The 110424-nt window shown below is 65.0% G+C and carries 114 protein-coding genes, 1 tRNA gene and 1 other RNA gene (2 of these 116 running past the window's edge); 75 read left to right on the top strand and 41 right to left on the bottom strand.

Features of this window, described 5'->3' with window-relative positions; all coding sequences use genetic code 11:
- Nucleotides 1-327, top strand: partial view of a hypothetical protein gene (locus ACXYN8_RS04865; protein ID WP_458888188.1) — the 3' portion only. 210 nt of this gene lie to the left of the window's left edge; 327 of the gene's 537 nt are visible here — the last part of the coding sequence; its start codon lies off the left edge, out of view; the stop codon is at nt 325-327.
- Between the two features lie 293 nt (nt 328-620).
- Complete coding sequence (locus tag ACXYN8_RS04860) at nt 621-2096, top strand: DEAD/DEAH box helicase (protein ID WP_458888187.1); 1476 nt, start codon at nt 621-623, stop codon at nt 2094-2096.
- Here ACXYN8_RS04860 and parC read toward each other — a convergent pair.
- Nucleotides 2093-4405, bottom strand: a complete 2313-nt coding sequence (gene parC / locus ACXYN8_RS04855; protein ID WP_458888186.1) for a DNA topoisomerase IV subunit A — start codon at nt 4403-4405, stop codon at nt 2093-2095. The two genes, ACXYN8_RS04860 and parC, sit on opposite strands and share 4 nt — an antisense overlap.
- A gap of 110 nt (nt 4406-4515) precedes the next feature.
- Here parC and ACXYN8_RS04850 point away from each other — a divergent pair, with 110 nt between their 5' ends.
- Nucleotides 4516-5061 carry a type 1 glutamine amidotransferase domain-containing protein gene (locus ACXYN8_RS04850; protein WP_458888185.1) on the top strand — a complete coding sequence of 182 codons (546 nt, stop codon included), beginning with the start codon at nt 4516-4518 and terminating at the stop codon, nt 5059-5061.
- A 143-nt stretch (nt 5062-5204) separates the two neighbouring features.
- Nucleotides 5205-6065 (top strand): DUF4349 domain-containing protein, encoded by an 861-nt coding sequence (locus tag ACXYN8_RS04845; RefSeq protein WP_458888184.1) that lies wholly within the window; start codon nt 5205-5207, stop codon nt 6063-6065.
- 4 nt (nt 6066-6069) lie between these two features.
- Here the strand turns inward: ACXYN8_RS04845 and ACXYN8_RS04840 are convergent, their stop codons facing one another.
- Genes ACXYN8_RS04840 through ACXYN8_RS04830 form a run of 3 tightly spaced genes read right to left on the bottom strand, consistent with a single transcriptional unit; the run spans nt 6070 to nt 8473 of the window.
- Entirely contained in the window at nt 6070-6402 is a 333-nt protein-coding gene (locus ACXYN8_RS04840; protein ID WP_458888183.1) for a 2Fe-2S iron-sulfur cluster-binding protein, read from the bottom strand.
- Nucleotides 6402-7478: a cysteine desulfurase family protein gene (locus tag ACXYN8_RS04835; protein ID WP_458888182.1), complete on the bottom strand. Its 1077-nt coding sequence runs from the start codon at nt 7476-7478 to the stop codon at nt 6402-6404. The genes ACXYN8_RS04840 and ACXYN8_RS04835 overlap by 1 nt, the downstream gene beginning before the upstream one ends.
- Nucleotides 7475-8473, bottom strand: a complete 999-nt coding sequence (locus ACXYN8_RS04830) for a cysteine desulfurase family protein (protein WP_458888181.1) — start codon at nt 8471-8473, stop codon at nt 7475-7477. The genes ACXYN8_RS04835 and ACXYN8_RS04830 overlap by 4 nt, the downstream gene beginning before the upstream one ends.
- A gap of 198 nt (nt 8474-8671) precedes the next feature.
- On the opposite strand from ACXYN8_RS04830, the gene ACXYN8_RS04825 reads away from it, so the two are divergent.
- A complete protein-coding gene (locus ACXYN8_RS04825) occupies nt 8672-9328 on the top strand; it encodes an alpha/beta hydrolase (protein WP_458888180.1) in 657 nt (218 codons plus the stop codon).
- Between the two features lie 181 nt (nt 9329-9509).
- A complete protein-coding gene (locus tag ACXYN8_RS04820; protein WP_458888179.1) occupies nt 9510-10205 on the top strand; it encodes an energy transducer TonB in 696 nt (231 codons plus the stop codon).
- Nucleotides 10206-10277: 72 nt separating this feature from the next.
- Here the strand turns inward: ACXYN8_RS04820 and ACXYN8_RS04815 are convergent, their stop codons facing one another.
- Nucleotides 10278-10493, bottom strand: coding sequence for a hypothetical protein (locus tag ACXYN8_RS04815; protein WP_458888178.1), 216 nt, complete (start codon nt 10491-10493; stop codon nt 10278-10280).
- A 104-nt stretch (nt 10494-10597) separates the two neighbouring features.
- Between ACXYN8_RS04815 and ACXYN8_RS04810 the strand changes: the two genes are divergently transcribed.
- Together ACXYN8_RS04810 and ACXYN8_RS04805 are read left to right on the top strand one after the other, a co-directional pair.
- Entirely contained in the window at nt 10598-10993 is a 396-nt protein-coding gene (locus ACXYN8_RS04810) for a DUF3597 domain-containing protein (protein WP_458888177.1), read from the top strand.
- Nucleotides 10994-11115: 122 nt separating this feature from the next.
- Nucleotides 11116-12960, top strand: a complete 1845-nt coding sequence (locus tag ACXYN8_RS04805; RefSeq protein WP_458888176.1) for a DUF885 domain-containing protein — start codon at nt 11116-11118, stop codon at nt 12958-12960.
- 113 nt (nt 12961-13073) lie between these two features.
- Here the strand turns inward: ACXYN8_RS04805 and ACXYN8_RS04800 are convergent, their stop codons facing one another.
- The 3 genes from ACXYN8_RS04800 to ACXYN8_RS04790 form a co-directional block, all read right to left on the bottom strand.
- Complete coding sequence (locus tag ACXYN8_RS04800) at nt 13074-13577, bottom strand: DUF937 domain-containing protein (protein ID WP_458888175.1); 504 nt, start codon at nt 13575-13577, stop codon at nt 13074-13076.
- Entirely contained in the window at nt 13574-13894 is a 321-nt protein-coding gene (locus ACXYN8_RS04795) for a hypothetical protein (protein ID WP_458888174.1), read from the bottom strand. Before ACXYN8_RS04795 ends, ACXYN8_RS04800 begins: the two co-directional genes overlap by 4 nt.
- Before the next feature lie 118 nt (nt 13895-14012).
- The gene (locus ACXYN8_RS04790) at nt 14013-15617 is read right to left on the bottom strand and encodes a phosphoenolpyruvate carboxykinase (RefSeq protein WP_458888173.1); all 1605 of its coding nucleotides are present in this window, start codon (nt 15615-15617) and stop codon (nt 14013-14015) included.
- Between the two features lie 177 nt (nt 15618-15794).
- Between ACXYN8_RS04790 and ACXYN8_RS04785 the strand changes: the two genes are divergently transcribed.
- From ACXYN8_RS04785 to ACXYN8_RS04755, 7 genes are all read left to right on the top strand, one after another.
- A complete protein-coding gene (locus ACXYN8_RS04785; RefSeq protein WP_458888172.1) occupies nt 15795-16541 on the top strand; it encodes a response regulator in 747 nt (248 codons plus the stop codon).
- Nucleotides 16534-18108: a sensor histidine kinase gene (locus ACXYN8_RS04780; protein WP_458888171.1), complete on the top strand. Its 1575-nt coding sequence runs from the start codon at nt 16534-16536 to the stop codon at nt 18106-18108. The genes ACXYN8_RS04785 and ACXYN8_RS04780 overlap by 8 nt, the downstream gene beginning before the upstream one ends.
- Nucleotides 18109-18131: 23 nt before the next feature.
- Nucleotides 18132-18524, top strand: coding sequence for an HPr kinase/phosphorylase (locus ACXYN8_RS04775; RefSeq protein ID WP_458888170.1), 393 nt, complete (start codon nt 18132-18134; stop codon nt 18522-18524).
- Between the two features lie 45 nt (nt 18525-18569).
- Entirely contained in the window at nt 18570-19502 is a 933-nt protein-coding gene (gene rapZ, locus ACXYN8_RS04770) for an RNase adapter RapZ (RefSeq protein ID WP_458888169.1), read from the top strand.
- A 93-nt stretch (nt 19503-19595) separates the two neighbouring features.
- Nucleotides 19596-20000, top strand: coding sequence for a PTS sugar transporter subunit IIA (locus ACXYN8_RS04765; RefSeq protein WP_458888168.1), 405 nt, complete (start codon nt 19596-19598; stop codon nt 19998-20000).
- Between the two features lie 4 nt (nt 20001-20004).
- Entirely contained in the window at nt 20005-20283 is a 279-nt protein-coding gene (locus ACXYN8_RS04760) for an HPr family phosphocarrier protein (protein ID WP_458888166.1), read from the top strand.
- Nucleotides 20284-20306: 23 nt separating this feature from the next.
- The gene (locus ACXYN8_RS04755; RefSeq protein WP_458888165.1) at nt 20307-21107 is read left to right on the top strand and encodes a TrmH family RNA methyltransferase; all 801 of its coding nucleotides are present in this window, start codon (nt 20307-20309) and stop codon (nt 21105-21107) included.
- 3 nt (nt 21108-21110) lie between these two features.
- On the opposite strand, the gene ACXYN8_RS04750 is transcribed toward ACXYN8_RS04755, so the two are convergent.
- Together ACXYN8_RS04750 and ACXYN8_RS04745 are read right to left on the bottom strand one after the other, a co-directional pair.
- Nucleotides 21111-21827, bottom strand: coding sequence for a hypothetical protein (locus tag ACXYN8_RS04750; protein WP_458888164.1), 717 nt, complete (start codon nt 21825-21827; stop codon nt 21111-21113).
- Between the two features lie 108 nt (nt 21828-21935).
- Nucleotides 21936-23399 carry a DNA recombination protein RmuC gene (locus ACXYN8_RS04745; RefSeq protein ID WP_458888163.1) on the bottom strand — a complete coding sequence of 488 codons (1464 nt, stop codon included), beginning with the start codon at nt 23397-23399 and terminating at the stop codon, nt 21936-21938.
- A 92-nt stretch (nt 23400-23491) separates the two neighbouring features.
- Here ACXYN8_RS04745 and ACXYN8_RS04740 point away from each other — a divergent pair, with 92 nt between their 5' ends.
- Together ACXYN8_RS04740 and ACXYN8_RS04735 are read left to right on the top strand one after the other, a co-directional pair.
- Nucleotides 23492-23890, top strand: a complete 399-nt coding sequence (locus tag ACXYN8_RS04740; RefSeq protein WP_458888162.1) for a four-helix bundle copper-binding protein — start codon at nt 23492-23494, stop codon at nt 23888-23890.
- Nucleotides 23891-23939: 49 nt separating this feature from the next.
- A complete protein-coding gene (locus ACXYN8_RS04735; protein ID WP_458888161.1) occupies nt 23940-24260 on the top strand; it encodes a YkvA family protein in 321 nt (106 codons plus the stop codon).
- Here the strand turns inward: ACXYN8_RS04735 and ACXYN8_RS04730 are convergent.
- Together ACXYN8_RS04730 and recR are read right to left on the bottom strand one after the other, a co-directional pair.
- The gene (locus tag ACXYN8_RS04730) at nt 24257-24835 is read right to left on the bottom strand and encodes a peptide deformylase (RefSeq protein ID WP_458888160.1); all 579 of its coding nucleotides are present in this window, start codon (nt 24833-24835) and stop codon (nt 24257-24259) included. The genes ACXYN8_RS04735 and ACXYN8_RS04730 overlap by 4 nt on opposite strands.
- A 31-nt stretch (nt 24836-24866) precedes the next feature.
- Nucleotides 24867-25463, bottom strand: coding sequence for a recombination mediator RecR (gene recR, locus ACXYN8_RS04725; protein WP_458888158.1), 597 nt, complete (start codon nt 25461-25463; stop codon nt 24867-24869).
- 54 nt (nt 25464-25517) lie between these two features.
- Here recR and fmt point away from each other — a divergent pair, with 54 nt between their 5' ends.
- From fmt to ACXYN8_RS04710, 3 genes are read left to right on the top strand one after another with little or no spacing between them, the layout of a single operon-like run.
- Complete coding sequence (gene fmt, locus ACXYN8_RS04720) at nt 25518-26432, top strand: methionyl-tRNA formyltransferase (protein ID WP_458888157.1); 915 nt, start codon at nt 25518-25520, stop codon at nt 26430-26432.
- On the top strand, nt 26429-27181 hold the full coding sequence (gene truA, locus ACXYN8_RS04715; protein WP_458888156.1) for a tRNA pseudouridine(38-40) synthase TruA: 753 nt from the start codon (nt 26429-26431) through the stop codon (nt 27179-27181). Before fmt ends, truA begins: the two co-directional genes overlap by 4 nt.
- Nucleotides 27181-28293: a zinc-binding dehydrogenase gene (locus ACXYN8_RS04710; protein WP_458888907.1), complete on the top strand. Its 1113-nt coding sequence runs from the start codon at nt 27181-27183 to the stop codon at nt 28291-28293. The genes truA and ACXYN8_RS04710 overlap by 1 nt, the downstream gene beginning before the upstream one ends.
- Before the next feature lie 17 nt (nt 28294-28310).
- Here the strand turns inward: ACXYN8_RS04710 and ACXYN8_RS04705 are convergent, their stop codons facing one another.
- A complete protein-coding gene (locus ACXYN8_RS04705) occupies nt 28311-30401 on the bottom strand; it encodes a transglycosylase domain-containing protein (protein ID WP_458888155.1) in 2091 nt (696 codons plus the stop codon).
- Nucleotides 30402-30587: 186 nt separating this feature from the next.
- Here ACXYN8_RS04705 and ACXYN8_RS04700 point away from each other — a divergent pair, with 186 nt between their 5' ends.
- Entirely contained in the window at nt 30588-32990 is a 2403-nt protein-coding gene (locus ACXYN8_RS04700; RefSeq protein ID WP_458888154.1) for a putative bifunctional diguanylate cyclase/phosphodiesterase, read from the top strand.
- Between the two features lie 3 nt (nt 32991-32993).
- Here ACXYN8_RS04700 and cobS read toward each other — a convergent pair whose 3' ends face one another.
- On the bottom strand, nt 32994-33983 hold the full coding sequence (gene cobS / locus ACXYN8_RS04695) for a cobaltochelatase subunit CobS (protein ID WP_458888153.1): 990 nt from the start codon (nt 33981-33983) through the stop codon (nt 32994-32996).
- A gap of 90 nt (nt 33984-34073) precedes the next feature.
- Here cobS and ACXYN8_RS04690 point away from each other — a divergent pair, with 90 nt between their 5' ends.
- The 9 genes from ACXYN8_RS04690 (at nt 34074) to ACXYN8_RS04650 (ending at nt 39502) form a co-directional block, all read left to right on the top strand.
- On the top strand, nt 34074-34934 hold the full coding sequence (locus ACXYN8_RS04690; RefSeq protein ID WP_458888152.1) for an oxygenase MpaB family protein: 861 nt from the start codon (nt 34074-34076) through the stop codon (nt 34932-34934).
- 77 nt (nt 34935-35011) lie between these two features.
- Nucleotides 35012-35650: a TetR/AcrR family transcriptional regulator gene (locus tag ACXYN8_RS04685; RefSeq protein ID WP_458888151.1), complete on the top strand. Its 639-nt coding sequence runs from the start codon at nt 35012-35014 to the stop codon at nt 35648-35650.
- A 5-nt stretch (nt 35651-35655) separates the two neighbouring features.
- Entirely contained in the window at nt 35656-36090 is a 435-nt protein-coding gene (locus ACXYN8_RS04680) for a VOC family protein (RefSeq protein WP_458888150.1), read from the top strand.
- Nucleotides 36090-36764 carry a glutathione S-transferase family protein gene (locus ACXYN8_RS04675; protein WP_458888149.1) on the top strand — a complete coding sequence of 225 codons (675 nt, stop codon included), beginning with the start codon at nt 36090-36092 and terminating at the stop codon, nt 36762-36764. The genes ACXYN8_RS04680 and ACXYN8_RS04675 overlap by 1 nt, the downstream gene beginning before the upstream one ends.
- Nucleotides 36765-36778: 14 nt before the next feature.
- Nucleotides 36779-37132 (top strand): DUF1428 domain-containing protein, encoded by a 354-nt coding sequence (locus ACXYN8_RS04670; protein WP_458888148.1) that lies wholly within the window; start codon nt 36779-36781, stop codon nt 37130-37132.
- A gap of 3 nt (nt 37133-37135) precedes the next feature.
- Nucleotides 37136-37945, top strand: coding sequence for a VOC family protein (locus tag ACXYN8_RS04665; RefSeq protein WP_458888147.1), 810 nt, complete (start codon nt 37136-37138; stop codon nt 37943-37945).
- 3 nt (nt 37946-37948) lie between these two features.
- Entirely contained in the window at nt 37949-38581 is a 633-nt protein-coding gene (locus ACXYN8_RS04660) for a glutathione S-transferase family protein (protein WP_458888146.1), read from the top strand.
- Entirely contained in the window at nt 38574-39059 is a 486-nt protein-coding gene (locus ACXYN8_RS04655; protein ID WP_458888145.1) for a VOC family protein, read from the top strand. The genes ACXYN8_RS04660 and ACXYN8_RS04655 overlap by 8 nt, the downstream gene beginning before the upstream one ends.
- Nucleotides 39056-39502, top strand: coding sequence for an SRPBCC domain-containing protein (locus tag ACXYN8_RS04650; protein WP_458888144.1), 447 nt, complete (start codon nt 39056-39058; stop codon nt 39500-39502). Before ACXYN8_RS04655 ends, ACXYN8_RS04650 begins: the two co-directional genes overlap by 4 nt.
- Before the next feature lie 9 nt (nt 39503-39511).
- Here the strand turns inward: ACXYN8_RS04650 and ACXYN8_RS04645 are convergent, their stop codons facing one another.
- Nucleotides 39512-40120: a DnaJ domain-containing protein gene (locus ACXYN8_RS04645; RefSeq protein WP_458888143.1), complete on the bottom strand. Its 609-nt coding sequence runs from the start codon at nt 40118-40120 to the stop codon at nt 39512-39514.
- A gap of 52 nt (nt 40121-40172) precedes the next feature.
- Here ACXYN8_RS04645 and ACXYN8_RS04640 point away from each other — a divergent pair, with 52 nt between their 5' ends.
- From ACXYN8_RS04640 to ACXYN8_RS04625, 4 genes are read left to right on the top strand one after another with little or no spacing between them, the layout of a single operon-like run.
- Nucleotides 40173-40451: a BolA family protein gene (locus ACXYN8_RS04640; RefSeq protein ID WP_458888142.1), complete on the top strand. Its 279-nt coding sequence runs from the start codon at nt 40173-40175 to the stop codon at nt 40449-40451.
- Nucleotides 40448-41329 carry a pirin family protein gene (locus tag ACXYN8_RS04635; protein WP_458888141.1) on the top strand — a complete coding sequence of 294 codons (882 nt, stop codon included), beginning with the start codon at nt 40448-40450 and terminating at the stop codon, nt 41327-41329. Before ACXYN8_RS04640 ends, ACXYN8_RS04635 begins: the two co-directional genes overlap by 4 nt.
- On the top strand, nt 41326-42150 hold the full coding sequence (locus ACXYN8_RS04630) for an SDR family NAD(P)-dependent oxidoreductase (RefSeq protein ID WP_458888140.1): 825 nt from the start codon (nt 41326-41328) through the stop codon (nt 42148-42150). Before ACXYN8_RS04635 ends, ACXYN8_RS04630 begins: the two co-directional genes overlap by 4 nt.
- A 5-nt stretch (nt 42151-42155) precedes the next feature.
- Nucleotides 42156-43052: an alpha/beta fold hydrolase gene (locus ACXYN8_RS04625; protein WP_458888139.1), complete on the top strand. Its 897-nt coding sequence runs from the start codon at nt 42156-42158 to the stop codon at nt 43050-43052.
- On the opposite strand, the gene ACXYN8_RS04620 is transcribed toward ACXYN8_RS04625, so the two are convergent.
- Nucleotides 43049-44119 carry a DUF2332 domain-containing protein gene (locus ACXYN8_RS04620; RefSeq protein WP_458888138.1) on the bottom strand — a complete coding sequence of 357 codons (1071 nt, stop codon included), beginning with the start codon at nt 44117-44119 and terminating at the stop codon, nt 43049-43051. The two genes, ACXYN8_RS04625 and ACXYN8_RS04620, sit on opposite strands and share 4 nt — an antisense overlap.
- A 35-nt stretch (nt 44120-44154) precedes the next feature.
- Here ACXYN8_RS04620 and hisG point away from each other — a divergent pair, with 35 nt between their 5' ends.
- Genes hisG through nusB form a run of 3 tightly spaced genes read left to right on the top strand, consistent with a single transcriptional unit; the run spans nt 44155 to nt 46552 of the window.
- On the top strand, nt 44155-44811 hold the full coding sequence (gene hisG / locus ACXYN8_RS04615) for an ATP phosphoribosyltransferase (protein WP_458888137.1): 657 nt from the start codon (nt 44155-44157) through the stop codon (nt 44809-44811).
- Nucleotides 44811-46103, top strand: a complete 1293-nt coding sequence (gene hisD / locus ACXYN8_RS04610; RefSeq protein ID WP_458888136.1) for a histidinol dehydrogenase — start codon at nt 44811-44813, stop codon at nt 46101-46103. The genes hisG and hisD overlap by 1 nt, the downstream gene beginning before the upstream one ends.
- A complete protein-coding gene (nusB, locus tag ACXYN8_RS04605) occupies nt 46100-46552 on the top strand; it encodes a transcription antitermination factor NusB (RefSeq protein ID WP_458888135.1) in 453 nt (150 codons plus the stop codon). The genes hisD and nusB overlap by 4 nt, the downstream gene beginning before the upstream one ends.
- On the opposite strand, the gene ACXYN8_RS04600 is transcribed toward nusB, so the two are convergent.
- On the bottom strand, nt 46549-47376 hold the full coding sequence (locus ACXYN8_RS04600; RefSeq protein ID WP_458888134.1) for a S1/P1 nuclease: 828 nt from the start codon (nt 47374-47376) through the stop codon (nt 46549-46551). The genes nusB and ACXYN8_RS04600 overlap by 4 nt on opposite strands.
- Before the next feature lie 36 nt (nt 47377-47412).
- On the opposite strand from ACXYN8_RS04600, the gene thiL reads away from it, so the two are divergent.
- From thiL to ACXYN8_RS04580, 4 genes are all read left to right on the top strand, one after another.
- Nucleotides 47413-48285, top strand: a complete 873-nt coding sequence (thiL, locus tag ACXYN8_RS04595) for a thiamine-phosphate kinase (protein WP_458888133.1) — start codon at nt 47413-47415, stop codon at nt 48283-48285.
- Nucleotides 48286-48420: 135 nt separating this feature from the next.
- Nucleotides 48421-50574 carry a sodium-translocating pyrophosphatase gene (locus tag ACXYN8_RS04590; RefSeq protein ID WP_458888132.1) on the top strand — a complete coding sequence of 718 codons (2154 nt, stop codon included), beginning with the start codon at nt 48421-48423 and terminating at the stop codon, nt 50572-50574.
- A 109-nt stretch (nt 50575-50683) separates the two neighbouring features.
- Nucleotides 50684-51829: a GNAT family N-acetyltransferase gene (locus ACXYN8_RS04585; protein WP_458888131.1), complete on the top strand. Its 1146-nt coding sequence runs from the start codon at nt 50684-50686 to the stop codon at nt 51827-51829.
- Nucleotides 51830-51875: 46 nt separating this feature from the next.
- Nucleotides 51876-52781 (top strand): acyl-CoA thioesterase, encoded by a 906-nt coding sequence (locus ACXYN8_RS04580; RefSeq protein WP_458888130.1) that lies wholly within the window; start codon nt 51876-51878, stop codon nt 52779-52781.
- Here the strand turns inward: ACXYN8_RS04580 and uvrC are convergent, their stop codons facing one another.
- The gene (gene uvrC, locus ACXYN8_RS04575) at nt 52782-54737 is read right to left on the bottom strand and encodes an excinuclease ABC subunit UvrC (protein WP_458888129.1); all 1956 of its coding nucleotides are present in this window, start codon (nt 54735-54737) and stop codon (nt 52782-52784) included. It lies immediately after the preceding gene.
- Between the two features lie 118 nt (nt 54738-54855).
- Between uvrC and ACXYN8_RS04570 the strand changes: the two genes are divergently transcribed.
- On the top strand, nt 54856-55980 hold the full coding sequence (locus ACXYN8_RS04570) for a BaiN/RdsA family NAD(P)/FAD-dependent oxidoreductase (protein WP_458888906.1): 1125 nt from the start codon (nt 54856-54858) through the stop codon (nt 55978-55980).
- Here the strand turns inward: ACXYN8_RS04570 and ACXYN8_RS04565 are convergent, their stop codons facing one another.
- A complete protein-coding gene (locus ACXYN8_RS04565) occupies nt 55981-58926 on the bottom strand; it encodes a TonB-dependent receptor plug domain-containing protein (RefSeq protein ID WP_458888128.1) in 2946 nt (981 codons plus the stop codon).
- A 204-nt stretch (nt 58927-59130) separates the two neighbouring features.
- Between ACXYN8_RS04565 and infA the strand changes: the two genes are divergently transcribed.
- The 7 genes from infA to ACXYN8_RS04530 all read left to right on the top strand — a co-directional run bounded on the left by infA (nt 59131) and on the right by ACXYN8_RS04530 (nt 63859).
- A complete protein-coding gene (gene infA, locus ACXYN8_RS04560) occupies nt 59131-59388 on the top strand; it encodes a translation initiation factor IF-1 (protein ID WP_011413465.1) in 258 nt (85 codons plus the stop codon).
- Nucleotides 59389-59394: 6 nt separating this feature from the next.
- Nucleotides 59395-59970, top strand: coding sequence for a Maf family protein (locus ACXYN8_RS04555; RefSeq protein ID WP_458888127.1), 576 nt, complete (start codon nt 59395-59397; stop codon nt 59968-59970).
- The gene (locus ACXYN8_RS04550; RefSeq protein ID WP_458888126.1) at nt 59963-60928 is read left to right on the top strand and encodes a ribonuclease; all 966 of its coding nucleotides are present in this window, start codon (nt 59963-59965) and stop codon (nt 60926-60928) included. Before ACXYN8_RS04555 ends, ACXYN8_RS04550 begins: the two co-directional genes overlap by 8 nt.
- A complete protein-coding gene (gene yacG / locus ACXYN8_RS04545; protein ID WP_458888125.1) occupies nt 60921-61091 on the top strand; it encodes a DNA gyrase inhibitor YacG in 171 nt (56 codons plus the stop codon). Before ACXYN8_RS04550 ends, yacG begins: the two co-directional genes overlap by 8 nt.
- Before the next feature lie 108 nt (nt 61092-61199).
- Nucleotides 61200-61274 (top strand) — tRNA-Phe (locus ACXYN8_RS04540).
- Between the two features lie 90 nt (nt 61275-61364).
- A complete protein-coding gene (locus ACXYN8_RS04535) occupies nt 61365-62345 on the top strand; it encodes an NAD(P)H-dependent flavin oxidoreductase (RefSeq protein WP_458888124.1) in 981 nt (326 codons plus the stop codon).
- Between the two features lie 89 nt (nt 62346-62434).
- Nucleotides 62435-63859: an aldehyde dehydrogenase family protein gene (locus tag ACXYN8_RS04530; protein WP_458888123.1), complete on the top strand. Its 1425-nt coding sequence runs from the start codon at nt 62435-62437 to the stop codon at nt 63857-63859.
- Between the two features lie 57 nt (nt 63860-63916).
- Here the strand turns inward: ACXYN8_RS04530 and ACXYN8_RS04525 are convergent, their stop codons facing one another.
- Nucleotides 63917-65353 carry an NAD-dependent succinate-semialdehyde dehydrogenase gene (locus ACXYN8_RS04525; RefSeq protein WP_458888122.1) on the bottom strand — a complete coding sequence of 479 codons (1437 nt, stop codon included), beginning with the start codon at nt 65351-65353 and terminating at the stop codon, nt 63917-63919.
- A gap of 112 nt (nt 65354-65465) precedes the next feature.
- Here ACXYN8_RS04525 and ACXYN8_RS04520 point away from each other — a divergent pair, with 112 nt between their 5' ends.
- The 5 genes from ACXYN8_RS04520 to ACXYN8_RS04500 all read left to right on the top strand — a co-directional run bounded on the left by ACXYN8_RS04520 (nt 65466) and on the right by ACXYN8_RS04500 (nt 72749).
- Entirely contained in the window at nt 65466-66770 is a 1305-nt protein-coding gene (locus ACXYN8_RS04520) for a cation:proton antiporter (protein WP_458888121.1), read from the top strand.
- A 148-nt stretch (nt 66771-66918) separates the two neighbouring features.
- Complete coding sequence (gene purC / locus ACXYN8_RS04515) at nt 66919-67719, top strand: phosphoribosylaminoimidazolesuccinocarboxamide synthase (protein WP_458888120.1); 801 nt, start codon at nt 66919-66921, stop codon at nt 67717-67719.
- Nucleotides 67720-67949: 230 nt separating this feature from the next.
- Nucleotides 67950-68531 carry a DUF3857 domain-containing protein gene (locus ACXYN8_RS04510; RefSeq protein ID WP_458888119.1) on the top strand — a complete coding sequence of 194 codons (582 nt, stop codon included), beginning with the start codon at nt 67950-67952 and terminating at the stop codon, nt 68529-68531.
- Nucleotides 68453-69832, top strand: coding sequence for a transglutaminase-like domain-containing protein (locus ACXYN8_RS04505; protein ID WP_458888118.1), 1380 nt, complete (start codon nt 68453-68455; stop codon nt 69830-69832). The genes ACXYN8_RS04510 and ACXYN8_RS04505 overlap by 79 nt, the downstream gene beginning before the upstream one ends.
- Before the next feature lie 43 nt (nt 69833-69875).
- On the top strand, nt 69876-72749 hold the full coding sequence (locus ACXYN8_RS04500; RefSeq protein WP_458888117.1) for a M16 family metallopeptidase: 2874 nt from the start codon (nt 69876-69878) through the stop codon (nt 72747-72749).
- Here the strand turns inward: ACXYN8_RS04500 and ACXYN8_RS04495 are convergent.
- Nucleotides 72746-73732, bottom strand: coding sequence for a hypothetical protein (locus ACXYN8_RS04495; protein WP_458888116.1), 987 nt, complete (start codon nt 73730-73732; stop codon nt 72746-72748). The genes ACXYN8_RS04500 and ACXYN8_RS04495 overlap by 4 nt on opposite strands.
- 191 nt (nt 73733-73923) lie before the next feature.
- On the opposite strand from ACXYN8_RS04495, the gene purS reads away from it, so the two are divergent.
- Together purS and purQ are read left to right on the top strand one after the other, a co-directional pair.
- Nucleotides 73924-74172, top strand: a complete 249-nt coding sequence (gene purS, locus ACXYN8_RS04490) for a phosphoribosylformylglycinamidine synthase subunit PurS (protein ID WP_458888114.1) — start codon at nt 73924-73926, stop codon at nt 74170-74172.
- Nucleotides 74172-74849: a phosphoribosylformylglycinamidine synthase subunit PurQ gene (purQ, locus tag ACXYN8_RS04485; RefSeq protein ID WP_458888113.1), complete on the top strand. Its 678-nt coding sequence runs from the start codon at nt 74172-74174 to the stop codon at nt 74847-74849. Before purS ends, purQ begins: the two co-directional genes overlap by 1 nt.
- A gap of 9 nt (nt 74850-74858) precedes the next feature.
- On the opposite strand, the gene ACXYN8_RS04480 is transcribed toward purQ, so the two are convergent.
- The 5 genes from ACXYN8_RS04480 to glmU all read right to left on the bottom strand — a co-directional run bounded on the left by ACXYN8_RS04480 (nt 74859) and on the right by glmU (nt 81115).
- On the bottom strand, nt 74859-77210 hold the full coding sequence (locus ACXYN8_RS04480) for a putative bifunctional diguanylate cyclase/phosphodiesterase (protein ID WP_458888112.1): 2352 nt from the start codon (nt 77208-77210) through the stop codon (nt 74859-74861).
- A gap of 68 nt (nt 77211-77278) precedes the next feature.
- On the bottom strand, nt 77279-79102 hold the full coding sequence (gene glmS / locus ACXYN8_RS04475; protein ID WP_458888111.1) for a glutamine--fructose-6-phosphate transaminase (isomerizing): 1824 nt from the start codon (nt 79100-79102) through the stop codon (nt 77279-77281).
- A gap of 15 nt (nt 79103-79117) precedes the next feature.
- Entirely contained in the window at nt 79118-79483 is a 366-nt protein-coding gene (locus tag ACXYN8_RS04470; RefSeq protein WP_458888110.1) for a PIN domain-containing protein, read from the bottom strand.
- A complete protein-coding gene (locus tag ACXYN8_RS04465; protein WP_458888109.1) occupies nt 79480-79722 on the bottom strand; it encodes a ribbon-helix-helix domain-containing protein in 243 nt (80 codons plus the stop codon). Before ACXYN8_RS04465 ends, ACXYN8_RS04470 begins: the two co-directional genes overlap by 4 nt.
- Nucleotides 79723-79750: 28 nt before the next feature.
- Nucleotides 79751-81115, bottom strand: coding sequence for a bifunctional UDP-N-acetylglucosamine diphosphorylase/glucosamine-1-phosphate N-acetyltransferase GlmU (glmU, locus tag ACXYN8_RS04460; protein ID WP_458888108.1), 1365 nt, complete (start codon nt 81113-81115; stop codon nt 79751-79753).
- Nucleotides 81116-81175: 60 nt separating this feature from the next.
- Between glmU and ACXYN8_RS04455 the strand changes: the two genes are divergently transcribed.
- From ACXYN8_RS04455 to ACXYN8_RS04445, 3 genes are all read left to right on the top strand, one after another.
- On the top strand, nt 81176-81874 hold the full coding sequence (locus tag ACXYN8_RS04455) for an HAD family hydrolase (protein WP_458888107.1): 699 nt from the start codon (nt 81176-81178) through the stop codon (nt 81872-81874).
- A 95-nt stretch (nt 81875-81969) separates the two neighbouring features.
- Nucleotides 81970-82878, top strand: a complete 909-nt coding sequence (locus ACXYN8_RS04450) for an SDR family NAD(P)-dependent oxidoreductase (protein WP_458888106.1) — start codon at nt 81970-81972, stop codon at nt 82876-82878.
- Between the two features lie 73 nt (nt 82879-82951).
- A complete protein-coding gene (locus ACXYN8_RS04445) occupies nt 82952-84031 on the top strand; it encodes a hypothetical protein (RefSeq protein WP_458888105.1) in 1080 nt (359 codons plus the stop codon).
- 4 nt (nt 84032-84035) lie between these two features.
- Here ACXYN8_RS04445 and ACXYN8_RS04440 read toward each other — a convergent pair whose 3' ends face one another.
- The 4 genes from ACXYN8_RS04440 to ACXYN8_RS04425 form a co-directional block, all read right to left on the bottom strand.
- On the bottom strand, nt 84036-84392 hold the full coding sequence (locus tag ACXYN8_RS04440) for a DUF2794 domain-containing protein (RefSeq protein WP_458888104.1): 357 nt from the start codon (nt 84390-84392) through the stop codon (nt 84036-84038).
- The gene (epsC, locus tag ACXYN8_RS04435) at nt 84392-85087 is read right to left on the bottom strand and encodes a serine O-acetyltransferase EpsC (protein WP_458888103.1); all 696 of its coding nucleotides are present in this window, start codon (nt 85085-85087) and stop codon (nt 84392-84394) included. Before epsC ends, ACXYN8_RS04440 begins: the two co-directional genes overlap by 1 nt.
- Nucleotides 85088-85165: 78 nt before the next feature.
- Nucleotides 85166-85774 carry an HdaA/DnaA family protein gene (locus ACXYN8_RS04430; RefSeq protein WP_458888102.1) on the bottom strand — a complete coding sequence of 203 codons (609 nt, stop codon included), beginning with the start codon at nt 85772-85774 and terminating at the stop codon, nt 85166-85168.
- Between the two features lie 8 nt (nt 85775-85782).
- Nucleotides 85783-87066, bottom strand: coding sequence for a heavy-metal-associated domain-containing protein (locus tag ACXYN8_RS04425; RefSeq protein ID WP_458888101.1), 1284 nt, complete (start codon nt 87064-87066; stop codon nt 85783-85785).
- Between the two features lie 51 nt (nt 87067-87117).
- Between ACXYN8_RS04425 and purM the strand changes: the two genes are divergently transcribed.
- The gene (gene purM / locus ACXYN8_RS04420; protein ID WP_458888100.1) at nt 87118-88242 is read left to right on the top strand and encodes a phosphoribosylformylglycinamidine cyclo-ligase; all 1125 of its coding nucleotides are present in this window, start codon (nt 87118-87120) and stop codon (nt 88240-88242) included.
- The gene (gene purN / locus ACXYN8_RS04415) at nt 88232-89209 is read left to right on the top strand and encodes a phosphoribosylglycinamide formyltransferase (RefSeq protein WP_458888905.1); all 978 of its coding nucleotides are present in this window, start codon (nt 88232-88234) and stop codon (nt 89207-89209) included. The genes purM and purN overlap by 11 nt, the downstream gene beginning before the upstream one ends.
- Nucleotides 89210-89296: 87 nt before the next feature.
- On the opposite strand, the gene ndk is transcribed toward purN, so the two are convergent.
- The 4 genes from ndk to ACXYN8_RS04395 form a co-directional block, all read right to left on the bottom strand.
- Entirely contained in the window at nt 89297-89719 is a 423-nt protein-coding gene (gene ndk / locus ACXYN8_RS04410) for a nucleoside-diphosphate kinase (protein WP_458888099.1), read from the bottom strand.
- A 97-nt stretch (nt 89720-89816) separates the two neighbouring features.
- Nucleotides 89817-90254 (bottom strand): DNA polymerase III subunit chi, encoded by a 438-nt coding sequence (locus tag ACXYN8_RS04405; RefSeq protein ID WP_458888098.1) that lies wholly within the window; start codon nt 90252-90254, stop codon nt 89817-89819.
- Nucleotides 90251-90418, bottom strand: a complete 168-nt coding sequence (locus ACXYN8_RS04400; RefSeq protein ID WP_458888097.1) for a DUF2256 domain-containing protein — start codon at nt 90416-90418, stop codon at nt 90251-90253. Before ACXYN8_RS04400 ends, ACXYN8_RS04405 begins: the two co-directional genes overlap by 4 nt.
- A 12-nt stretch (nt 90419-90430) precedes the next feature.
- A complete protein-coding gene (locus ACXYN8_RS04395) occupies nt 90431-91894 on the bottom strand; it encodes a leucyl aminopeptidase (protein ID WP_458888096.1) in 1464 nt (487 codons plus the stop codon).
- A 109-nt stretch (nt 91895-92003) separates the two neighbouring features.
- Between ACXYN8_RS04395 and ACXYN8_RS04390 the strand changes: the two genes are divergently transcribed.
- The 8 genes from ACXYN8_RS04390 (at nt 92004) to ACXYN8_RS04355 (ending at nt 101501) form a co-directional block, all read left to right on the top strand.
- Entirely contained in the window at nt 92004-94277 is a 2274-nt protein-coding gene (locus ACXYN8_RS04390; protein ID WP_458888095.1) for an LPS-assembly protein LptD, read from the top strand.
- Nucleotides 94278-94465: 188 nt separating this feature from the next.
- The gene (locus ACXYN8_RS04385; protein WP_458888094.1) at nt 94466-95812 is read left to right on the top strand and encodes a peptidylprolyl isomerase; all 1347 of its coding nucleotides are present in this window, start codon (nt 94466-94468) and stop codon (nt 95810-95812) included.
- Nucleotides 95809-96804 carry a 4-hydroxythreonine-4-phosphate dehydrogenase PdxA gene (gene pdxA, locus ACXYN8_RS04380; protein ID WP_458888093.1) on the top strand — a complete coding sequence of 332 codons (996 nt, stop codon included), beginning with the start codon at nt 95809-95811 and terminating at the stop codon, nt 96802-96804. Before ACXYN8_RS04385 ends, pdxA begins: the two co-directional genes overlap by 4 nt.
- A complete protein-coding gene (gene rsmA, locus ACXYN8_RS04375) occupies nt 96797-97615 on the top strand; it encodes a 16S rRNA (adenine(1518)-N(6)/adenine(1519)-N(6))-dimethyltransferase RsmA (RefSeq protein ID WP_458888092.1) in 819 nt (272 codons plus the stop codon). The genes pdxA and rsmA overlap by 8 nt, the downstream gene beginning before the upstream one ends.
- A 46-nt stretch (nt 97616-97661) precedes the next feature.
- Nucleotides 97662-98876: a hydrolase gene (locus ACXYN8_RS04370; protein WP_458888091.1), complete on the top strand. Its 1215-nt coding sequence runs from the start codon at nt 97662-97664 to the stop codon at nt 98874-98876.
- On the top strand, nt 98873-99889 hold the full coding sequence (locus tag ACXYN8_RS04365) for an arginine N-succinyltransferase (RefSeq protein ID WP_458888090.1): 1017 nt from the start codon (nt 98873-98875) through the stop codon (nt 99887-99889). Before ACXYN8_RS04370 ends, ACXYN8_RS04365 begins: the two co-directional genes overlap by 4 nt.
- Entirely contained in the window at nt 99886-101139 is a 1254-nt protein-coding gene (locus ACXYN8_RS04360) for an N-succinylarginine dihydrolase (protein ID WP_458888089.1), read from the top strand. Before ACXYN8_RS04365 ends, ACXYN8_RS04360 begins: the two co-directional genes overlap by 4 nt.
- Before the next feature lie 119 nt (nt 101140-101258).
- A complete protein-coding gene (locus ACXYN8_RS04355; RefSeq protein WP_458888088.1) occupies nt 101259-101501 on the top strand; it encodes a hypothetical protein in 243 nt (80 codons plus the stop codon).
- Nucleotides 101502-101556: 55 nt separating this feature from the next.
- Here the strand turns inward: ACXYN8_RS04355 and ssrA are convergent.
- Both ssrA and mscL read right to left on the bottom strand, forming a co-directional pair.
- Nucleotides 101557-101902: a transfer-messenger RNA gene (gene ssrA, locus ACXYN8_RS04350) on the bottom strand.
- Nucleotides 101903-101909: 7 nt separating this feature from the next.
- Complete coding sequence (mscL, locus tag ACXYN8_RS04345) at nt 101910-102344, bottom strand: large conductance mechanosensitive channel protein MscL (protein ID WP_458888087.1); 435 nt, start codon at nt 102342-102344, stop codon at nt 101910-101912.
- Nucleotides 102345-102497: 153 nt separating this feature from the next.
- Here mscL and ACXYN8_RS04340 point away from each other — a divergent pair, with 153 nt between their 5' ends.
- The 6 genes from ACXYN8_RS04340 to ACXYN8_RS04315 are packed head-to-tail and all read left to right on the top strand — an operon-like array spanning nt 102498 to nt 106424.
- Nucleotides 102498-103118: a LemA family protein gene (locus tag ACXYN8_RS04340; RefSeq protein WP_458888086.1), complete on the top strand. Its 621-nt coding sequence runs from the start codon at nt 102498-102500 to the stop codon at nt 103116-103118.
- Nucleotides 103119-103125: 7 nt separating this feature from the next.
- Nucleotides 103126-103632: a TPM domain-containing protein gene (locus ACXYN8_RS04335; protein ID WP_458888085.1), complete on the top strand. Its 507-nt coding sequence runs from the start codon at nt 103126-103128 to the stop codon at nt 103630-103632.
- Complete coding sequence (locus ACXYN8_RS04330; protein ID WP_458888084.1) at nt 103632-104429, top strand: TPM domain-containing protein; 798 nt, start codon at nt 103632-103634, stop codon at nt 104427-104429. The genes ACXYN8_RS04335 and ACXYN8_RS04330 overlap by 1 nt, the downstream gene beginning before the upstream one ends.
- Nucleotides 104430-104443: 14 nt before the next feature.
- Nucleotides 104444-105103: a TPM domain-containing protein gene (locus tag ACXYN8_RS04325; RefSeq protein WP_458888083.1), complete on the top strand. Its 660-nt coding sequence runs from the start codon at nt 104444-104446 to the stop codon at nt 105101-105103.
- Entirely contained in the window at nt 105100-105642 is a 543-nt protein-coding gene (locus ACXYN8_RS04320; RefSeq protein ID WP_458888082.1) for an NUDIX hydrolase, read from the top strand. Before ACXYN8_RS04325 ends, ACXYN8_RS04320 begins: the two co-directional genes overlap by 4 nt.
- Nucleotides 105642-106424, top strand: coding sequence for an SDR family oxidoreductase (locus ACXYN8_RS04315; protein ID WP_458888081.1), 783 nt, complete (start codon nt 105642-105644; stop codon nt 106422-106424). Before ACXYN8_RS04320 ends, ACXYN8_RS04315 begins: the two co-directional genes overlap by 1 nt.
- A gap of 13 nt (nt 106425-106437) precedes the next feature.
- On the opposite strand, the gene mmsB is transcribed toward ACXYN8_RS04315, so the two are convergent.
- The 5 genes from mmsB to ACXYN8_RS04290 form a co-directional block, all read right to left on the bottom strand.
- Entirely contained in the window at nt 106438-107319 is an 882-nt protein-coding gene (gene mmsB / locus ACXYN8_RS04310) for a 3-hydroxyisobutyrate dehydrogenase (protein ID WP_458888080.1), read from the bottom strand.
- A gap of 153 nt (nt 107320-107472) precedes the next feature.
- A complete protein-coding gene (locus ACXYN8_RS04305) occupies nt 107473-108255 on the bottom strand; it encodes an enoyl-CoA hydratase-related protein (protein WP_458888079.1) in 783 nt (260 codons plus the stop codon).
- On the bottom strand, nt 108252-109298 hold the full coding sequence (locus ACXYN8_RS04300) for an enoyl-CoA hydratase/isomerase family protein (RefSeq protein WP_458888078.1): 1047 nt from the start codon (nt 109296-109298) through the stop codon (nt 108252-108254). Before ACXYN8_RS04300 ends, ACXYN8_RS04305 begins: the two co-directional genes overlap by 4 nt.
- On the bottom strand, nt 109295-109684 hold the full coding sequence (locus tag ACXYN8_RS04295) for a VOC family protein (RefSeq protein ID WP_458888077.1): 390 nt from the start codon (nt 109682-109684) through the stop codon (nt 109295-109297). The genes ACXYN8_RS04300 and ACXYN8_RS04295 overlap by 4 nt, the downstream gene beginning before the upstream one ends.
- A protein-coding gene (locus ACXYN8_RS04290) for an acyl-CoA dehydrogenase family protein (RefSeq protein ID WP_458888075.1) crosses the window boundary here: on the bottom strand, nt 109681-110424 show its 3' portion. Its footprint extends 402 nt past the window's final position; 744 of the gene's 1146 nt are visible here — the last part of the coding sequence; the start codon falls outside the window, past its right edge — the gene reads right to left on this strand; its stop codon occupies nt 109681-109683. The genes ACXYN8_RS04295 and ACXYN8_RS04290 overlap by 4 nt, the downstream gene beginning before the upstream one ends.

Below are 110424 nucleotides of genomic sequence, written 5' to 3'. Positions count from 1 at the left end.
CCGAAGAACGCCTTCGGTCATGGCGACACGGGGCTGACCATCACCGTCACCAAGGATCAGCTCAACCAGATGATCGTCGGCATGGAAGCCAAGGCCGCCGCCGCGCTCGACGCAGCGCTGGTCGCCGGGGCCGCCGTGAAGGGCGCTGAGGGCAATGCGCTTGGCACCGTCAAGGAAGTCGATGGCGAAAGCGTGATCGTAACGGGCGACCTTGGTGAATTTGCGCTCGGCAAGGACGTGTTCGTGGCTGACGAAAGCGGGCTCGTCGCGCGGGTCACCGCCGCCGATGTCGAAGCTTCGCTGAGCGAAGGTGCAGCCGCCGAATAAGGCGACGTACCAACCCATTTCAAAGGCCGGGCGGAGCGATCCGTCCGGCCTTTTTGTTGCCCGCACCCGCAAGTTTCTTGCTTATTTACGATTGCCCGCCTATCTGACCTGCAACGTCCGGCGGGTTCGACAAGCGAGCACGTCACCGGCGGCGAGCGTGAACCGGCCTTTCCTGGCATGGTCCCGCCCCGGCTAACGGACGCCAGCAAACCGCTTCCCCTTATCACGCGACGGGTCGGCTTTTTGACCCCGCGCCCGGACTTGCGTCCGCCGGCGCCAATGTGAGTATATCTATGTCCTATTTTTCCGACCTCGGCCTGGCCGAGCCCCTGCTGCGCGCGCTTGAGCAAAAGGGTTACGACACCCCTACGCCGATCCAGAAGGATTCCATTCCCGCCCTGCTCGAAGGCCGCGACCTGCTCGGCATCGCACAGACCGGCACGGGCAAGACCGCGGCGTTCTCGCTGCCTTCGCTTCACCACCTCGCAGCAAATCCGACCGGCCGCTTCCCCGCTGCCTGCCGGATGCTGGTGCTGTCCCCCACGCGCGAACTGGCGGCGCAGATCGCCGACAATATGCGCGAATATGCCAAGTTCCTCGACCTGTCGGTGCAATGCATCTTCGGCGGTGTGCCGGTGTCGAAGCAGGCCCGCGCCCTGACGCGCGGCTGCGATGTGCTCGTCGCAACGCCCGGCCGCCTGCTCGACCTGATCGACCAGCGCGCGCTGACGCTTGGCAGGGTGGAAATCTTCGTCCTCGACGAAGCCGACCAGATGATGGACCTCGGCTTCATCAAGCCGCTGACGCGCATCGCGGCCATGCTGCCCGAAAAGCGGCAGAGCCTGTTCTTCTCCGCCACCATGCCCAAGGCTATCGCGGACCTCGGCAAGCGCTTCATCAAAAACCCGGTGCGCGTCGAAGTGGCGCCGCAGTCCACCACGGCGGAGCGCGTGGACCAGTTCACGACCTTCATCGAACAGAAGGAAAAGCAGGCGCTGCTTACGCTGACGCTGCGCAAGGGCATTGCCAGTGGCGAGATCGAAAGCTGCCTGGTCTTCACCCGCACTAAGCACGGCGCCGACCGCGTCGTCCGTCACCTGGTGGCGGCGGGGATCAATGCCGCTGCCATTCACGGCAACAAGACGCAGGCCCAGCGCACTCGCGCACTCGACGGGTTCCGTGACGGGCGCGTGCCCGTTCTGGTCGCGACCGACATCGCCGCGCGCGGTATCGACGTGCCGGGCGTCTCCGCCGTATTTAACTTCGAGATCCCCAATGTGCCGGAACAGTATGTTCACCGCATCGGCCGCACCGCACGTGCCGGCAAGAGCGGCATCGCGATCAGCTACGTCGCGCCGGACGAGAAAACCTACATGCGCGATATTGAGCGTCTGACGGGTGTGCGCCCCTACCCCGCCGCGCTGCCCGACAATTTCGTCGAGCAGGCCGCGCAGCTTCCGAAGGCCGCGCACAAGGGTGCCGGGGCCGAACGCGCCGAGGAGGACCGCACCAGCCGTTTCCGCAAGGGCAAGGGTACGGGCGCCAAGCCTTCTGGCGAGCGCGGTCCGCGCAAGCCGCAGCGGGACAAGAACGCACGGGTTATTCCCGCTGGCGAACGGCCTGAGCGTGGGGAGCGCACCGAACGCGCTGGCGGCGATCAGCGCAAGCGCCACGGCGGCGGACGTCCCGGTGGCAATACCGGTGGCAACAACGCTGGCGGTGGCTTCAATCGCCGTCGGCGCAATGCGGGCGCCGGCCACCAGGCCTAGAAGCGATTATCCTTCGGGAAGCCTTGCGGCGGTAGCCTACCGGCACCGCCGCGGGCGACTTTCCATTGCCAGATATCGTTTTCGGTCCGGGTGCGATCGCCCTTGCCCCCCATCTGCCATGACAGGCCATCGGCCAGCACGAATGTCGTCGCGTCGGAGAGACCGCCGTCGCGGTAGCGTTGGAGCTGTACGCCCTGCCCGCGTGCCATCTGCGGCAATTCCTCGATATTGAAGACCACCAGCTTGCGGTTGTCTCCGACCACCGCGACGTGATCGTCATTATCGCCGATGCGATGAACGACGCGCAGCTTCGCCCCGCCCTTCAGGTTCACGACCTGGCGGCCCTTGCGCGTTTCGGCGAGCAGTTCCTCGGTCGCCGCCGCATAGCCCTTGCCCGTATCGGCAGCTAGCAGCAGGCGCAGACCCGGCTTGTGCAGCACGACGGATACGATCTGCGCGCTGGCATCGATGTCGAGCGTGTTGCGCACCGGCTCACCAAACCCGCGCGCGCCCGGCAGCTTGTCCGCGCCCAGCGTGAAGAACCGCCCGTCATCGGCGGCTAGCAGCAGCTTGTCGGTCGTCTGGCAATGGACTGCGAAGGCGGGTCCGTCGCCTTCCTTGTATTTGAAGTCGCCCATGCCGTCGCTCGATCCCGCAAGATCGGCGTGGCCCTTCGCCGCGCGGACCCAGCCCTTCTCGGACAGGATGACCGTGACTGGCTCCTTTTCGATCATGGCGTCCATGCTGAATTCGACCGTCGGCGCTGCTTCGGCAATCGTCGTGCGGCGTCGGCCGAGTTCGGTTTCCGGGCCGTATTCCTTTTGCAGGTTCTTGAGATCGCGCTTCAACCGCGTGCGCTGCCGCGCGGGGCTGTCGAGCAGCTTTTCGAGATCGTCCTTTTCCGCCAGCAGGTCGTCCTTCTCCTGCCGCAGCTGCATTTCTTCCAGCTTGCGCAAGGACCGCAAGCGCATGTTGAGGATCGCTTCCGCCTGCCGGTCGGTGAGGCTGAATTCCGCCATCATCACGGCCTTCGGCTCGTCCTCGGTACGGATGATCTCGATCACACGGTCAAGGTTGAGGAAGGCGATGATATAGCCTTCGACCAGTTCCAGCCGGTTTGCGATCTTCTCCAGCCGGTGCTGCGCGCGGCGCTGGAGAATGTCGATCTGGCTGGCGACCCAGTTATGCAGCAGTTCCTTCAGCCCCATCACCATCGGCGTGCGCGTGGCGTCGAGCACGTTGAGGTTGAGCCCGAAACGGGTTTCCATGTCGGTGAGCTTGTAGATCGATTCCTTGAGCAGGTCGGGATCGACATTGCGGCTGCGCGGAACGAGGACGATGCGGATTTTCTCGTCGCTTTCGTCGCGCACGTCTTCCAGGATCGGTATCTTGCGGTCCCCGATGGCGGCGGCGATCTGCTCGATCAGCTTGCCCTTCTGCACCTGGTAGGGGATTTCGGAAATGACGAGCTGGTAGCCGCCGCCCCGGTGCCGTTCGATCCCGGCATCACGGTCGGCCGCATTGTCGGCTTCCTCCGCATGAAAGCGGCCGCGCACACGGAAGCTGCCCCGGCCCGTTTCGTAAGCTGCGGCAATGGCGGCCTTGCTGTCCACGACGAGGCCACCGGTGGCGAAATCAGGCCCCTGAAACAGCTCCATCAAACGCGCGTGTTCGACATGGGGGTTGTCAATCAGCTCCAGCGTCGCGTCGATGACTTCGGCGACATTGTGGCTGGGGATGTTGGTCGCCATGCCGACGGCAATTCCGCTGGCGCCGTTGGCGAGAAGGTTGGGGAACAGGCCGGGGAATATCTCCGGCTCCTCGTCCTCGCCATTGTAGGTCGGTACGAAATCGACCGTGCCTTCGTCCAGACCCTCCATCAGTCGCATCGCGGTGCGGGTCAGGCGGGCCTCGGTGTAACGGTAGGCCGCAGCGTTATCGCCGTCGATATTGCCGAAGTTGCCCTGCCCTTCGACCAGCGGGTAACGCAGCGCGAAATCCTGCGCGAGGCGGACCATCGCGTCGTAAACGCTGGCATCGCCGTGCGGGTGATATTTGCCGATCACGTCGCCTACGACCCGCGCGCTCTTCTTGAAGGCGTCGGTCGGGTTCAGCTTTAACTGCCGCATCGCCCACAGCAGGCGGCGGTGAACCGGCTTCAGCCCGTCGCGCAGATCAGGGAGCGAACGCGCCGTAATCGTGCTCAGCGCATAGACGAGGTAGCGTTCCTCGAGCGCGGAATCGAAGGGCGCGTCGACGATCGCGTCGAACGGATCTTTTTCTGACTTGTCGAGGTCGGTCGTGGGCATAGGCCTGCCGCTCTAACACCGCAATTCGCACACCGGAAACCCGGAACGAACCCTTTCCCCCGCGCATTGATGAGACAAACGCCACAACGGCACAAACACAGGAGAAACACATGACAAAGCGAGTGATGATCCTCGCCACCAACGGGTTTGAACAGAGCGAACTGATGGAGCCGAAGAAGCGGCTCGAGGACGCTGGTATCGAAACCGTCGTGGTCAGCCCGGAAAGCGGTTCGATCAAGGGCTGGGACGAAAAGGACTGGGGCGAAAGCGTCACGGTCGACAAGAGCATCGAGGATGCTCAGGTGTCCGATTTCGACGCGCTGCTGCTTCCGGGCGGACAGATCAATCCCGACGTGCTTCGGATGAACGATCGCGCGATCGCTCTGGTGAAAGGCTTCGCCCTTGCGGAAAAGCCGATCGCAGCGATCTGCCACGCACCATGGCTGCTGGCCGAAGCCGGACTGGTCGAAGGCAAGACCGTGACCAGCTGGCCCTCCATCCGCACCGACCTCAAAAACGCCGGCGCGAACGTGAAGGACGAGGAAGTCGTATGCGACGGAAACCTCATTACGAGTCGCTGCCCGGACGACATTCCCGCATTCAGCGACGCGCTGATCGGCGCATTGCAGGGTGAGAAGGTCGCCGAACCGGCGTAAACTCGCCTCTCAATTTCTATAGCCAAATCAGGGCCTTGTCGAGAAATCGGCGGGGCCCTTTTTTGCATCCGCTCAGGATACACTTGCCTTCTGCCTTATTTTCGCCTCAATTAAGGCGGGAATAAGGCAGAGAGGAAACGCAGATGAAAAAATTGCTTTTGATCGGCGCTGCGGCGGTTGCTCTGGCGGCGTGCAGCCAGAACGAGGATTCCAGTTCCGGGGCGTCCGGGGAAATGGTCGATGCGGCGTCGACCGACAGCGCGTCGCCGCAGGTGCAGCCGGAACGGCAAGGCAAAGCGCGCGCAGCGATGCCCGCCTCAATTCCGCAACTCGCCTACGAATATGCCTACAGCTATCGGCTCGGCTCGGCGGAAATCAATCCGCTGATGCGCCGCCATGCAAACCTCTGCGAACAGCAGGGGCCGCAAAGCTGCCGCATCCTCGGCATGGACCTCAAGGGCAGCGCCGAGCGCGACGATATACGCGGCACGCTTACCCTCGGTGTCGCAGCCAGCCATGCCCGCGCGCTGGGCGCCCTGCTGGAGGACGAGGCGCTGGAGACTGGCGCGGAGCAGCTCTCGGCGAATATCGCCAGCGACGAACTCTCCAAGCAAATCGTCGACACCGAAGCGCACATCCGCGCCCGCACCCAGCTTCGCGACCGGCTCATGGGTACGCTGGAAACGCGCAAGGGCAGCGTCGCCGAACTGGTCGAGGCGGAGCGCAGCGTGGCGCAGGTGAACGAGGAGATCGACCAGGCGCAAAGCTGGCTGAAGGAAATGGAGGGACGCATCGCCTATTCGCGCGTCACCCTTTCCTACGAGTCCGGCATGGCCCCGGCGAACGACTTCATGACGCCGGTCAAGTCGGCGGTGGGATCGGTCGGAAGCATCCTCGGTTTCGTGGCCGCCGCATTGATCCTGCTGCTGGCCGTAGGCGGTCCGCTGGCTCTGCTTTATTGGCTGGTGCAGCGCGGGCGCAGGCGCCTGGCGCTGGAAGGCTGAGCGGTCAGGCGCTGCGCATGTCATATGCCTGGGACGGGATGGAAACCTCCAGCCCGTCCAGGCTTTCGTCGAGCACGATCTGGCAGGACAGGCGACTGGTCGCTCGGGCGCCGGCTGCGAGATCGAGCAGGTCTTCCTCTTCCTCGCTCGCATCAGGCAGGCGTTCGAACCAGTCGCGCGCGACGATGACGTGGCACGTTGAACAGGCCATCTGCCCCTCGCAGGTCCCTTCCAGCGGCAAGCCCGCAGCCTGCCCGACGCGCAGGAGTTCGTCGCCGGTTTCGCCCGCGGTCTCGATGGTTTCGCCCTTGGCCGTCGTGAAGCGCACCTTGATCATTACACGCCCTGCTCCTTCGCCGCCGCATTGATCGCGCGTGCAGCCTGTTCAATGTCGTCCTGCGATGTGTAGCGCCCCCAGCCGAGCCGGATCGAACTCTTTGCCTGTTTGTCGTTAAGGCCGATGGCCTTGAGCACATGGCTCGGTCGCCCCGACCCACTGGCGCAGGCAGAGCCGGCGCTGAACATGACATCGCGACATTCGCTCATCAGGCGATTTACGTCGAGACCTTCGCGTCGGATGTTCAGGTTGCCGTGCCAACGTGCGCTTTCGCTTCCGTTGACCTCCCATCCGGCGAACAGCTCGCGGGCCCTGCTCCACAGCGCTTCGATGTGGGCCGCATCGTCATCGCGGCGTTCCCTGGCCACCGCTGCCGCCGCGCCGAAGCCCGCACATAACGCCGGGCTGAGCGTGCCGGAGCGAAGGCCGCCTTCCTGTCCGCCGCCAGTCTGCGTTTCCTTCAACGAGACACCGTCACGCATCCATAGAGCGCCCACGCCCTTGGGCCCGTGCAGCTTGTGCGCGCTGACCGCGATCATGTCCGCGCCCGTCACCTCGATCTTGCCATAGGCTTGCACCGCGTCGCACAGATACAGAGCGTTCGCCGTTTTGGCCCTGCGATGCCATTCGATGGTCGGCTGGACCGTGCCGATCTCGTTGTTGACCTGCATGACAGCGATCAGCCGCGTGTCGGCCGGCACGTCCTGATCGACGCTGCACTGGCCGTCGCTGGCGACGCTCAGTTCATGACATTTGCCCGTCGCGCGGGCAGTATCGAGCACCGCGGCATGCTCGATCGCAGAGACCGCGACGCTGCCCTGCGATCCGCTGCCGCGAATGGCGAGATTTATCGCCTCGGTCGCGCCGCTGGTGAAGATGACCTTGCCGCCCGGGGGGAATAGCGCCGCGACCTGATCGCGTGCGACCTCGACCGCCGCTGCCGCCTGCCGCCCCAGCTTGTGCGGTGAGTGCGGATTGCCGAAACCGGTGCCTTCCGGCCCGTCCAGCCAGCGCAGCATGGCGTCCCGCGCTTCGGGCGCTAGCGGGGTCGTGGCCTGATAGTCGAGATAGATCACCGCGTCGCACCTGCCAGATCGCTCCAGCTTTCGCAAAACCGCACGATGTCCTGCGGCGTAGTCGTCCAGCCGAAGCTCACGCGGATGGTGCGATCGGCGAGCTCCGGATCGACCTGCATGGCTTCGAGCACGTGGCTCATCTTCATCGTCCCGCTGGAGCACGCGCTACCCTGCGAGACCGCGAATCCCGCCATGTCGAAGCGCATGACCTGCGCGCTGGCGCTCATTCCGGGCATGGCGATTGCTGCGATATAGGGACTTGCCCCGTCGGGATCCCCGATGAATTGCGCTCCTTTCGCGCGAAGCGTCGCGCGCATCCCGGCAATCGCTTGCGTCACTTTGGGCGAGAGATAGGCAGAGCCAGAAGCTTCCAGCGCGGCGGCCATCCCCATCGCACCGGGCAAGTTCTCCGTCCCGCGGCGATAGCCCCGCTCGTGCCCGCCGACTGGCTGGAGCATGGCGAAATCGCGCACCAGCAATGCACCGATGCCGATCGGCCCGCCGAACTTGTGGGCGGACAATGCCACCATGTCCGCACCGATAGTCAGCCGGTCCTTGCCTGCGCTTTGCGACGCATCGACGAGCATCAAGCCGCCCTCGCCATGCACGACATCCGCCAGCGCATCGCAATCCTGCCGCACGCCGGTTTCGGAATTGAGCGACTGGATCGCCACCAACGGACGGTCGCGTCGCACCGCTTCGGCCAAAACCTCCGCATCCACCATGCCAGCAGGCGTCACGGGCAGGCGTTCCGCATCGGGAGCCGCTTGCAGAACCGCGTCATGTTCCACCGCACTTACCAGCCGTGCACCTGCATTGGCGCGGTGCAGCGCGATCGCCAGAGCCTCGCTCGCGCCGCTGGTGAAGATCACCTCGCCCTGCCAGCCGAGCGACGCCTTTACGCGCTCGCGCGCAGCTTCCAGCGCGGACTTTGCCTTGCGGCCTTCGGCGTGCGGGCTGCTGGGATTGGCCCAGAGCGCGAAGCCGTCCTCCATCGCAGCGCGCGCTTCGGGGCGGAGCGGCGTGGTGGCGGCGTGATCGAGGTAAATTCGGGCAGCGATAGGTCGGCGTCCTGTCCGTTAGTGATACGACGGGCTCAGCGCGATTGCGATTTCACGCGCGGGCACTATATAGCCACCGACTTCGCGCGCGCCACCCGCACGCCCAGCTAAAGTGACAGGTTCCGCCCACCCATGCCCACAGTGATCTTTCCCGGCCCCGAAGGCCGCCTCGAAGGCCGTTTCTCCCCTCCGCCGCGCCCCCGTGCGCCGGTGGCGATGATCCTCCATCCGCACCCGCAGGGCGGTGGCACGATGAACGACCGGATCGTGCAGCGGATGTACAAGACCTTCGTCGCTCGCGGCTTTGCCACGCTGCGCTTCAACTTCCGCGGCGTCGGCCGCAGCCAGGGCAGCTTCGACAACGGCATCGGCGAATTGAGCGATGCGGCGGCGGCGCTCGACTGGGTGCAGTCGATCCACCCCGAAGCGCAGACTACCTGGGTCGCCGGCTACAGCTTCGGCGCGCTGATCGGGATGCAACTGCTGATGCGCCGTCCGGAAATCCGCGGGTTCATCTCCGTCGCGGCTCCGGCCAACATGTACGACTTCAGCTTCCTCGCCCCCTGCCCCGCAAGCGGCATTTTCGTGCAGGGCGCGCAGGATACGGTGGTACAGCCCGCCGCGGTCGAGAAGCTGGTCGAGAAGCTGCGTACGCAGAAGCACATCACGATCCACCACGACGAGATTCCGCGCGCCAATCACTTCTTCGAAAACGAAGTCGACGACATGATGGCCGCAGTCGACAATTACCTCGACTTCCGTCTCGCGCCGGACTGCCCGATCAAGTGATCGGGTAGCCGGTAACGGCTGGCGCTCTCCATCGAAGACAAAGTTTCGGCCTGCTCTTGCGGGCGCATTTTCGCGTGCCCCTTGCCATTCTCATGTAATGTGATACTGTCACATTTAACCGACCAGACGAGTCGGCGCGGACGGAGCGGGTCCGGTCCGCAGGGACAAGGAGAGATGCCCAATGGCTTACCTCGACGCAGACGAAACCTTCGGCCTGAAGAAGCTCACCGCCATCGGCACGGCAGGCGCGATCAACCTCGGCATCGGCGCTGTGCTGGTTCTGGGGCTGACCGTCGCCGACGTGGTCAAGAAAGATGAGTGGCGGACCGAAGGTGTCTTCATCACCCCCGATCCGGTGAAACCACCTCCACCTCCGCCTCAGCCGGATACAAGCGAAACTGAAATCACCAGCACGATCAACGTGCCCACCCCGCCGATCCAGGTGCCGGTCAATCCGCCCGATGTCGGTTCCAGTGATCCGGTCGTCATCACGGACTATGTCGCGACCAAACCCAACAAGCCGATCGATATCGTGATCGAACCGCCGGCACCTCCGCCTCCCCCGCCCAAGGCCCTGTTCGAGCCGGTCTCTGCCGTGCCGAGCAACAGCCCGGCGCGCTGGGTGACGACGCGCGATTACCCGTCCCGCGACTTGCGCGAAGGCAATGAGGGCGTCTCGCGCTTCGTGCTGTCGATCAACGCCAGCGGTAAAGTGACAGGGTGCCGCATATCCGGTTCCAGCGGTCACGACGCGCTCGATGCGCGCACCTGCGACAAGGTGCAGCAGCGCGCGCAGTTCAAACCGGCGAAGGACGCGACCGGCGCGGCTGTCGCGGGCAGTTATTCCGGATCGGTTCAGTGGTCGATCCCCGAGTAATCTAGCCCGGAGCGACCAACAGTTCCCTGCTGGCCCCGCTCTCGAACACTCGCAGAGCGGGGCTCTTTTTGACTAGCGCTCCTGCGCCGGTCCCTGTTCGATCCGGTCGAGCGGTGCGGCACCGCCTGAATCGGGCACCGTCCAGATGGCGACGTTCATCAGCATCACCGCTGCCAGCAGCAGCATGAGGCCGGGCCGCTTGCGCTCGCCCTTGCTGCGCCAGAGGAACGCGGCACCCGCGATCAGCGCAAAAGCAGCCAGCACCAGGATCGAAAGCACCGTATCCATTGTTACCCTTCCCGATGGCTGCCTGACAGGCTAGCCTCCCACAGCCCCGCCCGCGCGATCCCGCGTCGGCGATGGCCGTGCGATTTACACGGAAAGGACGTCTCATGGGAATTTTCTCTTCGATCAAGGATGCAATCTTCGGCAAGAAGGCCGCGGCGCAGGAAGCTCCGGCCCCCGCCCCGACCACCGCACCTTCGCCCACCAACGCACCCGGCAGCGTCTCTTCCGGCTGGGGCAGCGGCGCCCGTGCACAGGTCGACGTGGCGGAAAAGCTCGATTCGATGCCCGGCGCGGACAATCTCAACTGGCGCAATTCGATCGTCGACCTGCTGAAGCTCGTCGGGATCGATTCGAGCTATGAGAACCGCAAGGAGCTGGCGCAGGAACTGGGCAATCACGACTACTCCGGCTCGGCCGAAGACAACATCATGCTGCATCGCCAGACGATGAAGGCGCTGGCCGATAACGGCGGCGTGGTGCCTGCGGAATTCCGCGACTGATCTGGACGATACCGGTGTGGAGCGGCGGTTCGAGCCGCCGCTCCCACCCCTTCCCGCGTCGTTGCAAGTGCCTGCGATAGTTGCATTTGACACGATGCGCGTCGCGCTTCAAACCGGCGCGCATGACCAACCGCACATTCGAAATCACCCGCCGTCAGGCCGTTCTCGGCCTTGGCGCGACCACTCTTGCCGCCTGCACCGTGGAGTCCCCGCTCGCACGGATGGAAGGCCTGTCGCCAGCCTCGCCGGAAGCGTTGCTAGAGGACGTCGCATACAACCTGCTGGCGCATGAGCCGGAACGGGCGACGGGCCTTGGCGTCGATACCGGCCGCTACGCGCCTTTGCGCGCCGCGCTGGAAGATCAGACCCAGGCCGGGCAGGACGCCTTCGCCGCTACGTTGCGCAAGGATCTCGCACGTGTCCGCGCGGTCGACACCACGGCGCTGGATGCCGACACCCGCACGAGTTTCGAAGTCGTGGAGAGCGCCTATTCCGTGGCGCTGGACGGCTTCGCCCTCCCCTATGGCGACATCCCCGTCGGCAGCTGGCGCACCGCGCCTTACGTCGTCATCCAGAACGCCGGCATATATCTCGACATGGCGCGCTTCATGGATTCGAGCCACCCGATCGAAGATGCTTCGGACGCGATCGCCTTCGTTGAACGGATGGAAGCGCTCCCCGGCGTCCTCGATGGCGAGTTGCAACGGATGCAGGCCGCCCGCGCGATGGGCGTGGTGCCGCCGGGCTTCCTGCTCGACAAGGCAATCGGTCAGATGGAAACGACCATCGCGGACGCGCAAAAGGGCGAACCCTACACGACCTCCTTGCAGTCCCGACTGAAGGACAAGGGCATTGCCACCGGATATGCCGGAAACGTGCTGACGCTCACGCGCGGCCCGGTCACGCAGGCGCTCCAGCGGCAGCTTGCCGAACTGAAGGCCCAGCGCGCCGTCGCAACCGACGCGCCGGGCATGCGGGAACGTCCGCGCGGGGAAGAATGGTATGCCTGGGCGCTTCGTTCCAGCACCACGACCACGATGTCGCCGGACGAGGTTCACCGGCAGGGCCTCGACGAACTGGAAGCGCTGCACGCCCGGATGGACCCGATCCTGCGCAAGATCGGCTACACCAGCGGGACCGTGGGCGAGAGGATGCAGGCTCTCGGCGCAGACGACCGCTACAAGTTTGCCGAAGGCGATGCGGGCCGCAAGGAAATCATGGATTTCATCTGGGACCGGGTGAACTGGATCAAGGCACAGATGCCGCGCGCCTTCAACACGCTGGTCGATCCCAACATGGAAGTGAAGCGCATCCCAGTGGCCGAGGAAGTCGGCGCGCCCGGGGCATACGGTGGAGCGGGCAGCAAGGACGGCTCGATTCCGGGCCGCTTCTGGATCAATCTGCGCAGCACCGACCTGCACCGCAAATACGACCTCGCCGACCTGACCTACCACGAATCCATCCCCGGACACATCTGGGAGGGCGAATTCTCCAACCGCCTGCCGCTGATCCGATCGGTGCTGGCGTTCAATTCCTTCAGCGAAGGCTGGGGCCTTTATGGCGAGACGCTGGCCGACGAGCTGGGCGCCTATGACGATTTCGAAGTCGGGCGGCTCGGCTACTTGCAAAGCCTCGCATTCCGGGCTTGCCGGATGGTCGTGGATACCGGCCTGCATTCCAAGGGATGGAGCCGCGCACAAGCCGTCAACTTCTTCGTCGAACGCAACGGCTCGAAGCAGGACGAGGTCGAAAGCGAGGTCGATCGCTATTGCAGCTGGCCGGGGCAGGCCTGCGGCTACAAGCTGGGACACAGCGAAATCCTGCGCCAGCGCGAACGTGCGCAGACGGCGCTGGGCAATGCCTACGACCTCAAGGCGTTCGACGACGCAGTGGTTCTCGGCGGCAATGTCCCGATGGACGTGCTGGCCCACAACGTGACGCGCTATATCGAGCGGACCCGCGGCTAGAGCTGGCAAACTGCCGTTCGGCAGGGTGGCCGAACGGTGCAAATCCGGCGAAACAGACGCCGGCGATCCCGCGTAAATGCGAGACCGCCGGGCGTCTGTCAGCTTACTTCATTCTAGCGGCCCAGCCCGCTGACGATCGATCCGAGGATGCCGCCGAGCGCGCCGCCGCCGAGGCCGCCACCCGCGGTGTCCGTGCCGCGCCCCTTCTGGGCGAGGTAGCCGGCAACCGCCATTGCAAGGATCGGCAGCATCTTCTTAAGCAGCGACTCGTCGATTCCGGTCATGGCGGAGACTTCACTCGCAACCGAACGGCTGACGTCCTTGCTGCCGAAGATGTTGCCGAGGATGTCGTTGCCCTGGCTGGTCGGCGTCGGCTTGGGCGCCAGGACGCTTTCGAGAAGCCCCCCGCCGCCGCCGCCGAGGACCGCGCCTGCCAGGCTGCCCAGACCGCCGAGCGGGTCACCCCCGCCTCCGCCGGTCGCGGTGCGGCCCATGCCCGCCACGATCGCCGGAAGCAGCGCCCCGGCTGCGGTTTTCGCCACCGAGGAATCGACGCCCAGCTCACGCGCCATGCTGTCGATAGCGCCGGTCTGCTGCAGGATCTGTGCGAGGCTCATTTCTTGCCGAACAACTTGCCTGCGAACCCGGCGATGTCATTCAACGGATTGCCGTCGTGATCGGAATCGAGAATCTGCATGAACTTGCCGAGCGAACCTTCCCCGCCAACGGCTTCGCGCACCTGCGACAGGACGCCCGCATCGATACCCGTCTTGCTGGCCGCAACATCGATCGTGTCGCCTTCGTCGGTATGTGCTTCCGCGAGGCCCGCAATCGCCTTTTCGGCGGTTGCCTGATCGATGCCGAGCTTGTCGGCGAGGTTCTTTACCGTGGGGTGGTTGTGGGCTGCGCCCAGAATCGTGTCGAACAAACTCATCGCAGTTTCTCCTTTGTGCGGGAACGGACGGTTTGCACCTTTGCGCGCCAAAGTAAAAGACCCCTGCCGCACTGGGCGGCAGAGGTCTTCCTCTCCAACAGGTTACCCAGTGTGGCCGTCAGGCGGCCTGGGCGTGTGAATTCGGGGCCGCATCGCGCACGCCCTGGTCGACGTGCTGTTCGAACTGGCCGAAATTGTTGACGAACAGCTGCACCAGCTTCTGAGCCGTGCGATCGTATTCGTCCTTGTCGGCCCAGGTCGAGCGCGGGTCGAGAATGGCGCTGTCCACGCCTTCCACCGCGACCGGCACGTCGAAGCCGAAGTTGGGATCCTTGCGGAACTCGGCATCGGCCAGCGATCCGTCGAGCGCGGCATTCAGCAGCGCGCGCGTCGCCTTGATCGGCATCCGGCTGCCCGTGCCGTACTTGCCGCCGGTCCAGCCGGTGTTGACCAGCCAGCAAGCGACGCCGCCCTTGGCGATGCGTTCCTTCAGCAGATTGCCGTACACACTCGGGTGGCGCGGCATGAAAGGCGCGCCGAAGCAGGTCGAAAAGGTCGCTTCAGGCTCGGTCACGCCGATTTCGGTACCTGCGACCTTGGCCGTGTAACCCGAAAGGAAGTGATACATCGCCTGATCGGGCGTCAGCCGCGCGATCGGGGGCAATACGCCGAACGCGTCGGCGGTCAGCATGATGACGTTGCTCGGCACCGGGCCGAGGTTCTCTTCCGAGGTGTTGGGGATGAACTCCAGCGGATATGCGCCGCGCGTGTTCTCGGCCAGCGAGTTGTCGTCGAGATCCAGTTCGCGCGTGTCCGCGTCCATCACGACATTTTCCAGCACCGTGCCGAAACGCTTGGTGGTGGCATAGATTTCAGGCTCCGCTTCCGGATCGAGGCGGATCATCTTGGCGTAGCAGCCACCTTCGAAGTTGAAGACCGCCGTGTCCGACCAGCCATGCTCGTCGTCGCCGATCAGCGTGCGGCTGGCATCGGCCGACAGCGTCGTCTTGCCGGTGCCCGACAGGCCGAAGAAGACCGCCGTCTTTCCGTCCGGGCCGATGTTGGCCGAACAGTGCATCGGCATCACGCCCTTGACCGGCAACAGATAGTTAAGAATGCCGAAGACGCTCTTCTTCATCTCGCCCGCATAGCGCGTGCCGCCGATCAGGATCAGCTTTTCAGAGAAATTGACTGCAATGACCGTTTCGCTGCGGGTGCCGTGACGCTCCGGGTCGGCACGGAAGCTGGGCAGGTCGATGATGGTGTATTCGGGCGCGAAGTCCGCAAGCTCTTCATCGGTCGGGCGGACCAGCAGGGTGCGGATGAACTGGTTATGCCACGCCATCTCGTTGACCACCCGCACGTTGACGCGGTGTTCCGGCTGCGAGCCGCCGAACAGGTCCGCGACGTAGAGCGTTTCCTTCTCGGCAACGGCCTTGAGGAAATCTTCCTTCAACGCGGCGAAATGGGCCGGGTCCATCGGTGTGTTCGTCTTGCCCCACCACACCGTGTCGGCAGTCTCGTCGTCCTTGACGATGAACTTGTCGTTGGCGCTGCGGCCCGTGTGCTTGCCGGTTTCGACCACCAGCGCCCCGTCCTTCGCGAGTCGCCCTTCGCCATTGCGGACCGCATGCTCGATCAACTCGGGCGATTTCAGATTGGCGAAGATGGTGGCTTCGGTGGCGATATTCTGCGCCGAAAGCGGCACGGCAAGCGAGGTCATCAAGCTCTCTCCAGAATGGGTCGGCTGCGAGGTGGCGCATACGAATGCGCGCACCGGTCGGGTGCCGCATAGACAAGCGCTGCCCGAACGTCAATTTGCCCGCCAATCAATGCTATCAAGCAATGCTATCAATCGCGACATTGTCGGTTTGCGCGCTGCGCGCTAGGACGCCTGGATATGGCTACGCAGGCGCAGATCGAGGACGAGCAGGCAACCGAGCGGCAGGTGATCGCGCTGGTCGATGACGATCGCAATATCCTGACGACGATTTCCATTGCCCTGCAGGAAGAAGGTTACGCCACACGGGTCTATTCCGACGGTGCCTCCGCCTTGAAAGCCCTGGAAGAAAATCCGCCCGACCTGGCCGTGTTCGACATCAAGATGCCGCGCATGGACGGGCTGGAACTGCTGCGCCGCCTGCGCGAGAAGTCCGACCTGCCGGTGATCTTCCTGACCAGCAAGGACGATGAGCGGGACGAGGAACTGGGCCTGACGCTGGGGGCGGACGATTACATCGCCAAGCCTTTCAGCCAGCGCCTGCTGATCGCCCGCATCCGCGCGATCCTGCGCCGCCTTTCGCCCGCCGTGGAGCGGGACGAGACCAGCGGCGATGCTCCCGCGGGCACGTTCCAGCGCGGGCGGCTGCACATGGACCCGTCGCGCCACCGCGTCGAATGGGACGGCAAGCACGTTTCGCTGACGGTGACCGAATTTCTCATACTGGAGGCGCTCGCTCAGCGGCCCGGCGTCATCCGCAGCCGCAATCAGCTGATGGACGCCGCCTACCCCGACGACGTTTTCGTCGACGACCGGACGGTGGACAGCCACATCAAGCGTCTGCGGCGCAAGTTCCGCGCGGTGGACCCGGAATTCGGGGCGATCGATACGCTCTATGGTGCGGGTTACAGCTATAACGATGGCTGACACTGCCACGCGCCTCCGGGCGCTGCGAACCGGCCCGCGCGCCTGGTCGCGCTGGACTTCGCTGACGACGCGCTTCCTGCTGGTCAATCTGGTCGCGGTGGCGATCCTGGCCGGCAGCATCCTGTATCTCGATTTCTACCGCAACCAGCAGACGGAAGGCCGCTACGACCTTGCGTTGAGCGAGGCGCAGATCACCGCCGAGGCGCTGGCGGGCGCGAAGCAGGAGCGTATTCGCGCGCTGCTGGTGCAGATCGGCAAGGAACAGCGCCTGCGGCTGCGGCTGTACAATCCCGGCGGCGGGCTGGCCTACGACAGCTTCACGCTCGACGATCCGAGCTTCGCCTTCCGCGATCCCAAGACCGAAAGCTGGACCGAGGATCTCGGCCAGCGGATCGATCTTGCCATCGACACGCTGCTGCGGCGCAAGGCGATCTCTCCCTATGAGGAACCGGCGACGGACGAGCAGGACAGCTGGCCGGAAATCATCGCCGCGCGCGAACAGGCCCGCAGCCAGGTCTTCCTTCGCACCGCGCCGGACGGCAGCCCGGTGATCACCACCGCCGCGCCGGTCGGCACCGACGGCGCGATGCTGCTCACCATGCGAAACGATCTGGAACTGGCAGACGACGTGCGCGAAGGGCGCAGCGCGATCCTGCTGGCCGTGCTGGGTGCCTTCACCGTGTCGGTCCTGCTATCCCTGTTCCTTGCCCGAACCATCGTGCAGCCGATGCGCGATCTGGTGCAGGCAGCGGTCCGCGTCCGGCTTGGCCGCGACCGCGAGGTCGAGGTGCCGCGCCTGCCGCAGCGCCGCGACGAGATCGGCCTGCTTGCCCGCGCCATCTCCGACATGACCACAGCGCTGCGCCAACGGATCGATTCGACCGAAAGCTTCGCCGCCGACGTCGCGCATGAAATCAAGAACCCGCTGGCGAGCCTTCGCAGCGCGCTCGAATCGCTGGGCAAGGTCGAAGCGCCCGAACTTCGCACCCAGCTGATGGACATTGCCACGCACGATGTCCGGCGGATCGACCGGCTGGTCACGGAAATCTCCGACGCGAGCCGGGTGGACGCGGAAATCAGCCGTGCCGTCTTCGAGCCGATCGACCTCGACAAGCTGGTCGGCGCCATTCTGGAAGCGCGGCGCGAGCGGCACGAGAATGCCGATATCACCGTCGAGACCCGACGCGTGGGCGTACCACCGGCAACGGTGATGGGCGTGCCAGTGCGGCTCGAGATGATAATCGACAATCTGCTCGATAACGCGGTGTCCTTCTCTCCGCCGGACGGCGTGCTGCAGGTCAAGGTCTTCACCAGCGACGAGATCGTCCAGCTTTCGGTGTGTGACGACGGGCCGGGCGTTTCGGAGGACCAGCGCGAAAAGATCTTCGCTCGCTTCCATTCCGAACGCCCCGACACCGAGGATTTCGGCAGTCACTCAGGCCTCGGCCTCGCCATCGCGCGCGGAATTGCGGAGGCGCATGACGGCAGCCTGCGGGTAGAGGATCGGCACGACGGCAAGCCGGGCGCCTGCTTCATCCTCGAACTGCCTGCCGCTGCCGAACGATGATTCCGCTGCCCAACGCGAGCTGCGTGGCAATCGGGGGGCGTGGCCTGCTGATCGAGGGCGAACCGGGTAGCGGCAAATCCAGCCTCGCGCTGGCGCTGATCGATCGCGGCGCCATGTTGGTGGGCGACGACGGCGTTTTGCTGGAGGAGCGCGCCGGTCAGCTGATCGCCCACCCCGCCCCGACCATTGCGGGCAAGCTGGAAATCCGGGGGGTCGGCATCGCGGAACTGCCCGCCACGTCCGCGCCGCTGGGCCTCCGCATCCGTCTGAGTGCACACGCGCCGCGTTTCGTGGAGACCGCGGAGCGGAGCGCGCTTTGCGGAACGATGCTGCCTGCGCTCACGCTCTACCCCGATCTCGCCACCCTGCCCCTGCGCTGCGAATGGGCCATGCGCCTCCACGGCTTGCCGGGCTGACTAAAGTTTAGCGCCTTTCAAACCGCGCCCGTCACGCGCACAAGGATGGCAGTGCCGTCCGATTCGTCTCCTCAGCGCCACCGTGTGCTCCTGCTGACCGGCCTGCTCGGCGCGGGGAAATCCACCGCGCTCAACGAGCTGGAGGATCTTGGCTGGGAGACGCTGGACAATTTCCCGATCCGGCTGCTCGACCGAGTGCTGGAGCCTGGGGCATCCCGTTCCGATGCTGCGCCCCCCGCCCCGCTCGCGATCGGCTTCGATGCCCGCACGCGCGGCTTCGCGCCGCACCAGATCATCGAACAGGTCAAGGAACTGGCCGGGCGCGACGATATAGAGCTGACGACGCTGTTCCTCGATTGCTCGGATGCGGAGCTTGTCCGCCGCTTCAACGAAACACGCCGGCGCCACCCGCTCGCGGTCGACATGCCAGCGGAATCAGGCATCGCGGCAGAGCGGGACCTGCTCGCGCCGCTGCGCCGCTGGGCTGACCTGCTGATCGACACCAGCCCCTTCTCCGCCAAGGAATTGCAGGACGCCGTGCGCGCGCAATTCTCCGACGGCAGCGGACAGGATCTCACCATCACGGTCAGCAGCTTCGGTTTTGCGCGCGGCATGCCGCCGGTCGCCGATTACGTGTTCGACATGCGCTTCCTCGACAATCCACACTGGCAGGACGATCTGCGAGAACAGACGGGGCAGGACGCGGCGGTGCAGGACCACATCCGCGCCGATCCGGCCTTTGCCGAGGCGTTCGGCGCGATCGTCCAGCTCGTAACGACTGTGCTGCCCCGGTTCCGCGAACAGGGAAAACCTTACGTCCATCTCGCTTTCGGCTGTACCGGGGGGAGACACCGCAGCGTCTTCTGCGCCGAGGCGATGGCGCAGACCTTGCGCGAGACGGGATTTTCGCCCACGGTGCAGCATCGAAATTTGCAATCGCGCGCCGCCGATCTGGTCGAGGGAAAGCCTGCTGCATGACGTCGTTAACCAGAACATCGAGCAGCCAGTGGGGCTCCGCGCGTCACGTGATGTGATGCCGCCCGTGCGACTGATGGAAAGATCTTCCCGAGTATGATTGGTCTAATTCTGGTGACTCACGGCAATCTCGCCGACGAGTTCATCCACGCCATGGAACACGTGGTGGGCAAGCAGGAAGCGATCGTCGCCGTCTGCATCGGCCCCAACGACGACATGGAGAGCCGCCGCCGCGAAATCCGCACCGCGGTGAACGAAGTGGATGCCGGCAAGGGTGCGATCATCCTCACCGACCTGTTCGGGGGCACGCCCTCCAACCTCGCGATCTCGTTGCTCGATCCGGGCCGGGTCGAGGTGATCGCCGGGATCAACCTGCCGATGCTGATACGCCTTGCCGGGGCGCGCAAGGCAATGACGCTGTTCGACGCGGTCGCTGCCGCGCGCGATGCCGGGCGCAGCTACATTACCGTCGCGTCCGAGTTCCTGGGGCAGGAGGCCTGACCCGGTGGCCGAGGCGAGACGTGAGGTCACCATCGTCAACCAGCGCGGCCTTCACGCGCGGGCGAGCGCCAAGTTCGTTGGCGCCGTGGCGGAATTGCCCGAAGGCGAACAGGTCAGCGTGATCCGCAGCGGCAGCACGGCGGCAGGCGGCTCGATCCTCGGACTCATGATGCTCGGCGCGGCCAAGGGCGACACGATCGAAATCTGCTGTTCCGGTCCCGACGCCGACGCGACGCTCGCCAAGCTTGCGGCGCTGGTCGAAGACGGCTTCGGCGAACCCTGACATTCACGAAAGGCACGCGCGCCATGCGCCGTTCCATCACCGGCTTTTCCAACCCTACCGTCAAATACCTGCGCAGCCTGCGCGACAAGAAGCACCGGCGGCGCGAATCTGCGTTTCTGGCCGAGGGGTTACGCTTGCTGACCGACGCGCGCGAGGGCGGGCGGCTCCCGCAAAAGCTGGTGATGGCGGAAGGGCGCGATCCGCATCCCTTGCTGGCCGCACTGGAAGCGGACGTGGCGGCGGCGGGCGGCGAGGTGATCGAGACCAGTCGCGACATCCTGTCCAAGATCACGGGCAAGGACAATCCGCAGGCGGTCGCGGGCGCCTTCGCGGAATGGGACACCTCGCTCGACACGCTGGACCGGACGAGCGCGCCGATCTGGCTGGTGGCGCAGGAACTGCGCGATCCGGGCAACCTTGGCACCATGCTCCGCACCGCCGACGCGGTCGGAGCGGGCGGTCTCATCCTGCTCGACGATTGCGCCGATCCGTTCAGCGTGGAAGCCGTGCGCGCCAGCATGGGCGCTATCTTCACCATCCCCGTTGCGCGTGCGCGATGGGACGAGTTCGAGCCGTGGTTGCGCGCCGGGCCAGGGCAACTCGTCGCGGCATCGCTGCGGCAGGCGCAGCCCTATCGCGCCGCGCCCTACGCCGCGCCGTGCTTCGTCATGGTGGGCAACGAATCGCAGGGCCTGCCCGAAGCTTACGAGATGGCCTGCGACCTGCGCGTCACCATGCCGATGCGCGGTCGCGCCGACAGCCTGAACGCTGCGGTCGCGGCAGCCGTGCTTGCATACGAAGTGCTGGCCGCCCTCGACGAATAGGGTTCAGTCGCCAGCGACGAAAGCGGTGATGGCCCATATCCCGTCACGGCTGCTCGCCAGCAGGCGGTGGGCGAGATAGCTGCGAAGCATTGCCGTTTCGATGAAGCCTTCGGTTCCGTCGATCAGGCGGACCTTCTGGAATTCCTGATCCGGACGCAGCCCGCCATCGAGCTCCACCGCGTCCCACGAGATGGACTGCAAGACTTCGGAATTGGCTGTGGCTGCCTTGTGCAGCGGCACCCGCTCTCCGGTGACGATCATCGACATCGTCGCATCGCGCGAGCCGAGTGTCTTTGCGAAATAGGACGGCATCACGATTCCCCCGCCTTCCGCAAGGGCGCAGCCGAGGGGCAGGATAGCCTCCAGTTCCTTCCAGAGGCCGTATTCGCTGTCGCCGAGCCGCTCGCTCAGTGTCGCGTGACCGGAGCCTCCGCCGAAATCGAGCCGCACATCATCCGATGTCAGCGCCAGCAGTGCAGCCGTGTCACGCGCTTCGACCGCCTGCGCGAGGCGATTGCGGAACTCCGCTGCACCCTCGAGATCGGCGCAGCCATCTTGCGGAGCGAACGGCCCCTCGGCCATCTTCGCGGGGGCGGTGCCGGCGACTTCCTCGACAGCGGTGTCCATCGCGTTCTTGATCGAGTCCGAAGGCGGATCGCTGCGATCGCAGGCGGACAGGGCAAGCAGGCTGGCCAGAGCGAAGGTGAAATTGCGGCGCATCGGTCATCGACTCCTGGGTCTGGCCTGTCATCGGGCAGTGCGCGCCAGATGGGGACGCGGGCGCACTATTCAAACCCGTAATTGCGGCAATATGAACGACGCAGCGCGTCAGCCGTCGTGATCGGTCGGGATAACCCCTTCGTCTTCGGAGAAGTTGGACAGCCGCCGCGGCTGATGTCCGATCGGCAGTGCCTCGGTCAAATCCTGGGCGCTGGTGTCGAGGCTCAACTCCTCGAACCGTTCGCCGGTGCGGCGCAGATTGGTGTCGAAGCTGCCGACCAACCGGTCGAAATGCTGGTTGGTCGTGGAAAGCGATTTGCGGAGCGATCCGAGATGCCCCGCGACCACGCCGAGACGATCGTAAAGCTCCTTGCCCAACTTCGCGATTTCCTGCGCGTCAGCCTGGACACCCGCTTGCCGCCAGACGGTGCTGACCGTCAGCGCGATCGACATGAAGTTGAGCGGGCTGGACAGGACGATCTGCTTCTTGAGCGCATAGTCGAGCAGGCCGTTGTCCTGCGTGAGGGCTGCGTAGAGCACGTGTTCCCCAGGCACGAACATGACGACGAAATCGGCCGAACCGGGGACGTGATCCTGATAGCGCTTGCCCGACAGGTCATCGATATGGGTCCGGAGTTCTCGCGCGTGGCCGCGCAGGAGTTCGAGACGCTCTTCCTCGTTCTCCGCCTCGTTGGCGCGGGCATAGGTGTTGAAGACGTTCTTCACGTCGACCACCAGCCGCTTGTTGCCGGGAATGTTGATCACGGCGTCGGGCCGTAGATTGGCGCCGTTTTCGTCCTTCACGCTGGTCTGGAAGTTGAAGTCTGCCTTGTCGTAGAGACCGCAGCTTTCCAGCAGGTTGGCGAGTTGCAATTCCCCCCAGTCGCCGCGTGCCTTGGTTGCGCCGCGCAGGGTCGTGGTGATGCGGTTGGCCCCTTCGACGACCCGTTCCTGCCCGGCGCGCACTTCGCCGATCACGCCCTGCAACTGGTGCCATGCCTCGGAGCGGTTCTTCTCCAGCTCTTCCACCCGCTTACGATAACGGTCGAGCGTCTCGCCCACCGGCCCGACTTTCTTTTCCAGCGCATCGAGGTTCGCCTTGTTGAGCGCTTCCAGCCGACCCTGCGCGCCTTCGAGAAACTTCGCGTTCGCGCCGGCAAGCACCTTCTCGCCGATCTCGTTGAACTTGGCCTGCAGCTTTTCCTCTGCCTCGACCAGGCGCTTGAACTCACGCTCGAAGTGCCGTTCCTGATCGAGCAAGCGGTCCTGCAGCGCCTTTTCGCGCGCTTCGGCAGCGCTTTCGAAGGAAGCCAGCCGGTTGGCGAGCTGTTCCCGCTCCCCCCGTACCGTGTCCAGCGATACGCCCAGCTCGTCGGCACGCGATGCGCGGACGCTCGCACCCTCCAGATCGACGATCGCCTTGCGGAATTTCTCGTCGAGGTCGCGAGCGGTTGCGTCGCGTTCGGCATGGCGCGACTTCCACTCGGCCACCGGCCGCGAACCGACGAACCAGCCAAGCCCGCCGCCGAACGCCAGGGCCACCAGAATCAAAAGCAAGGCGATGATATCCATGCCGGGAACATAGCTGGAACGATGACACAGTCAAAGCGCCGCGCCGGAACAAATCCCCCGCCCGGTTCGCTAGTCCGGCAAAGGAGATACGAATGTCGATCAAGGAAATGATCCGCGAGCATCCGCAGGTGGGTGCCGATTACAACGACCAGCTAGGAGAGGCGATCAAGCACGCCATGTATTGCGCGGCGATCTGCAACAGCTGCGCCGACGCCTGCAACGCGGAATCCGGCGATATGTCGGAATGCATCCGCAAGTGTTCCGACTGTTCGGACATCTGCCAGGCGGTCAGCAGGGTTGCAGCGCGCCGCACGGCGGGGAACACCGTCGTCATCAAGTCGCTGCTCGAAGCCTGCATCATTGCCTGCAAGGTCTGCGCGGAGGAATGCGCGAAGCACGACAACGACCATTGCCGTCGCTGCGAAAAGATGTGCCGCGAGTGCATGGAAGATTGCACCAAGGCATTGCAGGGAATGGTCGAGGCCGCCTGATTTGCTCGCGCGACTGAAGGCCTGGGCCAAAGCGCTCAAGGCCGAGGTCATGACAATGTGGCTGGCGGCGCGCGATCCTCGCGTTCCGCTGGCTGCGAAAATGGTGGCAGGTGCGGTGGCTGCCTATGCGTTGTCGCCGATCGACCTTATTCCCGATTTTATTCCCATCCTCGGCCTGCTGGACGATCTGCTGATCGTGCCTGCCGGCATCTGGCTGGCGCGACGTCTGATCCCCGCTCCGCTGCTCGCGGAACTTCGCAATCAAGCCGCCGCATACGAAAAGCCCCGCTCGATGGCGGGGCTTTTTGCTGTGCTGGCGATCTGGTTGTCCGGTCTGACTGCGATCGCCGTATGGTGGCGGTTCGGCTAGGCGGCGGCGCGCAGCTTGTTGAGCTTCTTCATCGCCATGCTGCGCTTCAGACGGCTGAGGTGATCGATGAAGAGGATGCCTTCGAGATGGTCCATCTCGTGCTGGATGCAGGTCGCCATCAACCCTTCCATAGCCTCTTCATGCGTATTGCCCTCAAGGTCCTGCCAGCGCACGCGGCAGGTCGCGGGGCGTTCCACGTCGGCGTAGATCTCCGGCACCGAGAGGCAACCTTCCTGATAGGTCGCGGTTTCTTCTGCCGGGTCGAGGATTTCAGGGTTCACGAACACGCGCGGCTCGTTCTTGACGGGATAATGCTTGTGACTGCCCTGCCCGTCCCCATGGTCGTGGCCGCAATCTTCCGGCTCTGCATCCATGTCGGGTTCCTGCAGGTCGATCACCAGCAGCCGGATCGGTTCGCCCACCTGGATCGCGGCAAGTCCGATTCCGTGCGCGTCGTACATGGTGTCGAACATGTCGTCGACGAGGGTCTTCAGCGAATCGTCGAAGGTTTCGACGGGCTTGCTGACTTGCTTCAGCCGGGGATCCGGCGCTTCGAGAATTTCGCGTATGGCCATGCCGGCAAGATAGTCGCAGGCCGCGCCGCTATCAAGATACCGGTCGCCTTGCCCGCAAAGCCTGCGCCAGCGTGCCTTCATCCAGATAATCCAGTTCCCCACCCACCGGCAGGCCGTGGGCGAGCTGGGTGATGCGGACGGGGAAGTCCTCCAGCCGCTCGGCAATGTAATGGGCGGTCGTCTGCCCTTCCAGCGTGGCGTTCATCGCAAGCACGACTTCATCGACTCCGCCAGCGCGCACACGCTCGATCAAAGGACCGATGGCGAGGTCTTCGGGCCGCACGCCTTCCAGCGCGGACAGGCGCCCGCCGAGCACGTGGTACTTGCCGGTAAAGAGCTTCGCGCGGTCGAGTGCCCACAGGTCGGCGACGTCCTCCACCACGCAGATGCTTCGGGTATCGCGCCTGGCGTCGGCACAGATGCCGCAGGGGTTGCGCGTGTCGACATTGCCGCAGATTTCGCATTCGACCAGCGTGCCCTGAACGGCGGCAAGCGCGTCGATCAGCTGGCCAAGGCTGCTGTCCCGCCGCTTGACCAGCCACAGCACCGCGCGGCGTGCGCTGCGGGGGCCGAGGCCGGGTAGCCGGGCCAGCGTGGCGCTGAGCGTCTCGATTTCCTGCGAAGCCATAGGTGGCAAAGATAGGGGCTTGCCCCGCGCGGCGGAAGTCCGCAGGGCCGGATTATGCGCATCATCTTCATGGGAACGCCCGAATTCGCCGTACCGACGCTGCGCGCGCTCCATCACGCCGCGCACGAGATCGTGTGTGTCTATACCCAGCCGCCGCGCCGCGCGGGCCGGGGCAAGAAGGAACAGCCCTCCCCCGTGCAGGTGGCGGCGGAAATGCTTGGCCTCGAAGTGCGCTCGCCCACCTCGCTCAAGTCAGCCGAGGAACAGGCGCGGTTCGCCGCGCTGGAGGCGGACGTCGCCGTGGTCGCGGCCTATGGCCTGATCCTGCCGCAACCGATCCTCGATGCGCCCAGACACGGCTGTCTCAACGTCCACGCCTCCATCCTGCCGCGTTGGCGCGGGGCCGCGCCGATCCACCGCGCGGTGATGGCGGGCGATCGCACCACCGGCGTCACCATCATGCAAATGGAAGCGGGGCTCGACACCGGGCCGATGCTGTCCACCGTGCGCACTCCGATCGAACGAAAGACCACCGGCGAACTGACGCAGGAATTGGCGGAAACCGGCGCGCAGGCCATGGTCGGCGCCTTGCGTGATCTGGCCATCCACGTGCCGGTGGCGCAAGACGACGAGGCAGCCACCTACGCAGCCAAGATCGACAAGGCGGAAGCGCGCATCGATTGGACCGAGGACGCGGAAACCATCGAACGCAAGGTGCGCGGGCTGGCACCCTTCCCGGGCGCATGGTTCGAAGCGGACGGGGAGCGGGTGAAGCTGCTGCTGGCGGAAGTTTGCGATGCTGCTTTCCCCGCAGAAAGCGCTGGTACCGTCTTGGACGACACCCTCGCCATCGCCTGCGGCACCGGCGCGATCCGGGCGCTGCGGCTCCAGCGCGCCGGAAAGCCCGCGATGAGCGCGGAGGAATTCCAACGCGGTCGCGCCATTGCCAAGGGCACGGTGCTCGCTTGACCCGTTTCGCGCTGACCCTGGAATTCGACGGTGGGCCGTTCTTCGGCCTGCAACGGCAGGACCATGGGCCGAGCGTGCAGCAGGCGGTGGAAGAGGCTGCCCATGCCGTGACGGGCGAAGCGATCACGATGCACTCCGCCGGGCGCACCGACAGCGGTGTGCACGCTCTCGCAATGCGCAGCCACATCGATGTGGAAAAGGACCTCACCCCGTTCCGGCTGAAGGAGGCGCTGAACGCGAAGCTACGCCCCCAGCCGATCGCCGTCACCCATGTCGAGGCGAAGCCGGACGACTGGCACGCGCGCTTTTCCTGCACGGGCCGCCGTTACCTCTACCGCATCCTAAATCGCCGTGCCCCGCCCGCCCTCGATGCCGGGAAGGTCTGGCACGAGCCGCGCGAACTCGATGCAGATGCCATGCACAAAGCCGCGCAGGCGCTGGTCGGACGCCACGATTTCACCACCTTCCGCTCCGTCCATTGCCAAGCGAAAGACCCGGTCAAAACGCTCGACCGGCTCGACGTGTCGCGACGGGGAGAGGAAGTGCATATCGAAGCCGACGCACGCAGCTTCCTGCACCATCAGGTCCGCTCGATGGTCGGCTGCCTCGCGCTGGTCGGGCTCGACCGCTGGCGGGTCGAGGACATGGCCGACGCGCTGAAGGCGCGCGACCGCGGCGCCCTGGGGTTGAACGCCCCGCCGCACGGCCTTTACTTCATCGAAGCGATTTACCCAGAGGAGAGAGAATGATGGCAACTACAGGCAAGCAGATATTCACGACGCTGGACCCCGGCGGCAAACTGACCGTCGAGGTGGCGGATGCGAGCTTCCCCGATCCAACCGGGAACCAGGTGCTGGTGAAAATGGAAGCGGCGCCGATCAACCCGAGCGACCTTGCACTGCTGTTCGGCCAGGCCGATCTCGACAATGCGGAATATTCGCCAGGCAAGATCGTCGCGGATATGCCCGAACCCTTCCTGTCCGGTATGAAGGCCCGTCACGGCCAGCGCCTGCCGGTGGGCAACGAGGGCGCGGGCACGGTCATCGCGACCGGCGACAGCGATGCGGCCAAGGCACTGATGGGCCAGCGTGTCGCCTGCGTTCCGGGGCACGCCTACAGCCAGTACGCGATTGCCGATGCGGGCTTTTGCCTGCCGCTGGGCGACCACACGGCGGAAGACGGGGCGAGCAGCTTCGTCAATCCCATGACCGCTCTCGGCTTTACCGAGACCGCGAAAATGGAAGGCTTCAGCGGGCTGGTACACATGGCCGCTGCCTCCAACCTCGGCCAGATGTTGCTCAAGATCTGCCAGGAAGACGGGATGCCGCTGGTGAACGTCGTCCGCAAGGAAAGCCAGGTCGATCTGCTGAAGGGCCTCGGCGCGGAGCACGTGGTCAACTCGTCTGACGACGATTTCATGTCGCAACTGCGTACCGCGATCGACGCGGCGGACGCCTACATGGGCTTCGATCCGATCGGCGGCGGAACGATGGTCGATGCTTGCTTCAAGGCGATGGAGCAGGTCGCCACGGCCAAGATGAAGGACTACAACCGCTACGGCTCCAACCAGCAGAAGCGGATGTATATCTATGGCAGGCTGGACCTGAGCCCGACGATTCTCAGCCCCAGCTACGGCTTCGGCTGGACCCTGTCCGGCTGGCTGCTGACGCCGTTCATGGGTCAGGCGGGACCGGAAGTGGTCGGACGGATGCGCAAGCGCGTTCTCGACAATCTCACCACGACCTTCGCCAGCAACTACAGCGCCAAGGTGGACCTGGAAGGCATGCTGACCAAGGAAGCTGCGACCACCTACCGCGCGATGCGCACGGGCGAGAAATATCTCGTCACGCCGCAAGGCTGATGGATCGATGCGCCCGGCTAGTTGTCGGGCGCATCCACCTGCAAGCCGTTCTCGTCGAGCCGGAAGTCGAGGTTCACGCCTTCGATCTCGGTCGAGACAGTGACCCCTTCCCCATCGCGGACGCGCAAACGCGTGCGATCGCCCAGCGGAATGTCCGCTTCCTCCGGCACGTCGAGCGGTTCGACCGGCGTTCCGGGATCTTCGGCCGGCTGAGCACTCGGCCTGGGAGCAGGCCGTGCAGGCGCGAGTTGCAGGGCACCGCGCATGAAATCCTTCCAGATGCGCGCTGGCAGGCCGCCGCCCGAAATGCCTCTCAGCGGGGAGTTGTCGTCATTGCCGATCCACACACCGACGACCAGATCGCCGGCGTAGCCGACGAACAGCGCGTCGCGATTGTCCTGCGTCGTCCCGGTCTTCCCGTAATTGGCGATGGGCAGCATGGCCGCACGGCCCGTTCCGCGATTGACCGCCTGCCGCAGCATTGCCTGCATATCGCTGTGTTCGCGGCCTGAAAGGCTGGACGGTCCGCTCACCAACCAATCGAGCCAACCCTGCTCTTCCTTGGCGATGCCATGCGCCACCACCGGCATCTGATTGCCCGCCACGGCGGCGTAGGCGCTGGTGAGTTCGAGCAGCGTGGTGCTTGCGGTGCCCAGCGCAACGCTGGGGTCGCCCGCCGGGATCGGTGAAGTCACCCCCAGCTTTCGCGCCATCGTGATCACGTCCTGGCTGCCGACTTCGTTGTAGAGACGCACGGCCGCGACATTGCTCGACTGCGCGAAACCGTCGGCCAGCGTGATGCCGTCCGAATAGCCGCCATTGACGTTCTTGGGACGGTAGCTGCCTTGCTCGATCGGGCTGTTGTCGATCGTGTCGTCCGGATCCCACCCTTCGTCGAGGGCGGCCAGATACACGAACAGCTTGAAGGTCGAGCCGGGCTGTCGCCGCGCTTGGGTGGCGCGGTTGAAGGACGACTTGGCGTAATCCTTCCCCCCGATCATCGCCACGACCTCGCCATTGGTCCGCATGGCGACCAGCGCCACCTGAGCCTCGCCCAGCGGCGCGCGGCGCACGACATCGCCGGCGAGCCGCTGCAACCGCGCGTCGAGCGTCGTGGTGAGCGTCTGGCGAGCATAGCCGACCTCCGACTGCGTGCGCGCCTGCGGCAGCGCCCAGTCGGCGAAATAGGTGCCGGTAGGCAGGTCGTTGCTGGCCCGCACGTCGATGGCAGGCACGCGCATCCGGTCCGCCTCAGCCTGCGTCAGATAGCCGGCCGCGACCATCGATCCGACCACCAGCTTCATCCGCTTGGCGGCAAGATCGGGATTGCGCGTCGGTGCCAGGCGCGACGGGGCCTGCAACAGCCCTGCCAGCATAGCTGCCTGTTCGGGCTTCAGCTTTTCCGGCTGGCGATAGAAATAATGCAGGCTCGCCGCGCGCAGGCCATAGGTGTTGTCGCCGAAATAGGCGTTGGAGAGATAGCGTTCGAGAATCTCGTCCTTCGTCAGCCAGCTTTCCAGCCAGAACGCGATCAGCATCTCGCGCGCCTTGCGGGTCATGCTGCGTTCGGGCGTCAGGAAGGTGAACTTGGCGAGCTGCTGGGTGATGGTCGACCCGCCGCCGTGCCCGGTCCATGCTGCGCGGGCGATGCCGCGCGGATCGACGCCCCAGTGGTCGTAGAAGCGACGGTCCTCGATCGCGATGAACGGTTCGATCACATGAGCCGGCAGCTTCGCCACCTCGACCGGAGCTTCCACCACCGCGCCGTTGCGAGCGATGGGCGTGCCGTCGCTTGCCAGAAGCGTGATCTGCGGCGGCGCAATGGGTTCGAGCGACTTGTTGAGCGGCGCTGTGACCGCCAGCCAAGCAACGATGAGGATGAGAAGGCCAAACACCACGGCCATCGCGCGGGAGGTCCAGAACCACCGCCCGCGCTTGCGGGTCTCGGTCTCTACCGGGTCGAAATACTGATCCTCGGGATCATCGTATCCGGCCTCCCCGACGTGAACGCCGAGCACACGGTCGAGCCAGCTACGCTCCCACAAGCGATCGAAATCGCTGCGCCTGGTCCGTGACCAGCGCTTTCGGTTGGGGGAATGAGATCGCATATCCATGCTGTGTTAGCTCAATAATACACTTTGCGGATTTGGCAAGGCGAGGCACTCTGATTCCCTCGAACTGGCGGCGTACCCATACAGCCCATTAACAGGAGATGTCACAAAGCCGGTGCCATAAAGCCATTCTTTACGAACCCCGCGTAACGCTTGGGACAACGGTAAGAAATCGGGTCGCAAATGTCATTTTCGAACTGGCTGAAGAAGCCGAAAATCAGATCGTTGTTGCTGCTCGATCTGATCGAGCACAAGGTTCCCGCGCGGGATGCGGACTGGTGGGCCCAGTGCAAGCTCAATCACACCGCGGCCTTCCCCTATTTGCGTTACGACATAGCGCGGACCGTGCTGTGCGTCGTCGTGCTACAACTGTTCCTGCCGTTCGTATTCGCTGCAGCGGTCGGCGTGATGGGTGCCGCGATCATCCTGCGCCAATGGCACATCGAACGCATGATCGCGGCGCAGACCCGCTCCAGCTCCGAGATTTACCGCGCCCTGAGGCACCTGGTGGTCATCCGCGCTATGTCTTGGTCGATCCCGATGGCGCTCGCGACGGCATTCGCGCCAGACCCGATGGTCCTGCCGCTGGTGGCGGCAGGAGTGATCATCATGGTGGTCGACAGCATGTGCATGATCGCCATGCCCAAGCGGTCGCTGCTGGCTGCCATCATCCAGTCGCTCGCGATCATCGTCCCGCTCGCCATTCGGGGTGGTGGGCCGAACCTCATCACGCTGGGCACCGTGGCATTCGGCCCGTTGTTTCTCCACTGGGCGCTGTTCAACCTGCACTACATGTTCGCCACCCGCCGCCTGCGGACCCGCACGCTGAGCGAAGCGAACGAGACCATCCAGCTGCTGCTAAACCAGTATGACGAGGACGGGAGCGACTGGCTGTTCGAATGCGACGCGGGAGGCCGCATCCTGCGCCCCAATCGCCGGTTCTGCGCAGCGGCGAAGTGCAAGCCGGAGCATCTCGACGGACTGCGCCTGTCGCTGCTGTTCGACGACAGCCCGCAGCGCGAGGAACTGCGCGAGATCGGCGACCGCGAGGCCACCTTCCGCAACCTCGTCCTGCCGTTGCAGATCGAAGGCGAGCAGCGGTGGTGGTCGATTTCCGCCCGCCCGGTCTACCATGCCGATGGCGAACTGGACTGCTGGCGCGGGTTCATCGCCGACGTCACGCGGACCCGACAGGCGGAGGAGAAGGTTACCTACATGGCGCATTACGATGTGCTGACCAATCTGCCCAACCGCAGCCTGTTCGCCACGACCCTGAAGCGCTGCTTCGCGCGGCGCGAAGCGGGGGACGTCTCGGCCGTTCTCTATATTGATCTCGATCACTTCAAGGCGATCAACGACACATACGGCCACGAAACCGGCGACCGCGTGCTGGCGGAAGCAAGTCGCCGGATCGAAGCTTCGGTCGAAACCCGCGCGATGGTTGCGCGCCTCGGCGGCGACGAGTTCGCGGTGCTGTTCGACCGCCTCGACGACCGGACGCAGGCGCTGAAGGCTGCGGAAGCCATCGTCACGGCGATGGATCAGCCGATCGTCATCGAAGGCCAGGTCATGCCGATCGGCGCGAGCGTCGGCGTCGCCTTCGCACCCGATAACGGGCTGGAGGGCGAAGACGTCCTGCGCGCTGCCGACCTTGCTCTCTACGACGCAAAGTCGCGTGGTAGGCGCGGGGCCAGCGTGTTCGATCCCGCGATGCAGACCGAGGTGCAGGATCGCCGCTCCATGGAGCTGGACCTGCGCGCCGCCCTCGCCCGCCGGGAGTTGGAACTGCATTACCAGCCGCTGATGGAGTTAGAAACCGGCGAAGTCGCCGGATACGAGGCCCTGCTGCGCTGGAACCATCCGACGCGCGGCCAGGTCAGCCCGACGGTGTTCATCGAGATTGCCGAGGAAACCGGGCAGATCGTCGACATCGGCGCGTGGGTCATTCGCGAAGCCTTGCAGGAATGCGCCAACTGGCCGGAGCACCTTTCGGTTTCGGTCAATCTCTCGCCCGCCCAGATGCGCAGCGGCGGGGTGCTGGGCACCGTTGTCAGCGCGCTGGCCGCAAGCGGCGTCGCACCGCATCGGCTGGAGCTGGAAATCACCGAGAACCTGCTGATGAAGGACAGCGAGGAAAACATCGCCCTGCTGCACAAGATCCGCGCGCTTGGCGTGCAGGTGGCGCTCGACGATTTCGGAACGGGTTATTCCTCGCTCAACTATCTTCGCAGCTTCCCCTTCGACAAGATCAAGATCGACCGCTGCTTCGTCAGCGACATTGCCAGCCGCGAAGACAGCGACGCGATCGTGGAAGCGGTCGTCAGCCTGGCGGGCAAGCTCAACATGCGGACCACGGCGGAAGGGGTGGAAAATCCCGAACAGTTGGAGCGCTTGCGCCAGACGGGCTGCACGCAGGTGCAGGGATTCCTGTTCAGCAAGGCGGTTCCGGCCAGCAAGCTGGGCCATGCCCGTGCACACGTGACCGACGCGGAAGCCACGCCGATCGCGCGTCCGCGTGCCGCCGCGCAGCGCGCGCCGGGGCAGGCAAGCACGGAAGCTCGCAAGCAAGGCGGCCGCGCCGCCTGAGGCTTACGCCTTGACGATGCTTTCGGGCAAATCGACGCCGAACACGCGCTGGTAGTATTCCGCCACCAGAGTGCGTTCCGCGTCGTCGCACTTGTTGAGGAAGGTCAGGCGGAAGGCGAAGCCGACATCCTTGAAGATATCCGCATTCTGCGCCCAGTTGATGACCGTGCGCGGGCTCATGACGGTCGAGATGTCGCCGTTGATGAAGCCCTGCCGCGTCAGCGCCGCCACCTTGATCATGTCCGCGATGGTCGCTGTGTCCGTATTCGGGTTCTTCGCCGCGACGATCTTCTGTTCGACCTCGGCATCGAGGTAGTTGAGCGCGACGACGAGGCTCCAGCGGTCCATCTGGCCCTGGTTGATCTGCTGCGTGCCGTGGTACAGGCCGCTCGTATCGCCGAGGCCGACCGTGTTGGCGGTGGCGAACAGGCGGAAGTTCGGGTCTGGCCGGATGACGCGGTTCTGGTCGAGCAGCGTCAGCTTGCCCTGCGCTTCCAGCACGCGCTGGATCACGAACATCACGTCGGGGCGGCCCGCGTCATATTCGTCGAACACCAGCGCGACCGGGTGTTGCAGCGCCCAGGGCAGCAGACCTTCGCGAAATTCGGTAACCTGCAATCCGTCGCGCAGCACGATGGCATCGCGCCCGATCAGGTCGATGCGGCTGATATGCGCATCGAGGTTGATGCGGATGCACGGCCATTTCAGCCGCGCCGCGATCTGTTCGATATGGGTCGACTTGCCGGTGCCGTGGTACCCCTGCACCATCACGCGGCGGTCGTAAGCGAAGCCTGCCAGCACGGCGAGCGTCGTGTCCGGATCGAACACGTAGTTCTCGTCGAAATCGGGCACCCGCTCGTCCGCTTCGCTGAAGGCGGGGACCATCATGTCGCTGTCGATGCCGAAGACTTCCCGCACGCTAAGCTGCGTGTCGGGGGCGGAAAGCCGCGTCTTGTCGCCGGCGTCGAAGGTCTTTTCGGTCATGTCGTTCATCGTGGCTTCGCCTATACGGCTGACGGGGCGCGGGCAAGACGGGTCTTGCCGAACATTCCCTTGCGCGCACGGAACCCTATATTGAGCGGCGTGAGCGAGCGCCCTTCCCTGTCCGGTTTCCTGTCGGAACGTGTCCGCCAGCGTCTGGTGACGCAGGTGCGCGGCGTTTTCAACGATACCTCTCACGGCGAAGCACCGGTCCCACCGTCGGACGACGCGCTGTTCGCGCCCGATACGCCGATCCGCATGGTTCATGCCGATCTGGTGGGCATGATGGTCGGCGGTTTTCGGGGGTTGTTGTTGCAGGTGCTGCACCCGCACGCGCTGCAAGGCGTGCTCGACCATTCGAACTACCGCACCGACGCGCATGGCCGCCTGCGCCGCACCGCAAGGTTCATCGCCACGACCACCTTCGGCCACCGCGACGATGCGTTGAAGGCCATCGCGCGGGTGAATGCGATCCATGCCCGCGTCTCCGGTACATTGCCCGACGGCACGCCCTATTCTGCTAGCGATCCACGAACGCTGGCCTTCGTCCACGTGGCCGAGGCGCTCAGCTTCCTCGCCGGGTACATGGCCTACGTGCGGCCCGATACGCCGCTGACCGAGCAGGACGAATACTTCCGCCAGTTCGCCGTCATCGCGCGGCTGCTCCATGCCGATCCGGTGCCGGTATCGCGCGCCGAGGCCGAAGCGTTGCTCGCCGATATGCGCGCCGACCTCAGCGGTTCGCCCGCCGCGCGCGAAGTCGCCCGTTTCGTGCTGGAAACCCGCCCCGAGGGCGTTCCGCCCGGCGTACAGCGCCTCGTCGGGGTCGCCGCGACAGGACTGCTACCAGCGTTTGCGCGGGTCGAACTTGGGCTCAAGCCGCCCAGCCTTTCCGCGCTCCCGGCACGCGCAGCCATGCGGGGCGCGGGGCGAACCCTTCGCTGGGCATTCCGACAGAACTGAGCGAGTTAAACCACGGTTGAGCGGCCGGATCGGGCGGGTTGTCCTATACCGCCTTGCCGCCATACCGACCGGTTGGTATGGCCGAAACCGTGATACCGAATCGTCCTTTCCGCCCCGCCCCGCAGAAGGCGCGCGATCACCTGCTGGAAGCCGGGGTAAAGCTCGTGCGGCAAAAGGGCTTCGCAGCCACGTCAGTGGGCGAACTTTGCGCGGAAGCGGGCGTGACGAAGGGCGCCTTCTTCCATCATTTTCCTTCCAAGGACGCGCTCGGCGTCGAACTGGCGCGGTACTGGAGCCGGTCGACCACGGGGTTTTTTGACGATGCGCCGTTCCGGCTGGAGAAGGATCCGGTCGACCGCATCCTCGCCTATCTCGACCTGCGCATCGCGCTGATCGGCGGACCGGCGGAGACGTTCAGCTGTGTTGCGGGCACGATGGTTCAGGAAAACTTCCGGTCCAGCGCGCCGATCCGCGCGGCCTGCCGCGAAAGCATCCTCGGCAATGCCGACCTCTTTACCGAAGATTTCGCGGAAGCCATCGCGCTTTATGCTGTCGATGCCGATCCCAGGAGCCTCTCGCTCCATATGCAGACAGTAATCCAGGGCGCTTTCATCCTCGCCAAGACGCAGGATGACGACGACGCTGCTGTCACCATCGCAGGCGACAGCTTGCGCCATCTCAAGCGCTATCTCGAGCTCCTGTTTCGGAAGGACTGAACACCATGCCCAGAATGATCTTCGTGAACCTGCCCGTCAGCGACCTGGCCCGATCGACCGAGTTCTACGAAGCACTAGGGTTCGAGAAGAACGAGAAATTCTCGTCGGAGCAGGCGTCGGGCATGGTCTGGTCGGAGGCGATCCACGTCATGCTGCTGAACCATGAATTCTACGCGAGTTTCACCGCCAAGACGATTGCGGACACTCATGCGACCAGCGGCGTTCTCAACTGCCTGTCGTTCGACAGCAAGGCGGACGTCGATGCGTTTCACGAGGCTGCGCGCGAAAACGGCGGCAAAGAGCCGCGCCCGGTCGAGGATCAGGGCTTCATGTACGGCGGCGCGCTGGAGGATCCCGATGGTCACGTCTGGGAGACGATGTGGATGGACCCGGCCGCGATCGAGCAAGGTCCGGAAGCCTTCGCGCAGGATAACGCCTGATGTCGATGCTGCGCGACGGCGCGGACGTCACCATAGGCGCCTATCGCTGGGTGCCGGAATTCGCGCAGGGCTTCGTTCGCGATCTGCGCCCGCGCTGGGCGTGCGAGGAAGCGGGCATTCCGTATCGCGAGAAGCTGGCCGATGTGACCGCGAAACCCGACTGGCTGAAAGCCGCGCAGCCGTGGTCGCAGGTGCCAGTACTCTACGATGGTAACGTGACCCTGTTCGAAAGCGGCGCAGCACTGCTGCACCTGGCGGAGAGAAGCGAACATCTTCTGCCCCGCGATCCGCAAGGGCGAGCGACAGCTGTCTCGTGGCTGTTTTCTGCCTTCAACACGATCGAACCGTCAATTTTCGAACACAGCAACGTCTCCCAGTTCGCGAAGAATGAGGAATGGGCGAAGCTGCGGCGGCCGGGCCTCGAACAATGGATCGGCAAGCGGCTCGCGCCGCTCGAAGAAAGGCTTTCGTCGCGCGATTGGCTGGGGGAGGCTTTTTCCGTCGCCGACATAGCGATGGTAACAACGCTGCGCCCGCTTCGGGGCACCGATATGCTCGCAGCGAAGCCGGCAGTGGCAGCATACCTCCAGCGAGGCACCACGCGCCCCGCTTTCCGGCAGGCGATGGCCGATCAGCTCGCCGCATTCGCCCGCCATCCCGACAACAAGGCCTGAAAGGAGAACCTCCCATGTACGTGAACGGATTCATTCTCGCCGTGCCGGCAGAAAACAAGCAGGCTTACAAGGATGTCGCAGAAAAGTTCTGGGACATCGCAAAGGAGTTCGGCGCGCTTTCCCAGATCGAGTGCTGGGAAGACGACGTGAAGGACGGACATACAACCGACTTCCGCCGCGCGACCAAAGCAGAGGACGGTGAGAAGATCGTGTTTTCCTGGGTCACCTGGAAGGACAAGGATACGGCGCAGGCCGCCGAGACGAAGATGATGGAAGACCCGCGCATGGCAGATTTTGGCGAAATGCCGTTCGACGGGAAGCGCATGGTCTACGGCGGGTTCGAGCCGCTGGTGGTCAAGGAGGTCTGAGCGATGGCGCAGGCCGATGCCGATCGCGGCACCTTCATCTGGTACGAACTGATGACCGCCGACGCCGATGGCGCCAAGGCGTTTTACGACCAAGTGGTCGGCTGGTCGATCGCCGAAGGGCCAGTCGGTGCCACCGACATAAATTACCGCATGATCCAGCGCAGCGACGGCGGCTTTGCCGGCGGCGTCCTGCAACTGACTGACGATATGCTTTCCGGCGGCGCGAAGCCTGGATGGTACGGATATGTCCATGTGTCCGATGTCGATGCGACGGCCAGCGCCTTCGTCGACGCAGGAGGGCAGATCTTCATGGAGCCGCATGATTTGGAAGGCGTTGGCCGCATGGCTTTCGTATCCGACCCGCAGGGTGCGCCGCTCTACCTGATGGACCCCACCCCTCCTCCCGACCAACCCGACGCCCGAAGCGACGTCTTCTCGGTCGACCAGCCGCAGCACATCCGATGGAACGAACTGTGGGTGCCGGACCAGGATGCCGCGGTCGCCTTCTATGCTGAGCTGTTCGGCTGGGTGCAGGAAGGCGCGACGGATATGGGGCCGATGGGCAAGTATCTGTTCCTGCAACATGGCGACACCGGGATCGGCGCGATCGGCCGTGCCGGGCCGGACGGCGACGGTCCGAGGTGGAGCTATTTCATCGGGGTCGACGATATCGACCGCGCTGTCACCGCGGTACAAACCGGCGGTGGCACAGTCGCGGGCGAACCGCAGGAAGTCCCCGGCGGCGAATTCACGACCTACTGCACCGACCCGCAGGGCGCTGCCTTCGGACTTGTCGGACCACGAAAGGGATAGACTATGGCCGAATTCACCTTCTACACCAATCCGATGAGCCGCGGGCAGATCGTGCGCTGGGCGCTGCACGAAGTCGGGGCCGACTACGAAACGCAGCTGGTCGACTGGCAGGCAAAGCCGGCCGATTTCGTCGCCGCCAATCCGATGGGCAAGGTTCCGACCATCATCCACCATCACGCCGATCACGACCACGTCGTCACCGAATGCGCGGCGATCTGCCACTACCTTGCAGAGGCGCACCCTGATTCCGGCCTGCTGCCGCAGCAGCACGAAAAGGCAGACTATTTCCGCCTGCTCTTCTTCGCCGCCGGACCGGTCGAACAGGCGGTGACCAGCCGCGCCATGGGCTGGAGCGTGGACGATCCGCAAAAGCAGGGAATGCTCGGCTTCGGAGATTTTGACCGCGCCATCGACACGTTCGAAACGCTGCTTGGCAACCGCGAGTTCGTCTGCGGCGACCGCTTCACCATGGCCGATGTCTATGTCGGCAGCCAGGTCGACTGGGGCCTGGCCTTCGGTTCCATCCCCAGCCGCCCCGGCTTCGATGCCTATGCTGAACGCGTCCGCGCGCGAGATGCCTACAAGGCGGCGAAGGCCATCGACATGCAGCTGATCGAGGAGAGCCAGCGTGGCTGACGAGCTTATCACGGTCTTGTGGTTCGACGGCGATGCGGAAGAAGCGGCGCAGTTCTACGCCGCGACCTTTCCCGACAGCAGCGTAGGCCAGCTGTTCCGCGCGCCGAGCGATTTTCCCGGCGGCAAGGCAGGCGATGCGCTGACAGTGGACTTCACCATCATGGGCCGCAGGTTTTCCGGCCTCAACGGCGGCGACCTGTTCAAGCCCAACGAAAGCATCAGCTTCATGGTCGTGACCGAGGATCAGGCGGAGACCGACCGCTACTGGGACGCGATTGTCGGCAATGGCGGGCAGGAAAGCGCCTGCGGCTGGTGCAAGGACAAATGGGGTTTCAGCTGGCAGATCACCCCGCGCACCTTGCTCGAAGCGAACCAGGCGGGCGGCGAGGAAGCCAAACGCGCATTCGAGGCAATGATGAGCATGACGAGGATCGATGTCGCCGCCATCGACGCCGCGCGCGCAGGAGGACGTTCGTGAACGAGCTATCGGTGACCGAATATATTGCTGCCTCGCCGGACAAGGTGTGGGACGTCATGGCCAACCGTCAGGACGAATGGTTCTGCCCGGCCCCGTGGCGGAGCGAGACCATCGTGCAGGAAAAGCGCGCAGGCGGCGCCTATCGCAGCATCTTTCGCGGACCCGACGGCGAGGAAATGCCGCAGGAAGGGATTTATCTGGCCTGGGAAGAAGGCCGGATGTTCGCCACGACCGAGGCGGTCACGCCGGAACTCCAGCCGAACGAGCCTTTCATGATCGGTATCTGGGAGGTCGCCCCCGAAGGCACGGGGACGCGCTTCACCGCGCGTGCGCGACACTGGACCGAGCAAGCGCGCCAGACTCACGAGGACATGGGCTTCGAACAGGGCTGGTCGGCCGCCGCCGCACAGTTGAAGGGAATTTGCGAAAGCGAAGCGGCGTAGGCGAAGCTGCTAGCCGATTGCAGCCGATTTCCTGAGCAGTTGATACGCCTCTACCACGCGGCCTAGGCGTTCTTCATACGCGCGATCGCCACCGTTCTGGTCAGGATGGTAGCGGCGGACCAGCTCGGTATACCGTCGGCGCAGGCGGCGGCGGTCCGTATCGCGCCCGAGCCCCATGGTTTGCAGCGCCGCGATTTCTTCGCGGTCGAAGCCCCCTGCATTCTCTGCAGCCGCCATGGCGCGTTCTGCCTGATGACGGGCGCGGTCCCTGATCCCGGCCGCTCGGGCGTTTATCGCGTCGAGCGGATCGTCGTAATCCGCCCAGCGCGGCATCCCGTCGAAGGCCCTGGACGCATTGAATGCCCGCGTATCGCGCTGCCACCCGGCGGCGGGATGGTGCGCGGCGAGCATTTCTTCCGCGCTCATCCCCTCGAACCAGTCATACCCCGAATTGAATTCGCGCACGTGGTCGAGGCAGAACCAGCGCCAGTCGCCCGGTCCATCGAAGCTGGAGGCGCGCGGTCCGGGCGCGCGGAATTCGCCGGGCTCGCGACAGCCGGGGGCGTCGCAAGTTCGCTCCGCGCCTTCGTGGCGGCCATGGAATCTGCTGGTTCGCATCGGCATAGGATGGGCATGGACAGGCGCGAAGGGAACCCCCAAATAGCCTGTCATGGCAGGACAGATGCAATTGGAGATGGAGCGGCTGCTGACACAGGCCTTCGCTCCCACCGCGCTCGACGTGATCAACGACAGCGCCAAACATCGCGGCCATTCGGGCGATGACGGCAGCGGGGAATCGCATTTCACGATCCTGATCGAAAGCCCCGAGTTCACGGGCAAATCGCGGCTGGAACGCCAGCGCATGGTCAACCGCGCGCTGGGCGACATTCCGGGCGAGCGCGTTCACGCCATCGCGATAAAGGCCAGCGCGCCGGAGGAAACCACATGATCGAACAGACCATCACCCCCGTCACTCACGATCTCGGCCAGTTCCAGGTTCGCCGTGCCCTGCCCTCGCGCGCAAGGACCATGGTGGGTCCGTTCATCTTCGTCGACCAGTTCGGTCCGGCACAGCTCGACATCGGTTCGGGCATGGACGTGCGCCCGCATCCGCACATCAATCTCGCGACGGTCACCTGGTTGTTCGAAGGGGCGATCGACCATCGCGACAGCATCGGCAGCTTCGCCACCATCCGCCCGGGTCAGGTGAACCTGATGACCGCCGGGCGCGGCATCGTGCATTCGGAGCGCAGCCCGCAGGAAGACCGTGAGACCGGGCCGAAGCTTTACGGAATGCAAACCTGGCTCGCCCTGCCCGACGGGCGCGAGGAACTCGATCCCGCGTTCGAAGCCGTCAGCAACCTGCCTCTGGTGGAAGGCGATGGCGCCAGTGCACGCATCATCATGGGCAACCTGTGGGGCGAGCGGGCGCCGGTCACCACCTATGCCGACACGATCTACGCCGAAGTCATGCTCGACGCGGGCGGCAAACTGCCGGTCGAGGCGGAGGCGGACGAGCGCGCCGTCATGCTGGTCGGCGGCGAAGCTGCCATCGACGGGCAGGCACTGACGCTTTACGAACTCACGGTGCTGGCACCGGGCGCTGCCATGACGCTATCCAGCGATAAGGGCGGGCGCGTGATGCTGCTGGGCGGAGAGGCCTTCACCACCAAGCGCCATGCGTGGTGGAATTTCGTCAGTTCCGACCGCGACCGCATTCGCCAAGCGCGCGACGACTGGCAGGCGGGTCGCTTCCCCAAGGTTCCCGGCGACGAGGAGGAATGGATTCCTATTCCCGAGAAGCCCAACACGGTCAGCTACCCATGACCGGCGACGGCATGGCCTTCACGGACAAGACGATCTGGATCACAGGTGCCAGCAGCGGCATCGGTGCGGCTCTGGCGCGCGAATGGTCGGCGCGCGGCGCGAAGCTGGTGCTATCGGGCCGGGACGAGGCGCGGCTGGCAGAAGTCGCTGCCGAATGCCCGACAGACACGCTGATCCTGCCCTTCGACGTGCGCGACGATGCCGCGCTGGCCCATGCGGTCCGCAAAGCCTTGGCATGGTCCGACATCGACGGTCTGGTCGCCAATGCGGGCGTGTCGCAGCGCGCCACCGCGCTCGCTTCCGACATGCAGGTTTATCGCGACATCATCGACATCGATCTGACCGCGCAGATCGCCCATGCGCAGGCTCTTCTGGCGCATATGGTCGAACGTGGCAGCGGGCATCTGGTGTTTATCTCCAGCGTCGCGGGCAAGGTCGGCGTGCCGCTGCGAACCGCCTATTGTGCGGCCAAGTTCGGCCTTGCCGGCTATGCCGACGCGTTGCGCGGTGAACTGTCGCAGAGCGGCGTTCAGATTCACGTCGTCTACCCCGGCTCGGTCGCCACGAACGTCAGCCGCAATGCGCTGACCGCCGATGGGGCGCGGCGCGGCAAGAGCGACCGGGCGATCGAAGAGGGTATTCCCGCACACGAAGCCGCGCGCAAGATGATCGATGCCATCGCCGCAGGCACGCGCGAGATCATCGTGGCGCGCGGTGCGGAACGCGAGATGGCCGAAGCGCGGCGCACACCCGATGCGCTGTTCGACCAGGTCGCGGCGATGGTCGCGCGCGGATATGTCGAGAAGATGGAAGCGGAGTAGCAGGCATGGAACAGCAGCGCGTCACCCTGGCCAATGGCATCGAACTCGACGTGGTGGACACCGGCCCATGCGATGCGCCGGTGCTGATCTTCCTTCACGGGTTTCCCGAAAGCCACCGCACCTGGCGCCACCAGATCGCGCATTTGTCGGACCGCTTCCGCTGCATTGCACCGGACCAGCGCGGCTATCGCGGCTCCTCCAAGCCGCAGGAGGTCGCCGCCTACACGCCCGACAAGCTGATCGGGGATGTCTTCGCCCTTGCCGATGCTTTGGGCGTCGGGAATTTCACCATCGTTGGGCACGACTGGGGCGGCGCGATTGCCTGGGGAACGGCGTACATGGGTATGGCCAACGGCCGCGTGACGCGCGCTGTTATCGCCAACGCGCCGCACCCGGCGATTTTCCAGAAGCTGCTGTGGACCAACGAGGTCCAGCGGGGCGCGAGCCAATACATGAGCGGGTTTCGCGACACCGGCAACGATGCGCTGGTGCGCGAACACGGCCTCGTCGGCATCCTGATGAAGGAGGTCAAATGGGACCGCCCCAGCCAGATGGAACCGGAAGAGCGCGAGGCGCTGTTGCAGGACTGGCAGGACCGGGATGCAGCGTTCGGGATGCTCAACTGGTATCGCGCCAGCCCGGTTACCGTGCCGCCGATGGACGCACCCTACGAATTGCCGGAGGGCTATTCCGGCCCGCAACTGCCGCCGCTCGCCATCCCGACGCTGGTCATCTGGGCGATGGACGATCTGGCGCTGCCCGCCGAAAATATCGAGGGCATGGCAGACGTCATTCCCGACCTCACGCTGGTGCAGGTGCCGGACTGCGGCCATTTCGTGCCGTGGGAGGCGCCAGACGCGGTCAATGCCGCGATGGACGAATTTCTGGCGAAGACCGCCTAACCCAACCACTCGACCCATGCGCCGTGCGGATGCGCATTGGCGAGGTGCGCCGGTTCGTCACCGCCAGGCCAGTATCGCACGTGCAGTTCGTGGGCGAATGTCTCGCGATTGGTTTCCAGCGAGACATGGGCGAAGGGCCTGTCCGCCGTCGCCAGCTTGCCGGCCTGCTGCATCGCCGCCTCGATCCGTGCCTGCGATGCGTCGGGCAGGTATTGCCACATGATGGAATGGGCGAGGACGCGGGTAACGCCGTCGTCCTGCTCGCGCGACAGTTCCCGTTCCACCCATTCTGCTGCGTCCATTCGCTCGATTTCTGGAGGCATCATGGTGGCGAGTTCGATCGCCGCGTCGATCCGCGCCATGCGGCCGGTCACCTCCGGCCAGACGAAGCTCTTGAGGCGCAGCGCCTCGGCGACGTCGGTCAGGTCGACGGGCGCAATGTCGGACCCGCGCGCATCGGTGAAACCGATCTCGCTCGCGGGTGGCGGCGCACCGCGCCATTCCGGCGTGATCTGCATCCGGCTGGACGCTGGACCCGTCGTCGTCCCGCCGAGATCGTAGCGATAACGGCCCATCATCGTGTTGATCCCGGCGCTCGCCCCGATCTCGAGGAATTCGAATTGCGCGGTGGTGCGTCCGTCCGCCAGCCAAAGCAGCGCCGCCGCGAAACTGGCGGAGCGCCCGGCCTCGTTCGTCTGTGGCGGTCCGTCGAGCCAGGGCATCAGCCGCGCATCGTGCGCCTCCACGATCTCGCACAGCAGCGCATCCACGTCGTCCTGAGCCGCCATGCGCCCGGCATACACATCCGCCAGCCGCGGCTCTTCCCCGGTCAGCAGCAAATTGTGAATGCCGCCCGCGATGCGCAGCGGCATGGCATCGCGCAGGCTCAGTCCCTGCCAGTTAAAGATGCGCCGCGCCGTCGCGGTGTGGCCGCCTTCCAGCGCCAGCAGGGCTCGCACGATCTGCGCGGTACCGGGCGCGCCCGCCTTCTCGGCGTGCTGCGCCTGCCATTCGATCGCTTCGTGCACGGATACGATATCCATCACCGCGCCGTCCGCCATATGCATTGCCCTTTTTATGTCGTGTCACTATCTGCCGCGCCATGCCGCAGCGCCCGCTCACCTTCGCCATCCCCAAGGGACGTATCCTCGACGAGGCTCTGCCGGTGATGGCACGTGCGGGGGTCGTGCCGGAAGATGCCTTTCACGACAAGGGCAACCGCAGCCTGACCTTCGCCACCACGCGCGACGATATGCGCCTGATCCGCGTGCGCGCTTTCGACGTCGCCACCTTCGTCGCGCACGGGGCGGCACAGATCGGCATCGTCGGTTCGGACGTGATCGAGGAATTCGACTATTCGGAGCTTTACGCCCCGGTCGATCTCGACATCGGTCACTGCCGCCTCTCCGTGGCCGAACCTGCCGGTGCACAAGCCACCGCTGCCGCCAGCCACCTGAGGATCGCGACCAAGTATCCCGGCCTCACCAGCCGCTTTTACGAGCGCAAGGGCATCCAGGCCGAATGCATCAAGCTGAACGGGGCAATGGAGATTGCGCCGGTGCTTGGCCTCTCCGGGCGGATCGTCGATCTGGTCTCCACCGGCCAGACGCTGAAGGATAACGGCCTGGTCGAACGCGAAGTCATCATGCAGATTTCCGCGCGCCTGATCGTCAATCGCGCGGCGCTGAAAACCGACAGCCGCGTGGGTCAACTGGTCGAGGCGTTCCGCGCGAATGCCGCAGCGGCAAAGGTGGCATGATGCAGCGTTTGAACGCCTCCGCTCCGGGTTTTGCGGACGCATTCCGCCGCATCGTCGACGACCGGCGCGATGGCGATGCCGACGTCGCGCGCGACGTTGCCGCCATCATCGCGGAAGTTCGCGCGAAGGGCGATGCGGCCCTCGTGGACTATACCCAGCGGTTCGACCGCCACGCGCTTTCCGCCGATGCGGACTGGCGCATCACGGCCAGCGAATGCGAAGCCGCGCATGCGGGGCTGGAGCCGGAACTGCGCGACGCGCTGCACCTCGCCGCCGACCGTATCCGCGCCTATCACGAAGCGCAGCTTCCTGCCGACCGCGACAGCACCGATGACGTCGGCGTGCGGCTTGGCGCCAAGTGGCGCGCCGTGGACGCAGCCGGGCTCTATGTCCCGGGCGGGCGCGCGGCCTATCCCTCCTCGCTTCTTATGAATGCCATCCCGGCCAAGGTCGCGGGCGTGGAACGGCTGGTCGTGGCAACGCCGACACCGGGCGGGGAAACCAATCCGCTGGTTCTTGCCGCCGCCCATATCGCTGACGTGGACGAGATCTGGCGGGTGGGCGGCGCGCAGGCCGTCGCCGCGCTCGCCTATGGCACGGATCGCATCGCCAAGGTCGATGTCATCACCGGACCCGGCAACGCCTGGGTGGCCGAGGCCAAGCGGCAATTGTTCGGCGTGGTGGGCATCGACATGGTCGCCGGACCGTCCGAAATCCTCGTCATCGCTGACGGCCAGAACGACCCGGACTGGATCGCCGCCGACCTGCTGAGCCAGGCGGAGCACGACCCCGCAGCGCAGTCCATCCTGATCACCGATGACGAAGAGTTCGCCGCGCGGGTGATCGACCGGGTCGGCGTGCAGATCACGCAACTGCCCACGGGCAGCACTGCGCGGGCGAGCTGGGACGATCACGGCGTCGTCATCGTGGTCGACGATCTCGCAGGCGAAGCCCCCGCCCTTGCCGACGCGCTCGCCGCCGAGCACGTGGAGATCGCCACCGACGATCCGGACGCGATCTTTGCGGACATCCGCCATGCAGGCAGTGTGTTCCTCGGCCGTCATGTGCCCGAAGCCATCGGTGATTACGTCGCCGGGCCGAACCACGTCCTGCCGACTGGCCGCCGCGCGCGTTTCGCCAGCGGGCTGTCGGTCCTAGATTTCATGAAGCGCACCAGTTTCATCGCGCTCGACGAAGGCGCCATCGCGCGGATCGGCCCTGCCGCCGTTGCGCTCGCCAATGCGGAAGGGCTGCCCGCTCATGCACGCTCGGTTGCCTTGAGGCTCAAATGACTGTTTCCAAACGCTCCCGCGCGCGCTCGGCCGCGCGCCTTGCCGCCGTGCAGGCGCTTTACCAGCAAGCGATGGAGGGCACCGTGACCACCCGCCTGCTCGACGAATTCCATCAGCACCGGCTGGGGCGCGAGATCGAGGACGCGCAATACGAAGACGCCGAGGTCGATTTCTTCGACGATGTCGTAACCGGCACGCTCGCCCGGCGTGACGAGATCGACGCGGCACTGACCGCGCGACTGGCCGAAGGCTGGTCGATCGCACGGCTCGACAAGACCATGCTTCAGATCCTGCGCGCCGGCACCTACGAGCTGCTCGCCCGTGCCGATGTGCCGGTGGCGAGCATCATCAGCGAATATCTCGACGTCGCCCACGCCTTCTTCGATGCGAAGGAAGCGAAGTTCGTCAACGGCGTGCTCGACGCCGTGGCGAAGGATGTGCGAACCTAGCTTTCCGGCTGGCTGGCGAAGACCCAGTCGAGATAGGCGGCGGTGCGGATACCGGCCATTTGCAGCCGCTGCTCCATCGCCGGGGTCCAGTCGTAATTGTACTGCCAGCTCAGCCGGACCGGCGATTCCTGCGTTCCCATGCCCTGTTCGGCGCCGGTTTCGGGATAGATCCGGTCGCGCAGCGCCGCGCTTTCCGTCATCCACACGCCGGGCCGCGCGTCCCACCATGCAATGATCTGGTCGGGCGTCGTGCGCGCTTCCAGCCGTTCGGTGTATTCGCTGTAGCTGAGCTGCTGGCGCTGGATCATGCCCTCGTCCCACACCCAATGCAGGTTCTGCGGCGTGTCGAACCATGTCACCTTGACGTCGTTGCCGCCGCGGTCGGAGCCGTTGCCGACGTGCAGCGGCATATGCAGGTCGGACACGAGATGGACGATGAAGCGCAGCGCGCGTTGCCTGTCGCTCACGTCGGCGTCCGGATCGCGCAGTGTGGCGGTGAACTGCTCAAGCGCGGTGGCGGCATCGCCGACTTCGGGATGGTCGAGCTGGTCCACGGCCTGTCCGTTCGGCAGTGTGACGTAATGCCAGGGGCTTGCGGTCTCCTGCCAGAACGGTGCGGGGTTGGATCGTTGCTCGTCGGGCCATGTGCTCGCCTCCGCCAGCCCTTCGTGGCCGAGGATGAGCGCGATTTCGGCGCGGGTATGGCCGCTGACATTGTCCTGCGCTATCTGCGCGGTGACACGGTGGCCGATCGGGCCCCACGCCCCGGCAGGCGCCGCAGACAGAGCGGCAAATAGGGCGAAACAGGCGGCGGGACGGATCATGTTTGCAGGCACCATGCTGATTGCGTTGCGGCCCCTATGACGGGCGAGCGCGCCTTCGTCGAGGCCTTGCGCGCCCTCGCCCGCCATCCGGCCGCACGCGGATTGGAAGACGACGTCGCGGTCCTGGAAGTGGGCGGCGAAACGCTGGTGCTGACGCATGACAGCCTGCTGCAAGGCATCCATGTGCGAGAAGATGAGGATCCGGCGGACATCGCGTGGAAGCTGGTCGCGGTGAACCTCTCCGACCTTGCCGCGAAGGGTGCGGAGCCTCTGGGGGTCTTGCTGACCCATGCGCTTGGCGATGGTGACGAGCGATTTCTTGTCGGCCTGCGCGAGGTGCTGGATGCCTACTCCGTCCCGTTGCTCGGCGGAGATACGGTGCGCGGACCCGGTCCGCGGAGCTGGAGCTGCACTGCCATCGGGCGCGCGACCTGCTCCCCCGTGCCCGACCGGCGCGGGGCGCAGGTCGGCGACGAGGTTTTCGTGACCGGCACGTTGGGCCGCGCCATGCTGGGCCTGTCGGAGACGGGACGGGGCAGCGGGAGCGACAACGATCTCGCCTATCGTCGCCCCGCCCCGCTGCTGGCTGAAGGTCGCGCGCTGGCTCCGCTGGTGACCGCGATGATGGACGTGTCCGACGGGCTGCTGCTCGACGCCGAACGCATGGGCAGGGCCAGCGATGCGACCATCCAACTGGAAAGTCGCGCTTTCCCGGTCGCCGACCCGGCGCGGGCGGACGAATGCGTGCGCTGGGGGGACGACTACCAGTTGCTCTTCACCCTTCCCGCTGGCCACCTGCCGCCGGTCGCCGCAACGCGCATCGGTTCCGTCATCCAGCGGCAGGATGCCGCCCTGCTGGTCGATGGCGCCCGGCCCGCACCCGGCCCGCTGGGCTATACCCACGGCTAGACCGCCCATACGGAAACGCCGCCAAGGGCACGCGCTTAACCCTCTTGCCAGCGCCTTGCTGCCGCTGATACCTCTCGCCCGAATGCCCCGGCGTCTCCCATGCCGGGTGCAAACACATAACGGGAGGGGATATTTGTGGATCTAGTTCTCATTGCCATCGTGCTGGGACTGCTGGCCATCGTGTATGGCTTCGTCACCAGTCGCCAGGTTCTCGGATCGAGTGCCGGCAACGCCAGAATGCAGGAAATCGCCGGCGCCATTCAGGAAGGCGCGCAGGCCTATCTGAAGCGTCAGTACACCACCATCGCCATCGTCGGCGCTGTCATGGCGGTTCTCGTCGGGGTTTTCCTCGGCGCCATTCCCGCCATCGGCTTCGTCATCGGCGCGATCCTGTCGGGCGTCGCGGGCTTCATCGGGATGAATATCTCGGTCCGTTCCAACGTGCGCACCGCCGCTGCTGCCGAAAAGGGCTTGCAGCAGGGCCTGACCCTCGCTTTCCGGGCGGGTGCGATCACCGGAATGCTGGTGGCGGGCCTCGCCCTCCTCGCGATCGCGGTGTTCTTCTGGTATCTGGCGGGCGTTGCAGGTCATGCTGCGAACAGTCGCGAAGTGATCGACGGCCTCGTCGGCCTCGCCTTCGGCGCATCGCTGATCTCGATCTTCGCCCGTCTGGGCGGCGGCATCTTCACCAAGGCTGCCGACGTCGGCGCCGACCTCGTCGGCAAGGTCGAGGCTGGCATTCCGGAGGACGATCCACGCAACCCCGCCGTCATCGCGGACAATGTGGGCGACAATGTCGGCGATTGTGCGGGCATGGCCGCCGACCTGTTCGAAACCTACGTCGTGACCGTGGGCGCAACCATGGTGCTGACGGCGCTGCTGCTGAAGAACCTCGGCGACCTGCTGATGCCCATGATGGCATTGCCGCTGCTGATTGGGGGTGCCTGCATCCTCACCAGCATCATCGGCACCTATTTCGTGAAGCTCGGCAAGGGTGGCACGAACGTGATGGGCGCGATGTACAAGGGCTTCATCGTCACCGCGCTGCTGTCCATTCCGCTGATCGGCTTCGCCATCCACTATGCACTGGGCGGCCTCGACACGGTTGTCGGAGGCGCACCGGTCAACATCGATCCGGGCGCTCCGCTGTCGGAAGAAGGTGTGTCGGAACAGGTCGTCAGCTTCACCGGCTGGGCGCTGTTCTACTGTTCGCTGGTGGGTCTCGCCATCACCGGGCTGATCATCTGGATCACGGAGTATTACACCGGCACGAATTATCGCCCGGTGCGCTCCATCGCAAAGGCATCGGAAACGGGCCACGGCACCAATGTGATCCAGGGTCTCGCGATTAGCCTCGAATCCACCGCCCTGCCCACGATCCTGATCGTTGCGGGCATCATCGTCAGCTACCAGCTCGCCGGTCTCATGGGCATCGCCTATGCGGCAACCGCCATGCTGGCGCTGGCGGGAATGGTCGTGGCGCTCGATGCTTACGGGCCGGTCACGGACAATGCCGGGGGGATCGCCGAGATGGCGGGCCTCGACGACAGCGTGCGTGAAAAGACCGACCTGCTCGACGCGGTCGGCAACACGACCAAGGCAGTGACCAAGGGTTACGCGATCGGATCGGCCGGCCTTGCCGCGCTGGTCCTGTTCGCCGCCTACACCACCGATTTGGCCGAGTTCTTCCCGAATGCGGACGTCGATTTCAGCCTCGAGAACCCGTACGTCATCGTCGGGCTGCTGCTCGGCGCATTGTTGCCTTATCTGTTCGGTGCAATGGGCATGACCGCTGTCGGCCGCGCTGCGGGCGACGTGGTTAAGGACGTGCGCGAACAGTTCGCCAACGACAAGGGCATCATGGCCGGAACCTCGAAGCCGGACTACGCCCGCACGGTGGACTTGGTGACCAAGGCCGCGATCAAGGAAATGATCGTGCCTTCGATGCTGCCGGTGCTCGCCCCGATCGTGGTCTATTTCCTGATCACGCTGATAGCGGGACAGGAAAACGGCTTCGCGGCACTGGGTGCCCTGCTCCTCGGCGTGATCGTCGGAGGCATCTTCGTGGCGCTGTCCATGACCGCCGGTGGCGGCGCGTGGGACAACGCCAAGAAGTACATCGAGGACGGCAATCACGGCGGAAAGGGCTCCGAAGCCCACAAGGCTGCCGTGACCGGCGACACCGTTGGCGATCCGTACAAGGACACCGCGGGCCCCGCCGTGAACCCGATGATCAAGATCACCAACATCGTGGCCCTGCTGCTGCTGGCAGCGCTCGCCGCGGGCTGATTGTCTTCGATCGATGGGAAAGACCCCGCCGGGAGCGATTCCGGCGGGGTTTTTCTTGGCCTGTCGCGTTTGCAAAATGGTCACCACTTGGCGCTAGTTTCGCGCCGCAATGGGAATAGTGCAGACCATCAGCGAAGCGGACGTGGCGCAAGGGACCAGCGGCCCGTTGGTTGTCGACGCGTTGCGGGCGTCGCAGATTGCGAGCGATACGGCGCTGATGGACGACTGGGACCGGCTGGCCCGCGCCGCCGCTACGCCCAATCCGTTTTTCGAAAGCTGGTACCTCCTCCCTGCCCTGACGCACATAAGGGGCGCGCGCGACGTCGTTTTGCTGACAGTGCGTCACTACGGTCGGCTCATCGGACTGCTGCCGGTCCAGCCGCAGCTGCGTTACGATCGCTTCCTGCTGCCGCACTGGCGCATCTGGGTGCACGAGAACTGCTTCTGCGGATTGCCGCTGGTCGCGCGTGGGCTGGAGGATCTCTTCTGGCGCGGCGCGCTCGACTGGTGCGACGCCAATTCCGGGCAGCGCCTGTTCCTGCACCTCTCGCAGATCCCGCTCGACACACCCGTGATCGCTGCCCTGCGCAGAACGGCGCTGAGCAACCGCCGGGTTTCGGTGGTCAGGGAGGAACAGCGCGCGCTGCTCCATTCAGCGCTTTCGCCGCAGGCTTATTTCGAAGCCGCCATGACGCAGAAGAAGCGCAAGGAATTGCGCCGCCAGAAGCGCCGCCTGGAAGAGACGGGGACGCTGGCGTTTCAGCGCGACAGCGACGACAGCGGGCTGGACGATTGGATCGCGCAGTTCCTCGCGCTCGAAGCCGCGGGCTGGAAGGGAAAGGGCGATTCCGCTCTCGCCAGCCAGGAAGATACGAAGGCGTTGTTTCAGGCGGCCCTGTCCGGGGCGGCGGAGCGGGGCCTTCTGGAACGCCTGACGCTGACGCTCGATCAGCGTCCCGTCGCCATGCTGGCCAATTTCATCGCGGCGCCGGGGGCCTACAGCTACAAGACGACCTATGACGAGGATCTCGCGCGGTTTTCTCCCGGCGTGCTCCTGCAAATCGAGAATCTCGACCTGCTGGCCCGCGGCGACATCGAATGGTGCGACAGCTGCGCTATGCCCGACCATCCGATGATCGATCGCATCTGGAAGGAACGCCTGGCCGTGGGTCGCATTAGCGTGGGCATCGGCGGCAGCCTGCGCCGCGCGGCCTTCCGCCAGATCGTCGCCCGGGAAAAGAGCCGCCCGCTCTGACGGGGGCGGCTTGCAATCGCTGCCGCAGCGCAGCAAGGGCATGGCCATGACTCAACAGGACCATGACCCCAAGGCGCTCGTCGACGATCTCGTCGCGCTGCTCACTGTCACCGAGGGTGAGCCGATGCTTTTCGCCGGCCGGTATCAGAAGGACGGTGTGGGTCGCGTGTTTGGCGGGCAGGTGATCGCACAGGCGCTACAGGCCGCGCAGGCGACCGTGGACGGCGGCAAGACGGCTCACTCCCTGCACGCCTACTTCCTGCGCGGCGGCGTCGAAGGTATCGGCATCGACCACCGCGTTGCCGCCGATTTCGACGGGCGCAGCTTCGCCAACCGTCGTGTCGTGGCCAGCCAGGAAGGCAGCCCGATCCTCAACCTGACGGCCAGCTTCCAGCAGCCGGAAGATGGTCTGACCCACGACGACAGCCCCATGCCTGACGTGCCTGCCCCCGACGATCTCAAATCCGATCAGGAGCAGCGCCGCGAGATCATGGAAAAGATGGGCGCAATGAATGAAGTGCAGCGCGCGATGATGACGCGCCCGCGACCGATCGAGATGCGCACCGCCGGCAAGCTGCACTGGATGAACAGCGAACCGAGCGAGCCGGAAGCCTTCAGCTGGTTCCGCACGGTCGCGCCCTTGCCAGACGATCCCGCCATGCACCGCGCGGTAATTGCCTACGCCAGCGATTTCACCCTGCTCGGCACCAGCGCGTTGCCCCACGGGCTCACATGGATGCGCGGCGAACTGGTCGGCGCGAGCCTTGACCATGCGATCTGGTTTCACCGCGAAGCACGGGCGGACGAATGGCTGCTTTACGCCACCGACAGTCCGTGGAGCGGATCGGGCCGCGGCTTCAATCGCGGACGCATCTTCACCGCCGACGGCACGTTGGTCGCCAGCGTCGCGCAAGAAGGCATGATGCGCAAACGGATCCCAAAGACCGCGTAATCAACCGCCCGCGTGGTAGAAATCATAGACCGCCTGCGCGACGCCTTCACTGACGCCGGGCGCCCGCTTGAGGTCGTCGAGCGCGGCGGCGCGGACCTTGCTGGCGGTCCCGAAGTGCAGCAGCAGCGCGCGCTTGCGCGACGGGCCGATGCCGGGGATTTCGTCCAGCGGTGACGCGGTGATCGCGCGGCTGCGCTTCGCCCGGTGTGCTCCGATGACGTAGCGGTGCACCTCGTCGCGCAGGTTCTGGAGGTGAAACAGCACCGGCGAATTGGTCGGCAGGGTCTTCTCCCGCCCGTCGGGGAAATGGAACACCTCGCGCCCTTCGCGCCCGTGGTGCGGCCCCTTGGCGATGGCGATCAGCGGCACATCCTCGATGCCGAGTTCCTCCAGCGTCTCGCGCACGGAGCTCATCTGCCCCTTGCCGCCGTCGATCAGCACGAGGTCGGGCCATGCCCCGCTTTCGCGATCCGGATCTTCCTTCATCGCGCGACTGAAGCGCCGCTCCATCACTTCGCGCATCATGCCGAAGTCGTCGTTGGTCTGCGCGGTCTTGATGTTGAACTTGCGATACTGCCCCTTTTCGAACCCGTCCGGCCCGGCGACGACCATCGCACCCACGGCCTTTGCGCCCTGGATATGGCTGTTATCGTAGATTTCGATCCGCCGGGGCGGTGCTTCGAGTTCGAGGAATTCCGCCAGTTCGCGCAGGATCTTTGCCTTGGTGCCGCTTTCCGCCAACCGCCGATCGAGCGCTTCGGACGCATTGCGGCTGGCCTGCTCCATCAGACGGCGCCGGTCGCCGCGCTGAGGGACGGAAATCTCGACCTTGCGTTCCGCCAACGCACCGAAGGCTTCGGTCAGCAACGCCTGCTCCGGCAATTCACGGTCGACCAGAATGGTGCGCGGCGGGGGCACTTCCTCGTAGAACTGCGCCAGCACGTCAGCCAGAACCTGCCCGTCTTCGACATCCTTCGTGTGGCTTGGGAAAAAGGCGCGATGCCCCCAATTCTGCCCGCCGCGGACGAAGAAGGCCTGAATGCCGATCTGCCCGCCCTTGGCCGCCAGAGCGAAAATGTCCGCATCGCCGACGCCGCTGGCGTTGATCGCCTGCGAGCCCTGGATGAATGTCGCCGCACGCAGCCGGTCGCGCAGGATCGCCGCCGTTTCGAAATCGAGATCCTGCGCGGCCTTTGCCATCTGCTGTTCCAGATCGGCCTGCACGGACGACGACTTGCCTGACAGAAAATCCTTCGCCTGTCGCACCAGTGCGTCATAGCCCGGCTGGTCGATCCGACCGACGCAAGGCGCGCTGCAACGCTTGATCTGGTAGAGCAGGCAGGGCCGGTCGCGATTGTTGAAGAAGCTGTCGGTGCAGCTCCTCAGCAGGAACAGCTTTTGCAGCGCGTTGATCGTCTTGTTGACGCTGCCTGCGCTGGCGAAGGGGCCGTAGTAATTGCCCTTGGCCCGCCGCGCGCCGCGATGTTTCTGGATCCGCGGATAGTCGTGGCCTGCGCGCAGCAGGATGAAGGGGAAGCTTTTGTCGTCCCGCAAAAGCACGTTGTAGGGCGGGCGGAAACGCTTGATCAGCTGCGCTTCGAGCAGCAGTGCCTCGGCTTCGGAGTTGGTGACGATGATTTCCATCGCCCGCGTCTGGCTGACCATGCGCTGCAGGCGATTGGTCAGCCCTGCCACCTGCGCGTAGTTCGCCACTCGCGCCTTCAGGCTGCGCGCCTTGCCGACGTAGAGCACATCACCGCGCGCATCGAGCATCCGGTAGACACCCGGCACGGGCCTGAGCGTCCGTACCGTGTCGCGCACGGCCTTGACCCCGGTTTCGAGATCGGGCTGCGCGCCATCGCCTTTCTGACCCTTCACCGTGTAGGCCGCGCGCTCTTCATTGAAACGCGCCGCGCCGCGGGGATCGTGGGGAGTGCCTGCCGGAGTGCGCGCCATGCGGGCGAGATAGGAATCTTGCGCGCAAATGGCAAAGCCGCGATGGGGCGCCGTGGACAAAATTCCTGCAGACAATGTTTTCGATGCCATCGTGCTGGGCGGCGGCGCTGCCGGACTGATGTGCGCGGCGCGCGCGGGACAGCGGGGGCGACGGGTGCTCGTGCTCGAAAAAGCGCCTGAAGTCGGGCGCAAGATCCTGATTTCCGGCGGCGGGCGGTGCAACTTCACCAACCTCGGCGCCGGACCCGCCAACTACCTTTCCGCCAATCCGCATTTCGCCAAGAGCGCGCTGGCCCGCTACACGCCGCGCGATTTCCTCGCGCTGGTCGAGCGATATGGCATCGCCTGGCACGAAAAGACCTTGGGGCAATTGTTCTGCGACGGCTCGGCCAAACAGATCGTCGCCATGCTTCTGGAAGAATGCGAGCGCGCGGACGTGACGATACGCTGCGGCGAAGCGGTCGGCGCGGTCGAGCAGGCGGAAGGCCACTATCTGGTCGAAACCCGCTCCGGCTGGTGCGCCTCGCGCGCGCTTGTCATCGCGACCGGCGGACCATCGATCCCGAAGATGGGGGCGAGCGATTTCGCCTACGGCCTCGCCCGCCAGTTCGGCCTAAAGGTGGTGGAACCGCGCCCCGCCCTCGTTCCCCTGACGCTCGGCGGGGAAGAGGTGCTGTTCCGCGAAATCTCCGGAGTCTCCTCGCCCGTCGAGGCCCAGGCCGGCAAGGTGCGCTTTGCCGAGGCTGCGCTTTTCACTCATCGTGGGCTCAGCGGGCCGGCGATCCTACAGGCAAGTTCCTATTGGAAGCCGGGCGAGCCGGTGAGCATAGATTTCCTGCCGGAAAAGTCGGGCGACTGGCTGATCGAGCGCAAACGCACGACGCCCAGACTTACGCTGCGCAGCATTTTGCGCGAGCAGTTGCCCGCGCGGCTGGCCGACATCCTGAGCGACAAGCTGGGCGTCGAAAGCGAACTCGGCAACGCGTCGGACAAAGCCCTGCGCACCGCGCAGGAGCGGCTGAAGCGCTGGCCCTTCCGCCCCAACGGTACCGAGGGTTTCGCCAAGGCCGAGGTTACGGCAGGCGGCATATCGACCGCCGAACTGTCGTCACAGACGATGGAAGCGAAGCGCGTGCCGGGCCTCTACGCCATCGGTGAGGCGGTGGACGTCACCGGCTGGCTCGGTGGATACAATTTCCAGTGGGCTTGGGCGAGCGGCGTCGCAGCCGGCGAAGCCCTGTGATCAGAACACCTTGCGGAATTCGATTTCCACGAAGCGTCCGATCGGGTCGATCAGACCCGGCTGGTAGCTGAGCGGAACCACCCCGTTCTCGTCGCGGACCTCGCGCCGCGTGTCGAAGATATTGTTCGCGCGCAGCGATAGGCGGGTGCCCTTGAGAAAGCCCGGTTCCTCTCCGGCCAGTTCCTCAAGATTGGCGAACAGGCGCAGGTCGAGCGTCGCGAGATCGCCGAAATAAAGATCGCTCGAACCCGGAAGCCCGCTGCCGTCGACGCGGGACTTGCCTTCGTAATTGGCGGAGGCGCGAAGCCCCAGTCCCTTGAAAAACACGCCGCCTTCCAGCTGCACGGTGTGGCGCGGGGTCCCGTTGTTTCCAAGGGCGTCGCCGTCCAGCAGGTCGAGCGGTGCAACGCCGGGGGCGATCAGCACATCGTCGTTGAGATTGATCGTGTGGTAGAGCGACAGGTTCCAGCGCCCCTGCCCGTCGCCGCCGCCGCCGGGGCCGAACCCGCCGCCGCCGCGACCACCTCTGCCACCACCGCCGCCACCGCGCTGGCCGCCGCCTCGCCGCTCGGCCTGTGCTGCGGCTTCGCCCTGCGCCTGCGGTGCGGGAAGTGCACAGAATCGCTCGCGGAACTCAGCCAGTCGCGCGGTATCTATCTGACCGTCAGGCCCGGTCAGCCGCTCGCGAATACGCTCCGGCAGAGTTGCCGGATCAATCGGCGTAGTGGGGTTTTCGCAGAACTGTTTGCGTAGGGCGGCGAACTGCTCCGGGTCCATTCCGCGCATTCCGCCCCCGGCACCGTCATCGGAGCAAATGCGGGTGCGAGCCTGCGCGATTCGTTCCGGATCGACCTGCCCGTTTTCACCGCGCAGGCGTTCCTGCATCCGTTCGGGCAGAGCGGAAATATCGGGTACTTCCCCATCTGGCGTGGCGCAGAACTTGGCGCGTGCCGCGGCAAAGGCCTCGCGGTTGAAACCGCCACCCTGTGCCGGCGCGTCAGACGGCCGGGCCGCAGCAGCCATTGCGCCGAAGCGTCCGCCGCGCCGATTGCCATTGCCATCGCCCGCCCCTTCGGGCGCGGCCCTGCCGACGCGCCCGAAAAGATTGAAGCCGTAGCGGATGCGCGAATTGTCGCGTTCCGCCAAGGTGATCGGGCGACGGTCGATGGCCAGCAAGGTGCCATCTGTGTCCCGCGTGACACGGTCGGCGAAGGCTGCTTCGATGGCGGGCGTCAGCAGTGGGAACGATGAGGTCACATCGCGCGAGGACGTGTTGTAATATTCGACCACCAGATTGGCGCGGTCGAACAGGTCGATCTCGTAATTCGCGCCCAGCTTCAGGTCGCGCTGGGTCTCCGACGCAAGATCGGGATTGCCTCCCGTGGTGACGCTCGCCAGCACGGTCTCTCCGTTGCGCAGATCGTATACCGGCACGTTGAAATCCGTGATCTGTGCCGCGCCAAGTTGCGTGAGGCTGGGGGCGGCATCGCGGTAGCTGTAATTGCCGGTGAAGCTGAACCGTTCGGTCGGACGCCAGTTGAAGCCGGTCGACCAGGTGCCGAGCACGCCGAAGTCGGAAACGTCCTCTATGCCAAGGCCGAAGTTCAGCCCCAGATCGCCTATCGCACCCCAAGCGCCGTCCCGCTCCGCCACGGGAATGTTCACGTTCGTGCCACCCGACAGACGCCGCCGGGTAAGCTGGACCGGCGCGTTAGAGCGGGTGTCGTCGCTCTCAATCCGCTTCCAGTCGAAGTCGATGTCGAAGGTGGTCGAGACTTCGCCGGCGGGCAGCAGCAGCGGATTGCCGTTTACCGTCGCCTTGCTCGTAACCGAGTAGGTGCGGTTATCGGCGGTGTCGAACCCTGCATCCGCAACGCCGGGCAGCGCGCCATCGATGGCGAAATCACCGGCCGCCGCGCCAGCGACGAGCGCGGATGTATCGCGCCGACGGTCGGTGCGGGTGCGGGTGTCGGTGAGCACGCCGTCGATGGTGAAGTTGCTTTGCCAGTCGCCGAGCGGCTTCTGGATCGATCCGCTGGTCGAGAGCGTCGTCGTGCGGCTGCGGCGGGTCAGCGGATTGTCGTCCAGCGTGCGAATTTCGGTGGTACCGTCCGGCGCGGTAAGCCTGACGACATCGAGGCCGGACAGGGATCGGCTTGCGTCGCGCTGCACATTGCCGTTGATCGAGTATGATCCCGCCCCGGGACCTGCGCCGAGCGAGCCATTGTAGGTCGCTTCCAGTTCCACGCTCTCGCTGTCGGACGCGAGGCTGCGATAACGCGCCGGATCGGGATCGCTCGCCACGGTCGGGGCGCTGCCTTCGGTCTGGATGATGTCGCGCTCATCCTCGGTCAGCATACTGGATGTGTTGAACTCCGCGCCCAGATTGAGGCGATTGGCGCCGTTAATGGTCAGCTGTGAAACCTCGACCTCGCCGGTGGCGCGGCCGCCTGCGGTGGGTCCGCCGTACTCGCCTTCGACCTCGCGGCTGGCGAAGTTCTCCTTCAGGATGAAGTTGATGACCCGCTGCGTCGCCGGGTAACCGAACTGGAGCGCCACTTCTTCCGGCAGCACTTCCACCTTCTCAATCGCTTCGGGCGGGTAGCGGCGGAACTCGCGGAAGCTGCCGACACGCTGGCCGTTGACGAGGAACACTGGCCGCCCGTCGCCCCGCCCACTGCCGGAAGATGTCTGCGGCGCCAGCGCCTCGACCAGGTCGGCGATGGAGCCTGCGCCGTAGGCCGCGATCTCTTCCTCGTTGAGTTCGATGACCGGCGGGATATCGGTGTCGACCTGCCCGCGTTGCCGCTCCGCCTGCACGATGATGACATTGCCCTCCGCCGGTTCGGACGTATCGGCGGCATCCTGCGCGTAGGCAGGCACGGCCAGCGGGCACGCAAGCGTGGTGGCGGTCAACAGCAGGTGACGGAGTTGAAAACGGGGCAATGCGGACTACCTTGTATCGTGCGTTCGCCCCTCTGAAGTCAGAGGTTGGCGAACCAGCCCCGCCCCGGCAACCCGCATTTTGGTAACAAACTGTCGCAGGGCGTCAGCGTTCCTGCGACAAACGCTGCCGAGGCTTCCCTTTTACCCCGTGTCCGTCTAAGGGCGCGGCCAGACCGCAACACACTGAAACGGATACGATACTGCATGGCCAAAGAAGAACTCCTCGAAATGCGCGGAAAGGTGGTCGAGCTGCTGCCGAACGCGATGTTCCGGGTAGAGCTCGAAAACGGCCATGAAGTGCTCGGCCACACCGCAGGCAAGATGCGCAAGAACCGCATCCGCGTGCTGGTTGGTGACGAAGTGCTGTGCGAACTGACGCCCTATGACCTGACCAAGGCGCGCATCACCTATCGCTTCATGCCTGGCCGTGGCGGACCGGGTCAGGGCCCCGGCCCGCAATAAGCGATCGTGGGCCAGCCCACACTCATCCTCGCATCCGCAAGTCCGCGCCGCCGCGAGCTGCTCGCGCGGCTCGGCGTGACGCCTGCCGGTGTGAATCCCGCCGACATCGACGAAACGCCGCGCAAGGGCGAACTTCCGCGCGAGTATGCCAGGCGCATGGCGCGCGAGAAGGCTGAGGCGGCTGCTTCGGCTGATGCTCATGTGCTGGCTGGCGACACGGTGGTTGCCGCCGGCCGCCGCATCCTGCCCAAGGCCGAAGACGAAGCTACGGCGCGCCAGTGTCTCGAGTTGCTGTCAGGCCGCCGCCACCGCGTCTTCTCCGCCATTGCACTGCGCGCGCCGGACGGCGTGATGCGCGAGAAAATGAGCGAGACCGTGGTGATGTTCAAACGGCTGTCCGAACAGGAGATCGGCGCCTACCTCGCCAGCGGCGAGTGGGAGGGCAAGGCCGGAGGCTACGCCATTCAGGGCATTGCCGAAGGCCTGATTTCGCGCATCCACGGCAGCCATTCGGGTGTCGTCGGTTTGCCGCTTCACGAGACGCGGACGCTGCTCAAATCGGCGGGTTTCGCCATTGCCTGAATGGCTGGTCGAAGACGGCATCGGCGAGCAGCGCGCGCTGCTGGTCGATGGCGACCGGGTACTGGCTGCGAAACTGCGGTGGGCAGGCGATCTACCGGTCGGCTCCACTACCGTCGCCAAACTGGTCTCCAAGCCCGCAGGTCGCACACGCGGGCTGGCGCGGACCGAGAACGGGATCGAAGTTCTCGTCGACCGCATACCCGTCCGCGCGACTGAGGGTAGCCACCTGCCCCTCGTCATCACTCGCGCCGCGATTGCCGAACGCGGCCGCTTCAAGCGCGCGCAGGGCCGCGTCGTCGAACTCGAAGCCGAAGGACCGACTGCGCGCGACGACGTTTTCCTTTCGGGCAATTCGGTCCGGCGCTTTTCTTCTGGCCTGTGGGACGATGTCTGGGAGAGCGCGTCCTCCGGCGAAGTACCATTCGCAGGCGGGGGCCTGCTGTTCAGCGTCACCCCTGCCATGACTGTGGTCGATATAGACGGTGACCTGCCGCCGCGCGAACTGGCGCTGGCCGCGGTCGAGCCGCTCGCGCGCGCGATCAGGCAATTCGACCTTGGCGGTTCCATCGGGATCGATTTTCCCACGCTGGGGGCCAAGGGCGATCGCAAGGCCGTCGATGCGGCTCTTGATGATGCCCTTGCAAACTGGCCGCATGAGCGCACGGCAATGAACGGCTTCGGCTTCGTCCAGATCGTCGCACGGCTGGAGGGGCCGTCGCTGCTACACCGCTTTGCCACGTCGCGCGTCGGCATGGCCGCGCGCATGGCATTGCGACGCGCCGAATTGGTCGAGGGGCCGGGCATGACGCTCATCACCGTGCACCCGGCGCTCAAGGCAAAACTCAAGCCTGATTGGCTTTCGGAACTGGAGCGCCGCTGCGGCCGCCCGGTCCGTATCGCGACCGATCCCGGCCTTGCGATCGAGGCGGCGCAGGCCCAGATCGTGCCGCATGAGTAATCCCTCCCGTCCCTGTCCGATGTGCAGGAAACCGCGCAGTGCGGACCACGCACCATTCTGCTCGCAGCGCTGCCGCGACCGCGATCTCAACCGATGGTTCAACGATGGCTACGCCCTGCCCGGCGAGCGCGCCTCGCCGGAAGACCTGGCGCACGAGGAATAGCACAAGCCTGTCGCGAAAATGCCCCCTTGCCAAGCGCGCGGGGCTTCGCCATAGGCCCGCACTCATTCGCAACGGGCCGCTGCCACCGGCAGCACCCGCAACGGCGATGCCTGGGTAGCTCAGTGGTAGAGCAGACGATTGAAAATCGTCGTGTCGGTGGTTCGACTCCGCCCCCGGGCACCACCCCTCCATCCTCAGTCTCTTTTCGAAACTCGCCATTGACGCGAGCGCTCTTTGCTGGCGTTTAGACCCGCGAGAGAAACGGAGAGAGCGATGGCATTCAAGACGCGGATCACCGAGATGTTCGGTGTCGAAACCCCGATCCTGATGGGCGGCATGACCGGCGTGGGTTACGGCGAACTGGTCGCCGCTGTGGCGGAGGCGGGCGCGCTCGGCTTCATCACCGCGCACATGTTTCCGAGCGGCGCAGCGCTGCGGGAAGAAATCGACAAGGTTCGCGGCCTGACCGACAAGCCGTTCGGCGTGAACCTCACCCTGCTGCCCTCGATCAACCCGATTCCCTACGATGAGTACCGCGAAGCGATCATCGAAAGCGGCCTGAAGATCGTCGAGACCGCGGGCCGCGCGCCGACCGATCACCTGCCCGCCTTCAAGGAAGCGGGGGTCAAGGTCATCCACAAATGCACGAGCGTCCGCCATTCCGAAAGCGCGGTGAGGAAGGGCGTCGACGTCATCAGCATCGACGGCTTCGAATGCGCCGGGCATCCGGGCGAGGATGACGTCGGGCTTGTCGTGCTGTTGCCTGCCACGGTCGATGCCCTGCCCGACACCCCGATCGTCGCCAGCGGCGGCATGGCAGACGGGCGCAGCCTGGTCGCCGCGCTGGCGCTGGGCGCGGATGCGGTCAACATGGGCACTCGCTTCTGCGCAACGCAGGAGGCGGCGATCCACCCCAACGTCAAGCAGCAGATCGTCGAGAATACGGAGCTCGACACGGTGCTGGTCGGTCGTCCGCTTCGCAATACTGCCCGGGTCGCGCGCAATGCGGTTTCGGAGGAAGTCGCCACCATCCAGCGCAATCCCGAAAGCACGTTCGAGGATGTGAAGCACCTGATGGCGGGCGCGCGCGGGCGCGAAAGCGTCTATGCCAAGGGCGAGATGGATGGCGGCATCTGGTCGAGCGGCCAGAGCCAGGCGCTGGTCCACGACATCCCCACCAGCAAGCAGCTGGTCGCCAATATCATGTCACAGGCGGAAGCCGTGCGCGCCCGGCTGGCGAACGTCGCGGGCTGACGCGAGCTACGCACGGTGAAACCAATTCGCGCACGACAGCCGGTCTGGCGGCCTGCTACATCGTGCGCCAAAGGAGAGAGAGAGACATTATGGCTAAACAATACAGCACGTTGATCGACGGGCAGCTCACCGACAACGGCGAGTGGCTCGACGTCGTCAATCCCGCGACCGAAGAAGTGATCGGGCAAGTCCCCGCCTGCGGCGCGGCGGAACTCGACAAGGCGGTCGACGCCGCCCGCACCGCTTTCAAGAGCTGGCGCAAGACCACGGTAGAAGAACGCCGCGAGGTGCTGGGCAAGATGGCCGCGGCAGTGAAGGAAAACGCAGACGAGCTGTTCCGCCTGCTGACCAGCGAACAGGGCAAGCCCCATGCGCAGGCGAAGGGCGAAATCTACGGCGCAGCAGGCATGATCGCCGGTTTGTCTTCCTTGAACCTGGAAGAAACCACCAACGAAGACAGCGAAACCCGCCTGTCGCGCACCCGGCGCGTGCCGGTGGGCGTGGTCGGCGGCATCGTGCCGTGGAATTTCCCGCTGCTGATGGCGGTGCAGAAAATCGCGCCCGCGCTGCTTTCGGGCTGCACCATGGTGCTGAAGCCGTCGCCCTTCACGCCTCTGACGACGCTGCGCTTCGCCGAACTGGTGAAGGACGTCGTCCCTGCTGGCGTGCTCAACATCATCACCGGCCCGGACGAACTCGGCCCGCTGATCACCGGGCATCCCGGCATCGACAAGATCACCTTCACCGGCTCCACGGCGACGGGAAAGAAGATCATGGAAGGTGCGTCGAAGGATCTGAAGCGCATAACGCTGGAACTGGGCGGGAACGATGCCAGCATCGTGATGCCCGATGTCGACGTGCAGAAGGTCGCGCAGCAGCTGTTCTGGTCCAGCTTCCAGAACGCCGGACAGGTCTGCATCGCGGCCAAGCGCGTATATATCCATGAAGACATCTACGACGAACTGAGCCAGGCGATCGCCGATTTTGCGAAGACGGTGACGGTCGGCGACGGGTCGCAGCAGGGGACGGGCGTTGGCCCGATCCAGAACAAGAAGCAGTACGAGCGCGTTCTGGAACTGATCCAGGACGCCAGGGACAATGGCTACAAGTTCCTCGTCGGCGGCGACCATGACCCGTCCGGCACCGGATATTACGTGCCTATCACCATCCTCGACAATCCGCCCGAGGACGCGCGCATCGTGGCCGAGGAGCAGTTCGGCCCAGTCATGCCGCTGATGAAATTCTCGACCGCGCAAGAGGCGATCGAGCGGGCGAACAATTCGGATTACGGACTTGCCGGTGCGGTCTGGACCAAGGACACCGACCAGGGCGTCGCAATTGCGGAGCAGCTCGAAACCGGCACGGTCTGGGTCAATGAGTTCATGCACCTCTCCCCCTTCGCGCCTTTCGGCGGACACAAGCAGTCGGGCGTCGGTGCGGAAAACAGCATCGAAGGGTTGAAGGAATTCACCTATCCGCAGGTCATCACGGTGAAACGCGACGCGCTCGTCTGACCTTCGCCAACCGAACGAACAAAAAGGCGGCACCGCAATGGTGCCGCCCTTTTCGTATCAGCCGGAAATGTCACCGTAGCAGAGGTATTTGACCTCGAGATATTCGTCGATGCCGTATTTGGAACCTTCGCGGCCCAGCCCCGATTCCTTGACCCCGCCGAAAGGCGCGACGGGCGTCGAGATCGCGCCCGAATTGATGCCGACCATGCCGTATTCCAGCGCCTCCGCCACGCGCCAGCAGCGCCCGACGTCGCGCGAATAAAAATATCCGGCGAGACCGACGTTGGTGGCGTTGGCGAGTTCGATGGCCTCTGCTTCGGTCTTAAAGCGGAAGATCGGGGCGAGCGGACCGAATATCTCGGTCTGGGCGAGGTCCATGTCCGGCGATGCGTTCTCGACGATGCCGGGCCGCACGAAGCTGCCGTCCTGCGAAACGTCGATATCGAACCAGCGCAGCTTGCCGCCCTTCGCCTCCGCATCCCTGGCGAGCTTTTCCACCTTCTCGACAGCATCGGCATCGATCAGGGGACCGATGTCTGCGTCGTCTGCCGTGCCCTCCGCGACCCTGAGATCGTCCATCAGCTTATCGAATTTCTGCATGAATTCGTCGTAGATGCCGTCCTGCACCAGCACGCGGTTGGCGCAGATGCAGGTCTGCCCGGCATTGCGGAACTTGGCGACCTTTATCCCCTCTATGGCGGCATCGACGTCCGCGTCGTCGAACACGATGAAGGGCGCATTCCCGCCGAGTTCGAGCGAGACCTTCTTCACCGTGCTGGATGCCCATTCCATCAGCGTCTTGCCGACCTCGGTCGAGCCGGTGAAGCTGATCTTGCGCATCCGCTCGTGCTTGCAGAGAAGTTCGCCCACGTCCTTCGCGCTGCTGGATGTGACGGTGATGTAGACTTCGCGCGGGATGCCCGCCTGATACGCAAGTTCCTGAATTGCCAGGGCGCACAGCGGCGTGGCGCTGGCCGGCTTGACGATGACCGGGCAGCCGACCGCCAAGCCGGGGGATATTTTGCGCGTGATCATCGCGATGGGAAAGTTCCACGGCGTGATCGCTGCGACCGGCCCCACAGGCTGACGAATGGTCACGATGCGCGCGTTGCCATCATGCGCCGGGATAGTATCGCCATATACGCGCCGCGCCTCTTCCGCGAACCACTTGGCGAAACCGGCGCCGTAATCGACCTCGCTGCGGCTTTCCGCGATGACCTTGCCTTGTTCTGCCGTCATCAACTGGGCGAGATCCTCGCGCCGCGCGATCATCAGCTCGTACCATTTGCGCATGATATCGCCGCGTTCCTCCGCCAGCCGACCGCGCCAGTCGGCCCAGGCATCGGCAATCGTGTCCACCGCCTCGTCGATCGCATCGATCGGCCAGTCCCGCACGGTCGCGATCGTCTTGCCCGTGGCGGGGTTCTTCACCGCGATGCCATCGTCAGTGAGGTAGTCTTTGAGCAGGTCGTGGCAGGGCAGCTGTTCGGCCATGGAATATTCTCTCGTTGCAAGTGGGATACCCATCGAAAGCGCGTGGGCCGTCGCGACGGTTCCCGCGACACAAGCTTGTGCGGTGCGGCGGTATCTGCCTAAGCCAGCGGCCATGGAACACGCCCCTGCCGGAATGTCGCCTTTCGAACTCGCCGCGCTGCTGGTGGTCGCGTCCGCCCTGCTCGGCTGGTTCAACCATCACTTCATCAAGCTGCCGCATGTCATCGGGCTGACTGTGATGGGTGCACTGGCTGCAATCCTGCTGCTGGTGGCAAACGCGGTGCTGCCGGGTGTCAGCCTCGACAATTATGTCGCGGACCTTCTCTCCCAGCTCAATTTCACCGACACGCTGTTGCAGGGAATGCTCAGCTTTCTGTTGTTCGCCGGTGCGCTGCACGTCGATCTCGACCGGCTTAAGGCGGACTGGTTTCCGGTGCTGATGCTTTCGACCGTGGGTGTTATCATATCAACGGTCATCGTCGGGCTCGCCAGTTGGGGGCTAGGAGAGCTGATCGGCCTGCCCATCGCGCCGATCTGGTACTTCGTCTTCGGCGCGCTGATCAGCCCGACCGACCCCGTCTCTGTCCTCGGCGTGCTGAAGGAAGAGAATGTGCCCGAAAGCCTGCAGGCGGCGGTGGCCGGGGAAAGCCTGTTCAACGACGGCGTCGGCATCGTGGTCTTCACCATCCTGCTGGGCGCGGCGGTGACGGGTGCGGACTTCTCTCTGGCAGAGGGCGCGCGCCTGTTCGCAGTCGAGGCGGGCGGCGGCATTCTCGTCGGGCTCGTCGCAGGCTGGCTGGGCTTTCGCGCCATGCGATCGATGGACGAATACGCACTGGAAGTGCTGATTTCCCTCGCCGTGGTGATGGGCGGCTACGCCCTGTGCACAAAGCTGCATATCTCCGGCCCGCTGGCGATGGCCGTCGCCGGACTGCTGATCGGCAATCACGGTGTCACCTACGCAATGAGCGACGTCACCCGCGATTACGTCATCAAGTTCTGGGAACTGGTGGACGAACTGCTCAACTCCATACTCTTTCTGCTGATCGGTCTGGAGCTGATCGTGCTGGTCCCCGGCGTGCTTGAAATCGGCTTCGGCATCGCCGCTATCGGCATCACGCTGGCAGCGCGCGCGATCGCCATCGCGCTGTCCACCCGCGTCGTGCCCAAGGCAAAGCCAGCAGCATCGGGCGCAGGACGGGTGCTGTGGTGGGGCGGTCTTCGCGGCGGCATCTCCATCGCGCTCGCCCTGTCCCTTCCCTCCGGACCTGTGCGCGATGTGCTGCTGGCGGCGACATTCGCCGCTGTGCTGTTCAGCGTGCTGGTGCAGCGGGCCACGCTCGGCAAGGTAATCGGGACGTTGCAGGACAGCGGCGAGGTACCGCTGGAAATCGTCACCGGCGATCCGCACGTCTGACGAAGGCGCCTGCCAAGGCGCGCGCTCCCCATCGCAATTGCGCTGTCGCCCCTTTCGCACTAAGGGAGACAAAACGCCCCGGGCCTGCGCGAGGACTCGTCTCTCGTGTGCCGGGGCGATTGTATTTCGCCAATCGGAAGGCCCGCCCATGTCACGTCGCCGCCAGATCTACGAAGGCAAGGCCAAGATCCTCTACGAGGGTCCGGAGCCGGGCACGATCATCCAGTATTTCAAGGACGACGCTACCGCCTTCAATGCTCAGAAAAAGGGCACGATCAGCGGCAAGGGCGTGATCAACAATCGCATCAGCGAACACGTCTTCACCCGCCTGTCGCACATCGGCATCCCGACGCACTTCATCCGTCGGCTCAACATGCGCGAACAGCTTGTCCGCCAGTGCGAGATCATCCCGATAGAAGTCGTGGTTCGCAATGTCGCTGCCGGCTCCATCAGCAAGCGCCTCGGCATCGAGGAAGGCGAACCGCTGCCCCACACGCTGATCGAATACTATTACAAGGACGACGCGCTGGGCGATCCGCTGATCGCGGAAGAGCATATCGCGTGCTTCAACTGGGCAAGCCATGAAGAGATGCAGGACATCTCCAGCATGGCCATCCGCATAAACGACTTCATGTGCGGAATGTTCGCCGCGATCGACATTCGCCTGATCGACTTCAAGCTGGAATTCGGTCGCATCTACGACGGCGATTACAGCCGGGTGATCCTGGCGGACGAGATCAGCCCCGACGGTTGCCGCCTGTGGGACATGACCAGCGGAGAGAAGCTCGACAAGGACCGCTTCCGCCGCGACCTTGGCGGAGAGAGCGAAGCCTATCAGGAAGTCGCCCGTCGCCTCGGCCTGCTGGAAAACACCGACAACGGCAATGCGGGCGAAGTCTTCGACCTCTCCAGCCACCGCAACCGCCTGCGCGGCAAGCCGAAGAAGTAAAAGACGTCTATTGGCGGCAAGCTGTACTTGCCACCTGACCGCGGCGATGGAATGTTCCCCTTTGTAAACAGGGGGGTCTGTCGATGCGTTTCACTATCTCTACGGCTGTCGTCGCGATTGCGGTCTGGCCTTGCGCCGTACTGGCCCAGCCGGACGAAATCGCGTTCGGGCCTGCCCCGGACTGGGCGCAGCCCAGCGAAAAGCGGCCCGTTCCCGACGACGCGGACGGGATGCTCTACTTGCGCGCGAACAATTACGTCGCGCACATTCATTCCGGCGGCCAGCAAAGCTATTTCGACCAGACGGTCCGCATCCTGACGTCGCAGGCGCTACAGGCCGGGAATATCGCCCTGCGCTGGAACCCGGCTGCGGGGAAACCCGTGATTCACGCACTGCAAATCACGCGCGACGGGACCGTGATCGATGTGCTCAAATCGACCGAATTCCAGATCCTGCGCCGGGAAGAGCAACTGGAAACCGCGATGCTCGACGGTTTGCTCACCGCGACGCTCAAGGTACCAGACCTGCGCGTTGGAGACGATCTGACGCTCGCCTATTCGCTGCCCGCCAGCGACCCGACCTTGCGCGACGTGAGCTACGGGCTGCTCTACATCCTGGACGTGCCGCCCCCCCCGGCGCGGTTCGGCTCGCGCTCAATTGGGAAGACGGCCACGCTCCGGCCATCAAGATTGCGCCGGCCCTGCAGGCTTCGGTCATGCAGGATGCCAATTCGGTGGCCGTCGAATTCGTCGATCCGCCCATCTTGCGCGTACCGGAAGGAGCGCCGGCCCGCTACGGCTGGACGCGGGTGATCGAATATTCGCAATTTGCAGACTGGCCGCAAATGTCCCGGCGTTTTCACGGGCTGTATGAAGAAGCGGCAGAGCTTGGAACCAAGTCCCCCTTGCGCGCAGAAGCGCAACGGATAGCGGCGGCCCATTCGGACCCGATGGACCGGGTCAACGCCGCGCTTGAACTGGTGCAGCAGCAGGTGCGCTACGTCTATGTCGGCCTCAACGGCGGCAACATGACGCCCGAGACGGCCGATGAGACCTGGGCACGCCGTTACGGCGACTGCAAGGGCAAGACCGTGCTGCTCATGGCCCTGCTGAAAGAGCTGGGCATTCCCGCGCAGGCGGTGGTCGTAAACAATGAAGGCGGAGACGATGGCCTCGACCAGCGGTTGGCCAGCCCGCTGCTGTTCGACCATGTGCTGGTCCGGGCAAACGTTGCCGGCGTGGACTACTGGCTCGACGGTACATTGCCCGAAGTGGTCGGCGCGCTGCGGCAGCCGTTGCTGCCCTATCGCTTCGCGCTCCCGCTGACGGCCACCGGCAGCGATCTCGAGCCGGTATCCAAGCCCATGCTGGAACTTCCGACGGAGATGGAACTGGTCGAGATCGACGCGCGTGCCGGGTTCGATCGGCCAGCCGTGTGGAAACATACCTCCGTCATCCGCGGTGCGAAGGCCGTGATACAACACATGCAATTGTCGCCCCTCGGCAAGGCGCAGAGCGAAACGGCTTTTCGCGAAGCGCTGCTTGCCGATGGATGGGACGACGTGACATCGGTCAATTACCGGTTCGACCGGGAAACCCTCGCCAGCGTCCTCGAAATAGAAGGGCTGCTCGACGCGGATTGGGAAAAGTCGGACAACTACACCAGCCTGGCGCTTCCCGGTGGCGGATTCTTTCCGCCTGCAAAGCTGGAGCGTCCATCGAACCAAGATGCTACTCTACCCTACAGCACCGAGCCGTCCTACGTCTGCAACGTCACGACCGTGCGGCTGCCGGACGATACCAAGCTTGGCGACTGGAGCTACAATGATGTGTTCGACACGACGCTTTACGCTCGCAACTACTATCGCATGATGGAACGTCGCGACGATCGGACGATCCGCATGGTTCGATCGTCCCGAAGCGATGTTTCCGAGATAGGCGCCGACCTCGCTGCAGCAGACAACGCGCGCCAGCCCGATTTCGACAACTCCAAAGCACTGATCTACCACGACGAGGGCAGCAGCCTAGTGAAGCTGAAAAATCAGTCGGCCGTGCCTGCTTATGGCGAGATCGACTGGACGGGAGCCAACCCACCTTGTTTCGGAGATAAGTAACGGCCCCCTTGCCCGACTTGCGGGCATGGGCGAGACAGGGACCATGCGTTTCAAAATCCTGACGCCGCTGGCAGCGCTCGCGCTGGCGGCCTGCGCCTCCAGCACCACGTCCTCTCCCGCAGTCACGCTCGCGCCAACACAATCCGCGCCGCCGGTGCAGGACGACGGACGATGGGCGTTCGAGGATAGCGACCTGCCGCTCGACCCGGATTACCGATTTGGGCGGCTCGAGAACGGAATGCGCTATGCCATCCGGCACAACGCGACCCCGGCGGGGCAGGCCGAGGTGCGGTTGTGGATCGGCTCCGGCTCGCTCTCCGAAACGCAAACCGAGCGTGGGCTGGCTCATTTCGTCGAACACATGGCATTCAACGGCAGCACTAACGTGCCCGAAGGCGAGATGATAAAGCTGCTGGAGCGGGAGGGTCTGGCCTTCGGCGCCGATACCAACGCCTCCACGGGATACGAGCGCACGCTGTACAAGCTCGACTTGCCGCGCAACGATCCGGAGCTGGTCGATACCGCGCTGATGATCATGCGCGAAACGGCGAGCGAACTGACAATCAGCGACGAATCGGTGCAGCGCGAGCGCGGCGTGATCCTGGCAGAGCAGCGCGACCGCAACAATTTCGCCCTGCGAAACTACCAGGACGAAGTCGCCTTCACCGCACCCGACGCGCACTATCGCGACCGCTTGCCAATCGGAACGATCGAGACGCTCTCTGCCGCCAGCGCGGCCGATGTGCGCGGTTACTACGCACGCGAATATGTCCCTTCCAACGCCGCGGTCATCGTGGTCGGCGATATCGACGTCGACGCCGTGCAGCAGGACATCATCCGCCGCTTCGGCAGCTGGCAGGCCGCCCGTCAACCCGCCGAGCCGGACCCCGGTCCGATCCCGTTCGACCGTCGCGGCGAGACCGATCTGTTCGTCGACCCCGCCCAGTCCGAGCAGGTTACAGCCATGCAGATGGGACCGCGGCTTGAGGGCCCCGACACCGTTGCCGAGCGGCGACGCAGGCTGCTGACGCGCGTCGGCTACGCCATCGTCAATCGCCGCCTGCGGCGCGTCTCGCGTTCCGAAGCGTCACCTTTTCGCAGCGCCGGGCTCGGCACGGGCGACGTGTTCGATGTGGCGCGGGTCAGCCGCCTGCTGGTCTACACGCCCGACGGCGGATGGAAGAAGGGCATCGCGGCGGCCGTGACCGAGTATCGCCGCGCTCTCGAATACGGGTTCTCCAGCGCAGAGGTCGATGAGCAGCTCGCGATCATCCGCAATCAGACCGAAGCCGCCGCGAACAGCGCCGACACCCGCAGCACGGGCGCGCTGACCGGCGCGGTGTTGAGCCTGCTGGAGGATGGGCTGGTCCCGACCACTCCGGCAAGCTCGCTCGAACGTTACAACGCTGTCGAGCCCGACGTGACGCCGGAAGCGGTGCTGGCCGCGCTGAAAGCCGACGTCGCATCATTCGAAAACCCGCTGCTGCGCTACGAAGGTCGCAGCGAGCCGCAGGGCGGAGCCGATGCGATCCGCGCGGCGTGGGACAGTGCCATGTCGGAAAAGCTGACCAAGGGCGACGACCTTGGCCTGGGGGCGTGGGCCTACACCGACTTCGGCACGCCGGGGGCTGTCGTGGCGGACAGCGTGGACGCGCGTCTCGGCATTCGAACGGTCACATTCGCCAACAACGTGCGTCTCAATCTCAAACCGACCGAGCTGGAACGCGACCGCATCCTGTTCGAAGCGAGCATCGACGGCGGCCAGATGCTGGTGACCCGCGAAAAACCGCTGGCGACCGCGCTGTTCGGACTGCTGCCCGAGGGCGGATTGGGCGAACATTCGGCTGACGATCTGCAAACCCTGTTGGCTGGTCGCAGCGTCAGCGTCCGCACCGCTGCAGAGGGTGAGGTGTTTACGCTTGCGGGAAGCACGCGCCCGCGCGACCTCGAATTGCAGATGCAACTGCTTACCGCATCGATCACCGACCCCGGCTATCGTCCTGAAGCGCAGTTGCAATTCCGCCGATCGATCCGCAATTATTTCAAGGGCCTGCGCGCAACGCCGGCCTCCGCGCTGTCGGCAGAAAAGGGCGCTATCCTGTCGGACAATGATCCGCGCTTCTCGCTGCAACCGCTGGACGATTTCGTGGCGCTGACCTTTGACGATCTGAAGGACACCGTTTCCGACCGGCTGGCCAACGGCGCGCTGGAGCTGGCACTGGTGGGCGATTTCGATCCGGAGGAAGCCATTGCCGTCGTCGCGCGCACGCTGGGCGCCCTGCCCGCGCGTGAAGAAGCCTTCCGACCTTATGCCGACCGGCGAAACCACCCATTTACGGCGTCCCGCGAGCAGCGCGAAATCCGCCATCAGGGGGAAGCCGACCAGGCGCTGCTCCAGATGGTCTGGCCCACCCGTGACGACAGCGATCTAAAGACGGACGCGACGCTCGAACTGCTACAGCGCGTCGTGCGGCTGGAGGTGTACGACGTCCTGCGCGAGGAACTGGGCGAAGCTTACTCGCCCAGTGTCAGCGCCATTCAGTCGAGCATCTATGACGGCTACGGCACATTCACGCTCGGTGCCTCGCTCGACGGCGGGCGCATTGAGGTGGCGCGCGAGGCCATCCTCGGAGTCATTGCCCGGCTTCGGCGCGAGCCGGTCGATGACGACACGCTGGAACGCGCGCGGAAGCCCTTGGCGGAAAGTTTCGCTAATGCGCTGAAGACCAATGGCGGCTGGATGGGACTGGTTGACCGCGCCCAGAGCGAGAGCGAGCGCATCGACCGCTTCCTTGCCGCGGGCGAGGTTCTCGACGCGATTACGGCGGCCGATCTGCAGACAGCGGCGCAGGCTTACCTCGCCCCGGACGAGCGGGTCGAATTCGTGGTCGTGCCGGAAGAACAGGATCCGGCCTAGCCGTCCACCACCATCGCGACAGAATCGCTGACGGGATCGTAGCGAACGTCGATGCCCGCATCGCGCAGGCGCCGGAAGCTGACGTAGGTGTTGGCTCGCACCGAGGCGTCAAGCTCGGCGAAGTTGCGCGAATTCATCTGGGTGCGGAACATCTCCACCAGGTCGCCGAGCTTGATAGAGACCGTGGAATCCGCGGCAATCCGCAGCGGGATCGTACCCAGATCGCGCCCGTTGGCCCTGACCGACTTGGTCACCTCGATTGCCCCGGGTGCGAGTGTGTCTGGCGTTCCGACGTCACCGACCTTGCGAAGATCGAAGCTGGCGGCCTGCGAGAAGCGCTGCTCAAGCCGTTCGAGCGAGGCGACGAGAACCGGCCTGGGCCTTGGCGCGAGTTCGGCGGCGGCTTCCCCCGTCAGCGCAGGCGGCGCGATGGTGTCGTCATCGCGCATCACCAGCGCGGTGCCATGCGGCAGATCGACCGGAGCGAAGCCACGGTTTTCGATCAACGCGACTTGCTCTCGTGCCTTCACCGGCAACGCGGGCGCCTTCGCTGGCGGCGCCTGCTCCGGCAATGCTATCGGACGGGCCTGCGGAAGATCGATACGGACCGCGACAACCATGGGTTCTGCCTGCGCGATAACAGCAGGCTCGATGCGAACCCTCGAAGGCCGGGAGAACGGCAGCAGCAATTTCTCATCCGCTGCCGAGATCGCCGTCGGCTCCGGCAGCACGATACGGACCGCCGCAGCGGGAGCGAGCGCCAGCGATTCGGGTTCTTCAGGGTTTGCGGGAAACAGTTCGCGAGCCAGCATGGTGTTGGAAGGCTTCGGCGTCGTATCCTGACGGGTCTCGACCTGCGCGATTCCGCGCGCCCTGACCGGTGCGTCGGCTCCGCCCGTACTCGCAACCAGACTGGCAACGCCTGCGGCCAACGCGCCGCACAAGGCAAACTCGGCTGGCGCCCCCGCGCCCGTTCCCGTCAACAGACGACCCCTGAAGTCAGCGAATCGCATGGCCCACCTCCAATTCGCTGGAATACTACTTATCCACAGCACCGGCGAGTCGTGTTAACTTGTTGCAAGCCGACGGGGCCAACGCCCCTTGTCCCACGCGCCGCTTGTCGCCATAGGCTCGGCCCGAGAACCCCGCACATCGGCAGCGAAAGGCGAAGCGCATGAAGGTCAGGGTCCACATCAATCTGAAGCCCGGCGTGCTTGATCCCCAGGGTCGGGCGATCCACCACGCGCTCGAAGGTCTCGGCTTCTCCGGCGTCGAGGATGTCCGCGCCGGTCGGCTGATCGAACTGGAATGCGCCGACAGCGTTACCGACGACCAGCTCGACCAGATGTGCCGCCAGCTTCTCGCCAACATGGTGATCGAGAATTACCGGATCGAGAAACTGCCCGCGAAGGAGCCTGCATAATGGCCGTTCGCGCCGCGGTGGTCACCTTCCCCGGCTCGAACTGCGACCGCGACATGGCGGTGGCGCTGGAACGGGCGACGGGCACCCCCGCCGTGCGGCTATGGCACGGCGATGCGGAGCTTCCCGACGGGCTGGATTTCATCGCCCTGCCGGGCGGCTTCTCCTACGGCGATTACCTCCGCTCCGGCGCGATGGCCGCGCGCAGCCCGATCATGCGCAGCGTCGTTGCCGCGGCAGAGCGCGGCGTTCCTGTGCTCGGCGTGTGCAACGGCTTTCAGGTGCTTACCGAAGCGGGTCTTCTCCCTGGCGCGCTGATGCGCAATGCCAGCCAGAACTTCATCTGCCGCACCGCCAACCTGCGCGTCGAGAACAACCAGTCGCTGTTCACGTCCGGCTACGAGACCGGCGCGACCGTCCGCATTCCGGTGGCGCATCACGACGGGTGCTATTTCGCAGACGAAGAGACGCTCGACCGGGTCGAGGGTGAGGGCCGCGTCGCCTTCCGCTATTCCGAGAACCTCAACGGATCGCGCCGCGACATCGCGGGGATTCTGAATGCGGCGGGCAATGTGCTGGGCATGATGCCCCACCCGGAGCGCGCTGTGGATGCGGCGCATGGCGGCACCGATGGTGCGGCCCTGTTCGAAAGCGCGCTGAACGCCCTCGCCACCGCCTGATAGTCAGGCTCAGGCGACCCGGTTGTTGCCGGCGGCGAACAGCCCGGTGGCATCGGACGCCACCATCGGGCGGCCGTAGTAATAGCCCTGGATCTTGGTGCAGCCGAGTTCGCGGATCATCTTCGCTTCCTCTACGGTCTCCACCCCTTCCGCCGTCGTCGTCAGCTCGAGACTGTCGGACAGCGCAACGACGGCCCGGATGATCGCAAGGCTTTCCGCGTTTCCGCTCGAGGCACCCTGCACGAAGGAGCGGTCGACCTTGATGGTCGAGAAACGCACTTCGCGCAGATAGCCGAGCGAGGAATAGCCCGTTCCGAAATCGTCGAGCGCGGTGCGGCAGCCCAGATCGATTATCTTCTGCAAGGTCGCCTTGGCCGTGGTCGCATCACGAAGGAAAATGCTCTCCGTCACCTCGACCTCCAGGCGCTGCGGTGGGAGGCCTGTTTCGTGCAGCGCCCACGCGACCTGATCGGCAAAGCCCGGCTCCAGCAATTGCTCGACCGATACGTTGACGCCGACACAGATGCGACTGGGCCATTTCATCGCCTCGCGGCAGGCGGTCACCAGCACCCATTGGCCGATCGGCACGATCAGCCGGGTATCCTCGGCCAGGGGAATGAACTTGGCCGGGCTGACCATCCCGTGGTCCTTGCTGTTCCAGCGCAGCAATGCTTCGAAGCTGACCAGGTGTTCGGAATTGGTGTCGACCACCGGCTGGAAGTGCAGCTCGAACTCGTTGCGCTCCAGCGCCTTGCGCAGGGAGAACTCGAGCTGTCGCCGCTCTTCCGCATCGGCGTAGAGCGAAGGTTCGAAATTGTGGTGCACGCCGCCGCCATCGTCCTTAGCGCGGTAAAGCGCGAGGTCGGCGTTGCGCATCAGCGCCTCGACGGTCTGACCGTCGCGCGGCCCGATGGCCGAACCGACGCTGGCGCCGACGTAGAGCGTATGGTGATCGACCTGGTACGGCAGCGAAAGACGCTGGATGATCTCGTTGGCGACGCCCTGCACGACGTTGCGGTCCGACGCGTCGCGGATCACGACGGCAAACTCGTCACCGCCCAGTCGCCCGCACATCTCGTTCTCGCTCATGATCGACTTCAGCCGCAGAGCGACCTGCTCGAGCAGCCGGTCGCCGACCTGGTGACCGAGCGAATCGTTGATCGATTTGAAGCGATCGAGATCGATCATCATGAAGGCGCAGCGCGCGCGCCACTGGTCGGCGTAGCGCAGCGCCTCGCCCAGCGCCTCCGTCAGCATCCGCCGGTTGGGCAGACCGGTAAGGGTGTCGAAGCGCGCGAGATAGGCGATCTTCTCGTCCGACTCGCGCTGTTCGGTAACGTCGGAGCCGACTCCGCGGTATCCGGTGAAGGAGCCTCGTTCATCGATGATCGGCGTACCGGAAAGCTCCCACCAGCGCTCCCCGGAAGGAAGGCTGACCTGCACGATGAGGTTGGAGAAGCTCTCGCGCCGCTTCATGCGCTCGGCAAGATCGTGCAGGCTGGGCACGAAATGGCCCGATTGCCATGACTTGCCGGCCAGCAACTGGATGAGCGGGTGACCTTCCGCCTTCTTCCCGTCGACCCCAAGGGCATAGGCGAAACGCGGGCTGATCGAACGCACCAGTCGATTGACGTCGACCTGCCACAGCCAGTCGGCCTCGTTCTCCTCGAACTCGCGCAAGAGCAGGGAAACGACTTCGGATTTCTCGGCAATGCTTGCCTCCGCGATCCGAGCCGCAAGGTGGGTGCGCGAATTGGCGACTGCGCCGATCGTCGTCACGGCGACGAACATGGCGACGAGGATGGCGAATTCAGGACGACCGGCGAGCAGGAAGGCAAGGATCGACGCAACGCCGGTTACGGCGGAGAAGACGATGGAGGTCATCGGGATCATGACGTATGTCGCGCTCGAACCGGCGACGAGCATGGCGAGCACGGTCCAGTTCGCCAGCTTCATCTCGATATCGCCGAATGCCCCGAAGAACAGGATCGGCACGCACCACACCATCGCGACCCCGCTGACCGCACCGGCATGGCGCCAGAAAAGCTGCCGCGTCATGCCCTTGCGCAGCGCGCCGTTGACCTCGCCGTTGACGCGCATCAGGAAACCGATGGCAACGGCCAGCGCGACCGGCCAGGCCAGCAGCGCGATGATCGAAACCTTCGCGAAGGATATCAGCAGGACCAGCATCGTCGCCAGTCCATGCATCAGCAGGCGGGAGCGCGGGACGACGGCGATGTCGCCATACTGCAACCCGCGCAACGCAACCCAGTCGCCGCGCGCAGGATCGCTCAGGCCGACCACAGCCGAATCGCTGATTTCCAACGGCAAGGTCGGCAGGTTTGACTGGGTCTCGCTCACCCCGCGGAATTACGGGCGAAAGGGTTACTCTGGCGTAAACTTAGCGCTTGGAACTAACGGGTTTTTTCTCACTCGACGGTGACCGATTTGGCGAGGTTGCGCGGCTGGTCGACGTCGGTGCCCTTCGCCACCGCGACATGATAGGCCAAGAGCTGCACCGGCACGGCATAGACCAGCGGCGCGATCAGTGGGTGGACGGAAGGCATTTCGATGGTCGCCATGCACCCCTCGCCCGCCTGTCGCAGACCTTCCGCGTCCGAGATCAGGACGACCTTGCCGCCGCGCGCGCGGACCTCCTCCATGTTGGAGATGGTCTTCTCGAACAGAGGCCCGGACGGCGCGATGACGATAACCGGCACCGCTTCGTCGATCAGCGCGATGGGGCCGTGCTTCATCTCACCCGAAGCGTAACCTTCTGCGTGAATGTAGCTGATTTCCTTCAATTTCAGCGCGCCTTCCAGCGCCAGCGGGAAATCGGCGCCCCGGCCGAGATACAGCACGTCACGTGCCGGTGCGATCAGCGGTGCCATGGCGGCGATATCCTCGTCATGGGCAAGCGCTTCGTTGAGGCAGGCAGGAGCTTCGATCAGATGGCGCACGATCTCCGCCTCTTCCGACCGGTCGATCCGCCCGCGCCGCACGGCCATGTGCGCGGCAAGCGCAGCGAGCACAGCGAGCTGACAGGTGAAGGCCTTGGTGCTGGCAACACCGATTTCCGGCCCGGCGTGGGTCGGCAGCAGCAGATCGGCCTCGCGCGCCATCGAGCTGGTCGGCACGTTGACGACCACCGCGATGGTTTGCCCTTGCTCCTTGCAATGCCGCAGCGCGGCAAGCGTGTCGGCAGTTTCCCCACTTTGCGAAATGAAGATCGCGAGGCCGCCCGGCTCCAGCACCGGATCGCGATAACGGAACTCGCTCGCCACATCGATGTCGACCGGCAGGCGGGCGAACTGCTCGAACCAGTACTTGGCCACCATCCCGGCGTAGAAGGACGTCCCGCAGGCGACGATGGTGACGCGATTGATACCGGCGAGATCGAAATCGATCTGCGGCAGCGCCACCGTGTTGTCCTCGCGCCGGATATATGAGCCGAGCGTCTGCGCGACCACCGTCGGCTGCTCGAAAATCTCCTTCTGCATGAAGTGGCGATAAGGCCCCTTCTCGATCGCGGCAGCCGATGCGCCCGAAGTCGTGACCTCGCGCTCCACCGCGTTGTTGGCGTTGTCGAAGACCTGCGCGCCCTCGCGCGTCACGACGACCCAGTCGCCTTCTTCGAGATAGGCGATCTTCTGCGTCAGCGGCGCAAGCGCCAGCGCGTCCGAGCCGAGGTAGGTTTCACCATCGCCATATCCGACCACCAGCGGCGAGCCGAGCCGTGCGCCGATCAGCATATCGGGATGGTCCTTGAACGCGATGGCGAGCGCGAAGGCACCGCGCAGGCGCGGCAGCACCGCCTGGACCGCGTCTTGCGGCGAGGCACCATTTTCGACCTGCTCGGACAACAGATGCGCGACGACTTCCGTGTCGGTTTCGCTCTCGAAGTGGCGGCCCTTGGCCTGCATTTCGGCGCGCAGTTCCTTGAAGTTCTCGATGATACCGTTGTGCACCAGTGCGAGCGTTTCAGTAGCGTGGGGGTGCGCGTTCTTCGCGGTCGGCGCACCGTGCGTGGCCCAGCGCGTATGCGCGATGCCGATGTCGCCGGGCGCAGGGTTCACTGCCAGCTCCTGCGCAAGGTTCATCAGCTTTCCCTCGGCACGGCGACGGATCAGCTCGCCGCTGTGGACCGTGCATACGCCCGCACTGTCATAGCCGCGATACTCCATCCGGCGCAGGCCATCGACGAGCCGGTCGGCGACGGGCTGGTTGCCGACAATTCCAATGATTCCGCACATATGACAGGCTTTCTTCTAGAGAGTGTAAGGTATCCGCACGCCCGGCATATCGGCGGGCACGCTTTTGGTATTGCGGGTGACATAGATGCGGCCGGACACCTGCGCGGCTGCAAGGCCAATCGCATCGCCGAGCGCCATGGCGGGCCGCTGTTCGCGCATGGACGCGCCACGACGGGCAATCTCCTCGGTCAGTTCGATGACTTTGAAGTGGGCGAGATAGTCCTCGATCCGCTCGCCATCCCCTTTGGCACCAGCAAGCACCTCGGCCCAGCCGAGGCGGGTGATCCAACGATCCGGACTGCGCACGATCTCGGTGCGCGCGGAAGACAGGCCGACCAGCGCATCGATCAGGATCGCGCTGTCGAAGACGACCCCGGTCACGTCTCGCCGCTCCGGATACGTCGCTGGAACGTCAGAGCATCGCCAATGTCGCCACGATCGCGCCAGATACCGAAGAACTCGTCTACCGCCTTGCGCGAACTGCCGCTGCGCATGGCCGAAACCGCTTCACGGACCAGAGCCGTACGCGAAACGCCGCGCACCTCCGCCGCCCGGTCGAGCCAGGCAATATCATCGTCGGGTATCTCGACCAGCGTCCGCATGGTGCGGACTGATATCACTCGATGATATCATGTCAAGACATAGCGATCAGGTCTTCTTCCCTGCCGCCTTCTTCTTCCGCATCGCGTCGTGGAAGCGGTCGGCCCAGCCGGGCTTCACGATCTGTTCGCCGCGGACCATGCGCAGGTCGCCGTCCGACACGTCCCGGCTGACCGCGCTGCCGGCGGCGACGATGGCGTCGGCACCGATCCTGACAGGGGCGATCAGGGCGCTATTCGATCCGATGAAGGCGCGGGGGCCAATGACGGTCTTGTGCTTGAAGTAACCGTCGTAATTGCAGGTGATCGTGCCTGCGCCGATATTGGCACCCGCGCCCACCTCCGCATCGCCGAGGTAGGTGAGGTGGTTGGCCTTGGCGCCTTCACCCAGCACGGCTTTCTTCATCTCGACGAAATTGCCGACCTTGCTGCCTGTCTCCATCACCGCGCCGGGGCGCAGGCGGGCGAAGGGGCCGACTTCGCAGCGCTCGCCGATGCGCGCGCCCTCGATATGGCTGAAGCCGCGGATGGTCGCGCCCTCGCCCACCGAAACGCCGGGGCCGAAAAACACGTTGGGCTCCACCGTGACGTCGCGCGCCAGCTCGGTATCCCAGCTGAAGAACACCGTGTCGGGGGCCTTGAGAGCGACGCCGTTCTCCATCGCCTCTTCCCGCTTGTGCTCCTGCCATTGCGCTTCGGCGGAGGCGAGTTCGGCGCGCGAGTTGATGCCGGCAACCTCGTCCGGCGCATCCGTCGCGACCACGGCGCATGTTCGCCCGTCGCCAATCGCGATGTTGACGATGTCGGGGAGGTAATACTCACCCTGCGCGTTCTCGTTGGACACGCGCGCGAGCAGCGCGAACAGGTCTTCTCCGCGCACGGCCATGAGGCCGGAATTGCACATCGTGCAGGCACGCTCGGCCTCGCTCGCATCCTTGTATTCGACCATCTTCGCGATGCGGCCGTCCTGCGCGATGACGCGGCCGTATTGCAGCGGATCGGCAGGCTCGAAACCGAGGACGACCACGGCTGGCTCCTCCGGTCCGTTCAGCCGCTCGATCATCGCCTGCATGGTCTGAGGGCGGACGAATGGCACGTCGCCGTAGAGGATGAGCACATCGCCGGTGAATCCAGCCAGCGCGTCCTGCGCCTGCTGCACGGCATGCCCCGTGCCGAGCTGCGGATCCTGCGTGGCGAGGTCCGCCTGCCCGTCGAGCGCTGCCTCAAGCTGCTCTGCCCGGTCGCCGACGACCACGACCTTGCGCTGCGGCGCGAGCGTGTCGAGCGCGGCCATCAGGTGGAGCAGCATCGGGCGCCCCGCAATGGGATGGAGCACCTTGTGGGTGGCGGATTTCATGCGCGTACCCTTGCCCGCGGCAAGGATGACGGCGGCGATGGCGCGTTGGGTGGTCATGCGCGCGCCTGTGCCAGCTATTTGTTGCAGTTTCCATAGTGCGTCGGCATCGCGTGGCGCATGACACAAGCCAGCACCGCCGCCTTCCCTTTCGCCGCCATCGGTTTCGACCTCGACGGCACGCTGCTCGACACGCATCGGGATCTGGGCGCCGCGGTGAACTACGCGCTTGATCTGGGCGGATTCGACCCCGTCCCCGTCAACTCGAGCAAGGATCTGATCGGCGGCGGGGCGAAGGTGATGCTGGCGCGCGCCGTCGATGCACAGGGCGGCATGGCGGCGGACGATTTCCGCGCGCTCTACAAGAAGATGCTCGCCTTCTATGCCGAGAACAACGCGGTCCACACCGTGCCTTACCCGGGCGTGGAGGCGATGCTGGACGCGTGCGACGACCTCGGCCTGGCGACAACCGTCATCACCAACAAGTTTGAGGAATTTGCGCTCAACATCCTCTCCCATCTCGGCCTGGCGGACCGGTTCGTCACCATAATCGGTGGCGACAGCCTAGGGCGGGACGCGAACGGAACGCTTCGTGCCAAGCCGATGCCCGACCCGCTGCTTGCGGCGCGCGAACGTTGCGGCGGGGGCAGCTTCGCCTTTGTTGGGGATTCGAGTTACGACGTGCGGGCAGCCCGCGCTGCGCAGGTTCCGGTGGTCGTGGCAGGCTATGGCTATTGCGACGACGAGCCCCGCAAACTCGGCGGCGATGCGGTCGCGGATGATGTCGCCGGCATCCTCCCCGCCCTATGGAAACTCTGACCATCTCGCAGTTGCACAATCGAAACGAACCTGCCAATCCGCCCCGGACATTCACACGCGTGTGAATTGTAAAACGAACCAAAAGAGGAGAGCACATGACCATTTCGTTCAAGGACCGCGTCGCCATCGTCACCGGAGCGGGCGGTGGGCTCGGCCGCGAATATGCATTGGAACTCGCACGGCGCGGAGCAAAGGTCGTGGTCAACGATCTGGGCGGCGCGCGCGATGGCACCGGCCATTCCGACATGGCACTTCAGGTCGTCGAAGAAATTGAAAAGGCCGGCGGCGAGGCGGTTTCGAACGGTGGCTCCGTTACCGAATTCGAACAGATGGAAAAGATGGTAGCCGACGCAAAGCAGAAGTGGGGCGGCGTCCACATCGTCATCAACAATGCCGGCGTGCTGCGCGACAAGACCTTTGCCAAGATGACGATGGACGACTTCGAATTCGTCGTCGACGTCCACCTCAACGGCTCCGCCAACGTCACCAAGGCGGTGTGGGAAACCATGCGCGAGCAGGCCTACGGACGGCTCCTGATGACCTCGTCATCCACTGGCCTGTTCGGCAATTTCGGGCAGGCGAACTACGGTGCGGCCAAGCTCGGCCTTGCCGGTCTTACCAAGACACTGACGCTGGAAGGCGCGAAGTACAACATTCGCGTCAACACCATCGCGCCGATCGCGGGAACGCGGATGACCGAGGATCTGTTTCCGGAAGAAAGCTTCAAGCTGTTCGCGCCGGAAAATGTCGCGCCGGCAGCGCTGTTCCTCGTCAGCGAGGATGCGCCGAGCAATGCCATCGTCGGCGCAGGCGGCGGTGGGTTCCATTCCGCATGGGTGGCGATGAACGAACCCGTCTGGCTGCCCGACGAGGAACGCACGGTTGAAGGGGTCGCCGAACATTGGGCGAAGATCAGCGAACAGAGCAACCTGACCGTCCCGACCTCCGGTGGCGCGCAGGGGGCCGCCATCGTCGCGGCAATGCAGGCTAAGCTCGGAAAATAAGCATCCGGCCACTGTGTTGACACAGTAATACACATGGCGTAGTTTTTCCCAATCAGCAGGGGAGAACTGCGCCATGTATACCGAACACGATCTGCGTTCCGCCGTCGAAGCGGGTGCCATCAGTGCCGAAGCCGCAGAAGCCCTGCGCGCCCATGCGGAAGGGGCACGTGGTGCACCCTCCGGCGATGAAGAACATTTCCGTCTCGTCACCAGCTTCAACGACATTTTCGTCACCATTGCGGCGGTGATGATCCTCGTGGCTATGGCGGGCATCGGTCAGGCTTTCACTCCCAACGCGGGCGGCCCGCCCCCATTCTCCGGCCTGCTGATTGCGGGCGCGGCGTGGTTCATGGCCGAACTGTTCACCCGCAAGCGGCGCATGGCGCTGCCCAGCATCGTCCTGCTGCTGGCCTTCGTCGGCGGGGTGTTCGCCATGCTGCTCGGCATCGTCATCCCGATGATCGAAGGCGCGGGATCGGCCCGAAGCGAACAGGCGCTCGGCGGCGGGCTGGTCGCAGCCTGCGCCCTAGCAACGGCAGGGGCCGCCTATATCCACTGGCGCCGGTTCATGGTCCCTATCACCGTCGCCGCGGGGGCGGGTGCGATCGTGGTCACCATCATCGCGCTGGTCACGACAATCCTCGGCCCTAGCCAGTTCGATTCGCCGGGAGCGATCATCATACCGCTGATCTTCGCCCTGGGCCTCGCGGTCTTCGCTTTCGCCATGCGCTGGGACATGAGCGACCGGGAACGTGAGACCCGCCGCACCGACGTCGCCTTCTGGCTGCATCTGCTGGCCGCGCCGATGATCGCCCATCCGCTGTTCCACTGGCTCGGCGTGACGCAGGGCGAGAATATCGGCGGCGTCGCGGTGGCGGGCGTTCTGCTGGTCTACGTCGCGCTGGGTGTCATCGCCCTGATCGTGGACCGCCGCGCGCTGCTCGTCTCCGCCCTCGCCTACGTGCTGGTAGCGCTGACCTGGCTGTTCGACCGTTTCGGAGCGGTGGAACTCAACGTGGCGCTGACCGCGCTTGTCATCGGCAGCGCCTTGCTGATGCTGAGCGCCTTCTGGAGCCCGATTCGCCGCGCGCTGGTGGAACGGCTGCCTGCCGATGTTCAGGGCAGATTGCCGGTCGCCTACGCCGGCGCGTGAGAGGCTAGTCCTCGACCGCCTTCAGCAACCGCCGCTCCATCGGCGCGAGCACGCCCGAAAGCTCATGCCCGCGCTTCAGCACCTGGCCGTGTTCGCCAAACAGCGTCCACATGCCCTGCCGGTTGCGTAGCGACGGGCGCTTTTCCACCCGCGCCTGCGGCCTTTCGGCGGCGCGGCGGAAGGCGGCGAAGGTGGCCGCCTCTGCGGTAAAGTCCATCGCGTAGTCGCGCCATTGGCCGGCAGCGACCATGCGGCCATAAAGATCGAGGATGCGCTGGAGCTCGGCCCGCTCGAAACCGACTTGCCGCGGTTTCCGACCGGGAAAGGGAAGAATGCCCGGCCCGCCGGGTAGTCCCTGCATCAGCTATCGGTCCCGCTGCGCTTGGCGGCGATGCCGGTACGTTCGGCCCGCATGGCGGCCATTTCGCGGCGCAGTTCGGCAATCTCGCTTTCGAGCTTTTCGACGCAATCGCGGCTCGGCTGGCATGGATCGTCGCAAGGCGTGCCGTAGGGGATGAATTCGCGCAGCCATTCTTCAGCCGGAACCAGCGTGGAGCGGGCCTTGAGGCCGATCATCGTCGCACCGTCCGGCACGTCGTCGGTCACGACTGCATTGGCCCCCACCCGGGCGCGCTCGCCTACCACGATCGGCCCGATGATCTGCGCGCCGGACCCGATGATGGCATTGTCACGGATGGTCGGGTGGCGCTTCCCGCCCTGCCCGTTCGTGGGGTTCGTCCCCCCCAGCGTCACGCACTGGTAGATGGTCACGTTGTTGCCGATCTCGGCCGTCTCTCCGATCACGGTGAAGCCGTGGTCGATGAAGAAATTGCGCCCGATCCGGGCACCGGGATGGATGTCGATCCCCGTCAGGAAACGCGACCAGTGGTTCACCGCCCGCGCGAGGAAGAACAATCGGGCGTTGAACAGCGCGTGCGCGATCCGGTGATAGAACACGGCCCATACGCCCGGATAAAGCAGGATTTCCATGCGCGAACGTGGCGCGGGATCGCGGCGACGAATGGAATCGAGATAGGCAAGCACACCATTGGCCATCGCGCGATTCTCCCCCTTTTTTGCAGGCAAGGCAAGTTTCAGTCGAAAACTGGGGTCGCCGTGCGCGATTGCAAGGGGTCACAGCAGCGGCGTCTGAACGCCGCGTCCGGTCAGATCGGCCAGCGCATCGCGCCAGATGGAAAGTGTGGCGGGCTGCTTGCGTTCGAGGCTCAGGCGGTCGATCGCCGCCACCAACGCCTCGATATCGGCAAAACCGCGCTCGCATCTCGGGACCAGATAGGCCTTGGCCCCATCGCCCAGCGCGAGGCCGCGCTGTTCGGCATGGGCATCGATCAGGTCACCGGCGAAGGCATCGTCCATGCTGCCGATGGCAAGGTGCATCGCCGCCCCGAGGCGGGAGCGCAGGTCGGGTAGCGCCACCTGCCACCCCTCGTCCCGCACGGTGAGAAGCAGCGCGGTGCCATTCTCCTGCGCGGCATTCCAGCGATGGAACAAAGCGGTTTCGTCCATGCGGTCGGCATCGTCGATCGCTTCGCATTGCGGTTGGGCGCCGAACCAGCGAGCCAGCAGGGTCTTTCCAGAGCGCGGAGGTCCGGCGAGGATCGCGGTGCGGTATGGCCAGCTTTGCGGGTGCTGGAGCGATTCGACCACCCCGGCATTGGCATCGCCTACGACGATACGCCCTTGTGTGCCGGTAACCGACAGGGGTAGCGCGATCTGGCTCATCGCACGGATCAGCGCGTGATGCCGAGCCCGCCCGGCCCTTGGTTGACCCGCCAGCCGCGCCCGCGCAGCGCATCGGCCAGCGCCGTCAGATCACCGGCAAAGGTGACGCGCATCGTAGAAGTGCCGCCAATTGCGGTCGAACTGACCGCCACCGCGCGCACGCCCGGTACACCGCGCACACCGCTGAGCGAGGATTCGAGGGAGGCGGCATCGGGCGTGTTGAAGGTAACCGCGTAGCTGTTCACCGCCGGTTCCGCAGGCGTGTCGGTCGTCGGGGCACCGGCGGAGGGTTCATTGTCAGTGGATGCGCCACCCGACCGTGTCGGCGCGGCATCGATCACCTGGCGCTTGGAGCGCTCTGCCTCGATCAGCGCGGCGATTTCCGGCGGAATGCCGACGTGCTGCTGGCCGAGCGTCGGGTCGGGCTTGAGCTTTCCTTGCCGCAGGGCACGGGTGAAGATGGCGTCGAAGCGGGTGCGTGCCACTTCCAGCATCTCGTCCAGATCGCTGTCGCGCTCTACCGAAAGGGTGAACTGGTCGAGCACGCGGTTCTCCGGGCCGTAGCGCGCAGTGAAGTACCCCTTCACCGGGCCGCCGGGATACTGCCGTTCCAGCCGCGCGATGGGAATGATGACATCCGCCGCGCCGAAGCTGTTGAGAATGGTGCGCCACCACAGCCGGCTGCGGCGCTGCGTCTGGCCATAGGTGAGCAGCAGCGATTCGCCGCCCGAACCCGACGGGCGGACGTAATCGATCGCGCTCGCCCCCGCCTGGTACTCGGCCCAGACGCGCTGCCATTCGGTGCGCCGTTCGAACATGGTGGCCGCACCGCCTTCGATCACGACAGGCAGCAGAAGCATCGGGGCGGACCGGCGCCGCGCGCCGCCCTGGCCCAGCAGCGCACCGGCGCGTTGCTTGTCGAAGATCACGCCCAGCGACGCGACATAACGTCGCGGGCCGATCTGCTCGCTCTCGATCACCACGGCGGAAACCATCGACTGGATTCGCGAATCGGGCACGGCCGGTCCGCCCAGCTTTTCCCACGCCTTGCGCTGCGCCAGCTGGTACCCGTTCTGCCGCGCGTCCTCGGCATTCTTGCCGCTGGCGACGACCTTGATACCGCCGATCTGGATATCGCGCGACGCAGCGACGGGCGCGATGCCGCGATCCCCTTCCACTTGCGCGCGGATTGCCTGCCAGCCGCCCAGCGCGAGCAGCACCATGCCAGCTGCGCCAATCAGGGCGACAAGGGGGCGCCGGGTCGCGCCAAAGGATCGAATTGCGAGTGCCATCGGGGAAATCGCCCGCCTTTTGCCCAAACGCTTATGGAAATCCAAGCGCGAATGCGTAAAGCCGCTGCCATGGCGTCGAACAATCCCCCACCCGAGAGCTACACTTACGCGCAGGCCGGCGTCTCGATCGAGGCAGGCAACGCACTGGTCAAGGCGATCGGCCCGCTGGTGAAAGCCACCGCGCGGCCGGGCGCAGATGCTGAACTGGGCGGCTTCGGCGGCTTCTTCGATCCCAGGGCCGCGGGCTACAAGGACCCGCTGCTGGTTGCGGCGAACGACGGCGTCGGCACCAAGCTGAAACTGGCGATCGAGCATGATCGCCATGACAGTGTCGGCATCGACCTGGTCGCAATGTGCGTGAACGACCTGATCGTCCAAGGGGCGGAGCCGCTGTTCTTCCTCGACTATTTTGCGACGGGAAAGCTGGACAACGGCGTGGCGGAACGCGTCGTCGCCGGGATCGCGCATGGCTGCAAGCAGGCCGGCTGCGCGCTCATCGGTGGTGAAACCGCGGAAATGCCGGGAATGTATCAGGCGGGTGACTACGACCTCGCCGGCTTTTGCGTCGGTGCCGTGGAGCGTGGCGAGCAACTGACCGGAGAGGCTGTCGCCCCCGGCCACGTCCTCCTCGGCCTGCCCAGCTCGGGCGTCCATTCCAACGGTTACTCGCTGGTCCGTCGCCTCGCGGAAGATCGCGGCTGGCGGATGGACCGCCCGGCCCTGTTTGATCCCGAGCGCCTGCTGATCGACACGCTGATTGAACCGACCCGAATCTATGTTTCGACTTTGCTGCCCCTGATCCGCGACAAGCTGGTCGACGGTCTTGCCCACATCACCGGCGGCGGCCTGCTGGAGAATATTCCGCGGGTCCTGCCCGAAGGGTCGCACGCGGTGGTCGATGCCGATGCATGGGAACAGCCGCGGCTGATGGCCTTCCTGCAAGGTCAGGGCAATATCGAGCCGGGCGAGATGGCGCGCACCTTCAACTGCGGCGTCGGCATGGTGCTGGCCGTCGCAGCGGACAAGGTCGAAGCGGTCGAACAGCGGCTGGCGGCGGCTGGCGAGCCGGTGCTGCGGATCGGCAGGATCGACGAAGGACCGCGCGGTTGCACCGTGCGCGGCTCAGCGGGAACGTGGAGCGGGCGCGAAGACTGGGAAGCCTCGCATCTTGCCTGAAGCCGGCGCACCCAAGGCGAAGCTCGCAATCTTCATCAGCGGGCGCGGCTCCAACATGGCGGCGCTGCTCTATGCCAGTCGGATGGCCGATGCGACTTACGAAGTGGTGCTGGTCGCCAGCAATGATCCCGAGGCGGACGGGCTGGCCTTTGCCGAGGCGGAAGGCATCGCCACCTACGCCCTCTCGCACCGCGGCATGGACCGCGCGGCGCATGACCAGGCGATGGGCGATGCCGCCCGCGCGCACGGCGCCGAAGCCATCGCGCTGGCGGGATACATGCGCATCCTGAGCGCCGAGTTCGTGCTCGACTGGGAAGGTCGGCTGTTCAACATTCACCCCTCGCTGCTGCCGAAGTACAAGGGGCTCGAGACCCACGCGCGCGCCATTGCCGCAGGCGACAGCCACGGCGGGGCAAGCGTGCATCTGGTGACGCCTGAACTCGACGACGGCGAGGTGCTGGGGCAGGCGCAGGTCGCGGTCCGTCCTGACGACACGCCGGACAGCCTGGCTGCCCGCGTCCTGATTGCCGAACACCAGCTCTATCCGCGCGTGATCGGAGAATATCTCGCCCGTCCCTACGACCGACAGTGGATTTACGGCCGGCTTCGCGAGCTGGCGCTGACGTTGCCGGAAGTCGAGGAGCGCGAGAGCCACGGCGCGCCAGGCTTCCATACCGGCGGGAAGAGCGGCAAGTTCTTCGCGCATTTCAGCGACCGCCATCATGGCGAGCCGCATATCGCGGTGCTGCTCAAGACCAGCGGCGCCGACGAGATGGCTGCGCTGATGGAGCAGGGCCCGGACATATACTACCGCCCCGCCTATTACGGCGCGAGCGGCTGGATCGGCCTGGTGCTCAACCGGCCGGACGTGGACTGGGCCCACGTGCGCCATTGGCTCGATCGCAGCTGGGCGAGCGTTGCCCCGGCACGGCTGGCCGGTTTGAGGCGGGCAGCCGCCGACTTCTGAGTTCTGCGCGGAAGCGTCCGGCCCGAAAGCAAACGGGGCCCGGACGTTTCCGCCCGGACCCCGCCTGTTCGCTATAAAAGCCTGCGATCAGCCGACGATTTCGGCGTCGTCGAAGAAGAAGGCGATTTCGGTCGCAGCGTTTTCTTCGCTGTCCGAACCGTGGACCGAATTGGCTTCGATCGATTCGGCAAAGGTCTTGCGGATCGTGCCTTCGTCGGCATCGGCCGGGTTGGTGGCGCCCATCACGTCGCGGTTGCGCTTCACGGCGTCTTCGCCTTCCAGCACCTGAACCACGACCGGGCCGCTGACCATGAAGTCGACCAGCTCACCGAAGAAAGGGCGTTCCTTGTGGACGGCGTAGAAGCCTTCGGCCTGTTCGCGGCTCATGTGGATGCGCTTGCTGGCGACGACGCGCAGGCCGGCTTCTTCCAGCATCTTGGTGACCGCACCCGTCAGGTTGCGCTTCGTCGCGTCGGGCTTGATGATCGAAAAGGTGCGGGTAACCGCCATTATGACTATCCTTCGGGTAAAATTTACGGGGGAATTATTGCGCGCGCGCCATAGGGCTTGCCCCGCCCCGCGGCAAGCCTGCACGTAAAGGCGGAGCCTACGGCCCCTCGACCCAGCTGTTGCCCTGCTGCTTCCAGAACCGCTTTTCGATGCCGTCCTGCGATTGCAGAGCGCGCCATGTTCCGCGCGCCTCGTCGATAGTGGCGTTGTCGAAGAGGTATAGTACGCGGTCGAACGCGTCACCCGGATCGCGCCAGATACTGTCCGCGATCAGCAGGAAGCGTGCGCCGTTGACCGGGTCCAGTTCGTCGGAAAGCAGGATCGGCTGGCGCGCGTCATGATCATCGCCCGCGATGCCATTGGCGAGGAAGCTGCCTTCGCCCGCATCCCACAAACCCTGCGAGATCGCCTCCAGCAGTTCGAGATCGTCAGCGACGACCAGCAGCCGCTCGCCCGCGCCCAGCACCTTGCCCGCCAGCATGGCTGTGGCGACCGGGGCGGGATCGCGCGAGAGGAGATAGAAATCGACTCTCACTGCGCGTCCTTCCCCCGTCCGTCAGCCTTGTTGCGGCGGCACCGTTCCGAACAGTAGCGCACGCTGTCCCAGTCCCGCTCCCACTTCTTGCGCCAGTTGAACGGAAGTCCGCAGGCCGCGCAGATCTTGCTCGGCAGATCGGCCTTGCGGCGCATCCGGGCCATGGAAGTTCGCGATCAGCCCTCGAGCGTCCGACGCACGAAAGTGTCGAGCAGGCGCACGCCATAGCCGGTCGCGCCCTTGCCCCAGGTTCGGCCCGGCTTGTCCGACCAGACCATGCCCGCGATATCCAGATGCGCCCAAGGCGTATCGTTCTCAATGAACCGACCGAGGAACTGCGCAGCGGTGATCGATCCAGCATAGCGCGGTCCGATGTTCTTCATGTCGGCAATCGGGCTGTCGAGCAGCTTGTCGTATTCCGGGCCCATCGGCATCCGCCACAGCTTGTCGCCCACGCTCTTCCCGGCTTCGATCAGGCCGTCGGACAGCGCATCGTTGTTCGAAAAGACGCCGGCATGCTCCTGCCCCAGCGCGACCAGCATGGCGCCCGTCAGCGTGGCGAGATCGACGATCCGCGCAGGTTTGAAATTGCGCTGCGTCCAGGTGAGCGCGTCGCACAGCACCAGCCGCCCTTCGGCATCGGTGTTGAGGATCTCGATCGTCTGGCCGGACATCGACTTGACCACGTCGCCGGGGCGCTGTGCCTTGCCGTCGGGCATGTTCTCCACCAGACCGCAGACGCCGACGATGTTCGCTTTCGCCTTGCGCTTCGCCAGCGTCAGCATGGCGCCAGCGACCGCGCCCGCGCCGCCCATGTCCCACTTCATGTCTTCCATGCCGGGTCCGGGCTTGATCGAGATGCCGCCGGTATCGAAAGTCACGCCCTTGCCGACGAAAGCAGTCGTTTCCGCCCCTTCGTCGCCGCCCATCCACTTGATGCACAGCAGGCGCGAAGCCTTGTCCGAGCCCAGCCCGACACCGAGCAGGGAGAGCATTCCCAGCTCCTCCATCTGCGCTTCGTCGAGAACGACGATTTCCGCCCCCGTCCCTTCGAACCGGGCGCGGCAGCGTTCGACGAAGCTTTCGGGATAGATGACGTTGGCAGGCTCGGTCACGAGTTCGCGGGTGAATTCGACACCTTCGGCCACCGCGCTCGCATCGGCCCACGCGCTGTCCGTGCCATCGGGGGCGTTGCGAACGGCGATGGAAGTGAGCGAGACCTTCTGATCGTCCTTCATCGTGGTGCGATGTGCATCGTAACGCCATGCCCGCAGCCGCGCGCCGAGCAGAACGGCAGCCGCTTCGGGCGCGGACAGGCCGCTACCGGCAAAATCGATCACCAGCGACCGTTCGCCGCTGGCCATGTATTTTGCAGCCAGCGCTGCGCCAGCCTTCTCGAGGCCGGCCAGCCGATCGCCGCCGGCGGCATCGCCTGCGCCCGCGATGGCCACGCGGGCGAGCGCACCATCCTGCGTCTCGAACGCCTCGAACAATTGCCCTGCCCCGCCGCTGAACCGCGCCGCACCCGCACCTTCGCGCACCGCGTTGGACAGGCCCTGCGGCATCGTGTCCTTGAATGCGATACGGGCGGTCACGCGGCTGTCGGCATTGGCGTCGGGGGTCAGGAACTGGATATTCATGGGCTCTCCAAATGAAATTCACAGGGCGCCGAGGGGCGCTTTTTCGGGCTTGAATTCGCCCGCAACTCTTGGCGTTGCAGTTAGGGGCGCGTGGTGCGATAGGCAAGCCATGCTCCCCGAACGGCAGCGCGCGCTGCAGGCTCTTGCACGGTTCCCCTCGATCTGCAGCGCGTCGGCGCTGGCGGCTGCTCTTGTCGTAGCTTTGCCGACCGTGGCCACGGCGCAGGATGCCGAGGATTCGTCCGACACAGGCCAGGTGATAGACCGCGAACAGGCCATCGATTTCGAAGCCAATTCGCTCAGCTATGATTCCCAGGCCGATACCGTCACGGCGGAAGGCAATGTGGTCATGAGCCAGGGTGCCCGGCAGGTCACCGCCAGCCGCGTGACGTGGGACCGCAACAGCGGCCGCATCCTTGCCACCGGCGGCGTGGCGCTCGTCGATGAGGATGGCAACCGCCTCTACAGCGACAGCGTGGAACTGACCGAGGAATTCGACGCGGGCGCGATGGAAGACCTCCTCCTCGCACTCGCGGAAGGCGCGCGCATCGCGGCGGAACGCGGCACGCGCAGCGCCGACGGGACGATCGTGCTGGAACGCGCCGCCTACAGCCCCTGCGCGGTCGTCAATCCCGAAGGTTGCGAGAAGGAGCCGAGCTGGCGCATCACCGCCGACCGGGTCACCTACGATCCCGACGACAAGCGCGTCGACTTCAAGGGCGCCTATCTGGAATTGTTCGGCGCGCGACTGCTGCCGCTGCCGGGCCTTTCCGTCACCACGGATGGGCGCGCGAAGTCCGGCTTCATGATTCCCGACTTCCGCATCTCGGATTCGAACGGGGTCGAAGTCAGCGGGACGTATTACTGGAAGCTCGCGGAGAACCGCGACCTGTCGCTGACCGGGACTGTCTTTACCGAGACCGCGCCGATGCTTTCCGGGCAGTTTCGCGAATTGACCGATAACGGCGCGTGGCAGGTGACGGGCTACGCCACCCGGTCCTCCCGGATCCCCATCGGGAGCTTCAACGCCGGTGCCACGGACGAAACCGACTTCCGCGGCTACTTCTATTCGAATGGCAAGTTCCAGATCGACCCGAACTGGAGCTTCACCTATCACGCCCGCGTTGCCAGCGACCGCACGTTCCTGCGCCGTTACGATATCAGCCGCGACGACCGCCTCCGCAGCATGGCGGAGCTGGAGCATGTTGGCGACAACACCTATTTCTCGCTTGCGGGCTGGGCGACGCAGACGCTGCGCTTCAACACGCCGCAAGGGCAGGTGCCGCTGGCATTGCCGGTGATGGACTGGCGCGTGCGGCTGGACGACCCGGTGCTGGGCGGCAAGGTGCAATTCCAGGCAAATACGCTTTCGATCAATCGTAGCGCCGGACAGGACACCAATCGCGCCTTTGCCAGCGCGCGCTGGGATACACGCCGGATCACCGGAATGGGGCAGGAAGTATCGCTTACCGCGCTCGCTCGCGGTGACGTCTACCGCTCGGACGAAAATGCGCTGACGCAGACTGCGATCTACCGCGGCGAGCCCGGCTGGCAGACGCGCGGATTCGCAATCGGCGCCGTCGACGTGAAGTGGCCCTTTATCGGCGAGGCATTCGGCGGCACGCAGGTGCTGACTCCGCGCTTTCAGATCGTCGCCAGCCCGCAGATTCGCAATTTTGCGATCCCGAACGAGGATTCGCGGGCGATCGACCTGGAAGACAGCAACCTGTTCGCGCTCAACCGCTTTCCCGGTTACGACCGGATCGAGGACGGGGTGCGCTTCACCTATGGCTTCGACTGGCTGCTTACACGGCCAGACTGGCGCGTGAAGACGACGGTCGGCCAGTCCTATCGCCTGACGAGCGAGCCGACGATCTTCCCCGACGGCACCGGCCTGACCAACAAGACGTCCGATATCGTCGGCCGCACCGAAGTGCGTTTCCGCGACTTCGTTTCGCTGACCCACCGCTATCGGCTCGACAAGGATTCGCTCGGCGTGCGCCGCAACGAACTCGACGCCACCGTCGGTTCGCGTCGCACCTATGCGGAAATCGGCTACCTCCGGCTCAACCGAGACATCGACGATTCGATCGAGGATTTGCAGGACCGCGAGGAATTGCGCCTCGCGGGACGCGTGGCCTTCGCCAATTACTGGTCGGTGTTCGGTTCGGCAGTGATCAACCTGACCAACGAGGCAGAAGACCCGACCTTCGTTTCCGACGGGTTCGAACCACTCCGCACGCGGCTTGGCGTCGCCTACGAAGACGACTGCCTCGAACTCGGCCTGACCTGGCGGCGCGATTATACCGCGACCGGCGATGCGGAGCGGGGCAACACCTTCCAGGTGCACGTCGCGCTACGCAATCTGGGCTTCAACAACTAGCACGAAACCGCCGCGTTGGCAGGCGGTGGCAAATCGGCTAGATGGCGGCGCAAACGGGTGTCCGCGCGGCTGCTGAGGCCGCTTGGCACTCATCTTGCGTTAAGCACCGTTCGGCCAGTTCACGCGCCGTATCAACAGGATCAGGCCTGCCCCGCAGGCGGAGTTTTTCAGGAATGGGCACGGACACAATGAATTCGGTTTCTCGCAAGCTGCGCTCGGTCATTCTGGCAGCGGCCGCAACGGCCGTCGCCGTCTCTGCCCCGGCCATCGGACAGCAGGTCGAGGCGGAAAGCGTGCTGGATCTTCCCGCATCGCCGACCGTCATGGGCAACTCGGACCCGAACTTCCGCCGCGCCACCGCCAAGATCAACGGCGCGATCATCACCGGAACCGATGTCGATCAGCGCATGGCGCTGGTGCTCAATGCCAACCAGGACCGGGAAATCCCGGAAGAGGAACTGGCCCGCCTTCGGGGGCAGGTGCTGCGTAACCTGATCGACGAAACGCTGCAGATCCAGGCCGCTCGCCTGCAGGAAATCGAAGTCGCCCCGGAAGAGGTGCAGCAATCCTATGCCCGCGTGGCGCGTGACAACTTCGGCAGCAATGCCGAGGCGCTCGACCAGGCGCTGGTGGCGATGGGATCGTCCCCCGCCTCGCTGAAGCGTCAGATCGAAGGCGAAATGGCGTGGAACCGCCTGCAGCGGCGCAACATCACGCCCTTCGTCGATGTGTCGGAAGACGAAGTGAACGACCTGCTGGCGCGCCTGAATGATTCGCGCGGGACGGAGGAGTATCGCCTTGGCGAAATCTACCTCGCATCGACTCCCGCGACGCGGAACGCAGTGCAGAACAACGCGCTCCAGATCGTCGAGCAGCTGAAGCAGGGCGGCAGCTTCCTCGCCTACGCGCGGCAGTATTCCGAAGCCTCGACCAAGTCAGTTGGCGGAGACCTCGGCTGGCTGCGTCTTGGTCAGCTGCCGGCCGAAATCGGCGTGGTCGCGCGCGAGATGCAGCCCGGCCAGCTGGTCGGTCCGATCGAGGTTCCGGGTGGCTATTCGATCGTCGTGCTGATGGACAAGCGCCAGATCCTGACCTCCGATCCGCGCGACGCCATACTAAGCCTGAAGCAGATCTCGATCGACTTCACTCCGGGTGCGACGCAGGCACAGATGAACACCCAGCTCGAAGGTTTCCGCACCGCGGTCGGTCAGATGCGTGGCTGCGGTCAGGCGGAAGAAGTCGCGGCATCGATCGGCGGCGAGGTCGTCACCAGCGACCAGGTCGTCGCGCGGCAGCTTCCGGCCGAACTCCAGCAGACGCTGTTGCAGATGCAGGTCGGCCAGAGCACGCCGCCCTTCGGCTCCGTCGAGGAAGGTGTGCGTGTGTTGATGCTGTGCGGACGTGACGATCCGCAGATGGCAGGCGGCCCCAGCCCCGAACAGCTGCGCGAACAGCTGAAGGACGAACGCGTTGCCAAGTGGGCGAACCGCTACCTGCGCGACCTTCGGCGCGACGCCATCATCGAATATAATTGACCCCGCTGGCCCTCTCGCTCGGCGATCCGGCCGGGATCGGCCCGGAACTGATCGTCGAGGCGTGGGCGCGTCGTAGCCAGTTTCCCGCGCCCTTTGTTGTCGCGGGCAGCGCCGACGTGTTGCGCGGAGCAGCACTGGCACGCGGGCATTCGCTGAAGGTCCAGCCGATTGCCGATCCGCTGGATGCCGCGCGCGTGTTCGAGGGGGCGATCCCGGTCATCGGCGACAGCGCGGGGACCTACACGCCGCGTCGGCCAGATGAAGCCGGGGCGCGGCTGGCGATGAACTCGCTCGAACTGGCGACGACACTGGCGCTGCGGGGTGCCGTGGGCGGCGTGGTCACTGCTCCGATCGCCAAGGGCGAACTGGCGAAGGTCGGCTTCGCCTTTCCCGGCCAGACCGAATTTCTCGCCGATGCCTGCGGCGTGGCAGAGGACGATTCCGTCATGATGCTCGCCGGGCCGAGCCTCAGGACCATCCCCGTCACCATCCATTGCGCTCTGGCCGAAGTGCCGGCGCGCCTCTCGACCGAATTGATCGTGCGGCGTGCGCAAGTGGCCGCCGCCGCTCTGCAACGCGATTTCGGCATCGAGACCCCGCGCCTCGCGATCTGCGGCCTCAACCCGCACGCGGGGGAGAACGGTCGCATGGGTGACGAGGAAGCACGGATAATCGCGCCTGCCGTGCAGCAGCTCCAGGACGAATGCATCGCCGCGACCGGCCCGCACCCCGCCGATACGATCTTCGCCCCGCACGCGCGCGCGACTTACGATGTGGCGCTGGCGATGTATCACGACCAGGCGCTCGTCCCGATCAAGGCACTAGATTTCGACCTCGGCGTGAATGTCACGCTGGGTCTGCCGATCGTTCGGACGTCGCCCGATCATGGCACGGCGTTCGACATCGCCGGAACGGCGACGGCGCGGCCCGATTCCTTCATCGCCGCGATCCGCATGGCGGCGGAAATGGCCGCCAATCGCGCCCATGGCTGACCTGCCCCCATTGCGCGAGGTAATCGCGCGCCATGGCCTCAGCGCGTCCAAGGCGCTTGGGCAGAATTTCCTGTTCGACGAGCAATTGCTCGACCGCATTGCCGCGATCCCCGGCGATCTCGGCGGCAAGGCGGTGCTCGAAATCGGTCCCGGACCCGGCGGCCTCACGCGCGCGCTGCTCCGGGCCGGAGCGCGCGTGACAGCCATCGAGATGGACCGCCGCTGCCTGCCCGCCCTCGCAGAGGTGGCGGAGGCATATCCCGGCCAGCTTACCGTGATCGAGGGCGACGCGCTGAAGATCGATCACGCGGAGCTGATGGGCGGGCCGTTCGCCGTCGTGGCAAACCTGCCCTACAATGTCGGGACGGCGCTGTTCACGCGCTGGCTGGGCGGAGAAGAATGGCCGCCGCACTGGACCTCGATGACGCTGATGTTCCAGCAGGAGGTTGCCCAGCGCATCGTCGCGCCGCCCGGCGGCTCCGCCTACGGCCGCCTCGCGGTGCTTGCACAGTGGCGCAGCACGGCGAAGCTGGCGATGAAAGTGCACCGCAGCGCCTTTACGCCGCCGCCCAAGGTGATGAGCGCGATCGTCCACGTCACGCCCGCCGCCATGCCGGAGGGCGTCTCCGCCCGCCTGCTCGAGCGGCTGACCGAAGCCGCCTTCGGCCAGCGCCGCAAGATGCTACGGCAGAGCCTCAAGTCGATGCCCGGCGCAGTCGAAGCTCTGGATGCTCTCGGCATCGATCCGCAGCGACGCGCAGAGACGCTCTCCATCGCGGAGTTTACCGCCCTCGCGCGCACCCTCGGCTGACCGCCCCGCTTTGACACCGCCCGCGCAATCGCTAGTGCGGTTTCCGATGAAACATCTTTCGGACGAACTTCAGAACGCCATCGCCACCTTCGACCAGACCGCGATGGTCGCGACGGTCGAAAGCTGGGCCGCGGTCAACACCGGCACAGCCAATATTGCCGGGCTGGAGACGATGGCCGGTCTGCTCGCCGACGCCTTCAGCGTGCTGCCGGGCGAGGTCACACTGGAACAGCCTGCCCGCGTCACCGCCATCGACGCCGACGGGTCAGAGCGGGACAGGCCGCACGGCAAGCACTTCGTCCTGCGCGTACGCCCCGAAGCGGACCGCCGCTTCCTGCTGACAGGTCACATGGACACCGTCTTTCCCGTCGATCACGCCTTTCAGACGACCCGCTGGATCGAGGACGGCGTAATGAACGGCCCAGGCACCGCCGATATGAAGGGCGGCCTTTGCATCATTCTCAACGCTCTGCGCGCGCTGGAAACGCTGCCCGGCTGGCGTGACCGGGTGGGCTACGACGTCATGATAAATTCGGACGAGGAGACCGGTTCGCTATCCTCGGCCGCGCTGATCGACAATCTCGCCCAAGGCAAATACGCCGCACTGACCTACGAACCCGCCGCCACGCCCGAAGGCACGCTTGCCCATGCGCGCGGGGGCAGCGGCAATTACTCGGTGGTGGTCACGGGCCGCTCGGCGCACGCCGGACGCAATCCGCAGGAGGGGCGCAACGCCATCGTCGCGGCTAGCGACCTTGCCGTACGACTGAAAGCGATGAGCCATGACGACCTCTCGGTGAACCCGGCCCGGATCGACGGCGGTGCAGCCAACAACGTCGTGCCCGATCACGCCGTTCTGCGCTTCAACATCCGGCCCAAGTCGACCGAGGCGGCCAGCGCATTCGAGCGCGACCTTGCCGCGCTGATCGCTGAACTGTCAGCGGCACACGACGTCGGCCTGCATCTGCATGGCGGCATCACCCGCCCGCCCAAGCCGGTCGACGCGAAGGCGCAGCGCCTGTTCGACCTCGTGCGCGAATGCGGCGCGGAGCTGGGGCAGTCCATCGACTGGAAGCCGACCGGCGGAGTGTGCGATGGCAACAATATCGCCGCGCGCCATATCCCGGTGATCGACACCATGGGCGTGCGCGGCGGGGCAATCCACTCGCCGGATGAGTTCATGATCGCTGCCAGCCTGTCGGAGCGTGCGGCGCTGTCCACTCTCGTTCTTCACTCTCTCGCGACCGGAGACCATTTGTGAGCTTTCGCCTGCGCGCCGCGCGGCTCGACGATCTCGAACCGCTGTACGAAATGGCCAAGCTGACCGGCGGGGGCTTCACCAACCTGCCAGCCGACCGCCCCGCCCTGACCGGCAAGCTGGAACGTGCGGTGACGGCTTTTTCCAACACCGAGGATGTCCTGGGCGACGAGCAGTTCGTGCTCGTGCTGGAAAACGCGGAAACGGGCGCCGTTCGCGGAACTTGTCAGCTGTTCACCAAGGTGGGGCAGCAATGGCCGTTCTATTCCTACCGCCTCACCACGCTGACGCAGTATTCGCAGGAACTCGATCGCACCGTCCGGGCAGAGCTGCTCAGCCTCGTCACCGATCTCGAAGGCAGCAGCGAGGTCGGAGGGTTGTTCCTGCACCCGAACGAGCGTGCGGGCGGGCTCGGCCTGCTGCTCGCCCGCAGTCGCTATCTTTTCATCGCCATGCACCGCGCACGCTTTGCGGAGCGGGTTCTGGCGGAACTGCGCGGAATCATCGACGACCGCGGCGGGTCGCCCTTCTGGGATGGCGTCGCGGGCCGTTTCTTCGGCATGACATTCCAGGACGCCGATTATTTCAACGCGATCAACGGCAACCAGTTCATCGCCGATCTGATGCCCAAGCACCCCGTCTACGTCGCCATGCTCGATGACGAGGCACGCAAGGTCATCGGCCTGCCCCACCCCACCGGCCGCGCCGCGATGCGGATGCTGGAGAACGAGGGGTTCTCCTTCGACGGATATGTCGACATCTTCGATGCCGGCCCGACCATGACGACACGCACCGACAAGGTGAAATCGGTGGCCGAGGCGAGGGAATGCACGGTTGCCGCCATCGATCTCAAGCAGGGGGAGAAAGCGCTGATCGCCAGCGGCCGCCTGTCCGATTTTCGCAGCTGCTACGGCGCGCGCGAACTGCGTGAGGACGGTAGCATCGCGGTGGATTCGCACACATCCGACCTCCTCGGCGTGGCGGTCGGCGACACGGTCTGGAGCGTCGCGCGGTGAGCAAGCTGGTCGAGATCAATTTCGACGGTATCGTCGGCCCCAGCCACAACTATGCGGGGTTGAGCCTCGGCAATCTCGCGGCAACGAGCCATGCGGGCGACCCGTCCTATCCGCGCGCTGCTGCCTTGCAGGGCATCGCCAAGATGCGCGGCAATCTGGCGCGCGGGCTGGCGCAAGGATACCTCCTTCCACTGCCACGGCCCAATGGCGCGCTGCTCGATCGCCTGGGCGTCGATAACGGCAAGGACCCTGCATTGCGCGCCGCCGCATGGTCGGCCAGTTCGATGTGGACCGCCAATGCGGCGACCGTCAGCCCCGCGCCCGATACGGCGGACGGGCGCTGCCATCTTACGCCGGCCAACCTCGTCACCATGCTCCACCGGGGGCAGGAATGGCGCGACACGCAGGCGCAGTTGAAGATCGCTTTCGCGGACACCCGGCATTTCGCGATCCACGATGCCGTACCGCCCAGCTTCGGTGACGAGGGGGCAGCGAACCATATGCGCTTCTGCGAAGGCCACGACACGCCCGGCGTCGAGGTGTTCGTCTACGGCAGACCGGGCGGCAAATTTCCCGCCCGCCAGCACGAACAGGCCAGCCGCGCTGTCGCTCGCCTCCATGGTCTCGACCCGGCAAAATGCGTGTTTATCGAGCAAAATCCGGAGGCCATCGAAGCAGGCGCCTTCCACAACGACGTCGTCGCCGTGGCGAACGAACGCGTGCTGTTCACGCACGAACGCGCCTTCGCCGACCAACAGGGCGCGTATGACGCCATCCGCGCCGCCTTCCCCGCGCTGGAGGTGGTCGAGGTGCCGGACAGTGCGGTCAGCCTGTCGGAAGCGATCGCAACCTATCTGTTCAACGCGCAGCTGCTCACCCTGCCCTCCGGCGAGATGGCGCTGGTCGTACCCGACGAATGCCAGGAAAGCGCCGCTGTATGGGCATGGTGCGAAACTATGCTCGCCGGCAACGGTCCGATCCGGCAAGTCATCCCGGTCGACGTGCGGCAATCCATGGCAAATGGCGGCGGCCCTGCCTGCCTGCGTTTGCGCGTCGTCGCCGATCCGGCCACCGTCGACCAACGCTTCCTGTTAACCGAAGCGCGGGCGGAAGAACTCGAGACGATAGTGTCCCGCTACTGGCCAGAACAGATCGACCCCGCGGACATCGGGAAACCATCGCTTGCCTCTGCCGTTGTTTCTGCACGACTGGCGCTGCTCGAAACGCTGGGGTTGCAGGAACTGGGTTAACGCGCTGGACGGTCTGTCGGGGCGATTTACACTTACTTTCGGCTTAACCATCGCGACTCGCAGGTTTGCGCCGCTGGCACGGGACTTGCTCCCATCTGCCATGACCGGAAAGGGTGTGAATGCTGAAGAAGATCGCCAGGTTGTTCGTGATCAAGACACGCTTCGAAGCGTTCGTGATCATATACGCGCTGGCGCTCGGCGCGATGGAACGCGGCAGTCATTACCTCGGCAAATTCCCGGGATATGGCGGCTGGCTGCTGTTCGCAGCCTGTAGCGGCGCGGTGTTTCTCGCCGGCGCAAAGATCCTCGACTGCCTGAAATACGAAGCGGCGGAGCGCGAGGCGGCCAAGGCCACTCCCTGAATTTTCTGCTGCTGAAGGTGGAGGGATTCTGTTGCTACGTTCCCTCCGGACGCCCGGAATCCGCTTCTGTTGCCCGGTGGGCCCAACCGCGCTTTAGCTTTGTAAGATCAGGGCGTTAGCCCGTCAGGTTACGCTGCGATTGCGAGTGCTTCGTTATCGTTGGCACTTGTGTGTTGTGAACATTTTTACGGGATACTCAGCCCGAACGAAAACACCGTCTTTCAGCACACGTCGATCCTGGTTCGGCCCCGTCAGAACCCGGGACCAACTGCGGGTTTTGGTGGAGCCGCCGGGTACTGCCCCCGGGTCCGTTGTACCTATTGCACGGCGCCATTTATCGCCATAGCCCGCAAAAAAGCGGGCAGGACCCATATAGGCCCCGCCCGCTTAATGTGAAGTGTATTGGTGTCAGACGCGCTTCTTCAGCTCGTCCCGGATTTCCTTGAGCAGGTCGATCTCGGTCGGCCCGGCATCTTCTTCCGGCTTCTTTGCCTCGAACTCGGCCATCGCCTTCTTGGCGTAGCGGACCAGCAGGAAGATGATGAAGGCCAGGATCAGGAAATTGACGATGGCGGTAATGAACGCGCCATAGCCGATCATGGCCGCACCCGCTTCCTTGAGCGCGGCATAGTCCGTCGGATCGCCGGTGTAGCCCGCCGGCGTGTTAAGAAGGATGAAGTAGTTGGAGAAATCGGCCCCGCCGAAAATCCAGCCTACGACTGGCATGATGAGGTCGTCGGTCAGCGACGCGACGATCGTGCCGAAAGCGCCCGCGATGATTACCGCGACCGCCAGATCGATGACATTGCCCTTGGCAATGAATTCCTTGAATTCTGCAAACATACCCGAAAACTCCCGTCCGATGCAGAATGGGATCTGTTACAAACAATTTCAGGGTTAACAAGTGTCAGTCCCGTGCATGATCCCCAGCCTTGAATGGCCGCGCGACTGTTCTATAAAGCTAACACAGTACTGTTTCGTGGAAGGACCGCCGCCATGCATTTGCCCAAGCTCATCCGCAACTCCCTCGCGCTCATGGCGGCTGCCACGCTCGCTGCCTGCGGGATCAATTCCGTCCCCGCGGCGGAGGAAAATGCCAAGGCCAAGTGGGCCGACGTGCAGGCCGCATTCCAGGCTCGCGCCAATCTGGTGCCCAACCTTGCCGAAGTCGCCCAGGGCGCGGCGGAGAACGAACGCGGCATTCTGACCGACGTGATCGAGGCGCGCAGCCGCGCAACCAGCGTCAACATCACGGCCGACGACCTGAACGACCCGGCGAAAGTCGAGCAGTTCCGCGCCGCGCAGGCGCAGCTTGGTCAGGGGCTCGGCCGCCTGATCGCCAATTTCGAACGCTATCCCGACATCAAGTCGAACCAGAACTTCGTGATGCTCCAAAGCCAGCTCGAAGGCATCGAGAACAAGATCCGCATCTCGATCAAGGATTACAACGAAGCTGTGCGCCAGTATAACACGACGATCCGGACCTTCCCGGACACGATCGGCGCCAACATCATTCACGGTGCGGAACCGATGACGCCGTACGAGGCGACCACCCCGGGCGCAGAGGAAGCGCCGCAGCTCGACCTGACGCCCGGCAACAACGCGCCCGCGAACTGATCGGGGCGTGCCACATGGCGCCGCGTTGATAACCCTGGCGCTCGCGCTGGCGGCTTGCTCCGCCCAAAGCGAGGGCGAGGAACCGGCGCTGCCCCTGACCGGACGCGTAGTCGACGTCGCCGGGATCTGGACCGAGGCAAGCGAGGCAGGCCTCTCTGCCCGCCTGGAACGGCTCGAAAAGGAAACGCAATTGCAAATGGTCGTCGCATCCACCCCCAGCCTGAAAGGCCAGCCGATCGAGGACTATTCGCGCAATCTTGCCAATGCGTGGGGCGTAGGCGACGCAAGGCGCAACGACGGCCTCGTGCTACTCGTCGCGCCGAACGAAAGGCAGGTGCGGATCGAGGTCGGCTCCGGCCTGGAAATGCAGGTCACCGACGCCGAAGCGGCGCAGATCATAGCAAACGAGCTGCTGCCCAGCTTGCGCCGGGGCGATTTCACGAACGGGGTGCACTCCGCCGTCGAAAGCCTGGCGCGCGAGGTTGCCGTGCAACCCATGCGGAAAGCCGCGTGATGAGGCGTTTTCTCACTGCCCTGGTCGGCGCCCTGACGGTGCTCTCCGCTCCGCTTCAGGCGCAGGATTTCCCCGAGCTTTCCGGGCGCGTGGTCGATCAGGCGAATATCATCCCGCCCGAAGTGGAAGCGCAGCTGACGACAAGGCTGGAAGCGCTCGAAACGCAGTCGCAGCGCCAGCTTGTCGTAGCGACCATCCCCGATCTGCAGGGTTACGACATCGCCGACTATGGCTACCAGCTCGGACGCGCATGGGGCATCGGCGATGACGAGCGGAACGATGGCGTCCTCCTCGTGATTGCCCCGAACGACCGGAAGGTGCGGATCGAAGTCGGGTATGGGCTTGAGCCCGTCCTGACCGATGGCCTCTCGGGCCTCATCGTGCAGAACACCATCCTGCCCCGCTTCCGCGAAGGCGATATGCCGGGCGGCATCGTGGCGGGCGCGGACGCCATCATCACGCAGCTGCAACTGCCGGAAGAAGAGGCGCGCCAGATCGCAGCGCAGGCCACGCAGGTGCGCGAGGAAAAGGGTGGCTTCCCCATCGGCATGGTCATCTGGATCGCCTTCATATTCTTCTTCTTCATCCTTCCCGCCATGCGCGGCCGCGGGCGGCGCAGGCATTACGGTGGCGGCAACGCCATGCGCGACATCATCCTGTGGGAAGCCGGAAAGGCCATTGCGCGCGGCGCCAGCGGATCGGGAGGCGGAAGCAGCTGGGGCGGCGGAGGCTTCTCGGGCGGATTCTCAGGCGGTGGTGGCAGTTTCGGGGGCGGCGGCGCCTCCGGGGGGTGGTGATGACGCGTCTCGGCATGAGCGAACAGGCGGCCGTTACCGCGGCTGTAACGAAGATCGAAGAGCACACTTCGGGCGAACTCGTGACCGTGCTGGCCGAACATTCGGACGGCTATAGCGACGTGATCCTCGTTTACGCAGCGGCGCTCGCTTTCTCCGCGATGAGCCTGTTCGCGCTCTTTCCCGCACCATTCATCAGTCTGCATTCGGGATTGACCGGCGGCTGGACGCCCGAATGGACCACCGGCGAGATCGCCAGCCTGACAATTGCGCTCGGCGTCGTCACCTTCTTCCTCAGCTGGGCGCTGCTCGGCTGGGACGGCCTGCGTTATCGCGTCGTGCCCGGCCCCTTGCGGACCATGCGCGTGCACGATGCCGCCGTGCGCCACTTCAAGGTCGGCGCGGAACGCCGCACGCATGGGCGAACAGGCGTCCTGCTCTATCTCTCGCTGCGCGAACGCAGGGCCGAGATCGTGGCGGACGAGACGATCGCGGAGAAGGTCGACGCCGAAGTCTGGGGCGCGGCCATGGCGGACATGCTCGCCCACATCCGTCAGGGCCGCGTGGCGGAAGGACTGGTCGCGGGCATAGAGGATGTCGGCAAGGTGCTCGCCGAACATTTCCCGCGCAGCGACGAAGATCGCAACGAGCTGCCCGACCGGCTGATCGTGCTGTGACCGCCGACCGCGACCTGACGGAGGTCACGCACTGGGAAGGCAGGTTCATCGCCGCGAAACAGCGCGGACGTTGGGAATATGTCGGCCGTACCCGCGGCATCCGGGCCGCTGCGATTCTGGCGGTGGAGGATGGCCATGTCCTGCTCGTGAGCCAGTATCGCGTGCCACTCGGCAAGACATGCCTCGAACTGCCCGCCGGGCTGATAGGCGACGACGACGGGCTGGAAGGCGAACCTGCCGAAGACGCTGCCGCGCGGGAGCTGGAGGAAGAGACCGGATACCGCGCCGCACGGTTCGAAAATCTCGGCGAATTCTACTCCTCCCCCGGCATGGTCAGCGAAAGCTTCACTCTGCTGCGCGCGCATGGCCTGACCCGCGTTGGCGAAGGCGGCGGTACGGAGAGCGAAGACATCACCGTGCATCGCGTTGCCCTGAGCGAACTGGAGCGCTTTTTGGCCGACTGGCATGCACAGGGGAATGGCGTCGACGTGCGACTGGCGATGGTGATGCTGGCGCTGCGACTGAAGGAAGAAAGCTGATGGCGAGGCGGTGCGAAGGAAAACTGGCGCTGGTGACCGGCGCGGCGCAGGGGCTGGGCCGCGCCCATGCGACCCGGCTGGCGGAAGAAGGTGCGCGCGTGCTGTGCACCGATATCGACGGTGAAGGCGCAGCTGATACGGCGCGCCTGATCGACGAGGCGCTCGGTTCCGGCACGGCATACGCACTGCGACACGACGTGACTTCGCCCGATGATTGGGAGGCGGCGGTCGATGCCGCGCGCGAGCAGATGGGCGGGCTGAACGTGCTGGTCAACAATGCCGGGATCGGCGTCGGCGGCGATATCGAGAGCTGCACGTTCGAAGACTGGAAGCGTTGTTACGCGATCAACGTCGATTCCATCTTTCACGGCTGCCAGAAGGCCCTGCCACTGATGCGCGAGCACGCGCCCGGATCCATCGTCAACATTTCCAGCATCGCCGGCTTGATCGCCAGCGACAGGATGCCCGCCTACAACTCTACCAAGGCGGCGGTGTGGATGCTGACCAAGTCGATCGCGCTCCACTGCGCCAAGCAGAATATGAACATCCGGTGCAACTCCGTCCATCCCACCTTCGTCGACACGCCGATCCTCGACGGGACGGCGCGCAATGCGGGGCTGGCGAAGGACGTGCTGCTCGAAAAGCTGGCGCGCCAGGTGCCGCTGAAATTCGTCGGCGAGCCGAACGATATCGCCAACGCTGTGGTCTACCTCGCCAGCGACGAAAGCCGCTTCATGACCGGCGCGGAGATGAAGCTCGACGGCGGCATCTCCGCGATGTGAAAAGAGGGCGGGCCTACCCCCGCCCGGCGATCATGCGGATGATGGCGCTGAAATCGAGCGCGCCGTTGCCCGCGCCGTTGAAGTCTTCATAGAGCGCGGCGGCGCGCTGGCCCATCGGTACGGCGCTGTCGGATTCCTCCGCCGCGGCCATCGCCAGCCGCAAATCCTTGAGCATCAGCGCGGTGGCAAAACCGCCCTGGTAATCCTTGTCCGCCGGGCTCTCCACCCCCACGCCGGGGAGCGGAGTGTAGGCATTGAGCGACCAGTTGTAGCCGCTCGACACGCTTGAAATCTCGTAGAATTTCTGCGGATCGAGACCGAGCTTCTTTGCCATCGACATGGCTTCCGCCGTGCCGATCATGTGGATCGCCAGCAGCATGTTGTTGCAGATCTTGGCGGTCTGCCCCGCCCCGGCCTCGCCCGCGTGGATCACGGCCTTGCCCATCGCGTTCAGCACCTCTTCGGCGCGTCCGAACGCCTTTTCCGTGCCGCCGACCATGAAGGTGAGAGTCCCGCCATTGGCTGCCGCGATACCGCCGGATACGGGCGCATCGACCATGTCGTAACCCGCCGCCTCGGCCTCCGCGATCACCGCCTTCGCAGTGGCGACGTCGATGGTCGAGCAGTCGAGCAGCACCGCGCCCGTCGGCGCCTTGCCGATCACGCTGCTTTCATAGACCGATCGCACGATCTCGCCATTGGGCAGCATGGTGACGACCGCATCGACGCCTTCGCAGGCCTCGGCCGCGTCGGTGAAGGTGGTGCAGCCATTGCCCTTCGCCGCCGCCAGCGCCTCTTCGGAAAGGTCGAAAGCGTTCACCTCATGCCCCTCCTTCACGAGGTTCGCGGCCATCCCGCCGCCCATATTGCCGAGGCCGATGAAGGCGATTTTCATGTTCTTTCTCCTTGCTCCTCTCCCATCTCGGGAGAGGATACGCAGGCTTGCGAGCCTGCTCGCTAGCCGAAGTTGGAGAGGGCGTTCGATGCGTCGATTGCCTGCGGCAACCCCTCTCCCAACCCTCTCCCGCGAGGGGAGAGGGCTATGATTTCACCGCCCCTTCCACTTGCCCTCGCGCTTTTCGACGAAGGCGGCCATGCCTTCGGCCTTGTCCTCGCTCGCGGTGAGGATCTGGAAGATGCGGCGTTCCATAATTAGGCCCTGATCAAGCGTCGTTTCAAAGGCGGCGTTGACCATTTCCTTGTTCGCGATGGCAGCCATCGGAGGCATCGCAGCGATCTGTGCGGCTGTCTTCATCGCTTCGTCGAGCAGGCTGTCGTGCGGCACCACCCGCGCGACGAGGTTGCTGCGTTCCGCCTCCTCGGCGTCCATCATGCGGCCGGTGAGGCACATTTCCATTGCCTTCGACTTGCCGATGGCGCGGGTCAGGCGCTGGCTGCCGCCCATGCCGGGGGCGACGCCCAGCTTGATTTCGGGCTGGCCGAACTTCGCCTTGTCGCTTGCGATTATGAAGTCCGCCATCATGGCAAGTTCGCACCCGCCGCCGAGCGCGAAGCCGTTGACCGCGGCGATCCACGGCTTGCGCGTCGTCTTGACGATCTGGCTGGTCCAGGGCGCGAAGAAGTCGTCGAGGTAGAAATCGGCCGCCGGTTTCTCGCTCATTTCCTTGATGTCGGCACCGGCTGCAAAAGCCTTGTCGCCCGATCCGGTCAGCACCGCGCAGAGCTGGCTGGCGTCGGACTGGTAAGCGGCGAAGGCGGCGATCAGATCCTCCAGCACCTGCGAGTTCAGCGCATTGAGCGCCTGCGGGCGGTTGAGCGTAATCAGCGTCACCGCGTCACGGATTTCAACGGTGATGGTTTCGTAGGTCATAGCGGGGTCCATTCCTCGTCAGCCGGCAGGGGGGCGAAGATCTGGTCGAGCAGTTCCTCGCTCACCGCCTCGGGCGAAGGCGGGTTCCACTGCGGGTCGTTGGTCTTGTCGGTTATCACCGCGCGCACCCCTTCTGCGAAGTCGGGCCGCGTCAGCACGCGGCTGGCGATACGGTATTCCATTCGCATATTGTCCGCGAAATTGGACAGCTCGGCGCTCTGAGCCAACTGGCGCAGCGCGACCTTGCAGGTCTGCGGGCTCTTGGTGCCGAGCGTGTCGCGTTCCTTCGCCGCCCAGTCGTCGTCGCTCGCCTCGAGGCTGGCGACGACTGTCTCCATGTCGTCGGAGGCGAAGTGGCGGGCGATCCGTTCCGCGTTCTTCGCGATGCGCGCTTCCGGAGGCGTGACTGCGAGTTCAGACAATATACCGCTGATCCGCGCCGGATTCTCGGCGATGCGCGCCTTGGCTTCGGCGAGGCTCTCGCTCGTCAGGTAATGCGTCGCCAGTCCTGCCCAAACGCATTCCGCCCCGTCGAGCCGCGCGCCGGTGAGCGCGAGGAACTGCCCGATCCGCCCGCCGAGGCGCGAGAGGTACCAGCCGCCACCGACATCGGGGAACAGGCCGATGCCGGTCTCCGGCATGGCGAAGCGCGTGTTCTCCGTCGCGACGCGGTATTTCGCAGGCTGGCTGATTCCGACCCCGCCGCCCATGGTAATGCCGTCCATGAAGGCGACGACGGGCTTGGCGTAGGTGAACATCTGGTGGTTGAGGCGGTATTCGTCGTGGAAGAACTTGCGCCCGCTGGTCCCGCCATCTTCCAGCGCGGACTGCCGCAGCATGGCAATATCACCGCCCGCGCAAAAGCCGCGCCCCTCGGCATGGTCGACCATCACCGCCTGCACCGCGTCGTCTGCCGCCCAGTCAGCCAGGCCTGCGCTCATCGCGTGGCACATCTCCAGCGTCAGCGCATGGATCGCCTTGGGCCGGTTGAGCGAGATGTGCCCGACCGCGCCGTGGGAGTGGATGTGCACGTCGTCTGTCATGCTGCGTCCTTGCGTTCGATGAGATCCCAGCGGTTGCCCCACGGATCGGCGAAGACCGCGACCGTGCCATAGGCTTCGTGCCGGGGCTGTTCGTGAAAGACCACCCCTTGCGCGGTCATCCGGGCGTGGCTCGCCGCGAAGTCCGCCGTGTGCAGGAACCAGCCAACCCGTCCGCCAGCCTGATTTCCAATGGCGGTGCGCTGTTCCCCGGACGTGGCGCGGGCCAGCAGCAACCGGCCACCGTCTTCTCCGCCGACCACGACCCAACGCTTGCCGCCACCCATGTCGGTGTCCTCGATCACGGAAAAGCCGATGGCGTCGCGGAAGAAGGCGATCGCCTCGTCGTAATCGGGAACGAGGTAGGTTGTCATGGCCAGCGAAGTCACTGGCGCAGCAAGTCCCGGCCCACGATCATCCGCATCACCTGATTGGTGCCTTCGAGGATCGAGTGGACGCGCAGGTCGCGCCAGAAACGCTCGATGGGATATTCCTTGAGGTAACCGTAGCCCCCGAACAATTGCAGCGCATTGTTGACGACATTGCTGCCACCATCGGTCGCCAGCCGCTTCGCCATGGCTGAGAAGCGAGACTTGTCGGGCGCGTTGTCGGTCACCTTGGCCGCCGCGAGGTAGAGCAGCGCGCGCGCCGCCTCCAGCTCCGTCGCCATGTCGGCGAGCATGAACTGCGTGTTCTGGAAGTCCGCGATGGGCTGGCCGAATTGCTGGCGGTCCTTGGTGTAGGCGATGGCTTCGTCGAGACAGCGTTGCGCTCCGCCCAGCGAGCATGCCCCGATGTTCAGCCGCCCGCCGTCGAGCCCGGCCATCGCGAAGCCGAAGCCTTCGCCCTCCGCGCCAACGCGGTTCTCCACCGGGACGCGGGCATCCTCGAACACCACCTGCGCGGTCGGGCTGGCGTTCCAGCCGAGCTTCTTCTCCGGCTTGCCGAAGCTGACGCCGGGCGTGTCCTTGTCGACGACGAGGCAGGTGACCCCCTTCGACTTGTGCTCGCCGGTCCGGACCATGGTGACGTAGATGTCATTGAAACCGCCACCTGAAATAAACTGCTTGGTGCCGTTGAGAACGTAATGGTCGCCATCCAGCTTCGCCGTGGTCTTGAGCCCCGCCGC

This window comes from Altererythrobacter sp. CAU 1778 (assembly GCF_054482795.1).
Note: the sequence above shows the minus strand (reverse complement) of the source record. Positions and strands in the feature narration are given on the sequence as shown.

Coding starts and splice junctions, on each gene's coding strand:
- ACXYN8_RS04825 (WP_458888180.1), top strand. CDS start 8,672: ATGCCCACAGTGATCTTTCCCGGCCCCGAAGGCCGCCTCGAAGGCCGT.
- rsmA (WP_458888092.1), top strand. CDS start 96,797: ATGGCTGACCTGCCCCCATTGCGCGAGGTAATCGCGCGCCATGGCCTC.
- mscL (WP_458888087.1), bottom strand. CDS start 102,344: ATGTTTGCAGAATTCAAGGAATTCATTGCCAAGGGCAATGTCATCGAT.
- ACXYN8_RS04625 (WP_458888139.1), top strand. CDS start 42,156: ATGGAACAGCAGCGCGTCACCCTGGCCAATGGCATCGAACTCGACGTG.
- ACXYN8_RS04570 (WP_458888906.1), top strand. CDS start 54,856: ATGTGCGCGGCGCGCGCGGGACAGCGGGGGCGACGGGTGCTCGTGCTC.
- ACXYN8_RS04520 (WP_458888121.1), top strand. CDS start 65,466: ATGGAACACGCCCCTGCCGGAATGTCGCCTTTCGAACTCGCCGCGCTG.
- ACXYN8_RS04500 (WP_458888117.1), top strand. CDS start 69,876: ATGCGTTTCAAAATCCTGACGCCGCTGGCAGCGCTCGCGCTGGCGGCC.
- uvrC (WP_458888129.1), bottom strand. CDS start 54,737: ATGGCGCGCACTCCGGCAGGCACTCCCCACGATCCCCGCGGCGCGGCG.
- ACXYN8_RS04645 (WP_458888143.1), bottom strand. CDS start 40,120: ATGCGAACCAGCAGATTCCATGGCCGCCACGAAGGCGCGGAGCGAACT.
- ACXYN8_RS04635 (WP_458888141.1), top strand. CDS start 40,448: ATGATCGAACAGACCATCACCCCCGTCACTCACGATCTCGGCCAGTTC.
- hisG (WP_458888137.1), top strand. CDS start 44,155: ATGCCGCAGCGCCCGCTCACCTTCGCCATCCCCAAGGGACGTATCCTC.
- ACXYN8_RS04390 (WP_458888095.1), top strand. CDS start 92,004: ATGCTCCCCGAACGGCAGCGCGCGCTGCAGGCTCTTGCACGGTTCCCC.
- ACXYN8_RS04530 (WP_458888123.1), top strand. CDS start 62,435: ATGGCTAAACAATACAGCACGTTGATCGACGGGCAGCTCACCGACAAC.
- ACXYN8_RS04765 (WP_458888168.1), top strand. CDS start 19,596: ATGATTGGTCTAATTCTGGTGACTCACGGCAATCTCGCCGACGAGTTC.
- ACXYN8_RS04685 (WP_458888151.1), top strand. CDS start 35,012: ATGGCCGAAACCGTGATACCGAATCGTCCTTTCCGCCCCGCCCCGCAG.
- rapZ (WP_458888169.1), top strand. CDS start 18,570: ATGGCAGTGCCGTCCGATTCGTCTCCTCAGCGCCACCGTGTGCTCCTG.
- ACXYN8_RS04845 (WP_458888184.1), top strand. CDS start 5,205: ATGAAAAAATTGCTTTTGATCGGCGCTGCGGCGGTTGCTCTGGCGGCG.
- glmU (WP_458888108.1), bottom strand. CDS start 81,115: ATGACCACCCAACGCGCCATCGCCGCCGTCATCCTTGCCGCGGGCAAG.
- ACXYN8_RS04585 (WP_458888131.1), top strand. CDS start 50,684: ATGGGAATAGTGCAGACCATCAGCGAAGCGGACGTGGCGCAAGGGACC.
- ACXYN8_RS04630 (WP_458888140.1), top strand. CDS start 41,326: ATGACCGGCGACGGCATGGCCTTCACGGACAAGACGATCTGGATCACA.
- ACXYN8_RS04680 (WP_458888150.1), top strand. CDS start 35,656: ATGCCCAGAATGATCTTCGTGAACCTGCCCGTCAGCGACCTGGCCCGA.
- ACXYN8_RS04395 (WP_458888096.1), bottom strand. CDS start 91,894: ATGAATATCCAGTTCCTGACCCCCGACGCCAATGCCGACAGCCGCGTG.
- ACXYN8_RS04445 (WP_458888105.1), top strand. CDS start 82,952: ATGTATACCGAACACGATCTGCGTTCCGCCGTCGAAGCGGGTGCCATC.
- ACXYN8_RS04675 (WP_458888149.1), top strand. CDS start 36,090: ATGTCGATGCTGCGCGACGGCGCGGACGTCACCATAGGCGCCTATCGC.
- ACXYN8_RS04300 (WP_458888078.1), bottom strand. CDS start 109,298: ATGACAGACGACGTGCACATCCACTCCCACGGCGCGGTCGGGCACATC.
- purC (WP_458888120.1), top strand. CDS start 66,919: ATGTCACGTCGCCGCCAGATCTACGAAGGCAAGGCCAAGATCCTCTAC.
- infA (WP_011413465.1), top strand. CDS start 59,131: ATGGCCAAAGAAGAACTCCTCGAAATGCGCGGAAAGGTGGTCGAGCTG.
- fmt (WP_458888157.1), top strand. CDS start 25,518: ATGCGCATCATCTTCATGGGAACGCCCGAATTCGCCGTACCGACGCTG.
- ACXYN8_RS04780 (WP_458888171.1), top strand. CDS start 16,534: ATGGCTGACACTGCCACGCGCCTCCGGGCGCTGCGAACCGGCCCGCGC.
- ACXYN8_RS04840 (WP_458888183.1), bottom strand. CDS start 6,402: ATGATCAAGGTGCGCTTCACGACGGCCAAGGGCGAAACCATCGAGACC.
- ACXYN8_RS04385 (WP_458888094.1), top strand. CDS start 94,466: ATGAATTCGGTTTCTCGCAAGCTGCGCTCGGTCATTCTGGCAGCGGCC.
- ACXYN8_RS04325 (WP_458888083.1), top strand. CDS start 104,444: ATGAGCGAACAGGCGGCCGTTACCGCGGCTGTAACGAAGATCGAAGAG.
- ACXYN8_RS04740 (WP_458888162.1), top strand. CDS start 23,492: ATGTCGATCAAGGAAATGATCCGCGAGCATCCGCAGGTGGGTGCCGAT.
- ACXYN8_RS04620 (WP_458888138.1), bottom strand. CDS start 44,119: ATGCATATGGCGGACGGCGCGGTGATGGATATCGTATCCGTGCACGAA.
- ACXYN8_RS04800 (WP_458888175.1), bottom strand. CDS start 13,577: ATGAGCCTCGCACAGATCCTGCAGCAGACCGGCGCTATCGACAGCATG.
- ACXYN8_RS04830 (WP_458888181.1), bottom strand. CDS start 8,473: ATGGAGGACGGCTTCGCGCTCTGGGCCAATCCCAGCAGCCCGCACGCC.
- purS (WP_458888114.1), top strand. CDS start 73,924: ATGAAGGTCAGGGTCCACATCAATCTGAAGCCCGGCGTGCTTGATCCC.
- ACXYN8_RS04850 (WP_458888185.1), top strand. CDS start 4,516: ATGACAAAGCGAGTGATGATCCTCGCCACCAACGGGTTTGAACAGAGC.
- ACXYN8_RS04440 (WP_458888104.1), bottom strand. CDS start 84,392: ATGCAGGGACTACCCGGCGGGCCGGGCATTCTTCCCTTTCCCGGTCGG.
- ACXYN8_RS04795 (WP_458888174.1), bottom strand. CDS start 13,894: ATGAGTTTGTTCGACACGATTCTGGGCGCAGCCCACAACCACCCCACG.
- thiL (WP_458888133.1), top strand. CDS start 47,413: ATGACGGGCGAGCGCGCCTTCGTCGAGGCCTTGCGCGCCCTCGCCCGC.
- ACXYN8_RS04820 (WP_458888179.1), top strand. CDS start 9,510: ATGGCTTACCTCGACGCAGACGAAACCTTCGGCCTGAAGAAGCTCACC.
- ACXYN8_RS04810 (WP_458888177.1), top strand. CDS start 10,598: ATGGGAATTTTCTCTTCGATCAAGGATGCAATCTTCGGCAAGAAGGCC.
- ACXYN8_RS04315 (WP_458888081.1), top strand. CDS start 105,642: ATGGCGAGGCGGTGCGAAGGAAAACTGGCGCTGGTGACCGGCGCGGCG.
- ACXYN8_RS04660 (WP_458888146.1), top strand. CDS start 37,949: ATGGCCGAATTCACCTTCTACACCAATCCGATGAGCCGCGGGCAGATC.
- ndk (WP_458888099.1), bottom strand. CDS start 89,719: ATGGCGGTTACCCGCACCTTTTCGATCATCAAGCCCGACGCGACGAAG.
- ACXYN8_RS04430 (WP_458888102.1), bottom strand. CDS start 85,774: ATGAGCCAGATCGCGCTACCCCTGTCGGTTACCGGCACACAAGGGCGT.
- recR (WP_458888158.1), bottom strand. CDS start 25,463: ATGGCTTCGCAGGAAATCGAGACGCTCAGCGCCACGCTGGCCCGGCTA.
- ACXYN8_RS04745 (WP_458888163.1), bottom strand. CDS start 23,399: ATGGATATCATCGCCTTGCTTTTGATTCTGGTGGCCCTGGCGTTCGGC.
- ACXYN8_RS04700 (WP_458888154.1), top strand. CDS start 30,588: ATGTCATTTTCGAACTGGCTGAAGAAGCCGAAAATCAGATCGTTGTTG.
- ACXYN8_RS04735 (WP_458888161.1), top strand. CDS start 23,940: ATGACAATGTGGCTGGCGGCGCGCGATCCTCGCGTTCCGCTGGCTGCG.
- nusB (WP_458888135.1), top strand. CDS start 46,100: ATGACTGTTTCCAAACGCTCCCGCGCGCGCTCGGCCGCGCGCCTTGCC.
- ACXYN8_RS04450 (WP_458888106.1), top strand. CDS start 81,970: ATGACCATTTCGTTCAAGGACCGCGTCGCCATCGTCACCGGAGCGGGC.
- ACXYN8_RS04510 (WP_458888119.1), top strand. CDS start 67,950: ATGCTCTACTTGCGCGCGAACAATTACGTCGCGCACATTCATTCCGGC.
- epsC (WP_458888103.1), bottom strand. CDS start 85,087: ATGGCCAATGGTGTGCTTGCCTATCTCGATTCCATTCGTCGCCGCGAT.
- ACXYN8_RS04665 (WP_458888147.1), top strand. CDS start 37,136: ATGGCGCAGGCCGATGCCGATCGCGGCACCTTCATCTGGTACGAACTG.
- glmS (WP_458888111.1), bottom strand. CDS start 79,102: ATGTGCGGAATCATTGGAATTGTCGGCAACCAGCCCGTCGCCGACCGG.
- ACXYN8_RS04305 (WP_458888079.1), bottom strand. CDS start 108,255: ATGACCTACGAAACCATCACCGTTGAAATCCGTGACGCGGTGACGCTG.
- ACXYN8_RS04755 (WP_458888165.1), top strand. CDS start 20,307: ATGCGCCGTTCCATCACCGGCTTTTCCAACCCTACCGTCAAATACCTG.
- purM (WP_458888100.1), top strand. CDS start 87,118: ATGCGTAAAGCCGCTGCCATGGCGTCGAACAATCCCCCACCCGAGAGC.
- ACXYN8_RS04370 (WP_458888091.1), top strand. CDS start 97,662: ATGAAACATCTTTCGGACGAACTTCAGAACGCCATCGCCACCTTCGAC.
- ACXYN8_RS04670 (WP_458888148.1), top strand. CDS start 36,779: ATGTACGTGAACGGATTCATTCTCGCCGTGCCGGCAGAAAACAAGCAG.
- hisD (WP_458888136.1), top strand. CDS start 44,811: ATGCAGCGTTTGAACGCCTCCGCTCCGGGTTTTGCGGACGCATTCCGC.
- purQ (WP_458888113.1), top strand. CDS start 74,172: ATGGCCGTTCGCGCCGCGGTGGTCACCTTCCCCGGCTCGAACTGCGAC.
- ACXYN8_RS04355 (WP_458888088.1), top strand. CDS start 101,259: ATGCTGAAGAAGATCGCCAGGTTGTTCGTGATCAAGACACGCTTCGAA.
- ACXYN8_RS04815 (WP_458888178.1), bottom strand. CDS start 10,493: ATGGATACGGTGCTTTCGATCCTGGTGCTGGCTGCTTTTGCGCTGATC.
- ACXYN8_RS04730 (WP_458888160.1), bottom strand. CDS start 24,835: ATGGCCATACGCGAAATTCTCGAAGCGCCGGATCCCCGGCTGAAGCAA.
- ACXYN8_RS04400 (WP_458888097.1), bottom strand. CDS start 90,418: ATGGCCCGGATGCGCCGCAAGGCCGATCTGCCGAGCAAGATCTGCGCG.
- ACXYN8_RS04640 (WP_458888142.1), top strand. CDS start 40,173: ATGGCAGGACAGATGCAATTGGAGATGGAGCGGCTGCTGACACAGGCC.
- parC (WP_458888186.1), bottom strand. CDS start 4,405: ATGCCCACGACCGACCTCGACAAGTCAGAAAAAGATCCGTTCGACGCG.
- ACXYN8_RS04455 (WP_458888107.1), top strand. CDS start 81,176: ATGACACAAGCCAGCACCGCCGCCTTCCCTTTCGCCGCCATCGGTTTC.
- cobS (WP_458888153.1), bottom strand. CDS start 33,983: ATGAACGACATGACCGAAAAGACCTTCGACGCCGGCGACAAGACGCGG.
- ACXYN8_RS04340 (WP_458888086.1), top strand. CDS start 102,498: ATGCATTTGCCCAAGCTCATCCGCAACTCCCTCGCGCTCATGGCGGCT.
- yacG (WP_458888125.1), top strand. CDS start 60,921: ATGAGTAATCCCTCCCGTCCCTGTCCGATGTGCAGGAAACCGCGCAGT.
- ACXYN8_RS04805 (WP_458888176.1), top strand. CDS start 11,116: ATGACCAACCGCACATTCGAAATCACCCGCCGTCAGGCCGTTCTCGGC.
- mmsB (WP_458888080.1), bottom strand. CDS start 107,319: ATGAAAATCGCCTTCATCGGCCTCGGCAATATGGGCGGCGGGATGGCC.
- ACXYN8_RS04860 (WP_458888187.1), top strand. CDS start 621: ATGTCCTATTTTTCCGACCTCGGCCTGGCCGAGCCCCTGCTGCGCGCG.
- ACXYN8_RS04710 (WP_458888907.1), top strand. CDS start 27,181: ATGGCAACTACAGGCAAGCAGATATTCACGACGCTGGACCCCGGCGGC.
- ACXYN8_RS04425 (WP_458888101.1), bottom strand. CDS start 87,066: ATGGCACTCGCAATTCGATCCTTTGGCGCGACCCGGCGCCCCCTTGTC.
- ACXYN8_RS04535 (WP_458888124.1), top strand. CDS start 61,365: ATGGCATTCAAGACGCGGATCACCGAGATGTTCGGTGTCGAAACCCCG.
- ACXYN8_RS04525 (WP_458888122.1), bottom strand. CDS start 65,353: ATGGCCGAACAGCTGCCCTGCCACGACCTGCTCAAAGACTACCTCACT.
- ACXYN8_RS04330 (WP_458888084.1), top strand. CDS start 103,632: ATGAGGCGTTTTCTCACTGCCCTGGTCGGCGCCCTGACGGTGCTCTCC.
- ACXYN8_RS04750 (WP_458888164.1), bottom strand. CDS start 21,827: ATGCGCCGCAATTTCACCTTCGCTCTGGCCAGCCTGCTTGCCCTGTCC.
- ACXYN8_RS04785 (WP_458888172.1), top strand. CDS start 15,795: ATGGCTACGCAGGCGCAGATCGAGGACGAGCAGGCAACCGAGCGGCAG.
- ACXYN8_RS04600 (WP_458888134.1), bottom strand. CDS start 47,376: ATGATCCGTCCCGCCGCCTGTTTCGCCCTATTTGCCGCTCTGTCTGCG.
- ACXYN8_RS04790 (WP_458888173.1), bottom strand. CDS start 15,617: ATGACCTCGCTTGCCGTGCCGCTTTCGGCGCAGAATATCGCCACCGAA.
- ACXYN8_RS04705 (WP_458888155.1), bottom strand. CDS start 30,401: ATGCGATCTCATTCCCCCAACCGAAAGCGCTGGTCACGGACCAGGCGC.
- ACXYN8_RS04580 (WP_458888130.1), top strand. CDS start 51,876: ATGACTCAACAGGACCATGACCCCAAGGCGCTCGTCGACGATCTCGTC.